Annotated in this window: 93 protein-coding genes, 1 tRNA gene and 2 pseudogenes (2 of these 96 only partly in view); 46 read left to right on the top strand and 50 right to left on the bottom strand. The window is 42.7% G+C overall.

Annotated features, from left to right (window positions below; genetic code table 11):
• From OCU56_RS17060 to OCU56_RS17040, 5 genes are all read right to left on the bottom strand, one after another.
• Window positions 1-856 carry the 5' portion of an FAD-dependent oxidoreductase gene (locus tag OCU56_RS17060; RefSeq protein WP_261875129.1) on the bottom strand. Its footprint begins 548 nt before the window's first position, so the window shows 856 of its 1,404 coding nt (coding positions 1-856); the start codon lies at window positions 854-856; its stop codon lies off the left edge, out of view.
• Between the two features lie 118 nt (window positions 857-974).
• The gene (phnR, locus tag OCU56_RS17055; protein WP_261875128.1) at window positions 975-1,685 is read right to left on the bottom strand and encodes a phosphonate utilization transcriptional regulator PhnR; all 711 of its coding nucleotides are present in this window, start codon (window positions 1,683-1,685) and stop codon (window positions 975-977) included.
• 12 nt (window positions 1,686-1,697) lie between these two features.
• On the bottom strand, window positions 1,698-3,440 hold the full coding sequence (locus OCU56_RS17050; RefSeq protein WP_261875127.1) for a putative 2-aminoethylphosphonate ABC transporter permease subunit: 1,743 nt from the start codon (window positions 3,438-3,440) through the stop codon (window positions 1,698-1,700).
• Between the two features lies 1 nt (window position 3,441).
• Window positions 3,442-4,551: a putative 2-aminoethylphosphonate ABC transporter ATP-binding protein gene (locus OCU56_RS17045; RefSeq protein WP_261875126.1), complete on the bottom strand. Its 1,110-nt coding sequence runs from the start codon at window positions 4,549-4,551 to the stop codon at window positions 3,442-3,444.
• Between the two features lie 421 nt (window positions 4,552-4,972).
• Entirely contained in the window at window positions 4,973-5,977 is a 1,005-nt protein-coding gene (locus OCU56_RS17040) for a putative 2-aminoethylphosphonate ABC transporter substrate-binding protein (RefSeq protein WP_261875125.1), read from the bottom strand.
• Between the two features lie 237 nt (window positions 5,978-6,214).
• Here OCU56_RS17040 and phnW point away from each other — a divergent pair, with 237 nt between their 5' ends.
• From phnW to OCU56_RS17010, 6 genes are all read left to right on the top strand, one after another.
• Window positions 6,215-7,315: a 2-aminoethylphosphonate--pyruvate transaminase gene (gene phnW / locus OCU56_RS17035; protein WP_261875124.1), complete on the top strand. Its 1,101-nt coding sequence runs from the start codon at window positions 6,215-6,217 to the stop codon at window positions 7,313-7,315.
• A 2-nt stretch (window positions 7,316-7,317) separates the two neighbouring features.
• Window positions 7,318-8,703 (top strand): aspartate aminotransferase family protein, encoded by a 1,386-nt coding sequence (locus tag OCU56_RS17030; RefSeq protein ID WP_261875123.1) that lies wholly within the window; start codon window positions 7,318-7,320, stop codon window positions 8,701-8,703.
• Window positions 8,696-9,511, top strand: coding sequence for a phosphonoacetaldehyde hydrolase (phnX, locus tag OCU56_RS17025; protein ID WP_261875122.1), 816 nt, complete (start codon window positions 8,696-8,698; stop codon window positions 9,509-9,511). Before OCU56_RS17030 ends, phnX begins: the two co-directional genes overlap by 8 nt.
• A gap of 87 nt (window positions 9,512-9,598) precedes the next feature.
• Window positions 9,599-10,264 (top strand): HAD family hydrolase, encoded by a 666-nt coding sequence (locus tag OCU56_RS17020; protein ID WP_261875121.1) that lies wholly within the window; start codon window positions 9,599-9,601, stop codon window positions 10,262-10,264.
• Between the two features lie 75 nt (window positions 10,265-10,339).
• Window positions 10,340-10,633, top strand: coding sequence for an ArsR/SmtB family transcription factor (locus OCU56_RS17015; protein ID WP_261875120.1), 294 nt, complete (start codon window positions 10,340-10,342; stop codon window positions 10,631-10,633).
• Between the two features lie 143 nt (window positions 10,634-10,776).
• Entirely contained in the window at window positions 10,777-11,844 is a 1,068-nt protein-coding gene (locus OCU56_RS17010) for a permease (protein WP_261875119.1), read from the top strand.
• 44 nt (window positions 11,845-11,888) lie between these two features.
• On the opposite strand, the gene OCU56_RS17005 is transcribed toward OCU56_RS17010, so the two are convergent.
• A complete protein-coding gene (locus OCU56_RS17005) occupies window positions 11,889-13,481 on the bottom strand; it encodes a DUF4145 domain-containing protein (protein ID WP_261875118.1) in 1,593 nt (530 codons plus the stop codon).
• Window positions 13,482-13,679: 198 nt separating this feature from the next.
• On the opposite strand from OCU56_RS17005, the gene OCU56_RS17000 reads away from it, so the two are divergent.
• Window positions 13,680-14,561: a DMT family transporter gene (locus OCU56_RS17000; RefSeq protein ID WP_261875600.1), complete on the top strand. Its 882-nt coding sequence runs from the start codon at window positions 13,680-13,682 to the stop codon at window positions 14,559-14,561.
• Between the two features lie 87 nt (window positions 14,562-14,648).
• Here the strand turns inward: OCU56_RS17000 and OCU56_RS16995 are convergent, their stop codons facing one another.
• Window positions 14,649-15,179, bottom strand: coding sequence for an NUDIX domain-containing protein (locus tag OCU56_RS16995; RefSeq protein ID WP_315973186.1), 531 nt, complete (start codon window positions 15,177-15,179; stop codon window positions 14,649-14,651).
• Window positions 15,180-15,422: 243 nt separating this feature from the next.
• On the opposite strand from OCU56_RS16995, the gene OCU56_RS16990 reads away from it, so the two are divergent.
• A complete protein-coding gene (locus OCU56_RS16990) occupies window positions 15,423-16,793 on the top strand; it encodes an L-serine ammonia-lyase (RefSeq protein WP_261875117.1) in 1,371 nt (456 codons plus the stop codon).
• A gap of 147 nt (window positions 16,794-16,940) precedes the next feature.
• Here OCU56_RS16990 and OCU56_RS16985 read toward each other — a convergent pair whose 3' ends face one another.
• Both OCU56_RS16985 and OCU56_RS16980 read right to left on the bottom strand, forming a co-directional pair.
• Window positions 16,941-18,689, bottom strand: coding sequence for a formate--tetrahydrofolate ligase (locus tag OCU56_RS16985; protein ID WP_261875116.1), 1,749 nt, complete (start codon window positions 18,687-18,689; stop codon window positions 16,941-16,943).
• A 157-nt stretch (window positions 18,690-18,846) separates the two neighbouring features.
• On the bottom strand, window positions 18,847-19,401 hold the full coding sequence (locus OCU56_RS16980) for a hypothetical protein (RefSeq protein WP_261875115.1): 555 nt from the start codon (window positions 19,399-19,401) through the stop codon (window positions 18,847-18,849).
• Window positions 19,402-19,518: 117 nt separating this feature from the next.
• On the opposite strand from OCU56_RS16980, the gene OCU56_RS16975 reads away from it, so the two are divergent.
• Both OCU56_RS16975 and OCU56_RS16970 read left to right on the top strand, forming a co-directional pair.
• The gene (locus OCU56_RS16975; RefSeq protein WP_261875114.1) at window positions 19,519-20,496 is read left to right on the top strand and encodes a transposase; all 978 of its coding nucleotides are present in this window, start codon (window positions 19,519-19,521) and stop codon (window positions 20,494-20,496) included.
• 353 nt (window positions 20,497-20,849) lie between these two features.
• The gene (locus tag OCU56_RS16970) at window positions 20,850-21,188 is read left to right on the top strand and encodes a cytosolic protein (protein WP_261875113.1); all 339 of its coding nucleotides are present in this window, start codon (window positions 20,850-20,852) and stop codon (window positions 21,186-21,188) included.
• Between the two features lie 289 nt (window positions 21,189-21,477).
• Here the strand turns inward: OCU56_RS16970 and OCU56_RS16965 are convergent.
• Together OCU56_RS16965 and OCU56_RS16960 are read right to left on the bottom strand one after the other, a co-directional pair.
• Window positions 21,478-21,693 (bottom strand): annotated as a pseudogene (locus OCU56_RS16965) (hypothetical protein); the annotation flags it as partial.
• Between the two features lie 361 nt (window positions 21,694-22,054).
• Window positions 22,055-22,771: a DnaJ domain-containing protein gene (locus OCU56_RS16960; protein WP_261875112.1), complete on the bottom strand. Its 717-nt coding sequence runs from the start codon at window positions 22,769-22,771 to the stop codon at window positions 22,055-22,057.
• Window positions 22,772-22,928: 157 nt separating this feature from the next.
• Between OCU56_RS16960 and OCU56_RS17560 the strand changes: the two genes are divergently transcribed.
• The 3 genes from OCU56_RS17560 to OCU56_RS16950 all read left to right on the top strand — a co-directional run bounded on the left by OCU56_RS17560 (window position 22,929) and on the right by OCU56_RS16950 (window position 24,196).
• Window positions 22,929-23,063, top strand: a complete 135-nt coding sequence (locus tag OCU56_RS17560; protein WP_390904873.1) for a DUF1643 domain-containing protein — start codon at window positions 22,929-22,931, stop codon at window positions 23,061-23,063.
• 54 nt (window positions 23,064-23,117) lie between these two features.
• Window positions 23,118-23,945 carry an HNH endonuclease gene (locus OCU56_RS16955; RefSeq protein ID WP_261875111.1) on the top strand — a complete coding sequence of 276 codons (828 nt, stop codon included), beginning with the start codon at window positions 23,118-23,120 and terminating at the stop codon, window positions 23,943-23,945.
• A 110-nt stretch (window positions 23,946-24,055) separates the two neighbouring features.
• A complete protein-coding gene (locus OCU56_RS16950; protein ID WP_261875110.1) occupies window positions 24,056-24,196 on the top strand; it encodes a hypothetical protein in 141 nt (46 codons plus the stop codon).
• Between the two features lie 102 nt (window positions 24,197-24,298).
• On the opposite strand, the gene OCU56_RS16945 is transcribed toward OCU56_RS16950, so the two are convergent.
• Both OCU56_RS16945 and OCU56_RS16940 read right to left on the bottom strand, forming a co-directional pair.
• Window positions 24,299-24,373: transfer RNA gene (locus OCU56_RS16945), tRNA-Gly, on the bottom strand.
• Window positions 24,374-24,824: 451 nt separating this feature from the next.
• Entirely contained in the window at window positions 24,825-27,773 is a 2,949-nt protein-coding gene (locus tag OCU56_RS16940; RefSeq protein ID WP_261875109.1) for a polysaccharide lyase 6 family protein, read from the bottom strand.
• Window positions 27,774-28,968: 1,195 nt separating this feature from the next.
• On the opposite strand from OCU56_RS16940, the gene OCU56_RS16935 reads away from it, so the two are divergent.
• The 3 genes from OCU56_RS16935 (at window position 28,969) to OCU56_RS16925 (ending at window position 39,109) form a co-directional block, all read left to right on the top strand.
• Window positions 28,969-31,884, top strand: coding sequence for a chondroitinase-B domain-containing protein (locus OCU56_RS16935; RefSeq protein ID WP_261875108.1), 2,916 nt, complete (start codon window positions 28,969-28,971; stop codon window positions 31,882-31,884).
• 493 nt (window positions 31,885-32,377) lie between these two features.
• Window positions 32,378-35,350, top strand: a complete 2,973-nt coding sequence (locus OCU56_RS16930; RefSeq protein ID WP_261875107.1) for a chondroitinase-B domain-containing protein — start codon at window positions 32,378-32,380, stop codon at window positions 35,348-35,350.
• 924 nt (window positions 35,351-36,274) lie between these two features.
• The gene (locus OCU56_RS16925; RefSeq protein WP_261875106.1) at window positions 36,275-39,109 is read left to right on the top strand and encodes a chondroitinase-B domain-containing protein; all 2,835 of its coding nucleotides are present in this window, start codon (window positions 36,275-36,277) and stop codon (window positions 39,107-39,109) included.
• Window positions 39,110-39,925: 816 nt separating this feature from the next.
• Here OCU56_RS16925 and gcvT read toward each other — a convergent pair.
• On the bottom strand, window positions 39,926-41,044 hold the full coding sequence (gene gcvT, locus OCU56_RS16920; RefSeq protein WP_261875105.1) for a glycine cleavage system aminomethyltransferase GcvT: 1,119 nt from the start codon (window positions 41,042-41,044) through the stop codon (window positions 39,926-39,928).
• Window positions 41,045-41,197: 153 nt separating this feature from the next.
• Window positions 41,198-41,821: a helix-turn-helix domain-containing protein gene (locus OCU56_RS16915; protein WP_261875104.1), complete on the bottom strand. Its 624-nt coding sequence runs from the start codon at window positions 41,819-41,821 to the stop codon at window positions 41,198-41,200.
• 222 nt (window positions 41,822-42,043) lie between these two features.
• On the opposite strand from OCU56_RS16915, the gene gcvH reads away from it, so the two are divergent.
• Together gcvH and gcvP are read left to right on the top strand one after the other, a co-directional pair.
• Window positions 42,044-42,424, top strand: coding sequence for a glycine cleavage system protein GcvH (gene gcvH, locus OCU56_RS16910; protein ID WP_261875103.1), 381 nt, complete (start codon window positions 42,044-42,046; stop codon window positions 42,422-42,424).
• Between the two features lie 182 nt (window positions 42,425-42,606).
• Entirely contained in the window at window positions 42,607-45,474 is a 2,868-nt protein-coding gene (gene gcvP / locus OCU56_RS16905; RefSeq protein ID WP_261875102.1) for an aminomethyl-transferring glycine dehydrogenase, read from the top strand.
• A gap of 229 nt (window positions 45,475-45,703) precedes the next feature.
• Here gcvP and OCU56_RS16900 read toward each other — a convergent pair whose 3' ends face one another.
• The 7 genes from OCU56_RS16900 to OCU56_RS16870 form a co-directional block, all read right to left on the bottom strand.
• On the bottom strand, window positions 45,704-46,024 hold the full coding sequence (locus OCU56_RS16900) for a cupin domain-containing protein (protein ID WP_261875101.1): 321 nt from the start codon (window positions 46,022-46,024) through the stop codon (window positions 45,704-45,706).
• A 370-nt stretch (window positions 46,025-46,394) separates the two neighbouring features.
• Window positions 46,395-47,372, bottom strand: a complete 978-nt coding sequence (locus OCU56_RS16895; RefSeq protein WP_261875100.1) for a transposase — start codon at window positions 47,370-47,372, stop codon at window positions 46,395-46,397.
• A gap of 88 nt (window positions 47,373-47,460) precedes the next feature.
• Complete coding sequence (locus OCU56_RS16890; RefSeq protein WP_261875099.1) at window positions 47,461-47,883, bottom strand: MarR family winged helix-turn-helix transcriptional regulator; 423 nt, start codon at window positions 47,881-47,883, stop codon at window positions 47,461-47,463.
• A 161-nt stretch (window positions 47,884-48,044) separates the two neighbouring features.
• Complete coding sequence (locus OCU56_RS16885; protein WP_261875598.1) at window positions 48,045-48,317, bottom strand: hypothetical protein; 273 nt, start codon at window positions 48,315-48,317, stop codon at window positions 48,045-48,047.
• 361 nt (window positions 48,318-48,678) lie between these two features.
• A complete protein-coding gene (locus OCU56_RS16880; protein WP_261875098.1) occupies window positions 48,679-50,175 on the bottom strand; it encodes an alanine/glycine:cation symporter family protein in 1,497 nt (498 codons plus the stop codon).
• A gap of 392 nt (window positions 50,176-50,567) precedes the next feature.
• Entirely contained in the window at window positions 50,568-51,041 is a 474-nt protein-coding gene (locus OCU56_RS16875; protein ID WP_261875097.1) for a DUF4442 domain-containing protein, read from the bottom strand.
• Between the two features lie 117 nt (window positions 51,042-51,158).
• A complete protein-coding gene (locus OCU56_RS16870) occupies window positions 51,159-51,434 on the bottom strand; it encodes a nitrogenase-stabilizing/protective protein NifW (RefSeq protein WP_261875096.1) in 276 nt (91 codons plus the stop codon).
• A 122-nt stretch (window positions 51,435-51,556) separates the two neighbouring features.
• Here OCU56_RS16870 and OCU56_RS16865 point away from each other — a divergent pair, with 122 nt between their 5' ends.
• Window positions 51,557-52,057 (top strand): peptidylprolyl isomerase, encoded by a 501-nt coding sequence (locus OCU56_RS16865; RefSeq protein ID WP_261875597.1) that lies wholly within the window; start codon window positions 51,557-51,559, stop codon window positions 52,055-52,057.
• Window positions 52,058-52,059: 2 nt separating this feature from the next.
• Here OCU56_RS16865 and OCU56_RS16860 read toward each other — a convergent pair whose 3' ends face one another.
• On the bottom strand, window positions 52,060-52,437 hold the full coding sequence (locus OCU56_RS16860) for a hypothetical protein (protein WP_261875095.1): 378 nt from the start codon (window positions 52,435-52,437) through the stop codon (window positions 52,060-52,062).
• 330 nt (window positions 52,438-52,767) lie between these two features.
• Here OCU56_RS16860 and OCU56_RS16855 point away from each other — a divergent pair, with 330 nt between their 5' ends.
• Window positions 52,768-53,220 (top strand): DUF302 domain-containing protein, encoded by a 453-nt coding sequence (locus tag OCU56_RS16855; RefSeq protein WP_261875094.1) that lies wholly within the window; start codon window positions 52,768-52,770, stop codon window positions 53,218-53,220.
• A 35-nt stretch (window positions 53,221-53,255) separates the two neighbouring features.
• Here OCU56_RS16855 and OCU56_RS16850 read toward each other — a convergent pair whose 3' ends face one another.
• The 5 genes from OCU56_RS16850 to cobA form a co-directional block, all read right to left on the bottom strand.
• Complete coding sequence (locus OCU56_RS16850) at window positions 53,256-54,962, bottom strand: bifunctional protein-serine/threonine kinase/phosphatase (RefSeq protein ID WP_261875596.1); 1,707 nt, start codon at window positions 54,960-54,962, stop codon at window positions 53,256-53,258.
• Window positions 54,963-55,078: 116 nt separating this feature from the next.
• On the bottom strand, window positions 55,079-56,548 hold the full coding sequence (locus OCU56_RS16845) for a NarK family nitrate/nitrite MFS transporter (RefSeq protein ID WP_261875093.1): 1,470 nt from the start codon (window positions 56,546-56,548) through the stop codon (window positions 55,079-55,081).
• Window positions 56,549-56,635: 87 nt separating this feature from the next.
• Window positions 56,636-56,980: a nitrite reductase small subunit NirD gene (gene nirD, locus OCU56_RS16840; protein WP_261875092.1), complete on the bottom strand. Its 345-nt coding sequence runs from the start codon at window positions 56,978-56,980 to the stop codon at window positions 56,636-56,638.
• A gap of 67 nt (window positions 56,981-57,047) precedes the next feature.
• On the bottom strand, window positions 57,048-59,606 hold the full coding sequence (gene nirB, locus OCU56_RS16835) for a nitrite reductase large subunit NirB (RefSeq protein WP_261875091.1): 2,559 nt from the start codon (window positions 59,604-59,606) through the stop codon (window positions 57,048-57,050).
• Window positions 59,607-59,641: 35 nt separating this feature from the next.
• A complete protein-coding gene (cobA, locus tag OCU56_RS16830) occupies window positions 59,642-60,454 on the bottom strand; it encodes a uroporphyrinogen-III C-methyltransferase (RefSeq protein WP_261875090.1) in 813 nt (270 codons plus the stop codon).
• A 423-nt stretch (window positions 60,455-60,877) separates the two neighbouring features.
• On the opposite strand from cobA, the gene OCU56_RS16825 reads away from it, so the two are divergent.
• The 5 genes from OCU56_RS16825 (at window position 60,878) to OCU56_RS16805 (ending at window position 68,108) form a co-directional block, all read left to right on the top strand.
• The gene (locus OCU56_RS16825; protein ID WP_261875089.1) at window positions 60,878-63,358 is read left to right on the top strand and encodes a molybdopterin-dependent oxidoreductase; all 2,481 of its coding nucleotides are present in this window, start codon (window positions 60,878-60,880) and stop codon (window positions 63,356-63,358) included.
• A 223-nt stretch (window positions 63,359-63,581) separates the two neighbouring features.
• On the top strand, window positions 63,582-63,920 hold the full coding sequence (locus OCU56_RS16820) for a c-type cytochrome (protein WP_261875088.1): 339 nt from the start codon (window positions 63,582-63,584) through the stop codon (window positions 63,918-63,920).
• Window positions 63,921-63,931: 11 nt separating this feature from the next.
• Complete coding sequence (gene ccoN, locus OCU56_RS16815) at window positions 63,932-65,344, top strand: cytochrome-c oxidase, cbb3-type subunit I (RefSeq protein ID WP_261875087.1); 1,413 nt, start codon at window positions 63,932-63,934, stop codon at window positions 65,342-65,344.
• Entirely contained in the window at window positions 65,344-65,955 is a 612-nt protein-coding gene (locus tag OCU56_RS16810) for a cbb3-type cytochrome c oxidase subunit II (protein ID WP_261875086.1), read from the top strand. Before ccoN ends, OCU56_RS16810 begins: the two co-directional genes overlap by 1 nt.
• Window positions 65,952-68,108, top strand: a complete 2,157-nt coding sequence (locus OCU56_RS16805) for a c-type cytochrome (RefSeq protein ID WP_261875085.1) — start codon at window positions 65,952-65,954, stop codon at window positions 68,106-68,108. Before OCU56_RS16810 ends, OCU56_RS16805 begins: the two co-directional genes overlap by 4 nt.
• A gap of 98 nt (window positions 68,109-68,206) precedes the next feature.
• Here OCU56_RS16805 and OCU56_RS16800 read toward each other — a convergent pair whose 3' ends face one another.
• Window positions 68,207-68,836 (bottom strand): heme-binding beta-barrel domain-containing protein, encoded by a 630-nt coding sequence (locus OCU56_RS16800; RefSeq protein ID WP_261875084.1) that lies wholly within the window; start codon window positions 68,834-68,836, stop codon window positions 68,207-68,209.
• Between the two features lie 260 nt (window positions 68,837-69,096).
• Between OCU56_RS16800 and OCU56_RS16795 the strand changes: the two genes are divergently transcribed.
• The 8 genes from OCU56_RS16795 to OCU56_RS16760 all read left to right on the top strand — a co-directional run bounded on the left by OCU56_RS16795 (window position 69,097) and on the right by OCU56_RS16760 (window position 78,171).
• Entirely contained in the window at window positions 69,097-69,717 is a 621-nt protein-coding gene (locus tag OCU56_RS16795) for a porin family protein (RefSeq protein ID WP_261875083.1), read from the top strand.
• A gap of 588 nt (window positions 69,718-70,305) precedes the next feature.
• Entirely contained in the window at window positions 70,306-70,569 is a 264-nt protein-coding gene (locus tag OCU56_RS16790) for a hypothetical protein (RefSeq protein WP_261875082.1), read from the top strand.
• Between the two features lie 360 nt (window positions 70,570-70,929).
• Window positions 70,930-71,886, top strand: coding sequence for an AAA family ATPase (locus OCU56_RS16785; RefSeq protein ID WP_261875081.1), 957 nt, complete (start codon window positions 70,930-70,932; stop codon window positions 71,884-71,886).
• A gap of 10 nt (window positions 71,887-71,896) precedes the next feature.
• A complete protein-coding gene (locus OCU56_RS16780) occupies window positions 71,897-72,973 on the top strand; it encodes a DUF58 domain-containing protein (protein WP_261875080.1) in 1,077 nt (358 codons plus the stop codon).
• 6 nt (window positions 72,974-72,979) lie between these two features.
• The gene (locus OCU56_RS16775; protein WP_261875079.1) at window positions 72,980-73,477 is read left to right on the top strand and encodes a DUF4381 domain-containing protein; all 498 of its coding nucleotides are present in this window, start codon (window positions 72,980-72,982) and stop codon (window positions 73,475-73,477) included.
• The gene (locus OCU56_RS16770; protein ID WP_261875078.1) at window positions 73,474-74,442 is read left to right on the top strand and encodes a vWA domain-containing protein; all 969 of its coding nucleotides are present in this window, start codon (window positions 73,474-73,476) and stop codon (window positions 74,440-74,442) included. The genes OCU56_RS16775 and OCU56_RS16770 overlap by 4 nt, the downstream gene beginning before the upstream one ends.
• A complete protein-coding gene (locus tag OCU56_RS16765; RefSeq protein ID WP_261875077.1) occupies window positions 74,435-76,528 on the top strand; it encodes a VWA domain-containing protein in 2,094 nt (697 codons plus the stop codon). Before OCU56_RS16770 ends, OCU56_RS16765 begins: the two co-directional genes overlap by 8 nt.
• Window positions 76,529-76,533: 5 nt before the next feature.
• Complete coding sequence (locus OCU56_RS16760) at window positions 76,534-78,171, top strand: BatD family protein (protein ID WP_261875076.1); 1,638 nt, start codon at window positions 76,534-76,536, stop codon at window positions 78,169-78,171.
• 294 nt (window positions 78,172-78,465) lie between these two features.
• On the opposite strand, the gene OCU56_RS16755 is transcribed toward OCU56_RS16760, so the two are convergent.
• Window positions 78,466-79,443: a transposase gene (locus OCU56_RS16755; protein WP_261875075.1), complete on the bottom strand. Its 978-nt coding sequence runs from the start codon at window positions 79,441-79,443 to the stop codon at window positions 78,466-78,468.
• Between the two features lie 117 nt (window positions 79,444-79,560).
• Window positions 79,561-80,445 carry a LysR substrate-binding domain-containing protein gene (locus tag OCU56_RS16750; protein ID WP_261875074.1) on the bottom strand — a complete coding sequence of 295 codons (885 nt, stop codon included), beginning with the start codon at window positions 80,443-80,445 and terminating at the stop codon, window positions 79,561-79,563.
• Window positions 80,446-80,597: 152 nt separating this feature from the next.
• On the opposite strand from OCU56_RS16750, the gene hisC reads away from it, so the two are divergent.
• The 3 genes from hisC (at window position 80,598) to OCU56_RS16735 (ending at window position 83,377) form a co-directional block, all read left to right on the top strand.
• Entirely contained in the window at window positions 80,598-81,674 is a 1,077-nt protein-coding gene (hisC, locus tag OCU56_RS16745) for a histidinol-phosphate transaminase (protein WP_261875073.1), read from the top strand.
• 13 nt (window positions 81,675-81,687) lie between these two features.
• Complete coding sequence (locus tag OCU56_RS16740) at window positions 81,688-82,464, top strand: ABC transporter substrate-binding protein (protein ID WP_261875072.1); 777 nt, start codon at window positions 81,688-81,690, stop codon at window positions 82,462-82,464.
• A gap of 277 nt (window positions 82,465-82,741) precedes the next feature.
• Window positions 82,742-83,377 (top strand): HD domain-containing protein, encoded by a 636-nt coding sequence (locus tag OCU56_RS16735; RefSeq protein ID WP_261875071.1) that lies wholly within the window; start codon window positions 82,742-82,744, stop codon window positions 83,375-83,377.
• 61 nt (window positions 83,378-83,438) lie between these two features.
• Here OCU56_RS16735 and OCU56_RS16730 read toward each other — a convergent pair whose 3' ends face one another.
• Together OCU56_RS16730 and OCU56_RS16725 are read right to left on the bottom strand one after the other, a co-directional pair.
• On the bottom strand, window positions 83,439-84,974 hold the full coding sequence (locus OCU56_RS16730) for a BCCT family transporter (RefSeq protein ID WP_261875070.1): 1,536 nt from the start codon (window positions 84,972-84,974) through the stop codon (window positions 83,439-83,441).
• Entirely contained in the window at window positions 84,961-85,863 is a 903-nt protein-coding gene (locus OCU56_RS16725) for a homocysteine S-methyltransferase family protein (protein WP_261875069.1), read from the bottom strand. The genes OCU56_RS16730 and OCU56_RS16725 overlap by 14 nt, the downstream gene beginning before the upstream one ends.
• Window positions 85,864-86,325: 462 nt before the next feature.
• Here OCU56_RS16725 and OCU56_RS16720 point away from each other — a divergent pair, with 462 nt between their 5' ends.
• Complete coding sequence (locus tag OCU56_RS16720) at window positions 86,326-87,771, top strand: catalase (protein WP_261875068.1); 1,446 nt, start codon at window positions 86,326-86,328, stop codon at window positions 87,769-87,771.
• Between the two features lie 157 nt (window positions 87,772-87,928).
• Here the strand turns inward: OCU56_RS16720 and OCU56_RS16715 are convergent, their stop codons facing one another.
• On the bottom strand, window positions 87,929-88,468 hold the full coding sequence (locus tag OCU56_RS16715; RefSeq protein ID WP_261875067.1) for a GNAT family N-acetyltransferase: 540 nt from the start codon (window positions 88,466-88,468) through the stop codon (window positions 87,929-87,931).
• A 176-nt stretch (window positions 88,469-88,644) separates the two neighbouring features.
• Here OCU56_RS16715 and OCU56_RS16710 point away from each other — a divergent pair, with 176 nt between their 5' ends.
• A complete protein-coding gene (locus tag OCU56_RS16710) occupies window positions 88,645-88,980 on the top strand; it encodes a DUF4156 domain-containing protein (protein WP_261875066.1) in 336 nt (111 codons plus the stop codon).
• Between the two features lie 199 nt (window positions 88,981-89,179).
• On the opposite strand, the gene OCU56_RS16705 is transcribed toward OCU56_RS16710, so the two are convergent.
• Both OCU56_RS16705 and OCU56_RS16700 read right to left on the bottom strand, forming a co-directional pair.
• Window positions 89,180-89,404, bottom strand: coding sequence for a hypothetical protein (locus OCU56_RS16705; RefSeq protein WP_261875065.1), 225 nt, complete (start codon window positions 89,402-89,404; stop codon window positions 89,180-89,182).
• The gene (locus tag OCU56_RS16700; RefSeq protein WP_261875064.1) at window positions 89,397-90,599 is read right to left on the bottom strand and encodes an iron-containing alcohol dehydrogenase; all 1,203 of its coding nucleotides are present in this window, start codon (window positions 90,597-90,599) and stop codon (window positions 89,397-89,399) included. Before OCU56_RS16700 ends, OCU56_RS16705 begins: the two co-directional genes overlap by 8 nt.
• A 194-nt stretch (window positions 90,600-90,793) precedes the next feature.
• On the opposite strand from OCU56_RS16700, the gene OCU56_RS16695 reads away from it, so the two are divergent.
• Complete coding sequence (locus OCU56_RS16695; RefSeq protein WP_261875063.1) at window positions 90,794-91,822, top strand: NADP-dependent oxidoreductase; 1,029 nt, start codon at window positions 90,794-90,796, stop codon at window positions 91,820-91,822.
• A 68-nt stretch (window positions 91,823-91,890) separates the two neighbouring features.
• On the opposite strand, the gene OCU56_RS16690 is transcribed toward OCU56_RS16695, so the two are convergent.
• The gene (locus OCU56_RS16690) at window positions 91,891-92,526 is read right to left on the bottom strand and encodes an RpiB/LacA/LacB family sugar-phosphate isomerase (RefSeq protein WP_261875062.1); all 636 of its coding nucleotides are present in this window, start codon (window positions 92,524-92,526) and stop codon (window positions 91,891-91,893) included.
• Between the two features lie 614 nt (window positions 92,527-93,140).
• Between OCU56_RS16690 and OCU56_RS16685 the strand changes: the two genes are divergently transcribed.
• Window positions 93,141-94,118: a transposase gene (locus tag OCU56_RS16685; protein ID WP_261875061.1), complete on the top strand. Its 978-nt coding sequence runs from the start codon at window positions 93,141-93,143 to the stop codon at window positions 94,116-94,118.
• A 334-nt stretch (window positions 94,119-94,452) separates the two neighbouring features.
• Here the strand turns inward: OCU56_RS16685 and cyoE are convergent, their stop codons facing one another.
• The 4 genes from cyoE to OCU56_RS16665 are packed head-to-tail and all read right to left on the bottom strand — an operon-like array spanning window position 94,453 to window position 97,781.
• Window positions 94,453-95,349 (bottom strand): heme o synthase, encoded by an 897-nt coding sequence (cyoE, locus tag OCU56_RS16680; protein ID WP_261875060.1) that lies wholly within the window; start codon window positions 95,347-95,349, stop codon window positions 94,453-94,455.
• Entirely contained in the window at window positions 95,346-96,395 is a 1,050-nt protein-coding gene (locus OCU56_RS16675) for a COX15/CtaA family protein (RefSeq protein WP_261875059.1), read from the bottom strand. The genes cyoE and OCU56_RS16675 overlap by 4 nt, the downstream gene beginning before the upstream one ends.
• 7 nt (window positions 96,396-96,402) lie before the next feature.
• Entirely contained in the window at window positions 96,403-96,987 is a 585-nt protein-coding gene (locus tag OCU56_RS16670) for a hypothetical protein (protein WP_261875058.1), read from the bottom strand.
• A 2-nt stretch (window positions 96,988-96,989) separates the two neighbouring features.
• Window positions 96,990-97,781, bottom strand: coding sequence for an SURF1 family protein (locus OCU56_RS16665; RefSeq protein ID WP_261875595.1), 792 nt, complete (start codon window positions 97,779-97,781; stop codon window positions 96,990-96,992).
• Between OCU56_RS16665 and OCU56_RS16660 the strand changes: the two genes are divergently transcribed.
• A complete protein-coding gene (locus OCU56_RS16660; protein ID WP_261875057.1) occupies window positions 97,753-97,974 on the top strand; it encodes a DUF2909 domain-containing protein in 222 nt (73 codons plus the stop codon). The genes OCU56_RS16665 and OCU56_RS16660 overlap by 29 nt on opposite strands.
• 32 nt (window positions 97,975-98,006) lie before the next feature.
• Here OCU56_RS16660 and OCU56_RS16655 read toward each other — a convergent pair whose 3' ends face one another.
• The 4 genes and pseudogenes from OCU56_RS16655 to coxB form a co-directional block, all read right to left on the bottom strand.
• Entirely contained in the window at window positions 98,007-98,882 is an 876-nt protein-coding gene (locus tag OCU56_RS16655) for a cytochrome c oxidase subunit 3 (RefSeq protein WP_261875056.1), read from the bottom strand.
• Window positions 98,879-99,466: a cytochrome c oxidase assembly protein gene (locus OCU56_RS16650; protein WP_261875055.1), complete on the bottom strand. Its 588-nt coding sequence runs from the start codon at window positions 99,464-99,466 to the stop codon at window positions 98,879-98,881. Before OCU56_RS16650 ends, OCU56_RS16655 begins: the two co-directional genes overlap by 4 nt.
• Before the next feature lie 18 nt (window positions 99,467-99,484).
• Window positions 99,485-101,038, bottom strand: a pseudogene (ctaD, locus tag OCU56_RS16645) (cytochrome c oxidase subunit I); the annotation flags it as partial.
• Between the two features lie 89 nt (window positions 101,039-101,127).
• A complete protein-coding gene (gene coxB, locus OCU56_RS16640) occupies window positions 101,128-102,237 on the bottom strand; it encodes a cytochrome c oxidase subunit II (RefSeq protein ID WP_261875594.1) in 1,110 nt (369 codons plus the stop codon).
• A gap of 493 nt (window positions 102,238-102,730) precedes the next feature.
• Between coxB and OCU56_RS16635 the strand changes: the two genes are divergently transcribed.
• Window positions 102,731-104,332 (top strand): mechanosensitive ion channel family protein, encoded by a 1,602-nt coding sequence (locus tag OCU56_RS16635; protein WP_261875053.1) that lies wholly within the window; start codon window positions 102,731-102,733, stop codon window positions 104,330-104,332.
• A gap of 1,079 nt (window positions 104,333-105,411) precedes the next feature.
• Entirely contained in the window at window positions 105,412-106,785 is a 1,374-nt protein-coding gene (locus OCU56_RS16630; protein ID WP_261875052.1) for a YjiH family protein, read from the top strand.
• A 73-nt stretch (window positions 106,786-106,858) separates the two neighbouring features.
• Here OCU56_RS16630 and OCU56_RS16625 read toward each other — a convergent pair whose 3' ends face one another.
• Window positions 106,859-107,689, bottom strand: a complete 831-nt coding sequence (locus OCU56_RS16625) for a methylated-DNA--[protein]-cysteine S-methyltransferase (RefSeq protein ID WP_261875051.1) — start codon at window positions 107,687-107,689, stop codon at window positions 106,859-106,861.
• A complete protein-coding gene (locus tag OCU56_RS16620; protein WP_261875593.1) occupies window positions 107,686-108,558 on the bottom strand; it encodes a DMT family transporter in 873 nt (290 codons plus the stop codon). The genes OCU56_RS16625 and OCU56_RS16620 overlap by 4 nt, the downstream gene beginning before the upstream one ends.
• Before the next feature lie 350 nt (window positions 108,559-108,908).
• Here OCU56_RS16620 and OCU56_RS16615 point away from each other — a divergent pair, with 350 nt between their 5' ends.
• The 3 genes from OCU56_RS16615 to OCU56_RS16605 all read left to right on the top strand — a co-directional run bounded on the left by OCU56_RS16615 (window position 108,909) and on the right by OCU56_RS16605 (window position 112,599).
• Window positions 108,909-109,466, top strand: a complete 558-nt coding sequence (locus OCU56_RS16615; protein WP_261875050.1) for an outer membrane beta-barrel protein — start codon at window positions 108,909-108,911, stop codon at window positions 109,464-109,466.
• Window positions 109,467-109,539: 73 nt separating this feature from the next.
• Entirely contained in the window at window positions 109,540-110,433 is an 894-nt protein-coding gene (locus OCU56_RS16610; protein ID WP_261875049.1) for a hypothetical protein, read from the top strand.
• Window positions 110,434-110,532: 99 nt separating this feature from the next.
• Window positions 110,533-112,599 (top strand): YjbH domain-containing protein, encoded by a 2,067-nt coding sequence (locus OCU56_RS16605; RefSeq protein WP_261875048.1) that lies wholly within the window; start codon window positions 110,533-110,535, stop codon window positions 112,597-112,599.
• A 168-nt stretch (window positions 112,600-112,767) separates the two neighbouring features.
• On the opposite strand, the gene OCU56_RS16600 is transcribed toward OCU56_RS16605, so the two are convergent.
• From OCU56_RS16600 to lamB, 3 genes are all read right to left on the bottom strand, one after another.
• The gene (locus OCU56_RS16600) at window positions 112,768-113,409 is read right to left on the bottom strand and encodes an SEL1-like repeat protein (RefSeq protein WP_261875047.1); all 642 of its coding nucleotides are present in this window, start codon (window positions 113,407-113,409) and stop codon (window positions 112,768-112,770) included.
• A gap of 310 nt (window positions 113,410-113,719) precedes the next feature.
• Window positions 113,720-114,538 (bottom strand): MalM family protein, encoded by an 819-nt coding sequence (locus OCU56_RS16595; RefSeq protein ID WP_261875046.1) that lies wholly within the window; start codon window positions 114,536-114,538, stop codon window positions 113,720-113,722.
• A gap of 161 nt (window positions 114,539-114,699) precedes the next feature.
• Window positions 114,700-115,343: the 3' portion of a maltoporin LamB gene (gene lamB / locus OCU56_RS16590; RefSeq protein WP_261875045.1), read on the bottom strand. The gene runs 565 nt beyond the window's last position; only the last 644 of its 1,209 coding nucleotides appear in the window; its start codon lies beyond the right edge, outside the window; the stop codon is at window positions 114,700-114,702.

Below are 115,343 nucleotides of genomic sequence, written 5' to 3'. Positions count from 1 at the left end.
AGTCCACTACCGTCACACCATCTGACAAACCGGTTTCCTGCAGTTTATTGGCAACAGGTTTGGTGATCACCATGTCAGAAGAGACAACAACAATACTGTTTTTGAACTGTTTAAATTGCTCAACCATCCAAGCATTTAGAGCCAATACTACTTTGCCAGCTTTCACACTGCCATTTGGCGTATGAACGACAGCAGGTTCACCGTACTCTAAACGGGTCATGGCCGTGTTTTCATAAATTTCCACACCAAGAGACAGAGCAACATCACGCATCCCTCTAGCTAACTTCGCAGGTTGCACACTGCCAGCCGCTTCTGAAAAGTGCCCTTCAATATTAATTTTTGACCCAGTGTTGTCATTTAACGTCTGAGTAGAAACTTCCTGCCAACTGTTCAGGTTCGCTTGTTTTAGCTTATCAATGGTTGGGTCTAAGACGCCGCACTGAGCAGGGTTAGTCGCCGTATAATAGGTACCGTGTCTTCTTAGCCCTGCATCAATATTATGCTGCTTGCAAAAGTCTTCTATTTCAAAAATTACCTGCTCTGATTCTGAAACCAAGAAATTTGCTTGGTTTACGCCAAACATTTTGGTCATAGATGAGTACTTAGTGGCCCAAGTTAGCATACAGCCACCGTTCACACCGGACGCACCCGCACCACAAAAACTTTTTTCCAGTAGTACAACCTTGGTTTCTGGTGATTGTTGCTTAGTGATAATCGCAGTCCAAAGCCCCGTATATCCACCACCGACAATACAGATATCCGCATCAATGTCTTGCTGTAGACTCTCTGATTCCTGCCAGTTTGGTTGTTGTTTCGCCTCTGTTATCCAGTAACATGGATGTGTTTTCCCAGACATTTTCTACCTATATTTGTTTGTTTTTTAATCTAATCGCCATTATTTAGGCGCAAAAAAGGCCTCCGTGCGGAAGCCTACGGTTTATAAAGTGTGTTGATTGTTTTATGGATAAATTCTATTAATGTTCATTCACCAGTTTGGCTGAAGACTCAATGCACATGGCATCATGTCGCCAATATTCAAGATCGCAGTCCACTAAGCCTCCATTTTGATCATAGTTAAGACGCTGTACTAACATGGCTGGGCTTCCCGCAGTGGCTCTTAATTTTTGTGCCACTTCACCAAACAAAGAGGTGGTGCTCACTCGGTAACGAACTTCAGAATAGTGAATACCATAGTGCTCACGATATAAATCAGTCAAAGACAAAGATAAGTCGTAATCCAGTAAGGTGGGTATCACCTCTGGTCGCACATAGTTTTTCACATACACCACAGGACGCTGCTCTAAGTAGCGCACTCTCTCAACTTGGAATACATCTGAAAATGCTGGTAAATCAAGCAGTTCAGATACTGTTTTATCAGCCAAGGTACTTTTCGCTCTGACCAGTTCAGTCAGTGGTTGCCTATTTTGTTGTTTGGCCATATTGATAAAATTGAGTGCTAACGTCGGGTCATATTGCAACGGAGGAGGAGAAATAAACCAACCTCTTCTGTCTTCTCGATAAATTCGACCTTCCGCTTCCAGTAAGGATAGTGCCTCTCGTAAAGTCACTCGTGTTGTATCAAATAGCTCAGCGAGTTTACGCTCGGAAGGCAGTTTTTGCCGTGGACTGAGTTGCCCTGATTCTATTTGTTCTACGATAACGTCTTTAATTTTTACGTATTGCACTCAATGTTCCTTCTAGCGTTTTCGCCAGGCTTGTGTTCGCTTGCCCAGTACCTTATCTAAACTAATATGTACTAGTTTAGCCACTGCGGCAGAAATCATGATCATAACCGCCATCGCAGCTGCAGCACCCGTTTGTCCGGTATCATCCATATTCAACACCGAAACAGAAGCTGGAATGGTATCGGTGGAGTATAAGAATACTACTGCAGAGGTTGTGGTTAAAGCATTGATAAATAAGTAGGTGGCAATATCAAGCACCGCAGGTAAACATACGGGCAACGTCACTTTAAAAAACAGCTTATATTGAGGCAACTTAACTGATGCTGCTGTTGACTCCATTTCAGATGGGATCTGTTTCAATGCGGTGATGGCCGTCATATGACCTACGGTGTAATAGTGCACCACAGTATTTACCACTAAAAATGCCATCGTGCCGTAAAGAACGTTAAGAGGGTTATTCGAATCATTAAAGTAGAAAATATAACCTAAGCCTAACACCATGCCAGGTACTGCCATTGGTACAACACTGAACATTTGTAGCGCTTGACGCAACGGGGCAAATGCGCGTCCCTTTTCAATGCAATAAGCACCAATAAATATAATCACAGTACCAATAGCAGCCGTCCAACCCGCTAGAGTTAATGAGTTAAAGTATGGGCTCCAACCGTAAGTGCTCAACTCACTGAAATTATAGTTGCTTAAAGTGAGTGCTTTATTCCAAGGCCAAAACGTCACCAAAGATCCATATACAGCCATACCTAAAACCGCAAGTACTGCAATACTGATCGTGACACAATAAGCCAGACACAAGCCGTCACGTAGTGGGCTCGGCTTTGGCTCGTAGGCCACCGAACGGGTATCAAACAAATTCTTTTGTTTCTTTTGTACCCAACGATCCACAGCAAAGGCAAGCCCGGCTGGGAGTAATAAAATAATACTGGTTACCGCGCCCATGGCAAAGTTTTGCTGGCCAACAACCTGCTTAAAGATATCGGTTGCTAACACATTGTAACTACCCCCAATCACTTTCGGCACACCAAAGTCACATACCACTAATGTGAACACCACAATAAGAGTACTAATTACGCCATATTTGGCAGCAGGCAATGTCACAATGAAAAAGGTTTTCAATGGTGATGTTTTTAATGCTCGTGCCGCTTCATATAAACGTGCATCAGAAGTTCGCAACGAAGTGGTTAAAATCATCAAGGCGTGTGGGAAAGTCCAAAATACCAGTCCCATGGTGATACCAATCAATCCATAAACCGATGCTCCACCTAACCACCCCTTTATAACTCCTTGATTACCAAACAGAAAAATCAAGCTGATAGCAGGCAATAATGATGGTGCAAGGATTGGTGCCATACCCAATACCTGGAACAAAGTTTTAAATGGCATACAAGTTCGTGTGATCGCAAAGGCATAGCCAAAGGCTAAAGTACCAACGATAACAGTAACCAACAGCCCAACCGTTAAGGTATTGGTTAATGAATACCACAAACTTGGTGACGAAAAGTAGGTGATAAAATTAGCCAGGCCGACAAATTCATCATTCGAATTATGCATACTTTTTGTCAGCATCGCCCATAACGGCATCACGACAAAAACCATCATAAACAGGGACAAGATAACCAGTATCACCATCAACATAATGTTGTCGCGACTGAGTTTCTTGGTCCAAAAAGTCCAAATATTAGCGGTTGGGATGGACGACTCTGATAGGGTTGGGTTATCGCTTACTACTTCAGGTCTCATGCTATGCGGCCTCTTGATCAACAGTACGGCTTGCAAGAGGATAAGCGTGCATATGTTTCGTCACTAGCTCTATACGACGAATCTCATCCAATTTCAGATTTAGCTTACGCGCCTCACGCACCGGTACATCCACAGCAATTAAGGCTAACTCTGGGTGTCCATATAAACGACAATCCACACGAACGTAAGCACCTTGAAACTCGATAATTTCAATTTTAACCGTTAATGAGTTTTGCTCAGACTCGGTGAAAAATAGACTTTCAGGACGTAGAGCAAGCTCAAATTCATCGCTTAACTCTTTTTTCATAAATTCAGCGCACTCAACATCAATGATGTGATCGTGAATAATCACTTGTGTCTCATTAATTTTACGTGCGGTTAAGAAGTTCATGCTGCCTACAAACTGCGCCACAAAGCGTGTATTTGGATGTTCATAAATATCCTGTGGCGTACCCACTTGCTCAATCACACCATGGTTCATCACTACGATTCTGTCTGCCATAGATAGCGCTTCTTCTTGATCGTGTGTCACCATGATTGTTGTAATGCCTAGTTTACGTTGTAACTGACAAATTTCTTCACGAAGGTGAGTACGTACTTTGGCATCCAAAGCAGATAAAGGCTCATCAAGTAACAACATTCCTGGTGACAGTGCTAATGCACGAGCTAGGGCAACACGCTGTTGCTGTCCACCTGAAAGCTGGCTTGGAAATTTTTTCGCTGAAGTAGGTAGCGCAATAGTATCAAGCCATTTTGCCACGGTTTCTTTTGCTTCATTTTTACTCGCTCCCTGATTTCTCAGGCCAATAGCAATATTGTCTTCCACGGTTAAATTCGGGAACAGAGCATAAGATTGAAACACGATGCCAAAGTCACGTTTTTCAGGCGGCAAAAAAGTAATATCCTTACCAGCCTGTTCAATTTGCCCATAGGTAGGAAGATCGAGTCCTGCGATAGCTCGTAGTAGCGTCGTTTTACCACAGCCTGATGGGCCTAAAAAGCAGACAAACTCGCCTTTATTGATTGCGAGTGAAATATCGTTCAAAGCCGTGAATTGGCCGAATTGCTTCACTACATTATTGATTTCTAAATAGTTTTGGTTGGTATTCATAACACTCTCCAAATGGTATATACCAATATTAGGATTAGTATGTTACAGAAGAATTACATCTATATTGGAGATTCATGACAAATAACAATATTTGCCCTGTAGTGAAGATAAAGAGAGATGATTTACAATGTAAATTGTTATTAAAGCAAGACGCCTTTGGTAAGACCAAATAGCTCAGCAGACATAACATAGCTCTATATAGCAAACTCATTAAGTCTATGTGTCATCGTTTAATCCTGGTGGGTTCTATTACACACTGGCAAGTAGCGTTTAAGAAAACGCGGCTGTTTTAACAAGCTAGAACTTTCAGTTAATTACTACGATTAATGGTATATCTTTCAATAAACAGCAAAAGCTTGCCATTATGGCAAGCTTTTGTCTTATTTAGCGTAATGTTTGCTTATGCTTTTGTTAGCAGCGCTTATTTAGCTTCTGATTTACCATCAAATTTATCAGACCATGTTTTCAAAACATCAGCACGCTCATTACCCATACGAGCAAAGTCCATTTTAGCCATTTTTTGTTGAACGTTCGGGAAGTTAGCCACTGATGCTTCTACGTCTTTATGTCCCACTACTGGGTACATTTCAACATACAGCTCGTTCGCTTCTTTAGAGATAGACCAGTCAACAACACGCTTAGCTGCATCCGATACTTTAACGATACCTACTGCTTCAGATTCCCAACCAATGCCAGCAGGAGTAATGACATCCAGTGGTGCCCCTTGAGTTTTTAGTTTAGCGCCACGGCTCGCCATAGAAATACCGATGGCAACTTCACCCATACCTGCTTGAACACAAGGCTTAGAGCCAGAGTGTGTGTAATGTGCGATATTGCTATGTAGATCTTTCATATAAGCCCAACCTTGGTTGTCACCCATACTTTGCAGCCAAGCAGAAACCTGCATATAACCTGTACCCGATGACGCTGGGTTTGGCATTGCAATGTGACCTTTATACACAGGCTTAGTTAAGTCTTCCCAAGATGTCGGCTTTGGCAGATTTTGTTGCTGAGCTACGATTTCATTAAAGCAAATAGCGTTGAAAAATGCATCATTGCCATACCATGCTTGAGTAGATTGTGGATCATTCAACTCAGAACGTAATTCATCCAATCCTTTTGGAGAGTATGTTTTTAAAATCCCTTCTTCTTTAAGCAATGCCATTGATGAGCCAGCTAATCCCCACACAACTTCAGCTTGAGGGTTATTTTTTTCAGCCAATAACTTAGCAGTCATAATACCCGTAGAGTCACGAACCCAGTTAATTTCAATATCTGGATTGGTTTTTTCAAATGCATTTTTATACTTAGCAAGAATATCGGATTCGAAGGCTGTGTATACCGTTACTTCTGTTGCGGCAAAAGCATTAGTCGCTAGCATAGAAACTAAAGCGGCCATTGTTCCTTTAATAAAACGCTTGTTCATTGTTTTTCCCTTTATGGAATATTTATTGGTCTGCACCAGTTAATTTGTGGCTAGATTAAGGGTCAAATATGACGTTCCAATGAACAAAAAATGGCATTTTTACGATAATTGTATGGCTTATTGATTAATAACGGCGCAAACATGAAACTTTTATGAATTAACGTAAAGGCGGTTTTCCCACGCAAATGAGAGTGATAGAGTTCGCTCCATTCACTGGTATAGTCCAAAGGAATGAATATGAAAAACGAATACCTATTACTCACACCTGGCCCCTTATCCACATCGGAAGGTGTTCGTAATGCAATGCTCAAAGATTGGTGTACGTGGGATGCGGATTATAATAAAGACATCGTCGAAGTTATCCGCTGCAAACTTGTCACCTTAGCCACCAAACATGCCGGCTATACCAGTGTTTTAATGCAAGGCAGTGGCACTGCTTGTGTGGAATCAACCATAGGATCGTCTCTACCAGTTAACGGAAAATTACTGGTGATAAATAATGGCGCTTATGGGGCAAGAATGGCGCAAATCGCTCGTTATTTGAAGATTGACTGCCAATTACTTAGCCCTGGTGAAACCAATGTGCCGTCTGTTACGCAGTTGGAAACCTTACTCATTGAAGATCCTAGTATTACCCATTTTGCCTTAGTTCATTGCGAAACAACGACAGGTATATTGAATCCGATTCAAGAGCTTATTGCTGTAGCAAAACGTCATAACAAGGTTGTGATCCTTGATGCCATGTCGAGTTTTGCGGGCATCAACATGGATATTGGTGACTTAGACGTCGACTTTATGATCAGTTCTGCCAATAAATGTGTACAAGGAGTACCAGGATTTGGCTTTATCATCGCAAAACAATCACAGCTTGAGCAATGTAAAGGCCAGGCTCGCTCTCTAAGCCTTGATTTATACGATCAATGGCTATGCATGCAAAACCATCAGGGCAAGTGGCGCTTTACCTCACCAACTCATACTGTCAGAGCTTTTTACCAAGCTCTGATGGAACTTGAAGAGGAAGGAGGAATCCACTCTCGAGCCAAGCGATATGCAACTAACCAAAAAAACCTCGTGGCTGGCATGCGCCGTTTAGGGTTTAACACCTTATTAGCAGATAACTTGCACTCACCGATCATCACCGCTTTTTATTCGCCAACCCACAAAAACTATCAATTTAATGAGTTTTATTTACGGCTCAAAGAGCAAGGGTTTGTTATCTACCCAGGCAAGGTCTCCAATGCAGACTGCTTTCGGATTGGTAACATTGGTGAAGTGTATCCCGATGATATACATCGCCTTATTGATGCTATGTCACACGCTATGTATTGGAGAGACTAATCATGTCCCATGAGACCAATATGCGTGCCTCGCACTTTCGTAGCGAGGGAGACATCAATACTACTGCCGCTCGTGAACAATGGAATGATCAGCATAGCCACCAGCATACCAAAGCGTTATTAGAACGAGACAGTAATGTTTTTCTACATCAGGCCATGTCCACTCCGTGTCTCAATGCATTAGACAGTGCAGAAGGTATCTTTATTCAAGATGCGAGTGGCAAGCGCTACATGGATTTTCATGGTAATAACGTGCATCAACTGGGCCATGGGCATCCAGAAGTGCTCAATGCAATTCGCCAACAACTTGCCGTGCTTCCCTTTGCGCCACGACGATTTACCCATCAGACAGCCATCGAATGTGCGGAAAAGCTCACCCAGATCTGTGGTGGCGATCTGACACGCGTATTGTTTGCTCCGGGAGGGACTTCCGTGGTGGGCATGGCTCTAAAGTTAGCACGCCATGTAACGAACAACGTTAAAGTGGTTTCCTTATGGGATGCTTTCCACGGCGCTTCTCTTGATGCCATTTCTGTCGGTGGCGAGGCGTGTTTTAGAGAAGGTATGGGGGCACTTATGCCCGGTGTGGAGCGCATTCCCCCCGCAGTAAGTTACCGCGGTGCGTTTGCTTCTGTGGATGGTAGTGATGTGCATTATGCCGATTACCTTGAATACGTTATTGAGAAAGAAGGGGGCATTGGTGCGTTTATTGCTGAAGCCGTTCGCAATACGGACGTGCAAGTGCCAAGTAAAGCCTACTGGAAACGCATTCGCCAGATTTGTGATAAACATAATGTGTTATTGATCATCGATGACATACCCAATGGCATGGGGCGTACAGGTGAATGGTTTACTCATCAAGCGTATGACATTGAGCCTGACATTCTGTGCATTGGTAAAGGGCTAGGTGGCGGTGTCGTACCTATGGCCGCTATGCTCACAAAAGAACAATACAACACAGCCGCTCAAGTTTCACTAGGGCATTACACCCATGAAAAAAGTCCCATTGGTTGCGCAGCAGCGCTTGCAACCATCAAGGTAATTGAGCAAGAAAATTTACTGAATAAAGTGCGTCAAGACAGCCTCTTTATGCAGCAACAATTGAACCGAATGAAAGCCCTTTATCCCATGATTGGGGACATTAGAGGGATCGGTTTGTTATGGGGCGTAGAGTTAGTTTGCGATCCTATTAGCAAACAAAGAGCATTTGATGAAGCAGAGGCCGTGCTCTATCAATGTCTTAATAACGGACTCAGTTTTAAAATTTCACAGGGCAACGTTATCCAACTTAGCCCCCCACTTATTATTTCCAAACAACAACTTATCGAAGCACTACATATCTTCGAAAGTGCCATTAAACACGTATCTAAGGACTTTAACTATGTCTAAATCACCGATTCAAGCCGTAATTTTTGACTGGGCAGGAACCATTGTCGACTTTGGTTCATTTGCTCCAACCAGTATTTTTGTAGAAGCATTTAAACGCGAATACGATTTCGATCTTTCTCTTGATGAAGCTCGAGAGCCAATGGGTCTTGGTAAATGGGAACATATTCAAGCAGTTGGCCAAATTCCAGCAGTAAAAGCACGTTGGATTGACCGCTTTGGTAGTGCGATGTGTAGCGATGACATTGACTGCATCTACCAAACATTTATGCCATTACAAAAGGCAAAAGTATCCGATCATGCAGAACCTATCCCGCACGCACTAGAAGTGGTTAATTCACTTAAGCAGCAAGGAATCAAAATTGGTTCATGCTCAGGTTATCCTCGCCAAGTGATGGATGTACTGGTTGCCTCAGCGAAAGACTATGGCTATCAACCTGACTATATTGTCGCAACCGATGATCTTCCTCAAGGAGGTCGCCCAGCCGCCTTTATGGCATTAAAAAATGTTATCGAACTGGGTGTGACAGATGTTCGTCAATGTATTAAAGTCGATGATGCAGCTCCAGGAATTGACGAAGGACATAACGCTGGCATGTGGACCGTTGGCCTACTGTTATCCGGTAATGAAGCAGGATTAACTCTGCAACAATACCTAGATGCTGATGACGAAACACTCGCCATCGCTCGTGAAAAGGCACGTCTTAAATTAGAAAAAAGCCGTCCTCATTACCTCATTGATACCATTGCTGACTTCCCACAAGTGGTGGCAGACATTGAGCGCAGATTGGCCGCTGGCGAACGTCCATAGCCATAAAATAAGGCGAGAGGAGAATGACTCTCGCCTTTATTTTTCCGACTACATCACCTTAGCGACATAAGTGAATTTGGTATAAATATGAACGCCCCTCTTTACGTATTCGACCTTGATGAGACCTTAATCGACACCGATAGCGCAACCCTTTGGCACCAATATCTAGTGGAACATAACATCATTACCGACACCCATTTTTTAGTGGAAGATGCGAGTCAAATGCAGCTATACGCCAAGGGGGAGTTGGACATGCAGCATTACCTCCACTTTGCCATGGCTCCTCTAGCGAGTGTCCCAAAACAGCAACTGCGCCAACTGGCTCGCACCTTTGCCCAGCAACGTATTGCCCCTCTTGTTTTCTCACAAGCAAAAGCATTACTTAATGAGTTACAACAATCGCAAACGACGATTATTGTTATTTCTGCTACGGTCGATTACCTAGTGCAGGCCATTGCAGAAGAGCTCAACATTCAACACGCATTTGGTATTCAATTAGAGAGCAACAATGACTGTTTTTCTTCTGCTATCAAAGGCATTGCGACTTATCGAGAGGGAAAAGTAGCGTGTCTTGAGGCGTGGTTGAAAGTCAATCCTCATTATCAGCACCATTCGGTAATCTTTTATTCTGACTCCATTAACGATCTCCCTTTGTGTCAACGTGCCGATGCATGTTATGTGGTAAACCCCTGTCCTATGCTCAACCATGAAGCACAACTCAACCACTGGCCAATATTACATTGGACACGTTAATTAGCGCATTAGGCGTTCATTGAATAAGCTGATAGTATTATTCCATTAATATGGAAATATTTACTGGAGAAGCAAATGCAATTAGAGCACGTAGCAAAGGCCCTGAAAGAGCTTGGCCACCCTACTCGTCTTAGCCTATATAAATTGGTGGTTAAAGCTGGCCATCAAGGTACTCCTGTAGGTGATATACAACAGCAGTTGAAGATCCCCGGTTCGACATTATCTCACCATATATCCAGCCTATCCTCTGCTGGATTACTCTCTCAGCGTCGTGAAGGACGCACTCTATTTTGTACCGCTCAATACGAAAACTTGCAAAACGTGATCGATTTTCTACAAGAAGAGTGTTGTGCGGATGAATGCCGTTAAGTTTATTTTTAAATAATTCAAACAGTTAACTGATATTTCGGTTTTATTCGAAATATTATGCTTGCTTTGCTTTCTTATATTTCTATAATTCGAGTACATTCGAAATAAAAAGTTGAACATATAGAGATTTAAGGCATTGCATCATGAATAACGAAATACTGAACATGGCACAACAAACAGGGCATATGTTCCTCTTTTTGGCCACGGAACTGACGATATTATTCCTCACTATTAGCTATTTAGTGGGCGTGTTACAAGAGGTTATAACAGCAGAAAAAGTTCAATCGATTTTAAGCTCCAAAAATGGCAAAGGGTATTTTATTGCAGCCCTATTAGGAGCAATTACTCCATTTTGCTCATGCTCCACAATCCCCTTTTTAAAAGGCTTATTGCGCGCACGTGCAGGATTTGGCCCTATGATGGTTTTTTTGTTTGCAAGCCCTTTACTTAACCCTGTGATCATTGGTTTGTTTGTGATGACCTTTGGTTGGAAAGTGGCCATATTCTATTTTGCCATTGCCATGACTGTTGCTGTAGTTTCAGGTTATGTACTAGAAAAATTGGGGTTTGAGCGATACGTTCGCCAAGAAGCCTATCAACAAACTACAAGCTGCAATAACCGTGATAACGGTGGTTGCGGTAACGATGAAAATGATACAACGACGGCCACACAACAGATAAAAGCAGCCCCAGCCAATGCTTGTTGTTCACCCTTAGCTAAAAAAGAGACGCCTAAACACACTTGCTGTGATAGTACTGCAGCCCCAATAGATGCCACAGCAACAACAGACACCGCGCCAACCAATCGCTGGTTACGGATCTGGAACGCCACTTGGAAAGATTTTAAGCAAGTACTTCCTTACTTGTTACTGGGCATTTTTATTGGCTCATTCATCTATGGTTTTATTCCAACAGAGGTCATAGCACGTTATGCCGGTAATCATGTTTGGTACGCCATTCCTATCGCGGCAGTCATTGGTATCCCTTTGTATATTCGAGCAGAAGCGGTCATTCCTCTAAGTGCTGCTCTCGTCCAAAAAGGCATGGCGTTAGGCTCTGTCATGGCACTGATTATCGGCAGCGCAGGAGCCAGTCTAACAGAAGTGATTTTGTTAAAATCCATCTTTAAAAACCAGATGATCGCCGCGTTCTTAGCCGTGATACTAGGCATGGCAATCGGCGCAGGGTATCTGTATAACTCGATGTTTTAACCTCATAACTGGCACAGGCGAATTGAAAGCGCAATAAGCCGAAATTATTTGCGACGCGCTTTCTTTGCCGCTTTATTTTTCTTTCGATCTTTCGCTTTTTGGCCACCAGTTTTGCGCCCAATGCGTGCGGTGGTACCAAAACCTCCCTTTTTCAGTAACGCCTTACCTTCTGTAGAGTTAAGGTACGATCTTGCGGTAGCATCCCCATCATTGGCCGCTTCTTGTAACATTTGACGAATTGGCATAGGGGTTTTCACTGAATGCTTCTGCTTAAATATTTCAATAGAGCACATAGCCACCGCTGATTTCAGCTGTGCCTGCTGCTGAACATCGCTTATTTGCGTCATCGCCCGCTCAAAAATAGAGAGCATCACTTTATGATGTTCATTAAAGTCAGCAATCACACTAAGAAGACGCCCTTCAACCTCAAGGTCGATGGGCAAATTGTCGTAGTGATCGACCATCATATTGGCGCATTGCTGATGGGTGAGACCTTTAGATGCGGTTTTATTTTCTGATATGAATGCGGCATACCCTTTAAAAAACTGATACCCAGGAGCCGATTTCGCTTCAGCCACAATAAGCGCACTACGCAACGCTTTAAGCGCCACTTCATCGTCAAGATTTTTCTCATAACGCTTTATTTTTTCAAATAAGTCCAAAGTGTAAGAGGGTTTATGTGACAACTTAAGACCTTCATCAATCAAGCCCAAGTACGCTTGTTCATCTTGTTTGTGGGTAATCGCCTGCATTTGAGAAAGCGACTCGTGATTGCCCTTTTCAGTGGCTTGTATCAGGTAGTCTAAGCCTAGCTTTACTTCACCTATTCTCATCAAATACATCGCAAAACTTGCCAACGCTTCACCCTCTTCATCCACCAATAACGCCTTCTTGTATAGGGCCTTAATTTCAGTGGATTCTTTATGTGGCATGAGTTTTCTGGCGTAGCTATTTGCTTGCAACAAACCGCTTTTTTTACACCCTTGTTGCAGTGCTTTGTTGGACCAATATTCAAAATCACACTGCCAACTTGTACGTTGTTGCTTATTTGAACTCTCAGATAATGCTAACTTGCTGAAGAAATGCTTAGCCACGGCGTAACTTGATTGCACATCACCACTCAACGCTAATGTAATTGACTCCGCTAACTCTAAAGATGGGTTCTGTTGCCAATCGGGCATGGTACTTTGTTCTATAAATAGCACCTTATTTGCCACATATTTGGCCAGTTCGTGCATATCTTGCAGTAATTGACGCATGCGAATTTCTGACACATTCAACTGCGCCACAAAATGCCCATTCACTTCCGTAATATGCAGCGATTGATTGCCAAAAGAGCGCAGACGATTCATTGACTGAATAGCCCAAGCATCTACTTTTTTAGACGATTCCAACTGTTTGATTTTATTTGAAAGCTCCCCAGAAACCGGCGGTCTAAGCCCATAAAATTTACCTAACTCATGGCAAGCCAACTCAACAAATAATCGCATTTTTGCCAAACTGGATTGCCCATCTATACCGGCGTATTTTTCGGCTTGGATAGCCTGTATATATAGCTCATTGAGCCCATTTTTTAAGAAGCTGTAGTTATCAAATTGTTGGACTGTTAATTGTGTTTTAAATTGTGCAATGGTCATAGGTTACATCTCTTATTATGTTTCACGTTTGATGTAATCATATGCACAATGGCGACAAATTATGTCTCTTAAGTAAATAAAGCCGCTTTATTATGTGAATAATCATCTTTAACTTGGGCAAGGTAATTGATACAACACAGTTGTGATCTCTCTGCGCGCCTGTAGGATATAGGCTTCCTATTGCCTGATATTTCAAGGATGAACGTGAGCTGGGTTCTTTTCACTTTTTTAGCCGCTTTTAGTCAAGCATGGCGCAATGCATTTCAAAGCCAGTTAAGCCACAGTCTCAATGTCACAGGGGTCACTTTAGCTCGCTTCTTATGGGCCAGCCCATTGGCATTCATTTACCTCATTGCTCTGTACCAATGGCAACCGGCACCATTGGCAACCTTTACCACACATTCTTGGCTATTTTTAGTTGGCGCAGCCATCATGCAGATAATTGCAACTGCGCTCATGGTGGTGTTATTTAAACAAAAGAATTTTGCTATCGGGGCGGGACTGGCTAAATCAGAAGCGCCAGTATCTGCTTTTTTAGGGGTTTTATTTTTTGGTACCAGTTTAACTTTGCTTGGCTGGGCTGGCGTGCTAATCGGTGGCTTAGCGGTGTTAATTTTAAGTTTGCCACAAGGAGAGCGCCGTATTTCACTTAATACGGCATTGTTGGGCTTGGCATGCAGTACCTGTTTTGCTCTAACTTCACTTTGGATAAGAGAAGCCAGTTTAAGCCTCTCCTTGCCGTTTCCTCATCGCGCAGCATGGGTGTTATTTATTGTTATCTTGTTGCAAACCCTAATGCTCACTGGCTATTTACTACTAAAAGATAGAAACACACTAAGACAGATGCTACGGGCACCTAAGTTGGTCATTATGACCAGTATTGCCAGTTTCATTGGTTCATTTGGTTGGTTCAGCGCCATGTCATTGCAGGCGGTGCCTTATGTAAAAACCTTAGGCCAAGTAGAAATCTTTTTTACCATGTTGGTGTCGTATTTTTATCTTAAACAACGCATTGCCAAAAAAGACATACTGGCTCTGATCTTAGTTGGCATTGCCGCAGTGTTGGTGATGTGGCACTAGCATATTGACTCTAGGATAGTCCCGCATAAGTCGTTGACATTTAACCAAGCACCTTCCGAGCGAGGACCTTAGTAAAGTACTTATAAATCATTCGTTTAGATGCTGATTAGACAAATGCGCTCGCACTGTCTGCACGGCTTGCTTAGTGGATTCAAAGGCAAAACCATTTAAGTCGATATCCGCTAAAGGCAACCACTGCAAACTTTCTACATCATCAGCGGCAACTACTTGTGCCTGACTTGGCAAAGTTACTAAAAACACCATATCGCATGTTTTATACACCACCGTTTTATAAGGGTAGGTATTAGGATAAGAGACCAGATATTGCAAAGACGCAGGCTCTACTCCTATTTCTTCTTTTAGTTCTCGTTTTAGGGCATGCTCTGCGCTTTCGTCAGGGTCCACAAAACCGCCAGGTAGATCCCATAAGCCCTTCCCAGGATGACGAGAGCGAGTTGCCACTAACAGCATCACCTGTTGCTGGACATCTTTTTTAATCACTGCCGCCATTACAGCTGCGGCCATATTCTGAAAAAACGTAAAGTCACACTCTGCACAAATAAACTGGTTATTATGGGCAGCCAAGCTTTTTACGCCACATTTAGGGCAGTACAACATTATCTTCCACCTTTAAACTTCTGTAATTTTTGCACTCTAACACCGTTCGCCAACGAAAAGAGATTATTATTCGCCATATACTGGCTATCATTACTATTAATAGGCAGTATACTGCACAATTTAAGCCATTAATGGCTAAGTGCCCCCTCTGTTGTTGTCGATTCATTACCCTCAGAATTGCAATGGCACTTAGCTTTGTTTTCCCTCATTGGCATGAGCCTTTATGGCGTAATAGGTAGGAATATGTACTCAATCTTTGATATCTATAAAATAGGGGTAGGGCCTTCGAGTTCTCATACTAATGGTCCTATGCTTGCGGGCTATCATTTCACACAACTGATTGAGAAAGAGGTCTCTTCCGTCTTTCGCATCCAAGTTGACTTGTATGGCTCTCTCTCTTTAACGGGTCGTGGTCACCATACCGATCGCGCCGTCATTTTAGGTTTGCTGGGCAACCGTCCCGATACCATCAAAATCTCAAGTGCTAACACTGAGATGCGCAATGCCATTGAAGAAGGCAAGTTGAATATTGCTGGCGACCATTTTATTACGTTTAACTACCAACAGGATATTTTATTCCACGACAGCAACTTACCTCTACATGAAAATGGTATGACCATATCGGCATTTGATGCCCATGGTAACTCGGTGGGGTTTGAGACTTACTACTCTATTGGTGGCGGATTTATCGCGACTGAAAAAGAGTTACAGCTTGGTAAAAAAACATCGGATGTTGCGGTTGAGTTTCCTTTCGCAAGTGCCGATGAAATGCTGCAGCAGGCTGAAAAACATGGCTTGAGCCTAGGTGGTATGGTACTGCGAAATGAACTGGCTTTTCAGGACATGCCGGCCATTGATGCGAAAACGGAACAAATCTGGAAAGTGATGCATTTATGCATGGAGCGAGGCTTTGAAACTGAAGGGATCTTAGATGGTGGTTTGAGTGTCACTCGCCGAGCGCCCAATTTGCTGAAAAAATTAGAAGCCAGCGCCGCCATAGAAAGTGATCCTATGGCCATCATGGATTGGATAAATCTGTTCGCCTTTGCAGTCAGTGAAGAAAATGCCGCCGGTGGACAAGTGGTGACCTCTCCGACCAATGGTGCTGCTGGGGTTATTCCTGCGGTATTGATGTATCACAATCGCTTTGTTAAAACGTTAGATACCAAACAGCTCAAAGATTTTATGGCCGTTTCCGGCGCTATCGGAATTTTATATAAAACCAATGCCTCTATCTCGGGCGCTGAAGTGGGATGCCAAGGAGAGGTGGGTGTCTCTTCATCTATGGCGGCTGCGGGGTTAACTGCACTTCGTGGAGGCAGTAACGAGCAAATTTGTATTGCCGCTGAAATTGCAATGGAACACTCACTAGGCATGACCTGTGATCCTATTGGCGGACTGGTACAAGTGCCCTGCATTGAGCGCAATGCTATGGGGGCAATGAAGGCTATTAATGCATCACGAATGGCACTGAAACGATCTAGTAAGTGTCTTATTTCATTAGATAATGTCATTGATACTATGTATCAAACGGGCAAGGATATGAATAAGAAATACCGTGAAACGTCCCTTGGTGGACTGGCGATGATCCATCTCGCTCCTCCTTGTGAATAAGCCAAATCACTGTCGATCATTGCGACAGTAGCAGCCTGCTCCTAGTCATCGCATTTTCTCTTTGTCATAAAACAATAAAGGCATGCACCTACACAAGGGCATGCCTTTTTATATCACTGAGCAATATTACGATGAGCTCAAAGGAGATTAACTTAAACCAATAATATTTCCGTCGGCATCAATATCAAGATTCATAAAGGCCGGCTTATCCGATAAGCCAGGCATGGTCATCACATTGCCGCACAATGCATAAATAAACCCAGCGCCAGCACACAACTTTAGCTCACGCACAGGAATATCAAAAGAAGATGGTGCGCCTTTTACTGCGCCATCTGCAGAAATGGACATAGGTGTTTTAGCCATACAAATCGCTAAATGATCAAAGCCCAATGCTTTAAATTGTGCCAGTTGCGCTTTGGCTTTATCACTTAACGTAACCGAATCGGCACCATAACCAAGCTCAGTCACTGCCATGATTTTTTCTTCTAACGTATTAGAAGGCTGATAGAGCGGGGTAAATTGGCTCGGAGATTGGCACAGTTCAACCACTTTGGCCGCCAACTCTGTTGCCCCTGCCCCACCTTTAGCAAACGCTTCACACACCGCAACTTCAACGGCGTATGGCAAAGCTTCTACCATGGCTTTAAGCTCGGCCAATTCTTCGTCACTGTCTTGCGGGAAACGGTTAATTGCCACAACAGCAGGCACACCATACTTTACTACGTTTTGAATATGCCAAGCTAAATTATCAAAACCGGCTTTTAGCGCCGCACTGTCTTTGTCGAACATGCTATCGGGGATAGGTTGGCCTGGTTTCAAATTATATAAGCCTGAATTGGCCTTTAAACCGCGCAATGTGGCAACAATTACCGCACAATCTGGAGCTTTGCCAGAGGCTTGCGCTTTAATATTACACGCTTTTTCAAAACCCATGTCCGAGCCAAAGCCCCCTTCGGTTACCGTATAGTCCACCAATTTAGTGGCAATATTGTCGGCTATAATCGAAGAGTTACCGTGGGCAATGTTAGCAAATGGACCCGCGTGAACTAAGGTTGGGATCCCTTCTAACGTTTGCATCATAGTGGGCTCAATGGCTTGACGCATACTAACTGTCATAGCGCCAGCTACACCAAGATCTTCCGTCGTTACTGCTTGTCCATCAAAGTTGTAACCAATGACGATCTTACCAATACGCAGACGCAGATCGTGTAAATCTGCGGCCAAGGCGAGTACCGCCATTAATTCTGAAGCAGCAGAAATATCAAAACCATCTTCTCGTTCATAGCCATTGATGGTTTTGCCTTCATCATTCAAACCTACATTGATTTTTCGTAGGGCACGGTCATTGTGATCCACTACTCGCTTCCACACTATGCTAGTAGGATCAATACGCAATGGCTTCATGCCCGTGCGAGCTTCAAAGTCGTCATAACCCTTTCTTTGCTCGTGATAAATACGAGCATCAATAGCAGCAGACGCTAAGTTATGCGCTGCAGTAACGGCGTGGATGTCTCCGGTGAGGTGCAAATTTAGCTCTTCCATTGGTGCAACTTGAGAGTAACCACCACCCGCAGCACCACCTTTCACGCCAAAAACAGGGCCCATTGACGGTTGTCTAATGCAAGTCATTACCGACTGACCGACCTTAAATAAGCCTTGAGCTAAACCTATGGCTGTAACCGTTTTGCCTTCTCCAAGTGGCGTGGGAGTAATCGCCGTCACTACCACCAATTTTCCTGTTTTTTTCTTTTTAAGACGTTTTAGTGCTTTAAGGCAAACCTTGGCTTTATATTGTCCATGGGTTTGAATCTCATCTGCATGCAGTCCTACTGCGGTGGCGATATCAGCAATAGGGCGTAAAGGGGTAAAGCGTGAGATTTCAATGTCCGACAGCATGGTGACCTCTGGGGGATATAAAGAGACAATCTGATTTTGGCGGAATAATAAAGAATTTTAGCAATAAGTAAAGAGCAAACGTTTGCGTTGCCTATAAATGAAACAAAAAAAAGGAGTAAATGCATATAAACGAACAAGAAATAACAGACTATTTATTTTATTTCAGTAAGTTAGCAAACCAGGCACCAATTCGTGAACCCTTGTTACCATTTTTAGTCAAAAACTCAGAACCACAATAAAACGATCTCGTCCACTCACAACGTAACTGATCCTTTGATGACGAACATAAAGGGCTCAATGCTTCTGCCGCTTCCATTGCATAGTCATTCGCCAATGAAAAATCCATTTTAAGCTGCCCTTGCGCATACAACCAAAGGTGCATAGTTAACCAAAACTCCATCACTAATGGGGATTTAAATGCGTTAGCATGCTCGCTGTTTAACGAACCCTCTATCACCTGCTGCATAGCCACTAAACTGTCTTGCTGCACTAGAAGTTGCTTTAACAAAACCTCATGACGCAAGGTCAACAAACCAAGTAAGAGTTGTAGATCCGAATGTGCAGGATACTTAAGTTTCGATCTCTCAAATAACGCCGTATTTTCTTCACATACCTTAGCCAAAAAAGATTCATCACAACACACCCCTTTAGCCACAGGAATACAAAACCCCATCCCTTGAATCACACCATACAACACATTACTTATAGCCATAACACCCCCAAAAAACTCACCATACCTGATGAACACAAATGTGGCCACCCATTGTAATACCCTATTTGAAAACCATTGACTAAACTTAATGCACGATTTGAATGCAGGAGTAACCTAATGCCTCGCCCTCGAAGAACTCAAATTAGTCTTGAAGATACGCCTTATTATCATTGCTGCAGTCGCGTTGTTAGGCGCGCGTACCTTTGTGGCGACGATGCTTACTCCGGGAAAAATTACGACCATAGGCGTGGTTGGGTTGAATCATTATTACTAAAACTCACATCAGTATTTGCCATCGATGTTGCCGCTTTTGCTATTATGTCCAATCACTTACATGTGGTGTTACACGTTGATATTGAGGCCGCCAACGACTGGAGTGACAGAGAAGTACTTGAGCAATGGCATCAAATATTTAAAGGCGATGAACTCACTCATCGCTTTGTTAAAGGGCATTTACTCCCCCCTGCAGATACCGCAATATTGCAGCATAGGATTGCTACTTATCGAAGTCGCCTTTGTGATATCAGCTGGTTTATGCGTTGTCTTAATGAGCCCATCGCGCGAAGGGCAAACCAAGAAGACAACTGCTCTGGCCGATTTTGGGAAGGACGGTTTAAATCTCAAGCCTTGCTCGACGAGGCTGCGCTAATTACCTGCATGGCTTACGTAGATTTAAATCCAATTAGAGCCAAAATGGCCAAAACACTTGAGCAGTCAGAGCATACCAGCATTCAACTTCGCATTCAGGGGGCTTTAAGAGGAGAGCAACCTAAACGTTTACTGCCTTTTATAGAAAATGAACAGCACAATCAACCTAAGGGCGTGGCTTTTCCGCTAAGTGACTACTTACAACTCATTGATGAAACAGGGCGGTTAATTCGGGATGATAAGCGTGGCGCTATCAGTAGTGGTAGTCAGGATTTACTAGTAAAAATGAATATTGCCCCCGATAACTGGATGACACTTATCACTCAATTTGGCCACTTGTTCCATGGCCCTGTTGGGACACTTGAAGAACTGACATCTTACTGTGAGCATTTAGAAAAGCGGCGACGGCATTTTGCGAAATGTTGCCGATATTTAAAAGAGCACTAATTGTCTAAAGACTGATCGTCTACCTCCACCGAACCTTTAGATAGGTTCAACCCAAACACGCCTAACATTTACAATTTCTAACCTAAATCAACCACTTTCCAATAGCATTACTGTTATTACTAAGTTATTACATAGAATTGAATCAGACTCGTTATCAATTTTTATGTTTCTTATGAAATTTACTATGGGTGTCTTGGATTTGTGGATTTGTTGCTCCATTAAAATCTGCACCCAATACTGCTTCCTACACTGAAGTATTCATCATGTATCGCTTTTGTTTAGCCGCTAAATATCCACTACATTACGCCTCGGATAGTGATAGAATCCCAACATCAAAATGACCGAGAAACTCTATGTTTATCCATCATGTTAACGACATCGACTGGCTGGTGATTACAGCTTTTGAAGAATTTAAAACTCTATTTATCGAAGACGCTGGTGCGATCCCATCTTGCTTCTCTAGAGCTAGTGAATTGAGCCTGATTGATCAAGCCAAGCGCACTTATGGATATTTGCCTCAATTCAGCGGCGTAATCACCGATACGGGCACTTTTCAAAGCAAGGCTAATAAAGAAGATTTGAACCCACAACTTGCCTGCCTTGTGGAGGGACGTGGTCGAGTGTTTATCTATCATGGCGGCTTTGTGGCTTTTGTGGATGACGAACAAACCTTTATTACGCGGATAGACTAAAAGTCATTCAGTTAGTTGCAATCGACATTCCTACCCGTTCATCCGCAAACATTGCGTTTATTCGCAGGGTTCACAATTGAGTAGCCCTCTATGCATAATAGAGTGCTAGAGTTTGTCCAAGCCCCCTGTTGTACAAATTATTCATTTGCAAATTTACTGCTACCTAAATATATTGCAGGACGTTTTGAGTAACTAAGTACCAACTAAGAAGGTTCTAAACAGAAACGTAAGTACACAAAAGGCAAGATTTTAACGTCTTGCCTTATCTTCAATTTAAGCGTACCACTACACTGCCTGTCATCACAATTTTAATAGCACCTTTCTTTGGATCATCGTTATGCCACTCAGGTTTAATCGCGACAATCGCATTATAGAGATCCACGCAAATCCCACGACTCATGACCACAACCATTGTCTTGCCCGGAAATGTAGCAGTACGAGTCGTAAAGTGATGAACCAAATTCTTTGGTACTTGCTTAAAGCGAGGTTCGGCACCGACCAATTTCATCTTCAACCTCATCGTTGAGGATCTCGAATTTATCTTGGTTGAATATTGAGTGTGACGGTCACTGCGTGCTCTAAGAAACTCAACAATGAAGAACTGCTCCATTGAGAACTGAGCTAGTTTCCAAATGTTGGTTTGTTCGTGTAAAATACAGTTGTTAAATTAGATCTGTAATCCTAAGTTTCTTCCCATTAATGAAGATATCTTAAATCTCTTTATTTGTAGCCCAGCTTTTTCCTTCAGTACTTAAGTCATTCAGAAATTGAATATCATCCATTGGTCTTTTGGACAATTTACCATCGAAAGATCGAAGATCTTCATCATCTACAATTACCTTGAAAAACGCCGATTCCATGATTTATCATGATAATGATATACCTGCAACGATGAGAATAATTACATAAATAAATACTAAAAATACACCTATAGCTAATGAATCATTATCATTACATTTTATATTGCGAGGATCTCCATATTGACTAATGATTTGTTCTATTGTTTTCGTAGAAGCCTCACTCCCAAAAAAAACCAACGCTTTATTTAATTCAAGTGCAGCGACCTTATTCCCTTTTTTTAAATAAGATAAGCCTAGTTGTTGGGCAATAGAGTCTTGTCCAAAGTTACGAATGAGGAAATCATTTTGAAGTTCTATAGCGAGCCGGTTTGCTAAAATATAACTAAACGCTTTTTGTTTTAATACTTCAGACTTGAATGTATCTGAAAGGTTCTTATTGATGATTAATAGATTATCGGCAATACTTACAAGATCCGGATAGAATTGGGTAGCATATTCCCAATTTTCATCTGCATTATTTTTGTTTGTTTGCTTTTTTTCTTTCGATTTTGTTTTATTAACACATTCTATTTCAATGTCATAAGCTTGGCGCTTTATGGGGTCATTTAGAACTTGATATGCCATATTAATCTTTTGCATCATTTCATTAGCAAACTTCTTATCACCTTTATATGTGTCAGGATGATATTTTTTAGCTAAGGCTTTATATGCACCACGAATGACTGATCCGTCAGAGTCGGGTAAGACATTCAAGATCGTATAGTAGGTTTCTATGTTTGACATGTATTTTAGGATTAAGAGATGAATATGATGTTAATTGTACTAACTCATAAATAGGACGAGGAGTAGTAAACTATGTTTTTATTATTAGCAGTTTCTTCAACTCTACACTTCCACCTTATATTTCAAACTTCTGGCTTCATCACCTGTCCGCTTATGTATGGCGAACCTTTTTACCTATCGAACTACTCAGCCAGAAGACATGAAAAAAGCACCAGATCCAATCGGCGACAAAAACCGCTTTAGAGTAGTTGCACTAAGGCGCTTTTGTCCCGAGTATTGTTGCTACACATAAAATCAGGTAGTAATCTATCTTTCATCTTGATGAGCATATTTGTAGGGAATTAAAATGCGTTCAGACGTTTTAAGGTGGAGTCATTATAAAGGAGGCGCTGTAAACGAACCTTTCATAGACCTATTCCGTTCAGGTCCCGTTTCGCGAGAAGAATTTAGGTTTATTATGGAGAACTCAAGCGAAAATGTTCGTAGGCATGAGCACAGACACTATCTTCCTATAATGCAATGTTTGAATGCGATTCACTACAGCGAAATCTACCGTTATCGAGGGATTGACCTGACCGATAATGACTTTATCAATGGTAAACGTGTTAATTTTATTAGCTTTTTAAATCGTCTATCAATTGCTCCAATATCAGACTCTACTTTTCAAAAACTTATTATAAGCGACAACACAACGGCGAACTTTCAAGCTAAAAAACAAAATGTGATACCACTTGCTAACACCATTCGCACCCTTGCTAACAACCTGCACGACCTTCCAATGTACTCCAATCGTGAAAATGATTTAGGTGGTATGCACTCCGCCGATAAAGTGCAGTATGATTTAGACAAAGAAATCTCGGAGTCGATGAAAGACACTTCTGAAAATCGTCGCAGAAGGTTAAAGTCAACTCCTAATAATCCTGAGAAAATCCAAACGGTTTCAACAGCATATCGAAGGAATCCTGATGTTATTGTCGAAGTTCTACTAAGAGCAAATGGTATATGTGAGCGCTGTAAAAAAGACGCTCCATTTAGAAGGCGCAAGGACGAAACACCGTACCTTGAAGTGCATCATATAATCAGGCTTGCAGATGGTGGAGTCGATAGCGTTGAAAATGCGCTAGCACTTTGCCCGAATTGCCATAGAGAACTCCATTTTGGTTCCGAATACTAGAGTTGTAACCTACCTCTAGCCTCAATTCAAACAACTCAAGGAGCTAAGAGCAACTCGCTTTTGTCCCTGTGCGATTTACCATCATATTTATAACAAGTTGGTCATCACAAATGGAACCGTCAAAACCACTATCTTGGGTTAAAGGCGGCATACCAGAGTCTCGTGCTGATGGATTATTTAATAATCTGGTGCAATATTTTGAGGGGCACAACATCGAACGAGAAATTGTGTTTGGTCTCAATCCATTTTGAGACTACTTTGGGAGGGTCATTAATTTACTTTCAGACACACAAAAACCCACAACTAAGTGGTTAATTTTCAGAGGTTTGGAATGGGTAAAGCAGAAAAGAGATTGGAGCGTGCAGCGGGAATCGAACCCGCATCATCAGCTTGGAAGGCTGAGGTAATAGCCATTATACGATGCACGCAACATCGTTTCGACGAGAGACAATATGCCACAATTTAAGAAAATTAAAAGAGTTAATTGGAATATTTTAGGCTTATTTATACTGTTCGAGCAGGTTTTGAGCTAAGTGGGTGAAATTTACTCATCATTATAGCCATTCAGCGGTAATGGGTTATGCAAATTCCCTCGCGTTCAGCATTCTTAGTTGAGTTTCGCCATCGCACAATGCACCTGCGCACTTAAAAAGTACACGTAGGAAACAAACCTCTAGTGGTATCGCAGTATCCACTTTTATCACCCTACCCTTTTTTAGACAAAAAGCCCCCTCTACATAGGTAAAGGGGACTTTATCTCATCAATTAAACGATAACTGTATCGTATTTATTGAGCGTTAGTACGGCTAACCAAACGAACTTCATCGAAGTATGCCACTTCATCAGAATCTGGTTCACCTTGGTAAGCTGCAATTAGTTTTATTGGTCGTTACGAGTCACCAGTCGAATCTCATCGAAATAGCCAACGGCATCGTCACTTGGAGCGCCTTGATAAGTAATAGAGAACTCATCAATACGAACTTCTAGTTCTTTATCACTATCTACTAGAGCTTCTAGCTGCTCTTGAGAGAAGTTTTCAGTATCGATTTCCATGTAAGCAAAGATTTCAACGTCATTGTACGAGCTACTATTAAAGTCAACGGTCACTTGCTTGAAGCAATTTTTAACGCTGCCTTCTGGAGCATCATCCAAATCTTTCACATGCGCACGTGCATCAATAATAATATTGTCGTTACTGTCTTTAACACCATAATGTAAAGTTGACGCAGAATCATCACCTTTGTTATCACAGTAGTACATGCTAAAGGTCATGTCTTTATCCGCTGGAAGGCCGGTTACTTTCTGACTAAGGCCTGGTTTTGCTGTAAAGTCATAGCTATCCTCGCCTTTTTTGAAGCGTACACGAGCAGAGCCATTGGTCACATCATCATTAAATGCTGAGTCACCAGAACTACCTACATCATCGCCACCAACACCTTCGTATTGAACCCAAACATCACTGCTACCACCGTCTTCACGCCACTGGCCTAAATCACCATCTTGAACATCTGCATATAATGTCACCGAATCAGGTAATCCTAAAATAACGTCACCACTAGTATTATCACCCGAATTAAACGGCATAGTAACCCACTGATATGATTCGTCACTCAATACATCTTGCTGATATTTAATTCCTGCAACTTCTAATCGATATGCACCTTTAATAAACGCAGATAAGACATAATCATGGTTTGGTAAAAGCTCAACCTCTTGACTCAAAGATTCATTAAGTTTCACTTGAACACTGCCATTACGTGCAAAAGAGTCAGACCCCGTCACAAGAGTAGCACTTCCAGACCAAGCATCTAGACCATGATCAAAGGCCGCATTAGCAATGGTGGTTTCAACCATAATAGGTGTTGGCTTATCTAACGTATAATGTGTAGGACCAACATCTGCGTAGCTTAGTGGTTTAAAGAGTCTGGTTTCATCTGATACCTCATCTGCGCCAACTAGCGTAGTGTTAGAGCGAGCCTGTCCATCCATATCCAGAGTAACAGCGGTAAAACTGCCTTTTTCGTAATCACTCAACGCATCTAAGTTTGGAGAAGAATCCGTTGGACGGTATAAACCATCATCGGAATGCTTAGCTAAATAGGCTTGTGTAAATTCAAATCCAGATGAGTTTTTGATTCCATCATCATCAGATAAAGATTCCCCATGTACAATGTTTCCAGAAATAGAAGAGGATTCTGGTACTCCACGACCATCACTTCTAAATACAGGACCAATGGCTTGATCAACTAAGTTATTTGATAAAAATACATTTCTAGGTTGCATCTTTTTACCACCGCCATCAAGGTTAAGGCTGTTGACACTATCGACTACGGTGTTATGTGCTAAGTGCACATTGTCTACTTGCTGGTAACCATTATCGCTATCACCTGCACCATCTGAACCCAATAATACAATGCCACCGTGGTGAGTTGTACTCAGATAACGTGCACCTTCAATGTAGTTATTGGTGACAGAATGATCTCCATCCACGATTCGTAAGCCGCCCGACAGAGGGAAATCATCACTGATAATAAAATTATTATCAATCGTTGAACCATGACCATGACGGTTAGTCAAAGAACCATAGCTATTTCTAATCGTGTTATGGCTGATAACGTTATGTGAACCTTTATTTGAGATGACTTCAGCTTCACCCTGAATTTGTTCAAATAAATTAGCAACAACAAAGGAGTTTCCATCATAGTGATGTGTATCACTTAAGCCAGTACGGATAGCTTCATAATCATTGTCACCGCCGTCAGCGTATAACTTATTATCTGCCGGAGCTCTGTTCGCAATGTAGTTTTTATACACAACAATATCTTGAGCTAAAGATTCATATATAGTTGCTTCATCCCAGCTACTATCTACCCAACGGTTAAACGAGATCATTGGGTTTTTAGCCGTTTTACCACTGATGATATTGTGATCAAGCCAAATATGCTGACCGTAAATATGAACTAAGATGCCATAATCTTTCTCAGTTACTGCATCGATAATTGAAACTTCGGTGATACGACAGTGTTTACACAGGTCTAGAGTTGCTAATCGCGTGCTGATCAATTGGTTATTAAATTCAACACCATCAAACACGAAACCTTGTAGTTGAGTGTAAGTTCCGCCCATAATGACTTCAACTTCACCGCCATTAATGATGGCTTTACCTGGGTTCTGTGCAGCAACTTTAATTGGTTGATCTTCGGTACCAGGGCCTGCAAATTTGATCTCTAATCCTTGACTATATTCACCATCAGCAAGACACAAAGTAGTACCAGGAGCCATTTCAGTACTTACTGCTTCTTCTAGTTCAGAGGTTGATGTGAACACCTCTGTACAGTTTACTTCTGGTACTTCTTGGACCCCTAACGGAATCCCTGTCGCGCTATAACCGGCGTCAGGGGTAATAGGAGGTAAAGGAGTCGAATCATCAGGATCCGTAGGGGTATCAGGAGTAACTGGGATAGACGGTTCAATTGGCGTAGCTGGAATTGACGCATCTGGATTTGAGCCATCAGGATCTTCATCAGGAGTAACCGGGATAGACGGTTCAATTGGCGTAGCTGGAATTGACGCATCTGGATTTGAGCCATCAGGATCTTCATCAGGAGTAACCGGGATAGACGGTTCAATTGGCGTAGCTGGAATTGACGCATCTGGATTTGAGCCATCAGGATCTTCATCAGGAGTAACCGGGATAGACGGTTCAATTGGCGTAGCTGGAATTGACGCATCTGGTTGATTATCAGAATCCGTATTTTCATTACTAGACGTATCATTACAACCTACTAATGCCAAGCCTATTAAGATAGCTAGAATATTCTTGTTCATCTTCCCTCTTATTTTATTTCAAATAGTAAATCTATGTTTCCATATTTTATTAGATATTTGAAAAAGACCAAGCGATCGAGATCTCACTTGTCATACATAAGTATTATACGACCACAGCACCACGCTCACCCATCCATATTAATTCCCTTTAATTACAATAACTTAGGAGAAACAGGCGCAGATAAAACATTCACCGCATGAATACTCAAAACCTTGATATGCCTCACGCTTCTTAAGCATCAATATTTATAATATTGTTTTGTCAGCACAAAAATAACAAGCAAACATGTCAATTAAGGCTAATTGCGCAAGTATTTAATATAAGAATATTAATTCATTCAAACGGTTGTTTATTCGTATTATTTATTCAACGTAATCTGAGATAGCATTCCATCATCAATGTTCAGATGACTATAGTGGATAGACTTATGATCAATGATGCATAGAGTCTTTATTGCTAATTGGGTGAGTTATAAGTTGTGAGATATCAACCGATTATTTAATTCTCTACCATTACATATGGACTCTTCATTTATATTTTAAATATATACATACGCCCAACGGTGCATAAAAAGATCCGAGTTCAGGTTATGCTTATAACATTAATAAACAGAGGGGATTTTTTTCTGGCCATAGAGGTAGGTATTGCAAATATCTATGCCCAGATGTTCTATGAATACAGTTCTATTTCGCAGCACCTCTCTAAGCAATTTTATATACATTTAGATATGAAAACACACACCTTACTATGTGATTGTTATTATATTAAATAGCAAAGAAGTCCATTGATAGCACCTAAAAATAGCAGGTAGGTATACTAAAAATATGCTCATACTATTCCATAAATAAGGCATAATATCTTAGCAACCCTTATCTATTCATATTGTATATCACCTCCAACTATCGTGATGTAACTCTCATTATTAAGACATTAATTTCACATACAAAAGCTTAATTTCAAATTTTACTCATATTCTTCAAGTGATCTAAATCACTTATATAATTAAATAATACAAATTAAACAACGGCTTGATATTATTATAAAAACCTTAAAAAACAGATAGTTAATAATCCCAATAATATGAATTATTATTTATGAAATGGACTCTGCATAAATAATAGGATGTAGATCACAAACTAAATCATTTCAAAACGTAACAATTACTGTATGAATCACATATACGAGTAAATAATTATGAATAAAAATATATTGGCTATTTTTATTGGACTTGCACTAGCAGGCTGTAATAGCAGTTCTAACTCAGCGCCAAAAACAAATACACAAACAAAAACCCCTGTCGCGACCATATCTAAGACGGCGACTTCTAATACTCCCTCCTCCACTAAAACAGAGACTCCAAAAATAACGCCGAGTGAGTCAATAAAAACGCCAGCTAAACCTACAACAAAGGCTTCGCCTTCTACAGTTGAAAGTAACGCAATGGCTACACAAACCAAAGCAACAGCAATCAGCCAACCGGCAAATACACTGCCAATAGCAACACTTAATACTGATTATGATACCGTCTTCAAATCTTCTGGTATTCCTGAGGGCATCACGCAAATTCCTAAAGTGAACTGCTCAGAAACATTCAGTTCATTAACAGACTTAACAGCAAAAGCAAAAGAACTCACTAGTATTGCTGATAAAGCCATCGAAGAAGCGCAAGAAAATGGCACTACAGCGACTAATGTAAACAAAGGCAAAACCTTATGTTTAGCTGATGGGGAGTATACTAACGGCGGTTCTAAACTTAATTTAAAAATAAACGGATTTACCGTTGCAGCCGAACATTCAGGTGCAGCAAAAATTAAAGATATCGAAGTCGCTATTGCAATGAGCGGTGAAAACAGTGTCTTACAAGGTTTCATCTTTGATAAGACAGGTTTTGGTGGTGCATTTATCCAAACTCGTGGTAACCACAGCCTCCCTTGTAATGATTGCCGCATTACAGAAGTGTCTATTCTTAGCCCTAATCCCCTAAAAGATTACGGTAATATACTTAAGATTTACGGTCATAATGTATGGTTTGACCACAGCATAATTAGTGGTAAAACCAACGCTAACCCTATGATTTCTTTTGTTCGTGAAAAAGGCCTCACCGAAGCACAAAAAGCTAAGAATATTGTTGTTTACAAAAACTATATCGCTAACCGACCTCCTGTTGACGGTAAAATCTACCCAGGAAATGACAATGATTACGAAGCAATTCGTACCGGTTTAAGTGAAACCCACGGCCAATCAAGTCACTCATTCGTTGTGGGTAACTTTTTTGAATATATCCAAGGGGAAGCGGAAGTTGTTTCAAACAAAGCCAGTGATAATACCATTAGCTTTAATACCATTCGTAACAGCTATGGTTCATTGACTAATCGCCACGGACACAATAATAAAATTGAAAACAACTTTATTATTGGTGACGGTTACCCACAATCCGGTGGTATTCGTATTGTTGATGCCGGCCATCAAGTTAACAACAACTATATTGAAGGGGCTCGTTACCTTGGTACAACCCACCACGGTGGTATTGTGTTACTTGGTTCAGATAGCCATAGCGACTCAGGTACTGGTAACGGTTATCAACCCGTTAAAAATGTCCACATCACCAATAATACGATTGTAGACAGTGTTAACAGTTTAAATCTGGATGGTGGTGGTAAAAAATACCAACCAACCAATGTATTTATTGAAAACAACATTGTAGATAAAGCTATTGGCTCTATTTTTAGAAGCTCAGACCGTGGTTTACCACCAGATTCAGAAATTTTAGGTAACTTCTTATCGGGTGCAACAGTTGCTGACACAGATAAAATCACCATCCCTCAACTGGCCAATAACCATTTTGAATCTGCAGGTCTTGAACGCAGTAATGAAAATGGCCTATTTAGACCAACAACCAACTCACCAAGCCTAAATGTTGCCATTACAGCAGATAACAAAGGTAACGTTGTCATTCCTGCCATTGATATGGATGGACAACGTCGCAGTGATCCAACCTTTGTTGGCGCGGATGAAATTAATAACAAAGTTATCCGTACCATTCAGCCATTAAGTTTTGCTGACGTTGGTCCTGTTAACTATAAAGTAGATAAACCTGAACCTATTGTTGTTACTGCGCCAATTAAAAATAGTAACTTTAGCAACTGGACAGAAAACTGGACTGGTGACAATGCAACAACTATCACTGGTGTCAATGCGTTTTCTGGTAAAACATTACAATTGGATAACAACGGTGCCGTCACTCAAGATGTGGCAGTATTACCTAACCATCATTATGTAATGAGTGCGTTTGTAAAAGGCAGCTATGCCCTTTCTGTGGAAGGGACCGATGTCATTAAAGACAATGTAGCTAAAGGCAATATCTCCGGTGATCAGTACAAATGGGTAAAACTACCTTTTGATAGTGGTTCAAATGACCAAATTACTGTATCACTTGCCATTCCAAAAACCGTCACGGTTAACGCAGATGTTGTTGATGCAGACTTTAGTGACTATAAAAATGGCCATAAAGAAGGCTGGACTGAACACAAAGATAACGCTGATGTCGGTAGCTCAAGTGACAGTGCGTTCTCTGCAGGCGGTTCTGCTCGTATGCGCTTTAAACATAGTGATGATGCAACCAACGACTTCACATCTGAACCAAGTATCAGCCAAGTCGTTACTGGACTACCAGAGAACACTGACGTGACTTTCTCTATCTACTACTGTAACCAAATGAAAGATGACGCACATCTTGCTAGCCTTCACTTTGGTGCTAGAGAAGTAGCTAAAACCTCTCTTGCAGGTAATATTTTGAGCGAAGCAAACGTTCATACTAGCGACCTAAAAAATGCACCTAGTGGATCTAAAAAAGATTGCTTCAAAAAAGCGACTACGTCATTTAATACAGGGGCTAACACTAGCGTAGAAATCTTCGCTGGTATGGCGGTTGCCGCAAATGATATTGATGCTGTGAAAGCAAGTGCGGCTTACAACAATGGTGATAGCGGTAAATTTGAAATCCGCGTTGATAACCCAACACTTTCTTATGAAGGTCCTGCAGCGGCTGGTTTAGTGGGTAACTTTGATGAAGTGCGTATTGCAACTCGTACTGACCAAAAAATTAAATAGTCGACTCATCTAACTTAGTGACATAATAAATAAGCGCCTTAGTGAAACCTAAGGCGCTTTTCTTTGTTTTCTTCATAATCCATTTTAATTCTATTCCACATACTTCATATTTACCCAGCACACTTCTATTATAGATTGTTATTATCACCGTAGCATATAGTGAGCTATGAAAGTGAATTAATGCCAACGAAAGCAACTCAATACAATTGATTTAATCATAATTTGAATATGACAATAATTGCATTACCACTATTGAACTAGGCATTAAAAAATTATTTAAACCCACGACAAAGATCACATAAAAACAAATCACTCAATATAATACAAATAAAAGACATAACCACAAACCATTGTTTTAAATGGTAAAAATAAAAATATACACATCAAGTAAAAATAGTCAGAATTAATAAAAACAGTAAACTGCAACTTAGATCACAGCTAAATACTCCCTTAAAGCAATAATTTAATTAAATTTTTGCTTTAAGGGATATTAATGAATAAACACGCTCTGGCCATATTAATCGGATTAGCACTTGTAGGGTGTAATAGTAAATCAAATGACAATCCAGCCACTCAAAAATCATTAAACACCTCGGAAAACGTCTCACAACAGACACAAATACCATCAAGTACCGCGACCCCTTCTACTGCCCCGGAAAAATCCAATGAGAGTATATCTGCAACCGTACTCACGCCATCAACAAAAGTAGCCACGAAAAATGCTGCGCCGCAAACTCAAGCGCCATCAAATACAGCGACACCTTCTACTACACCAGCAAAGTCCAATGAGAGTATATCTGCAACCGTACTCAAGCCTTCGACAAAAGTAGCAGTGACACAACCATCTCAACCGCCATCAACAAATGTCACTCCTCCACTCACAGCCTCTGATCTAAAGTCCGCTGAAAACATATTTAAATCATCAGGTATTCCAGAAGGTGTCACGCAGATACCCGCAGTAAACTGCACCCAAACCTTTGATTCAATAGAAGGATTAACAGATAAAGCAAAAGAACTGACCAAGGCGGCCGACAACGCTGCAGAGGAAGCGGCAAAGCAAGGTACTACCGCAACTAATATTAATGCCAATACGACTTTATGCCTTGATGATGGTGAATACAGTAGCTCAGAGGTCGATTTACGAATTAACGGATTCAAAGTCGCCGCTAAGAACTCAGGCAAAGCCATCATAAAAAATAATGAAGTGCAGGTGACTTTAAGTGGTCGCGACAGTGTCTTGCAAGGGCTGGTATTTGATGGTGTGACTTATGGTAGTCAACTCATTAGTACTCGTGGGCATAGCAATGAAGTGTGTCAACATTGTCGTATTACCGAAGTGGCGGTTGTCAATCCGAAGCCCGCTAAGAAATCAGGTATTCTAGTTAAAATTTATGGGGGTGATATTTGGTTTGACCACAGTATTTTAAGTGGCAAAGTCAATGCTAACCCTATGATCTCATTGGTGCGCGAAAAACGACTTTCACAAGAGCAACTGGCGCACAATGTCGTTGTATATAAAAACTATATTGCCAACCGTCCTCCCGTTGATGGCAAAATTTATCCTGACTCTGGTGACAATGATTATGAAGCCATTCGTACTGGTTTGAGTGAAACCCATGAAAAATCAAGTCATTCATTTGTTGTCGCTAACTTGTTTGAGAACATCCAAGGGGAAGCGGAGGTTATATCCAACAAAGCCAGTGACAATACCATTAGCTTCAACACAATTCGTAGCAGTTACGGCTCTCTCACTAACCGTCATGGCCATAACAGTAAAATTGAAAATAACTTTATTTTGGGTGAAGGTTACCCTCAATCCGGCGGTATTCGTATTGTGGATCACGGCCATCAAGTCAATAACAACTACATTGAAAGTGCCCGTTACCTTAGCTCCACCCACCATGGTGGTATTGTTCTATTAGGTTCGGATGGTGCTGGCGATGGCGACAATGGCTACCAACAAGTTGAAGATGTTCACATCACTAATAACACCATTGTTGACAGTGTGAATAGTTTCAACCTTGACGGTGGTGGTAAAAAAACACAACCAAGGAATGTCTTTATAGAGAACAATATCGTGGACAAAGCCGTCGGTCCCGTATTTAAAAGCTCAAAGCGTGGCTTACCACCAAGCTCTGAAATTTTAGGTAATATCTTCTCAGGTCAAAAAGTAGCAGACAGTGATAAAATCACCGCAGCGCAATTAAGTAGTAATGAATTTGCATCGGCAGGATTACAACGAGATAGCAAAGATAACCTGTATCGCCCTACGGACCAATCACCAAGCTTAACAGCTACCATTACCGCTGATAACAAAGGTGAAATTACAACTCCATCAATTGATATGGACGGTCAATTACGTAACAGTCCAGCCACTATTGGCGCTGATGAAATCAGTACTGCAGAGCACGTTCTTAAACCTCTCACCTATCAAGATGTCGGTCCGCTAAGCTACAAACTAGCAAAACCTGAGCCAATTATGGTTGTAGCAACAATTGAAAATAGTAACTTTGAGCAAGGCATCAACGGATGGCAAGGTCACGGTGCGCAAACGATTACCGGTACTCAAGCCTTCTCAGGTCAAACAGTGCAATTAAGCGACAACGGTTCTCTTAGCCAAGAAATCACTGTGCTACCTAATCATCATTATGTCATGAGTGCATTTGTACAAGGTCACTATGAACTCGCTATTGATGGTATTACTAGTGCTAAAGGTGATGTAACGAGCGATCAATATAAATGGGTAAGAGTGCCGTTTGATTCCGGTGCAAATAACACCGTATCTGTATCGTTGAAGATCCCTACCACTGTAACGGTCAAAGCCGCAATTGCTAACCCCGCAATCGATAAAAGCGATGTGTCTGATTGGATTACACATGAAGATAGCGATGCAGGTCTAGGTGATGTTACTGTTTCATCCGACAGCGCATTCTCAGGAACTGGCTCCATGCGTATTCGCTTCAAAAAAACCGCTGACGCTAACAATGACTTTAGCGCAGAGCCGGGCGTCAGCCAGATAGTGAAAAACTTGCCAAAACATACGGATATGACGTTCTCGGTTTACTATTGTGACAAAATGAAAGATAACTCTCTGGCCAATCTTCATTTTGGCGCTAAAACCGTCACCAGCGAGTCATTAAAAGGCAATACAATTAACGATAAATATGTCAATAACAAAGACTTAACTAATGCACCTAAAGGTTCGAGCAAAGACTGCTTCAAGCAAGCTAGCACTACCTTCAACACAGGCGATAATGATCAAGTTGAGCTCTTTGCGACTATGGCGGTTGATAAAGACGCAATAGCAAAAGATCAAGTAAGATCCGACCAATACTACAACAACAGTAGTGAAAGTAAGTTTGAAATACGCGTTGATAATTTTGCCTTGCAATACGAAGGTAAAGCCAATGACGGACTCACTGGAAACGTCGATGAAGTGCGTGTGGCAACACGTAACGATCAATAACCTAAAGCAATAGTTGATTGCACTTCAAAATAGACGCCATTTATTGGCGTCTATTTTTTTACTGGCTAAAAACACGGCCTGTTGTTTTGTCATGCCAATCTCAATGAGTAAATGATTAGAAGTGGTGCAGGAAAATCACTTGAGAACAGGCGAATATTTTTGATAAGTCGTCATTCTACAATCGGTGTTTAACCACCTAGGCTGCTCAGTGGTTGACTACGATTGATATCAGGGCCCATCTCTCTAGCTAGTTACTGTCGTTTGTTTAGCCTTGTGTACCTCGCCCCTATCGACCTTTACCATGATTAGATAGGTTGGTAGCGTATAAGCCACATTGCGCTCCCTGAGGCTCAGCAGAGCTTATATAACACCCATAACACTTGTAGTTGGCATTATTTATCCAGAGTTAACATTTTAGATTTTATTATACCCAATTTATTCAATTTGCGAGTAATTATCCAGTATTTATTTATTTTAATTTGACGACTACCTAAATACACATACAAATAAATAGATTAGTAGCATGCAAATAATGTAATAAGATCAGTAATAACTGCCAGGATCTCCATTTTAAACTTAATTATTTATCAAAATTAATAAAGATATATTTTTAATGTCACTATTAATTATAGGCACTTTGTTTCATCATTTATAGGCATCCTGTTTTATTGCAACATCTATTTATGGCCATATATCCATTTATTTTATACTTATAATATTTTGACATCCGTCACAGAGTTAATATAAGGACAGAATAAGAAATAATACACCTAAGTTATTGTTTGCAATAGATAAAACACCCATTTGTATTATTAAAATACTTAATGGCGATATTATTTAAATAGAAAACACAATATATGTCACAGTTTAAATACCCTCTAGCCGTAATATTTTGTAAGCAAACATTACTGGGAGGTAATTAGAATGAACAAGCATGCATTAGCAATTTTAATAGGATTAGCGCTTGCAGGGTGTAATAGTGGCTCAAACCATACATCAGCAACAAAAACGACTACTCCAGCAGCACAACAAACTACAAGTGCACAACCAAGTGCACAACCAAGTACACAACCAAGTGCACAACCAAGTGCAACACAAAAACAAGATACAAATACTCAAGCAAAACCAGTAGCAGTTGTAAAACAAGCTCCTGTAAAACAAGAAACATTAACAGCAGCAACAGCGTTTGATATTAGTTTACAACCTGTCGCTGCGTTAAAAGCTGACGCTAATGATGAAGCTTTTCTTACCTCTGGTATTCCAGAAGGTGTGACTAAAGTTCCTCCAGTGAAATGTGATAAGGTAGTTAACTCCATAAAAGCTGTAAATGAAACATTTGACGGCGATTCCGATCAACCTATCGCAGGTGGCCAGACTTTATGTTTAGCCGATGGCACTTATGAAGGCAAAGAACTTGAGGTTAACTTACTAGGTGGCCAAAAATTTGCGGCTCAACACCCAGGTAAAGCTATCATTAAAGGCGGTACGTTCTACATTCAAATGGGTGGTGAAGGCTCGACACTTCAAGGCCTAGTTCTAGATCATGTACATTACGAATATGGTCTCATCAATACTCGTTTTAGTAATGACGGATTCTGTCAAAACTGTCGCATCACTGAAATGACGATTATTGGTGCTAAAACTGATGCTGAGTGGGGGGCTGAGTGGATTAAAGTCTACGGTGGCGGTACATGGATTGACCACAATATCTTCACTGGTAAAACAGATAAAAAACCTGTTGTTTCATTCATTCGTGAAAAAGGTCTAAGTGAAAAAGGACGCGCGCACGGCATTGTAGCTTATAAAAACTATTTCGGTAACCGCCCACCAGCGGACAATAAGCTATATCCTGGTGCTAAAGATAATGATTACGAAGGTATTCGTACTGGCCTAAGTGAAACTCACACTGAAGCAAGTAAGTCATTTGTTGTTGGTAACCTTTTTGAAAACATGCATGGTGAAGCTGAAGTTGTTTCAAACAAAGCTAGCTTTAATACCATCAGTTTCAATACCGTTCGAAACAGCTATGGTTCACTGACTAACCGTCATGGTAGCGATAATACATTCGAGAATAACTTTATTCTTGGTGATGGTTACCCAATGTCTGGTGGTCTTCGTATTGTTGATAAAAACCACCAAATTAACAACAACTACATTGAAAGTGCCCGTTACCTAAGTACAACTCACCACGGTGGTATTGTGCTACTTGGTTATGATGGTGCCGATGGTCCAACAAGTAATGGTTATCAACAAGTTGAAAATGTTCACCTATCTCACAATACCATTGTTGATAGTGTTAACAGCTTAAACGTTGATGGTGGTGGCAAACCTCACCAACCAAAACAAGTTTACTTTACCAATAACATTATTGACCATGCCATTGGTCCTGTAGTGAAAAGTCATGACCGCGGTTTACCACCACAGTCAGAGTTCTTAGGTAACATCTTATCTGGTCAAAAAATCTCAGATAGTGATAAAATTGGTAAATCATCATTGGGTGATACTAATATCTTTGAATCTGCGCACTTAGTAAAAGATCCAGCTACTGGTGTTTATCGTCCAACCGTGTCTACACCAAGCTTGACGGTTACAGTCAATGGCGACAACAGCGGTGTTGTTCATCCACTAAAATACGATATGGACGGTCAATTACGTAATGACCCATCATTCATTGGTGCTGATGAAGTCAATGCAAACTCACAACGTACAATTGAACCATTAACTTATGCTGATGTTGGTCCTGTAAGCTATCATCCTGAAAAACCTGCACCTATCGTAGTAACTGCTGATATTAAAAACAGCGATTTCTCTAAAGGTACTGAAGGATGGACTGGCAATGGTGCAGACACTGTTTACGGTGCCAATGCATTCTCAGCTCCAACATTGCAAGTAAGTGATAATGGCGCTGTTAGCCAAGAAGTGACTGTACTTCCACATCATAAATATGCACTAAGTGCTTTTGTTAAAGGTGATTACGAGCTAGCGGTTAATGAGATTGCTGATGCAAAACTTGCCGGTCATCTAGATGAATACAAATGGTTAGAAGTTCCATTTGATTCTGGTGACAACACTAAAGTCAATGTATCACTTAAAGTTCCTGGCAATGTGAAAACTAGCGTGAAAGTAGCTGATGCCGACTTCAGTGACTACTACGAAGACACTGCTAACTCAATTTGGACTGAAACCGATGGTTCTACAAAAGGTCTAGGTGATGTTGGTGGCTCTAAAGACAGTGCATTTAGTGGTAAAGGTTCAGTTCGTCTACGCTTCAAGTTTGATGATGATGCCGTTAACGACTTTACGAAAACACCATCTGTTGCTCAAGTTATTAATGGCATTCCAGCTAATACAGATATGACCTTCTCTGTCTACTACTGTGATAAAATGGGTGACAGTTCACTTGCTAACTTGAAATTTGGTGCCCAAACCGCTACAGGCGATGCAATTGATAATGCTGTAACAGTTGTTCATAACAAAGACTTAGCTAATGCGCCTAAAGGCAGTAACAAAGACTGCTTCAAGCAAGCAAAAGTAAGCTTTAACTCTGGTGACAATACTAGCGTGAAACTTTTTGCTGCACTTCAAGTTAAACCTGAAGACCAAACTAAAGTTCAATCTGACAGTAACTACACCAACGGTAAATTCGAAGTACGCTTAGATAACTTCGCTCTTACTTACGATAAAGGTGCTGATAGCGATATGATTGCAAACTTTGATGAGATTCGTCTAGAGACACGTACTGACGTGACTACTAAATAAACGAATTAAGTCAAATACATAATTAACCAGCGCCTCTTATGAGGCGCTTTTTTTTGCATTGTACAAAATACATTAAAACCCGCCTCTTTACGTTTAAAAAGAGCGCTCTAATAGAGTGCCTATCCTACTGCCGATGATTCTCACACCGTCTACAAATTGACGAGTGATATGATACCAATCGTAGTAATTAACTGATCATTCTAGCTTGTTAAAACACATGATAACGGCGTTGCAATTTTTGAATGTAGAACAACTACTTATCAAAAATAGCGCCTTGTTCTCAAGTGTTTTTCCTGCGCTATTTCTGACCACTTAATTACTGTGATTGGTATGACTTATTATGGATGGAAAAGGCGCTAGGCTAATCGGTTACGACAACTGAGCGATTCAACAATACCACTACAAACAATACCACTAGATAGGCTCTTTACATGCTAGGAAGTTGAGTATGATAAGCAACATAACCAAGCATAATATCAACCAATAGATTGTTCTCTGCCGTTTGTCCTGCGCTATTTATAAACATTGAATTACTGTGATACCAATCGTACTAAATAACGGGTCATTCTAGCTTGTTAAAATACTCGATAACTGCGTTAGAATTTTTGATTGTAAAATAACGACTTATCGAAAAATCCTGCCTTGTTTTCGAGCATTTTTCCTGCGCTATTTCTGATCACTTACTTAGTGTGATTGGGATGATTAAAGGTACAGTGAGATGGGCAGTTGGCAGATCTAAAAAGGGGGCAATCATGCCCCCTTTTATTATCAGTTTAGATACAGCCTAAACGGTATATTTATGGTTGTTGGCTCAAATTAGCCACGGTAATAACGTTGTGGCACAAATGGCATTTTTTCAACCGTCATTGGCAGTTTTTTGCCACGAACTTCAGCAAAAACCTCCGTCCCTGCGGCCATTAAATCTTTGCGTATATAAGCCATAGAGACAGGTTTGCCTGCGTTAGGACCCGCAGTACCACTTGTCACTACGCCCACTTCGTTATCATCAGCATCGAATAATTTACAGCCTTCACGTACAGGCGCTTTAGTTTGTCCCACTAACCCTACACGTTTACGTTGTACTTCTTTTGTGGCGATTTGTTGTAAAATAATATCTGCCCCAGGGAAACCACCGGCACGCTCACCATCAGCACGACGAACTTTGCTAATCGCCCATAGTAGGCTGGCTTCTACTGGCGTTGTCGTTGTATCTAAATCGTGGCCGTATAAACATAGACCACATTCAAGACGAAGTGAGTCACGAGCGCCAAGGCCAATCCACTCAACCAGTTCAGAGTCGGTTAATTTACGCGCCAAATCTTGTGCTTGTGCATTGGGTACCGAAATCTCAAAACCATCTTCACCCGTATAGCCTGAACGGCTAACAATGCATTCAACGCCCAGTAACTCAAGACGCTGCACATCCATAAACAGCATCTCTTTTACTGCAGGGTTAAGCTCAGCTAATACGTCTACCGCTTTCGGTCCTTGCAAAGCAAGTAACGCACGGTCGTCAATCACTTCAAGCTCTACATCTGCTGGGATATTTGCTTGTAGATGGGCGATGTCTTGCTCTTTACATGCGGCATTCACCACCACAAATAAATGATCACCAAGATTAGCAACCATCAGGTCATCCATAATGCCACCTTGCTCGTTAGTGAAAAAAGCATAACGCTGATTGCCACTAGCAAGATCAATGATATCAACGGGCACTAGCGCTTCAATAGCCGCGGCAGCATTCGCACCTTTAAGGCGCAATTGTCCCATATGAGAAACATCAAAAAGACCGACTGAATTGCGAGTGTGTAAGTGCTCTTTCTTTACCCCTAATGGATATTGAACCGGCATATCATATCCCGCAAACGGAACCATTTTAGCACCTTGCTCAACATGCAATGCGTGCAGTGGGGTTTTCAGTAAAGCTTCAGTCATCGTCTCTCCTTAACTGTGTTCTAAAATAAACGTTGTTCGTTTTGTTCAGAACGACAGATTCTTAATGATTAGTATCCGTTTCTTATCTAAGCAAACGTTTGCTGACACTATAGGAAACTTCGTCTCTGAACACAATAGTGCAGAATACCAACACTACTTTGCCGTCACCCAAAGAATATGAGCATCCTCTTTACTGGATGAAATAAGCGCGTGTCCCATATTTGCATCGTAGTACACACTGTCCCCTTCAACGAGCGTTAAAGGCTCATAAAACTCAGAATAAAAAATGACTTCTCCGCAAAGAATCAAGAGAAATTCCTCGCCATCGTGATGAACCCATCCCTGAAACTCATCAAAACTGCGTGCATGAATCACCGATTTAAATGGCATCATTTTCTTTTGTGTCATTTGGGTAGCCAGCAGTTCATGCTCGTAAGTCACTGTAGGATGTGGCTTCCCCTCCCCCTTCAAGGTAATATCGCGACGACCGCTCGCCCCTTTATTTTCGGGGGGTGCGAACAATTGCGGCATATCAATATTTAATCCAGAGGCCAATTTTTGCATGGCTTGAAAGGTGGGGCTTATTTGTTCATTCTCAATTTTACTTAGCGTTGAACGCGCAAGACCGGTGCGCTGACTGGCCTCTTCAAGTGTCAATCCCAACTGGTTGCGGATTAATTTAATTTTATTCCCTAACTTTATAGGCTCGACACTATTTTCTACCGAAGACTTCTGTAGGCTAAGTGATGGATAGTCATCCAATATAGGTTCTGTCATAAGATCCCTTTTCTAAAAATGAAACAATAATTCTCTAAAAAGAGTGCCTTAAAACCGCCTAGATATGAAGCATTTCAGGGAATATTTAATGAGAGATACCTGTCAAAGTTGAGTTTTTTGTTTCCAATAGGAAATTTCGACTTGAGTATGTGCACAACAGGGTTTATTTTATCTTCATTAATACTTTTTATTATTTCAATCTGATTAAGTTGGAGATACAAAATGGACAACACTCTAAAGTTTGCAGATAGCCATGAGTGGGTTAAAGACAACGGTGACGGTACAGTTACTATCGGCATCTCTGAGCACGCTCAAGAACTGCTTGGGGACGTAGTGTTTGTTGACCTACCTGACGTAGAAGATAGCATTGAAGCCGGTGAAGGTTTTTCACTTGTAGAATCAGTGAAAGCGGCGTCTGATATCTACGCACCAGTAACGGGTGAAATTATTGAAATTAACGAAGAGCTAGAAGATAGCCCAGAATTAATTAATGAAGAACCTTATGAAGGTGGTTGGATTGTTAAAGTGAAACTGGCCGATCCCTCTGAGCTCGATAACTTAACTAACGCTGAAGATTACTTAGCCAGCATTGATGAAGACTAAGTTGCTTTAACGTTTATTGAGAAAAAACAATACATTATAGTATCCCCGCTTTTGCGGGGATCTTGCCATTAAGAGACGTATAGCGCCCTGTGAACCCCAAGACGTAAATATTGTTTTGGGACACTCAGAGAAAACTCAGCGTTCACATCTTTAAAAGGTTTCAAGTAAGGTATAAAGGAATTATGACTGATCTATTACGCAGTTTAAGTACAGACAACGAGTTCGTTGCTCGACATAACGGTCCGAACTTAGCTGATCAACAGAAAATGCTTGAGCGCATCAAAGTACAAAGCCTTGATGAACTAGTTCAACAAACGGTGCCTCAACAAATCCGATTGGAAAAACCATTAACTCTAGACGCCCCACTAAGTGAAGCGGGTATGCTAGAAGAGATGAAAAAGTTTGCTCAGCAAAACCAAGTCAAACGCACCTTTATTGGTCAGGGTTATTACAATACCTTCACTCCTAACGTTATCTTACGCAACGTTCTAGAAAATCCGGGTTGGTACACTGCTTATACGCCTTACCAACCAGAAATCTCTCAAGGCCGTCTTGAAGCCTTATTGAACTACCAGCAGATGATCATGGATCTCACTGGTATGGAAATCGCCAACGCATCTCTATTAGATGAAGCGACAGCGGCAGCCGAAGCCATGACGCTTTGTAAACGTGCGGGTAAGAGCAAAAGTAAAACCTTCTTTGTAGCCGATGATGTACACCCACAAACCGTTGAAGTGATCAAAACCCGTGCGGAGTTTATCGGTTTTGAAGTACTGGTAGACAGCATTGACTCTTTACCAGAGCACGATGTGTTTGGTGCGCTCTTGCAGTACCCAACCACAACAGGTGAAGTAAGAGACTTGACTGACGTTATTGCTCAAGCTCAAGCAAATAAAACCGTCGTGACCGTTGCTACCGATCTATTAGCTTCTACCCTATTAAAGCCTGCAGGCGAAATGGGTGCAGATGTGGTTATCGGTTCAGCACAACGTTTTGGCGTACCTATGGGTTACGGCGGTCCTCACGCGGCGTTTATGGCAACTCGTGATAAGCACAAACGTACTATGCCTGGTCGTATTATCGGTGTGTCTATTGACTCCAATGGCAACCAAGCACTTCGTATGGCCATGCAAACTCGTGAGCAACACATTCGTCGTGAAAAAGCGACGTCTAACATTTGTACTGCTCAAGCGTTACTGGCAAATATGGCGGCATTTTATGCGGTATTCCATGGTAGCGAAGGTTTAAAAACTATTGCTCGCCGTACTCACCATATGACCGCTATTCTAGCAGCAGGCTTGACTCAAGCTGGCTATGAGCTTTGTCACAACTCGTTCTTTGATACTTTAACCATTAACACCGGTGACAGAACCGAGGCCCTTTATGGCGCAGCCCAGCGCGATAATATCAACTTGCGCAAACTGGACGGTAAACTAGGGGTGAGCTTTGATGAAACCACTACAGTGGCGGATATCGCCGCTCTGTTTAGTGTGTTCCAAGTGAGTGAATCCATTGAAGCCCTTAGCAATGAAGTGGCCAATAATGAATTTGCTGCTATTCCTGAAAGCTGTCGTCGTAGTTCAGCCTTTTTAACTCATCCTGTGTTTAACACTTGTCATAGTGAAACTCAGATGATGCGTTATCTAAAACAGTTAGAAAACAAAGACTTTTCACTTACTCACGGTATGATCCCTCTTGGTTCTTGTACCATGAAGCTCAATGCGGCCGCAGAAATGATCCCTGTGACTTGGCCTGAATTTGGTGCTATGCATCCATTCGCTCCAATTGAACAGGCAGCAGGCTATACCGCTCTGGCAAAAGATCTTAAAGCCAAGCTTTGTGAGATCACCGGTTATGATGATTTTTCATTACAACCTAATTCAGGCGCATCTGGTGAGTACGCCGGTCTTATTGCCATTCAACGCTACCACCAGTCTCGTGGCGAAGGCCACCGTAATGTTTGTTTAATCCCAAGCTCTGCGCACGGTACAAACCCAGCATCGGCCTCTATGGTGTCAATGAAAGTGGTTGTGGTGAAATGTGATAACGATGGCAATATTGATATCGAAGATCTTGCCGCTAAAATTGAAAAACACGCAGACAATCTATCTAGCATTATGATCACTTACCCTTCTACGCATGGCGTATTTGAAGAGCAAGTTAAAGTAGTGTGTGACATGATTCATGCTGCTGGCGGTCAAGTTTACCTTGATGGTGCCAACATGAATGCTCAAGTAGGCCTAACTAGCCCAGGCTTCATTGGTTCGGATGTTTCACACCTTAATCTACACAAAACGTTCTGTATTCCACATGGTGGTGGCGGTCCTGGTGTGGGTCCAATTGGTGTTAAATCTCACTTAGCGCCTTTCTTGCCTGGACACATTGAAAATGGCGGACAAGGTAGTGATCACGCGGTTTCAGCAGCGGATATGGGTAGTGCTTCTATTTTACCTATCTCATGGGCCTATATCGCCATGATGGGTGAGCAAGGACTTTCTACTGCAACGGAAGTGGCCATCCTTAATGCAAACTACGTTATGGAACGTTTATTGCCTTATTACCCAGTTCTATATCGCGGTACCAATGGCCGTGTTGCACACGAATGCATCATCGACATTCGTCCTCTGAAAGAAGAAACTGGCATCAGTGAAGAAGATATCGCTAAACGCCTAATGGATTATGGTTTCCACGCTCCAACCATGTCTTTCCCTGTAGCTGGTACACTGATGGTGGAACCTACTGAGTCAGAAGACTTAGAGGAGCTTAACCGTTTCTGTGATGCCATGATTGCTATCCGTAAAGAGATGAACAAAGTACGTGACGGTGAGTGGCCATTGGATAACAACCCATTGGTTAACGCTCCTCACACGCAAGTTGACCTAGCAAGCAGTGATTGGGAACGCCCATACTCACGCGAGCTCGCTGCTTTCCCATCTCGTTCACAACGTAATTGGAAATACTGGCCAACAGTAAACCGTGTCGATAATGTCTACGGCGACCGTAACCTTATTTGCTCATGCCCTAGTATTGATGAGTATGTGGAAGAGTGATTTAGCTGTGCCTATGTATTCTAAATTGGCACAACATGTCTAATTTAGGTTAAATCTCAGCTTGGTGTATTAAAAAATCAGACAAACTTCTGTTTGTCTGATTTTTTTTATCTTAAACACTTCCCTTCCAGACTCAGTTTCTAATCTCGCCAGATACAAAAAAGCTCCGCAATTGCGGAGCCTCATACACTTTTGAGCCCTGTTAAATAACCGGGTTCTTTTTGCTTTTTTATACGAAGTCTTTACGCATTGGCGTGAAGTTGTCGATAAGAACACCTTTCTCAAGACACTTAGCACCGTGCATAATGTTTGGTTCTTTGTAGATAGTGTCGCCAGCAACAACGATTTGAGTATCGTCGCCAACAGTGAACTCAAATTTACCTGAAACAACGTAAGTTAGTTGCTCATGTGGGTGGTTGTGCATTGCAGCTACTGTGCCAGTCTCAAAATATACTTCACAAGTCATCATGTTCTCGCTGTATGCTAGAACCTTACGTGAAAGACCGCCACCTAGATCTTCAATAACAACGTCTTTATTGTATACAAACATGTTTTCGCCTTTTTTTATTTTCAGTGTGACAAAATATTCAACATTGCTAGACATTAAGCCTCACAGCTGTTGAATCACTTCCGTCCATTAATAATTTTATACGACAAATGATAGCATATTTCTCGTACCGAGATAGAGAAGATACAGCAAAAGATACCTAATATTAGCCACCCATTGTTAATCCCCTATTAAGCATACCGATAGGTATTTTTATTCCACCATCGAACAATTTGTTGCTTGTGAAGAGAAAAAGGCGCAAAGAGGGACAGTTTACTAGAAATGAGTGTGGGAAACTTAAAAAATAAGCATGTTTACTCTACCAAGGAGCTAGTTGGTATCAATCTTCAATAAAATACGTACTACAGGGGCATTAACCGTGCTTCAGATGCTGACAACATTTAGAAAAATGTCGTCGTCGTTTTTCTAAATGCTCACAATAGGAGGTCAGCTCTTCTAGTGTCCCGACGGGGCCATGGAATAAATGGCCAAACTCTACTATCAGTTTCAGCCACGTCTCTTGAGAAAGGTTCATTTTTTCAAGAAGTGACGGATGAGCTTCATCCAAACTGCCTCGCTTATCATCTCGAATAATCCGTCCGGTTTCATTCACTAAACTGAGATAATCAGATAATGAAAAGTGAATCCCTTTATCTTGATGTTGCTGCTCATTTCCGACAAAGGGTAACAAGGTTTTAGGTTGCTCACCTTTTATTGCCGCTCGTATGCGCAGTTGAATGCTGGTGTGGTCTGATTGCTCAACCGTTGTGGCCATTTTCGCTCTAATGGGGTTTAAATCCACGTAGGCCATACAGGTTAATAGAGCCGTCTCATCAAGTAGGGCTTGTGATTTAAAGCGCCCCTCCCAAAAGCGGCCAGTGCAGTTATCTTCTTGATTTGCTTGCCGCGCTATAGGCTCATTCAAACAACGCATAAACCAACTAATGTCACACAAGCGGCTACGGTAAGTGGCGATGGCGTGTTTGAGTTGGGGGAGTTCAAACGCTTCGACTAGGTCACCTTGGACAAATTTATGCGTTAAGGCATCGCCTTTAAAACACTTATGCCACTGCTCAAGGACTTCTTTATCACTCCAATTGTTCGCTTTATCGATATCAATGCGTAACACCACATGTAAATGGTTGGACATTATGGCAAAAGCGGCCACATCAATGGCAAATACGGTGGCTAGTTTGGTCAGCAGTGCCTCAACCCAACCTCGGCGATGGTCGTAGTTTTTACCAGAATATGAATCGTGGCCACAGAGGAAAGCACGCCTGACAACACGGCTACAACAGTGGTAGTAGGGCGTATCTTCAATACTAATTTGAGTTCTGCGAGGGCATGGCATAAACGTACTCCAGCATTGGTGACTGAAATGAGTTTAGTTGAGGATAGGGTTTCTTGCTATTTACTATGGGTGGCTTGGTTAGAGGGGGTTAGGATAGGTTTTTTTGTAGCTTTTGGGCTACTTGGATGAAGGTTTGGATTTGTTCTTCGGTTAGATCTTGTTGCATTTTGGCTTGTATGTTTTGTTGGGCTTTCTGTATTTCTTGGCTGAGTTTCGTTCCCTGCTCTGTGAGAGACAGAAGTTGACTTCTTTTATCGTCTGGGTGTGGCGCTTTGGCTATCCAGTCATTTAGGATCATTTCTTTAATCAAGCGGGCAACCTGCGCTTTATCTTTAGAAAAGTGATGCACTATATCGTTGGCTGTACATTGGTGATGCTGTTGGATAAAAATAAGACAACGAACATGCATACCATTTAAACCCAACTGATTGGCTTGCAGTTCAGTACGCATTGCATGTCGATAAGATTGAATAATATTGAAAATTGTCTCTGGGATAGCATTCTTATTCATCAGTTTACCTAGCAAACCAAATTATGGGCAATGGAGTATAAAGTTGATTTTATCTACCTGATACCCTTATTTCAAGGTGCGTATTAGCTTGTAAGGGTAACGACAAATATTACATGAGAAGAAATACGGGGAAAAACGCACATTAATCTTGTGTTGCTCGGTTACTCAACCACGATATATTGGACAACATCATCATCTAGCAAGCCTTGCTTATCAATAGAATCAAAGTCCAATACTTGACCAAGAATTAATGCCACTTTGATAACGATAGTCGCGATGGTTAAAACCAGTACCGCTCTATTTAAGCTTAGTCTAGCGAGCTTCTTGCGGATTTTCTTATCCGACACATCATTTCTTTGTGCAATTGAGATTAAGTTTCTTAGTGACTGCATTGATTTTGTGGCCGCCACAGCTAGTACTACTAGCAAAAGCACACTCATCAAATCAAAAACAATAGACCAAGACAAAATACTTCTCCAGATTAAAAGAAACGCTAACAGTTTGAAGGCGGTATAATAATACAATTAAATGTGCGCCGTAGTCACATTTACACTTTTGACTGTCAAACCTTGATACAAAAACACAAAACAGTGATCTTGATCACACTTACAATCGGGTTATGTAAGTTTATTTCAGAAGTAAATTACTACAAACATCATATTTAATCTGTCATAAACAATTGGCCGCCCCTTTTAATAATCACTCCAACGCATATCACATCTGGCACTAACTAGAACCGTTGACGTCTCCCTTCTATTCTAGTTAGGCCATAATTTGTATTATGTTTTCTTGGTATCAGTTTTTCTTGGATTTAGCGATACGCTTCTCCCAATAGGTCGCACCTTTGATCCCAAGTTTCACTGGGTCAAATGTGTAAACGCTCACTCCGCGTTTTTTTTGCTCTTCGTAATCTTTTAGTGCTTTTAGAGCGGGTTTGGACATAAAGAAGATAATCAAAATACCAACGATATTTAGCCAAGCCATCAAGCCGACACCAACATCACCCATGGCCCAAGCCAAGTTGGCAGTCTTTACCGTCCCATAAAAAACGGCTGTAATAATCACAATCTTTAAAGCAAATACCAGCCCCTCTATTTTAAGTGTGCGGCGTATATAAGCAATGTTAGTTTCTGCAATATAGTAGTATGCCAAAATCGTGGTGAACGCAAAAAAGAACAAGGCCACTGCTATAAATGGCTTTCCTATGCCAGGAAGTGCGCTATCAATGGCAAGTTGCGTGAAGACAGGGCCATTTGCACTAATATCAGCAGCTATATTCTGTACCGCAAACACGCCTTCAACGCTACTATGAACGTTATACATTCCAGTAAGTAAAATCATAAACGCGGTTGCAGAACACACTAGCAAGGTATCAATATAAATAGAAAATGATTGTACTAAACCTTGCTGAGCTGGATGATCCACATTCGCAGCAGCGGCCGCATGTGGGCCTGTACCCTGTCCGGCTTCGTTAGAATAAATACCACGCTTTACACCCCAACCAATGGCAGCGCCAAACCCTGCCATTGGCGTAAACGCATCGCCCACAATCATGGAAAAAATGCGAGGCACTTCAGTGATATGCAGTAACAAAATGACAAAGGCAGTTATGATATAAGCAAGTGCCATAAAAGGTACGACGATCTGAGTGAAATTGGCAATACGTTTAACACCACCAAAAATGATAAAACCCAGCACTATAGAGATAAATGTTCCTGTCACTATCTTAGCAAAGCTAAAAGTGCCAATGGCTGTCTCAATCATAGCACCGGAGCCAAATGCGGCTTCAACGGCATTGCCTATACTATTTGATTGCACGCCGGGCAATAACACCCCACAAGCAAAGATAGTGGCGATAGCAAAAATCCATGCATACCAAGTTTGCCCCATCGCTTTCTCAATATAATAAGCAGGGCCTCCTCGGAACTGCTCTTCATCTTCTTCTTTATAGATCTGAGCTAAGGTCGATTCGGCGTAAGCGGTAGCGGCACCAAAAAAGGCCACCACCCACATCCAAAACACAGCCCCTGGGCCACCAAAACCAATGGCCGCCGCGACACCTGCGATATTACCTGTACCCACACGACCCGATAGGGATACCGCTAAGGCTTGAAATGAAGAGATCCCTTTTTCTGAACTCTTACCGGATAGCAACAGACGCCACATTTCAAAAAAGTGCCTAATCTGCACAAACCGAGTTAGCACGGAATAAAATAAACCCGCTCCAAGACACAAATAAATGAGAATAGGACTCCATATAATCCCATTCACCACATCGACAAACTGTTGCATGATCAACATCCTTATTGAATAAATAACAATAGAAACAATATCTTACTTAAAAGTAAATATCCATATCGCTGTTCTTTTAATCCCCAGAACAGTTCGCTCACTTTTAATGATAACGCAGAAAAAACACCTAGGGACAGAACTTCGATAAACCCTCTTACAAGAAAAACTTCAAAGCGCTAATCACTCACTAGACAGTCGTATAATTTGACCTATTACAGGCCAAAAGAGACCGCGCATATGCATAAACATCATAAATGGTCTGTATCATAGTTCTGATAGTAAGCGTAAGTAGAAGTCACAATCATAGAAAAAGGCAAGCGATAGAAAGCCTGCCAAGAAGTAGGGGTGTCATAGCATAGTAGAGAAAATTCTATTCTAGCAACCTGAATGAATTACTTTGCTTTTAAAGAAAGGGTCACCGAAAATTTTGCCATCGGCTTATCACCGTGTAATGTTGGGCATATAGCGGTAATTTGAACCTCTTTATTCACGCGCTCACCGCTAGTAAGTGTTTGCTTTAACATCTCATCAATAAGCGGACCATCGCTACAAATAAAATGAACATCACTCTCAGGGCGCATCAAAAACTCTGCAGTTATTCCCTTAAATGCTAATGAGATTTCACGTCCCTGAGCCCGAGCCTTCATAGCGGCCATAAAGCCACCAGCAACGTCGGCCCCCATTACCATAGCGCCCATATACATACTGTTTAGATGGTTTTTTGTGCGTCGTTTGAGCGGGATTTTCATCTCCACCATATGCTCATTGACCCGCAAAATTTTCGGACGACATAGCCATAACAAAGGCACTTTGCTAAAGGCGAAATAGCTCAGGTAAAGATTTGCTTTTTGTAAGGAAGAAAGCATGTAATATGTCCCTAATAGTGCAACTAACAATCAACTCATCTTACCAGTTAATCAATATGATCGTTAATTGTCAAAATTTTGTTACATATTTACTTCTCTTATTGTCGCCCTAGATGATTAGCGACGTAGGCAAGATGTACAACCGCGACACGCGGAACGAGTCGCAGGATCTAAGCGACCCCGCTGAATTTTACAATAAGCATTTCGTAATACCCTACGCGCGGCAAACCAATCATCGGGCTTTGACAGTAATAAGTACCCATTAAAACGCTTTAACAAGGGCAAACGATATTCATCCACAAATCGGCGATCAAAATCCACTTCAAAGTAATCAAACACTTGCTCTAGTGAGGTAAATGAGGCTAATTTTTGTTGCAATTCACTAAAACTCATCCACTCTCCCTCCTGTTTTCTTAGCATAAACACTCAACAACATGGCTCTTGATCCCATTGTCGTCAACCCAGCACTTCAGGGTATACTATATCTTCATTTTACTGCAGCAGAACACAAACCTATGATCGTATTTTCCACTAATTTTGGTGATATCACTATTGAGCTCAACATAGATAAAGCCCCCGTCACTTGTAAAAATTTCCTCAAATACTGCCAAGAAGGCTTTTTTGACAATACGATTTTCCATCGAGTCATCGAGGGCTTTATGATACAGGGAGGGGGATACAATAAGGATTTACTCGAAAAAGAAACGCACTCACCTATCGTCAATGAGGCAAATCGAGGTTTAAAAAATAAACTAGGGAGCATTGCTATGGCTCGCACTGATGCCCCTCACTCCGCAACCGCTCAGTTTTTTATCAACCTTGAGGATAATGACTTTCTCAATTATACCGCCACCACCAATCAAGGTTGGGGCTACGCTGTATTTGGCCAAGTAACCGCGGGAATGGATACTGTCAACGCCATTGCCAAACTAAAAACTCACTGTAAATTTGGCCTTGATGACCTACCTATCAATCACGTTATCATCGAAAAAGTGACCATAATTTCAGACTGTTGAACTTAAAATTTATAGGTTAATGGGCAAATTTCTGTGCTACCAATTGTAATGACATAGCTATCTCCCAATACATCATAAGTACACAATTTACTAAAGCCAGAGGTTTGGTCATGCTTAAAAAAGCCCGTTTTATTCGCCTCTGGTTCAGGCTTGCTCAACTTTGGTACAATATTAAAGTCATAGCTTAAAGGGCAAATATCTGTCGATTTTATATTTAGACTGTGTAACTCACCCAATACATCGTAATAACAAACCTGGCTAAATGCTTGCACATCTTTGCTTTTCAAAAACCCTGTCGTAGCCAATGCAGAAGCGCTAAACAGCCCCATCACCACAACACTTGTTGCCACAGCCAACCGCGCGCCCCTAATACCCTTCATGAATTTCATACCCTTCATTTTTCCCCAATAGTTACGCTTAATGAATAGCACATCACTCACAAACAATAATGAGACCTTGCCTTGAAAAATCATTGAAAACAAGGAGAGTTTTGAGATGTCGTTATTCTAAAGAGTGGCGTCTGTTTGAAGTTAAACCATCGTTCATGATTACACTCATAAAAAATCACGATTTAATGGAGCTTACTACTCACTCTCACCTCTCGTTTTTCCTTTTTAAATCACAGGATTATTGACTCTATAGCTTGGCCAACTATCTTCAATAGTAGAGGAATAACGATACCCCATATAACGACTATCGCAGGAGGCACTATGTCGAAATCACTGATGGCACTGATAGGCACACTACTGGTCAGCTTTTCCGTTCAAGCTAATAATGGACTGATCTCGATAAAGAGTCATCATGACGTTGATACCACCGCAGATAGACTTGTTGCCGCGCTTCAAGAAAAAGGAATGGCCACTTTTGCTCGTATTAAACACTCTGATGTGGCGCAAGATATTGGCATCGAACTGCGCCCAACCGAGTTGCTGCTGTTTGGTAACCCTAAAGTGGGTTCGCCTCTTATGGCATGTCAACAAAGCGCGGGTATTGACCTTCCACAAAAAGCGCTTATCTCCAAAGACGTTCATGGACTCGTTTGGTTAACCTATAACGATCCAAACTACCTTAAACAACGACATAATATTACCGGTTGCGACGATATTATTGCCAAGATGAGCAAGGCTTTAAATGGGTTTGCCACGAAAGCCACTCAACCATAAGTAAATGCCCACTTAGCTTTTTTCATACAGTACAACTAGCCGAGTAACCATAACGATTGTAAGCAAGCGGTCGCTATAGCAATGATCGCTAATGACTTCCAAAACAGCACAGGGTCTCTTTTTAATAAGGGGCTCTGTTTCGCTTTTTTTACTAATTGTGGGTTAGGCGTGGCTAGATCCAGCAAAAAATCCCCTAGCGCCTGATAACGAACACTGGGATTGGTTTGTGTAGCTTTGCGAAACACCAAGTCTAACCATGCTGGCATATCGCCACGAAACTGCTGCAGTGGCCGGTAATGCCATTTATGATGGCGAGTCGATTGCGCCACTTGTGCCGATATGGGCTTATAAGGCAACTCGCCGCACAGCATTTCATAGCCAATCACCGCCACGGAAAACAGATCCGATAATGTACTCGCCTCTCCCGTATCTATACTTTCAGGAGCAATATAGTTTACCGCTCCCAAAGGCTCACAGCTTTGATTGCTAGTCACTATTTCTTCTAGCCCTAATGCTTTTACCGCACCAAAATCGATAAGTTTAACCTCTTCTGATTCAGTGATAAGAATATTTTCTGGCTTTAAATCTCCATGTACCATATCCGCGCGTTGCAGTACCCGTACCCCTTTAATGATCCCCTCAATAATGGTGCGCACCTTATTTATGCTCGGATTAGGGTTATCAAACATCCACTGCCGAAGCGTAATACCATCAATAAACTCACACAGTTGATAGACAAACCGAGTATCGTCTGCAACCGGATACACCTTCATCACTCGCTCACTATTAAGTTGCCGCCCCACCCAATACTCATTCGCTAATTGGTTTAAATGCTCAATATCCTCACTGTAAGTCAGTGACGGCGCTTTAAGCACCTTGCTTACCCCATGCTCATCAACAACTTGATATACATAACTTCTAGGCCCCGCATACAGCACCTTAGTCACCCGATACTGGTCAATTTTATTACCTACTTTTAAAGCGGGAGGCACAGTGCGAGAAAGCAATTGAGCTTGATGTTCTAATAGTGAATGGCTAGGTAATTGCTCCACATCCAAGATTAAACAGGTGACGTTATCGGTACTTCCTTGATCTATGGCCATTTGGCTTATGCTGTCAGCCAACGGCTCTTTACTCACTTGAGATGTAAACATGCTGTAGAGATCATTTTGTGCAATCGTATCGTGTACACCATCGCTGGTTAAGATAAAGCGATCACTAACTTGTAACTCAAAAGATTGATAGTCCACATCTAATCGACTGTCCATTCCCAAGGCTCGGATAAGATGCGGATTTTGTCCAAAGTTGACCCTTTGATGATCACGAGTGAGCAACTTAACCTTACCCCCTCTTACGCGGTAAATTCTGGTATCCCCCACATGAAATAAATGCGCCGTATTGGATTTACATATCACCGCACTAAAGGTGGTCACTAATCCATTATGCTTAAGGCTCTGCTTTAACCCCTCAGTAAATAACCAGTTATTCATGCTGGTCAAAATTTTACTGGCGCAATGCTGAATACTCCAACTGTCAGGAGTAGAATAGTAATCGCTCACAAACTGCATAACCGCGGTGTGGCTTGCCTTTTGACTGTGATTACTGCAACTGACACCATCGGCTATACAGGCCACCACCCCTTTATGCTCTCGTTCATATCGCTGTTGCGGCACCTTAACTAGAAATGCATCTTGGTTTTCATCCCGCATCCCTTGCCATGATGCTCCACCAAAACTCACCATCAATTGTGATTGAACTCTCTGTTTCACTCAGCATACCTTCCATCTTTGCTATGCCAATAGATAAGCCCTGCAATACGGGGCTTATCTAACGCTAATCTATAAGGCTGCAGCAATGATTAGTGCGACACATCGATTAATGTCACGCTGCCATCGTCGTTCACTTCAGCAATTTTACCGCTGGGCTCTTCCATAAAGATTAAAGTCACAAAGCCCAGTACTGCCGTAGCTGCAATGACGTAGAAAAATGTTTGGTAATCCACAAAAGACAGGATAGTTAAATAGGTCACCGCCCCCACATTACCGTACGCCCCTGTCATGCCGGCTATTTGACCTGTCATACGGCGCTTGATAAGAGGCACTGTAGCAAATACTGCCCCCTCGCCTGCTTGCACAAAGAACGAGCACACCATCGCCGTCACTACCGCTAACCATACCGGCCACTGACTCCCCACTTGGCCCATTAAGAAATAACCAATAGCAAGACCTAATGTTAAAATAAGCAGTGTCGGTTTACGGCCACATTTATCCGAAATCCAACCGCCACCAGGACGAGACATGAGATTCATAAAGGCGTAAGCCGATGCCACCATACCCGCTAAAACAGGGGTAAGTTCAAAGGTTTCAGCAAAGAACAATGGCAACATAGAAACAACGGCTAATTCCGAACCAAAGGTAGCGAAATACAATACATTCAGCACCGCCACTTGTTTAAATTTGTATTGATGCATTTTTGGCACAGGTTGCTTGAAGATGTTTTTATTCACCTTCCAAACTTGTGTCACTTCAACAAGGTATAAAGTAAATAACCCCGCATAAATACAATTGACCACCGTATCAGATAACATGTTGATGCCACTTGCAGACATTTTCCAAGTCAACAACGCCAATACCGCATACATAGGGATCTTCATAAATAGTAAGAAATAGAAATCCCCTTTAGAGGTGACTTCCATTGCTGTGAGGTGCTTAGGTTTAAAATAGGTGGAGCCTTTCGGCGTGTCCGATACCGAACGATAAAAAACGATAGAAAACAACAAACTCAACAAGCCAGTCAAAGCAATCGCGTAGCGCCAACCCTCTTCACCGCCAAACAAGAGGGCAAGCGTAGGTAAGGTAAATGCAGCAGCGGCAGAACCAAAGTTACCCCAGCCACCATAAATACCTTCTGCAGTCCCCAGTTCATCATGTGGAAACCACTCGGAAACCAAGCGAATACCAATAACAAAGCCAGCCCCAATAAAGCCCAGTAAAAAACGGGCAATAGCCGCTTGCACAAAGCTATCCGCAAACGCAAACATAAAACATGGGATAGAACACACGGCCAAAAGTGCCGAATAGACTTTACGGGGTCCAAATTTATCCGTAAACATACCAATAATGACCCGTGCCGGTATGGTTAATGCTACGTTCAATATCAATAGCATTTTTACTTCTTGGGTACTCAAACCTAAGGTTTCTTTTACCATTTGTAACAAGGGGGCGAAGTTAAACCACACCACAAAGGTAATAAAGAAAGCCATCCAGCTTAAGTGTAAAATTTTCATCTTACCGGTGAACGAAAATAAAGAAAATTTACTGTTATCCATACTATAAATCCTTTTCTACTATGCTTTCATTCTAGCGACATCCCACTGCTCGAATAGATCATTTTTACGCTCAGTAATGCACACAATTTATGCAGCTATCGCTTCTGCCACTTGAACTTGTACTACACCATCGAGTAAACGCACTGGGTGTGTTTTCACGCTATATTGCGGTTCTTCCACACACAAGCCACTGATAAGATTAAAGTGCTGTTTATACAAAGGGGAAGCCACCACAGGTACGCCCTCATAACAGCCGACAATACCTCGAGAAAGTACCTGCGCTTTTCCTATTGGGTCATAATTAGAAATGGCGTATAACGCCCCTGCTCGCTGATAGTTAAATATCGCGATTTGCTGTCCATTAATCAGAGCGCAGACTCCAACATTTGGGGCGATGTCCTTTACATCACAAACGGTTTGCCAGTTATCCATCCTTTTCTCCTAGACTGAATGATAATATTGATATTGCGTGGTTTGGTGTTCAATGCATCCCTGACGGTTAATGGATCTCTACCACGTCTATTGATTGTTCAATGCTTGGCTGTGTCTTACTGAGTTTGGGAACACGCTGTTCGCGTTCTGAGACAAAATTCAATGAATTATCACGCTGTTTGCTATTGATAAAGTGACTAAAGCGCTTTAATTTCTCTGGTGACTCTAAGGTCGTTTTCCATTCGCACTGATAGTGATTGATATTGCTTTGCATCTCTCTTTCAAGTTCTGCGCTCAGGTTCAATTTATCGTCAACCACCACTTGTTTGAGGTAGTCAATGCCACCTTCTAAATTTTCTAGCCATACTGACGTGCGTTGTAATCTATCGGCTGTGCGGATGTAGTACATCAACAGACGATCTATATATTGAATCAGTGTGCTTTCATCTAAATCGGTCGCTAATAAATCGGCATGACGAGGGCGCATGCCCCCATTACCACACACATACAAATTCCAGCCATTTTCCGTGGCAATAATCCCCACATCTTTTGATTGTGCTTCGGCACATTCTCGGGTGCACCCCGACACCGCAAATTTCAGTTTATGAGGGGCGCGCAACCCTTTGTAGCGATTCTCAACATCAATGGCTAAGCGCACACTATCGGCCACCCCATATCGACACCAAGTACTGCCCACACAGGATTTAACAGTACGTACCGACTTACCGTAGGCGTGCCCCGTTTCAAATCCCGCATCGACTAATTTTTGCCAAATGATTGGTAAATCATTTAATTGTGCCCCAAATAAATCCACACGTTGCCCGCCGGTAATTTTGGTATACAGATCAAACTGTTTCGCCACTTCACCAAGCACAATCAATTTATCAGGGGTAATTTCCCCTCCCGCAATACGCGGCACAACCGAATAGGTGCCATCTTTCTGCATGTTGCCAAGATAAATATCATTGGTATCTTGCAGTTCCATATGCGCATTTTGCAGAATATATTCGTTCCAAAATGAAGCTAGAATAGAGCCTACCGTTGGCTTACATATTTCACAGCCATGCCCGCTACCGTATTGGTTGAGCAACTCATCAAAGGTTTTAATTTGTTGGATGCGAACAATATCTGACAGCGCTTGCCTTGAGTACGCAAAATGCTCACAAAGATCATTATTCACCTCTACCCCTAAACTCAATAATTCGCTATCAAGTACCTGTTTTGCCAAAGCGCTGCAACCGCCACAACCAGTAGAGGCATTGGTGGACTCTTTAAGGGCGCCCATAGTATTGCAACCGGCCTGAACGGCGTCCTTGATATCCCCTTTTGTCACATCAAAACAAGAGCAAATCACCGCGCTATCAGGTAACGCATCCACCCCCATCCCCGCCGAGTCATCCCCTGCCACATTAGGCAAAATTAACACGGATGGATTAGAGGGAAGAGGCAGATCATTTTGCTTCATTTGCAATAAAGTGCCGTAAGCCTCGGCATCCCCCACCAGCACAGCACCAATGATTTTTGTGCCGTCTTCTGAAATGATTAAGCGTTTGTAGACTTGTTCTATTTCATCGCTAAAGGTGTAAGATTGAGCCCCTTGGGTTTGATCGTGAACTTCGCCAATACTGGCCACATCCACACCAAGAAGCTTTAACTTAGTGCTCATATCCGCACCGGTAAAGGCCACAGTTCCAGACTCTTTACCGCCAACTAAGTGCTCAGCGGCGACCTTTGCCATCTGATAACCCGGAGCCACTAAACCAAAAATCTTGCCCTTCCATAAAGCACATTCACCAATCGCGTACACATCTGGGAGATTGGTTTGACAGTAGTCATTGACCACAATTCCCCCTCGCTCACCTAACTCAATATTGGCACCTTTAGCTAACTCATCTTGCGGACGAATGCCCGCCGAAAAGACGATCATATCCGTTTCTAAATGGGAGCCATCTGCAAAGTTCATACGGTATCGAGAGTTGCTACCTGCCACAATTTCGCTAGTGGCCTTTTCGGTATGTACATTCACCCCTAAGGATTCAATTTTTCTACGCAGCAGTGCGCCGCCTCCCGTATCAAGTTGCACCGCCATCAGTCGTGGCGCAAACTCAACCACATGGGTTTCTAAACCCAACTCTTTAATAGCGTTGGCCGCTTCTAAACCCAACAACCCTCCCCCAACCACTACGCCGTTTTGACTCAACTTACTGGATTCTTCAATACCATCAAGATCTTCAAGAGTACGATAAACATGGCAATGTTCACCGTCATTACCAGCAATAGGAGGCACGAATGGATAAGAGCCCGTGGCTAATACCAAAGTATCGTAAGACTCAATACGGCCACTTTCTGTGAATACTTGTTTCCCTTGGGTGTCCAAGCGTGCGACCTTATCGCTCACAACAAATTTAACGCCGTTTTCCCTGTAATAGTCCTCATCGGCTAAAGCCAATTGCGATGCACCATTGCCCGTAAAATAGGAAGTTAAATGCACGCGATCGTAAGCAAGTCGAGGCTCTTCTGAAAAAGTAATAATTTCAATATCGGTACGTTTTTCTTGTAATAACGCTTCTATATATTTGTGACCAACCATACCGTTGCCCACGACTATCACTCGATGCTTATCCATAATATTCATTCCTTGAAATTGCTAACTTGGTTCGATTAAGCGGTTAATTGCAATGATTGGGGACATTCTGTTTTGGACAGTTGACGATGAGATAACTGGCTAAGCCAGTCCATTTGCTCAGCAACCGCAACCACTTCTCCCACCACAATCAATGCGGGTGATTGAATTTGGTGGTGCCGTTTTAGCGACGTCAATTGATGCAGTGTTCCCAGAATGATTCGCTGCTTTATCGTGCAGCCATTTTCTATAAAAGCGATTGGCGTATTGGCACATAATCCTCCATCAACCAATTTATCCATCAGCATATCTGTTTTGCTCAGCCCCATATAAAGGACTAATGTTTGCTTTAACTGAGCTAAAGCGGACCAATTAATATCCAACTTTTTATCCGCATGAGCGGTAATAAAAGTACACCCTTGAGCTAACCCGCGATGAGTCAATGGAATGTTTGCATAACTAGTACACCCTGACGCTGCGGTAATACCAGGGATCACATCCACAGCAATGCCGTTTTTGGCCAACATCAACATCTCTTCTGCGCCACGTCCAAACACAAAAGCATCTCCCCCTTTCACGCGACACACATCATTGCCATCCAATGCTGATTGCAACAATATGTCGTTAATCTGTTGTTGTGTCGCGCTATGGGCACCCTTCGCTTTTCCAACGAACACTTTCTTTGCCTGTTGAGGAAAGAGATCTCGTATTTCTTCACTTACCAAGTTGTCATACACAATAAAGGAGGCTTGTTGGATCTTTCGATGGGCCTTTACTGTGAGCAGGTCTGGGTCTCCAGGTCCGGCGCCAACCAGTGTGACGCTTCCAAGGTAATGTCCATGTGCTTGCATTGAATTGCTCCTAGATCTTGTCTTGCCATCCTGCCACTGTTCAAAAGCGAGCATTGATGTGATGACTTCTATACTAAGCCCTGCAATTTCAATACCAATCTTTAAATATTATTTAACAAATTACGTTGAATCCATTTAATTACAAATACTTACCGGGGAAACATTTACGCTATATAGCTAGTTTACTTCACTGGCAACAAGAAAAAATAAGACAAATTGAACCTTTAAGGTGCAATAATACTCAACTTGGTGCACAACCAAGATATCATCACATTATTTAGCACATTAAGCCTACTACTTTGGTAGTAGGCGATAATTTAAATATTTGAATACAAAGGATTTATTTAAGATTTTTGCATTTCCATTAACTTGGTTTGATTTTTGCAAGGTAACTAGCATTAATAGCAAATCAAAGGACTCCTCATGAATCAACAAGAGGAAGGATGGATAAAAACAACCTGTGCTTATTGCGGTGTGGGTTGTGGTGTAGAAGCTAGGCCAAAAGCCTGTGGTGAATTAGAAGTGAGGGGCGATCAAAACCACCCCTCTAATTATGGCAAACTCTGCACAAAGGGCATTGCACTTGGCGATACTGTCGTGCATGAGGGACGTTTACTTTATCCCACATTAAACACCCAGTCAGCCTCGCAAACCTTAGACTGGGATGAAGCCACACAAATGGTCGCCGATCGTTTTAGCCAAACCATAGAGGAGCATGGCAGAGACTCGGTGGCATTTTATGTGTCAGGGCAACTCTTAACCGAAGACTATTATGTGGCCAATAAACTGATTAAAGGGTTTATGGGCAGCGCCAATATCGACAGCAATTCACGTCTGTGTATGGCTTCATCCGTGGTTGGGCATAAACGTGCTTTTGGTAGCGATACAGTGCCGATTTGTTACGAAGACTTAGAACAGGCAGAAATGGTGGTTATCGTCGGCTCTAACCTAGCGTGGTGTCATCCGGTATTATTTCAACGATTGCGCATTGCCAAACAGTCTAACCCTGCATTAAATATTGTGGTCATCGACCCAAGAAGAACAGACACATGCGATCTAGCCGATAGCCACCTAGCGATTGCGTCGGGTTCCGATGTGGCTTTATTTAATGGACTGCTATCGCATTTACAACAGCACGATGCGTTAGATGAACCGTATATCGCCACCCATACCCAAGGCTTTCAACACGCCCTTGAAACCGCAACACGCGATATAGACTTAACTCAAGTCACTCAACTTTCTACGGAGCAGTTACACCAGTTTTATTGCGCTTTTGCCCATACCGAGCGTGTAGTGACCATCTATTCTCAAGGGGTAAATCAATCCAGTCGAGGTTCTGATAAGGTCAACGCGATTTTAAACTGTCATCTCGCTACGGGAAAAATTGGCAAACCAGGTAGTGGGCCCTTTTCCATCACCGGGCAACCTAATGCTATGGGCGGACGAGAAGTGGGGGCGCTAGCAAATACGTTAACTGCGCACATGGAGTTTGAAAACCCACGTCATCAACAGCTTATCCGTGAATTTTGGCAAACAGAACAACTGGCCACGCAACCGGGTCTCAAAGCGATTGATATGTTTGATGCCATTGAGTGTGGCAAAATCAAAGCCATTTGGATCATGGCCACCAACCCTATGGTGAGCCTACCCAATTCAGACAAAATACAGTCCGCTCTAACCAAGTGTCCACTAGTGGTGGTGTCCGATTGTATTGCCGATACTGAAACCACGCGTATGGCTGACATTGTGCTTCCCGCTCAGGGCTGGAGTGAAAAGTCGGGCACAGTCACCAACTCAGAAAGGCGCATATCGCGGCAAAGACGTATTTTACCAAGTCCTGGGCAAGCAAAGCCTGATTGGTGGATCATCTCGCAAGTAGCGCAAAAGATGGGACACACCGATGCCTTCAATTACCAACACGAAGGTGAGGTGTTTAACGAGTATGCTCGCCTCACCACTTTAGATAACCTGCAGAACGAACGAGACTTAAACCTCATAGGTTTAACCTCTTTAGATGCTCAAGGGTATAGCCGTTTAACCCCACAACAATGGCCAGTCACTGAACTACAACAGCAAACGACAAACCAACGCTTATTTAGCGATGGACGCTTTAATACCCCTAATCACCGCGGACGTTTTGTGGCTGTATGCTATCACCCACCCGTTGCCACAATCACCCATGATACCCCTTTGATCCTTAACAGTGGGCGCACTCGAGATCATTGGCACACCATGACCCGTACCGGATTATCAGCGCAACTGGCCAAGCACTGCAGTGAACCTTATGTGCAAATCCACCCTAACACTGCTGCGCAATTTTCCATTACTGACGGGCATTTAGCTTGGGTATCTAACGCACAAGGAACCGCTTTAGTACGTGCAAATGTCACCTGCGATGTATCGCCACAGCAACTCTTTATGCCGATACATTGGAACGACACCACAGCCAACCACAGTAAGCCTTGTGCTCTGATCGCCAATACCACAGATAAAGCGTCAGGCCAGCCTGAATTTAAACACTCCGCTGTCGCAATTTCTCCCTATCAGCGCAATAGTTGTGCCCTTTTCATATCCAAAAAGATCATTCATTTAAAGGGCATTGATTATTGGGCTAGACAGAAAATACAAGGCGGATATGTGTATCGCATTGAATCCACTCTTCCCATAAATGAGCTAGCAAAAGCGTTAGCACTCTATTTAGACAGGGATGAGCGATGTCAAATAAGAAATGAATCTGCTCAGGGAAAAGCCCGCTGGATCACCTTAGATGCTCACGCACGCCCAGTTCAGTTTGTGTCACTTCAAGATCATTTCACAAAACAGCAAGTGAGCGAACTCATCGAGGCATTCAACCAGCCATCCGAGTTGTTTAAAGCGGATGAAATGATTGAAATTGCACTTTAAAACAAATGGTTAACCTATTTTCCAAGCCCTATTTCACCGCAAAGATAAGCCTATTGAGTTAAAGGCTTATCTTTGCCAATACGTCTCTTGAACACAACTCGCCACAAAATTCGCCACAAGTTGAATTAATGCAATGCCTTATCCAAATGCTTAACTATACTTTTTTCTACACCTATATCCCTCCAACGGCCAACACTGGAGGCTCGGACAAGGACTGGCGCCGATGAAAATGCATTTAATCACTCTACTTGGATTTAGCTGCATTGCTTTAACAGGAAATGCTTTAGCAGAAGAAGACGCTCAATTTGCAGTGGGTCAAGCAAAAGCCAAAGTGTGTATGACCTGCCATGGTGAAGATGGCATTTCAACATTAGATCCCTACCCCAACCTGCGCGGTCAGAAAATGGGGTATCTCATTTCATCCCTAAAAGATTACAAAGCTCGCGAACGCAGTAGTGGCCTCGCAATACTCATGCAGCAACAAGCTGACGCTCTGTCCGATCAAGATATTGAAGATGTCTCGTACTTCTTCTCCAAGCTTGGTCAAAAACCTCAGCAGTAAAGGATGACGTGATGGAAAACACAATCCCACAGTACGACACTAAGGTGGTCAAATACTTCGTTATGGCGTCCGTTGTATGGGCCGTGATCGGTATGTTCATTGGCGTGGTATTAGCTGCCCAACTGTACTGGCCTAGTTTAAATTTTGACTCTGAATACATTCAATTTGGCCGCTTGCGCCCCTTGCACACCTCAGGGGTAATATATGGGTTTGTGGTCAACATGCTAATGGGTGCCTCTCTTTATATTGCTCAACGCACAGGTCAATGCCAGTTATTTAATAAAAGTTTAGCTTGGATGGTCTTTTGGGGCTGGCAACTGGTCTTGCTATTAGCCGTGCTCTCCTTACCTTTGGGATACACCACGTCAAAAGAGTATGCCGAACTGGAATGGCCTATCGATCTTCTTATTGTTTTAGTGTGGGTGCTGTATGCCATTTTGTTTTTTGGCACCATTGCCAAGCGAAAGGTCCATCACATCTTTGTCGCTAACTGGTTCTTTGCTGCCTTTATTATTGTTATCGCATTAATTTTTGTGGTGAATAATCTGGCGCTTCCCGCCTCTTTAACAAAATCGTATTCGGTGTTTGCCGGCGCTCAAGATGCCATTGTTCAATGGTGGTGGGGGCACAATGCCGTAGGCTTTCTTCTCACCGCAGGCGTTATCGGGATGAACTATTATTTCATCCCTAAAGTGTCAGAACGTCCTATCTATTCCTATCGCCTTTCTGTGATTCACTTTTGGGGATTAGTCGGCTTTTATACATGGGCAGGAACCCATCATCTTATTTACTCTTCCGTGCCTATTTGGGTACAAAATATCGGGATTGTGATGTCACTTATCTTGTGGTTACCGTCATGGGGGGGCGCATTTAACAGCGCTATGACGTTACTGCAAAACAAGCAAAAGCTGAAAAATGACTACATTATGTTGTTCTTCTTCTCCGCCATTATGTATTACTGCTTGGCCACCTTTGAAGGGCCGCTATTGGCCATACGTTGGTTCAATATGTTAGCGCACAACACCGAGTGGATTATTGGTCATGTACATTCTGCGGCTTTAGGTTGGGTAGGCATGTCTGGCATTGCCGTATTTTACTATTTTATCCCAAAATTGTGGGACAAAGACAAACTGTGGTCCGCGCGCTTAATCAAATGGCACTTCTGGCTTGCTCATGCCGGAGTGGCTATTTATGCCATTGCTTTATGGGTTGCAGGCATTGGTGAGGGCTATATGTGGCTGGCACAAAATGACAACGGTGAACTTATGTATAGCTTTGTCGAAGCTATGGACTTTAAAGCCCCATGGTTATTGTTACGTTTCTTAGGTGGGGCCTTATTCGTACTCGGCTTATTGCTCATGGTATACAACCTCTATAAAACGGTAAAAATGCCTAAGCTAGTGCTTAAAAGGGAGACTTTATAATGAGTAAAGACTTCACTCAATCGGTGCTGATTCTCATCATCGCCACCCTCATTGTTGCCTCTTTTTCAATCTTGGTATTGATTGTCCCCAATATTGTAAGAGGACCGGAACTGGCATTAAATAGCTCGGCTAAACCCCTCACCGCCATCCAAATCGCTGGACGCGATATTTATATCAGTGAAGGGTGTCATGTTTGTCATACGCAAATGGTGCGCCCACTAGAGCCGGAAACAAAACGCAATGGTAGAGCCAACCAAGAACCGGATGATATTTATGAATTCCCTAACCTTTGGGGCTCTAAACGCACAGGGCCTGACTTAACCAACCTTGGCAGAAAGTACTCCGATCAATGGCATGTACTGCACTTAGTCAACCCTAGAGATGTCATTCCAACGTCCATCATGCCCGCTTATCCATGGCTTTTTGAACATAAACTTTCTGGTGATGACATCACAGATAAAATGCGAGCGTTACAAACCTTAGGTGTACCTTACTCAGAGAATGAAATCGCAGATGCCCGATTACAAGTACGCGGGAAAACAAAAGGGGAGGCATTAATTCGTTACTTACAAAGTTTAGGAGTTGATACTGCAGAGGAGGTTCTGCAATGAGTCATTTCTGGAATTTATGGGCTGTAACCTGCATTGTTATTTTTTTGCTATTAATGGTTAGCATTATCATCAAATACTGGCGAAAAAATCATGAGGCGAACGCCAGCAAGTCGTTGGCAACATTTGATGGTATTGACGAAAACGATGCACCTCCACCCAAGATCTTATTTGTAGGTTACTTCATTGCATTTTGTCTTGCGGTCGGTTTTCTCGTGCTCTATCCAGGGCTAGGCAACTGGCAAGGCTTAGTTGATTGGCAGCAAAGCGATGACAAATTAAGTTCGCCCGTGACCTCTTTAGATGAGCAGTTTGCCAAGGTCACCGATACTTCATTAACACACCTTGCCGATAACAAAGCCATCACGGACTCTGGACGAATATTATTTCAAACCCATTGCGCAGCCTGTCATAGAGACAATGCTCAAGGTCAAAAGCACTTCCCTAACCTAATCGATAATGACTGGCTGTATGGTGGCACGGATGAAGCGATCCTTCACTCTATAGAAAAAGGGCGCAACGGCGCTATGGCTGGCTATAACGAAATTCTTAACGATGATGAAATAGCTAAACTGTCATACTTTTTAGCCTCATTAAATCAACGTCATACGGATGTTCCCCCCGTAAAAGTGGAACTTGGGAAACACTTGTTCACTCAATACTGTTCCGCCTGTCACGGTGATGGCTCCGTTGCCAATCCGGAAATTGGCGTGCCTATTTTATCGGATGATATTTGGCTACACGGTGGCAGTATTGAAGAGATCCAGCACAGCATACGTTTTGGTCTAAATAACGTCATGCCCGCTTTTGCCAGTCAGTTAACGCACAACGAAATTTTAGCCATTGGTGCTATGCTCACCCGTGATCGTCTAGACCAAGATATCAAACTGGCCGGTCTTGATAGTGATGCCATCCAACGAGGAGAGTATTTAGCTCATGCTGGAGATTGCGTGGCATGTCATAGCGCAGAAGGTGGTGAACCTTTTGCCGGTGGACTGCCTTTTGTGACGCCATTTGGTACTGTCTACTCCACCAATATTACCCCTCATGCCAGTGAAGGCATTGGCCAATATAATTATCAGGACTTTAAAGCCGCACTGGTGGATGGCAAAGGACGCCATGGTTATTTATATCCAGCAATGCCCTACACCTCTTATCAGTATGTCAAAGAACAAGATATGCAGGATATGTGGCAATATTTACAATCCATCACCGCTGTCGCAAGGCGTAATAATGACAACAGTATGCTATTTCCTTCCAATATTCGTTTAGGTTTATTTGGCTGGAATGTGGTGTTTATGGACACTAGCCCACTATCTTATGACGTGCCCGCACAGATAAAAGAGAGCGTGCAAGAGGTTGAAAAATGGCAACAAGGTAAGTATTTGGTTGCAGGATTAGGCCATTGCTCTGAATGTCACTCACCACGTAACCTCGCCCAAGCCATCATCAGTGATCGCATATTCCAAGGTAACATCATTGATGGATGGAATGCGCCAGATATTACTGCCAATGAGCTGTATATCGATGGTTGGGACACTGACGTTTTAAGCGACTTTTTACATACCGGACACTCAGATAAGGGCACCGCCTTTGCTGGCATGGCCGATGTGGTTAAAAATAGTCTCAGCTTGATGTCTCGTGATGATGTAGAAGCCATGGCCTACTACCTCATTCAAGGGGACAACAATAATTTCATTGACCCAGAGGCTAAAGTACTCAAGGCCAAAGGCTTTGATGAAAGCGCCTATAATACCGACATTTATTCCGTCTACCAACAAACCTGTGGCGCATGCCATGGGGAAGATGGTAAAGGGCGTGATCCCATTGCTCCTGCGTTATTGAATAACGGTATCATTATGCATCGTGACCCTTTCAATACCATTGCGGTTGCTGTGCGCGGCTTAGCTCCTACCTATTTGGTTGAAGATAAAAACTTTATGCCGATGGCAAGTTTTGAAGACGTGTTATCGGATCAGAAACTCGCCGAGCTGATCACCTTTGTTCGCTACCATTTAGGGGCAAGAGACATTGTGGTCTCTGCAGAAGATGTAAAACAAGTTCGAGAAACATTAGAAAAAGCAGGCTTTGCCGGTGGGGTGCATACCACACCCGATATGTACGATCTGCGAGATAGAAACATCAACATTAAATAAAAAAAAGCCCTGATTTACTTTTAACTAAACCAGTAAATATCAGGGCTTTTTTGTTTCCATGGTTAGCGATAACACTAGGAAAAATGTATGGGGGGTTATTAGTTTTTCACCCGTTGCAATACTGACGCATCTGTGTGAGCAAACGCTTTATTATAAATTTGCAGCGCGGTGGTTTGTGAATAGGTTAACGTATCTCCCTCAACTTTAATGTTCATAGAGAAATCCGTTGTGGAGGCGTTCGCTAGCATATAATTCGACTCGGCAATACCACGCTCGGAAACTTTCAAGCTCATGTCACTACCTGCGGTACCTTCTGCTGTGACACACGTTGTTCTTGGCACACAGAAAGAGTTATATACAATTTGATTATCTTTATCGTAGATTAAGTACCCACGCTGGTCGTGAAACTTAGTATCGTCCAATTTACGGAAGACTTCTTGTTTGTAGTAAAGCGCAACCAATGTTTGTTCGCTCGCATTCACCGCATCTGCAGCGACTTCAAACGTCATCACTTCGTAAAAAGGAGTAACGGCTGGAGCGCCTTCACCTTGAGGGGTTCCAGTTTGTGCAGGAGAGATATCCACACCACCACTTTCAACAGACTTCCAAGTACCTACAAATTGCGCCAATGGTCCGTAATCGAAGCCATTGATTACGGTGTTGTCATGGTCAGCCATTGCGCCAAAAGGGATCAACAGAGAGAGTGCGATTACCGACTTTAATTTCATTATTATTTTACTCCTAGTTTGGTTAACAACCTCACTAGAATAATGAAATACTAATATACATAAAGTTACTTAAATCAAACATTTACATGCTAATTATTATCATTTGCAACAGAATGTAACAATCAATACTTGCCAGTTAAGACCGACAATCCTTGTTTCGCATATGAAACCATAAAAAATGAGAACATGGTTTACACATGGCTAAAAAGCAAACAACTTAGCTAAACTCCCGCTCCATTTTAAATCTATTGCACACTATTATGAAATTATATACAGCGATGTTTTTGTCAGGAGCTTTCCTTGTATCAGGCACAGCCATTGCCAATGACAGCAGTGGTTTATACCTTGGTGCTGGGGCAGGTAAAACCTCATTTGACGATGATGGGTTTGCTAGCAAATACGATGATGGTTTCTACAAATCGGATAAACCCCATTACACAGGACAAAACACAGCCTACATCCTATACGCTGGGTACTTCTTTAACAGAATTATTGGCTTAGAAGCATCGTATGCCGATTATGGCAATGTTAATTTTCAGGCAGACGCCACCACAATGAAGGCCTTATCACCCACTTCGTTTTCGTTTTCAGCCAACCTTGGTTATACATTCGACTGTGGACTGCGCCCTTTTGTGAAATTCGGTTTAGCTGACCTTGATTTAAAACAAAGTCGTGATTTTACCCTTCTTAATAAAGATTCTGGCGCAGCGATTCACTATGGCCTTGGCCTTGACTATGCCCCCCTCAACATCTTACCAGGACTCTCATTTAGAGTTGCCTATGAAGGTGACAGTGCCGATATTGAAAGAAGTTATGTGAGCAGTTCAAATACCACTTGGAATGTCAGTATGCTTTATGGTGGCATCAGCTATAAGTTTTAATACTCTTAAAGGGCAACGAGCTTAAACAAGGTTTTGACGATTATTCAGTCCAGCTCCGTTGCCACTTTAATACCATATATGGTATTAATTGCTTACAAGGTATTAATTGCATAAATTTCCACACTAAGCACTTACAGCATTGTGTCAACACTCACTCATTACGCTGATCTCATACTGCTTTTCTCTGTCCCTGTTATTGTCAGTGTAACAGGGGCTGCCTTTTACGTTGATCGCTATACGACACTCACTTAATGTTAACCTCGTCACATTCTTTGTTCTGCAATGAATAAAAAACCATAATTAACGCACAAAATTACATTCGCACACATTGAGATAACAAAGCTGTCATCCATGTTATCTATTATGCTCAGCGCCAAGCCGAACAACGGCAAATTAATTGATATAGAACCAAGCGTACTAAATAACTGGTCATTCTAGCTTGTTAACATACTCGATAACTGCGTTAGAATTTTTGATTGTAGAATAACTACTTATCGAAAAATTCCCCCTTGTTTTCGAGCATTTTTCCTGCGCTATGTCTGATCACTTATTAAGTGTGGTTGGTATAACAAGCTGAGCTAGCCAATAATGACCAAAACACCTCACCCTTTAGATAGTGAAATTATTCGAGTACTGCAACAGCAGGGCCTGATAAAAAGCGAAGCTAAAGCTCTGATAAAGAAAAAAGTCTATAAACTGCATAAAGACGAAGTGCATAAAATTCAAAACTACGTGCATCATTTTGGCATTGCCGCCAAAAATACCATTATTGATGAGATTTTAGACGTTCGTCGTGAAACCATGTTATCAACGATTTTACAGTCTCAGAGCACATCTTCTCATGCAATCTAGTCTTCATCGTGTCATCGAAAGAGGAGGTTATGGCGCATGGTAACCTATCCGATCTATACACTGCATATAATACTGTTTCGTATGGCAATGCTTACAACATTGAAATAATAGCTTGCAAAACTGCTTTTTGAATCAGATAAGGTATTCGCTGTATTGTAATCAGCAGATATTCAACCTAGTTTTCGGCTTAGTCAGAATATACATCGGTATGCTCTTGAACTTTTAATAATAGGCCCAACTTAACAGTATGTTAATCACTGCTAATTTTTATACCGATAAAACAAAGACATAAAGAAGGGAACTTTTTCTTTATTCTTCCCTCTATTTATTATCGCTTAGAACGCAACAAGGAACACTCACATGCCTGCGCACGCTTTCCAGCAGCTACAACATTATTTAAACAGCCAAGTTATTGGTCAGGATAATTTAGTTAAACAACTTCTTATCGCGCTATTAGCTGATGGGCATATTTTAGTTGAAGGCGCCCCTGGTGTGGCTAAAACCCGTGCCATCAAATCTTTAGCTGAATGCATTGAAGGTAGCTTTCACCGTATCCAATTCACCCCTGACTTACTGCCTTCAGATTTAACGGGTACCGATATTTACCGTCCAGAAACCGGCGAGTTTCAATTCAAATCAGGCCCTATATTTCATTCGTTAGTTCTAGCGGATGAAGTCAACCGCGCCCCTGCAAAAGTACAAGCGGCAATGTTGGAGGCCATGGCCGAGAAACAAATCAGTGTCGGCCAAACAACGTATCCGTTACCAGAGTTATTTTTGGTTATGGCCACACAAAACCCTATCGAGCAGGAAGGCACCTACCCATTGCCTGAGGCGCAATTAGACCGCTTTTTATTGCATATTGAAGTTAACTACCCTGATGCAGAAAGTGAGTTAAATATACTAAGACTCAATCGAGGGGAAGCCCTTGGTGAAGTTCATTCATTTACTCAGCAACTTTCCCAGCAAGATATTTTTGCAGCGCGCCGTCAAGTGCTCTCTATACATATGTCTGAAACCATTGAGAAATATATTATTCGCCTAATTATGGCCACCAGACAGCCCAGTGCTTACAGCGAGCAATTAAGCCAGTGGATAGAAATGGGTGTTAGCCCACGCGCCTCCATTGCACTCGATAGAGCAGCCAGAGCCAGCGCTTGGCTTGCCGGGCGTGACTTTGTTAGCCCTGAAGATGTCAGCGCTGTGATATTCCCTGTACTCCGTCATCGATTGTTACTTAGCTACCAAGCGCAAGCAGAAGGTATCGATGCTAACAAAGTCATCGAAGAACTGCTGCATACTGTTGCCTCAGCATAAGGCACCACTTATGTTTGAACGCAGTAAAAAGACCTCTTGGTTTGGTCGTAAACCCAGTGCCCCCAATAAATTTGAACACGCTATTGCGTCTGCCCAGTTACCTCATGCCTGTAATGGGGTAACCGTCAGCGTCAATGAACTGAGCTTTTATCAATTACATGCTAAACGCTGGCAACCACCTGCTAAAAGTTTGTGGTCGCAACTCAATGGTCAACATACCAGCGCACACAAAGGCCAAGGTATGACGTTTTCTGAAGTGCGCCAATATCAAGCAGGCGATGATGTGCGTCAAATTGATTGGCGTGTCACCGCACGCACAGGAAAAGTGCACACCAAGCTATTTACAGAAGAGCGCGAAAGACCCGTCATCCTGTTCATCGACCTAACCCCAAGCATGTTTAGCGGCACACAGTTACTACTAAAATCCGTACAAATGTGCCACTTAGCCAGCCTACTATCCTGGACATCCATCATTAATAAAGATCGAGTAGGAGCAATTATTCGTAGTGGAGAGACGCTAACTGAAATACGTCCATCCAGCTCAAAAGTAGCGCTTTTGCAATTGCTCCACCGACTAAGTCACATACATAACAATGGCTTAACTTATAACACCAACAAACAAGCCCCAAACAAGCCAACGACTTTGCACAGTACAATAAGCCAAAACCCTCTATCAATTAATCTGGACACCCATAATAGTGAGCGACAACAAGCGTTAAAAAAAGCAGCACAGTTATGCCGAAAAGGAAGTGAGCTCATTATCCTTAGTGATTTCTCCGATTTCTCACAGCACGACATGACTTCTATTGCACAGATCTCAACACATAATAAAGTGCGAGCAATGCAAATTTATGACCCTATAGAGCTAGGTGAGACCCAAGCTAAAGGCAATCAAACATTGTGTGGCAAAGAACATGTCATGTTGGTTAATTTATCCAACACTAAGGTGAAACAGTCCATTAATGAGGCGTTTTCCCAACAACAGCAGCAATTAGCAGAGCAGTTTGGCCAATACAATATCGCCCTTTCTCTCATCTCAAGCGGTACGCCTATACTGCAACAACTACGGCCACATACAGTAAAATAAATCATTATGAGTCAAATACAGCAACACGCTCACACATTGCCTTTAAAGCCGCTCCATCTCCCTTCCGATCCTAGTGCTTGGCCACTCGCTTGGGGGTATTGGGGAATATTAATCCTCGCCTGCTTGGTGATCCTATGCCTCGTTATTGTGCTTTTACAAAGACGAACGAAGCACAAAGCAAAGAAAGCAGCTCTGTGCATACTCAAGCAGAACGCCAACCGTTTTACGGTGCCAGAAACCCAAGAGTTATTACGTCAAGCCGCATTGAGTTATTTCCCTCGCCAAGATATTGCAAAACTGACTGGGAAGCAGTGGTTGGCTTTTCTCGACTCTCAATTAACCGAACCTAGATTTTCACCTAAAGGCAAACAGTGGCAAACGGCCTTATACGCTGAACAAGGCAATACAGATGAGGTCAACTCCGAGCTCATCAAAGACTGTGAGCACTGGCTGTGCCACGCTCTGCCACCAAAAAGAAAATTTCGAAACTGGAACGAATCATGAGTGATTTTACCTTTGAATGGTGGTGGATGCTGTTCGCTCTCCCCATTCCATATCTAACATATCGTTTTTTGCGTGAGCGAAAAGCAACGTCAATGGTGATTTTGCCTCACCTTTCACAAAAGGTTGTTGAACAAGATAAAAGCACCACTATTGCTAAGGCTCTCACCATCTTAGCGTGGGTATTATTAGTACTAGCAAGTGCAAGACCTGTTTGGTACGGCGACCCTGTTGCTATCCATCCGAAACATAGAGACATGATGTTGGTTATTGATCTCTCTTACTCCATGAGCCAAGAAGATATGCAACAAGGGAGTGACTATATCGATAGGCTTAGCGCTGTGAAAAATGTCGTTTCTGATTTCATTGATCAGCGCACTGGTGACCGATTAGGCCTCGTCTATTTTGCCGATCACGCCTACTTACAAACCCCTTTAACCTTTGATAGAGAAACGGTTAAAGCACAGCTCAATCAAACGGTTTTAAAGCTAATTGGCACACAAACCGCTATTGGGGACGGCATTGGCTTGGCCACAAAAACCTTTGTTGACAGCGACGCACCACAAAGGGTCATGATTTTACTCAGCGACGGCAGTAACAATGCAGGTGTCATGGACCCAATTCAAGCTGCGCAAATTGCCAAAAAATTCCATACCACTATCTATACCATTGGGGTGGGAGCAGGAAAGATGCAAGTGAACGATTTCTTTATGACACGAACCGTCAATACAGCGCAGGATCTTGATGAGCAAACCCTAACTAAAGTGGCCACCTTAACTGGAGGGCAATACTTTAGGGCTCGCAACGCTAAGGATTTAGAGAATATTTACAGCAAGATCAACGAATTACAACCTGTTCAAAATGCTACCCAATCTTGGAGGCCAAGAACCGAATGCTTTGTTTGGCCGACACTAATTGGCCTACTGTTAATTTTCGTTGTCGTTGTTTTAAGGAGAAATAATGTCTAATTTTGAGTTTCTCTGCCCTCAAGCCTTCCTATTATTGATACCTATGCTGATTATAATGGCTTGGTTAAGTCGAACGGCGACAGGGGCACGTATCATTGCGCCTCACCTAGCTCAAGCTATGTCTAGGGGAGCGCAAAAGAAATCAACTGCGCCAGTATGGTTTTGCTCGCTGTGTGTAGTGGCTATTTTTGCTCTGTCTGGCCCGAGTTTTGAGAAGCAAACGATCCCTGCGTCTCAATCCTCTCATGCTCGAGTATTGGTATTAGATATGTCACGCTCTGTCTATGCCAAGGATATTAAGCCCAGCCGCCTTGACCAAATAAAATACAAAGCGCAGGACATTCTACCACTGTTTACTCAAGGACAAACCGGGCTTGTTGCTTATGCAGGAGATGCTTATACCCTAAGCCCTCTCACCACCGATGCAGCAACGTTATCTAATTTAGTGCATAATCTCTCCCCGGACATTATGCCAATTCAAGGGGCCCAAGCGGATCTTGGAGTACAGCAAGCCATCACCATTATGAAACAGGCTGGCCTCAATAAAGGTGAAATATTACTCTTTGCTGACGATTTAGATAAACAAGAACTTAGCAAAATTCAAACGCTATTAGATGGCGGACAATGGACACTATCTGTATTGGCTTTTGGCACATCGGAAGGGGCGCCTATCCCATTATCTGATGGCTCTTTACTAACCACAGTCAATGGCAACACTGTCATCGCTAAGACGCAGTTTAATCATCTCCGTCAAGCGGCAAATGCAGGACAAGGGGAGTTCGTGAAATATAGACACGACAACCAAGATATTACAGCCCTTGTATCTAACTCCACCTTCGATGCGGTGACACATGATGATAAAAAGCAAAAGATAGAACAGCAGATTAACAATGGATTCTGGTTATTACCCTTGGTGCTACTATTCGCTTTACCTTTATTTCGTAAAGGCGTGGTGTTCTCGGTAGTGATAATCGGTAGCAGTTTGCTCTTGCCTGCCCATCGCGCACAAGCTTCTGTTATTGAGCATGCGTTTGATAATGCTAACCAACGTGCTTTTCAAGCATTTCAAGCCAAAGATTATGCTCATGCGGCGCGCACCTTCGACGATGCAAAGTGGCGTGCTGCAGCACAATACAAAAGTGGCGACTACACAGGAGCTATTGCTTCCTTAAAAGACCATCAAGATATTGATTCTTTATATAATAAAGGCAATGCCTATGCACAAAATGGAGACTTGCAACACGCGATTGATAGCTACCAAAAGGTACTTAAGTTAGATCCTAATAATGACGATGCGAAGTACAATCTCAACGTTGTCCAGCAACAGCAACAACAACAACAACAACAACAACAACAACAACAACAACAACAACAACAACAACAACAACAGCAAGATGGTGCAAATCACTCACAACAAGATCAACAGAAATCGAATAAAAAATCGCAAGAAAATCAAAAATCTAAAGCACAAAATAGCGATTCAAAATCATCCAAACCACAATCGACGCAACAAAATAAGCAGTCTCAGCAGTCTCAGCAGTCTCAGCAGTCTCAGCAGTCTCAGCAGTCTCAGCAGTCTCAGCAGTCTCAGCAGTCTCAGCAGTCTCAGCAGTCTCAGCAGTCTCAGCAGTCTCAGCAGTCTCAGCAGTCTCAGCAGTCTCAGCAGTCTCAGCAGTCTCAGCAGTCTCAGCAGTCTCAGCAGTCTCAGCAGTCTCAGCAGTCTCAGCAGTCTCAGCAGTCTCAGCAGTCTCAGCAGTCTCAGCAGTCTCAGCAGTCTCAGGCTAAAGAGAATAAAGCATCAGCGCAAGCAACTTCTAAGCCGAAAGATGCTCAACAAAAAGCTCAGGCACAACAAGAGAAAGTGAAACCAGCAGCTCAGGATAATGCGTCCCCTCAGAGCAATAATGGTGCCAAAAAAACAGCCCCATCAAACACAACGACTTCCCAACAACAAAATATCGATCCTGATATTAGAAAGTTACAACAAGTGGAAAGTGTAAGAGACCCTAGTTACTTGCTCAAAGCACAGATGTTGCTTCAAGCAAACAGTAAAAACACACCCGTATCAACAGGGAAAGAATGGTAACAGCAATGAATAAATTTAAGCCCGTTATTACCACATTTGCATTAGCTACAACGCTATTGTGTAGTTTCTCAACGTGGGCACTCAATCTACGTGCCAGTGTCACTAAAACAACAGTAAGCAAAGATGAAGTTATTCAACTCAAAATTACCGCAGATGAAAAACTTGACAGTGATAGCATCAACTTAGATGTTTTATCAGACGACTTTTATGTGAGTCGTCCAAGCTTCGGGTCATCGGTCAATATCATTAATGGTAAACGCAGTGATAGTAGCATTTGGACCGTGGCTATAGCGCCACAAAAAATAGGCACATTGACGATTCCTAGCTTTAAGGTCAACAACGCTGCCACTGCACCTATTACTCTGAATGTATCCATGAATGCCCAAGCGCCAAGCAGCGACGACATTCTAGAGGTACGAACTAAGCTCGATAAAAAAGAACTGTATCCAAACGAAAGTACCGTATTCAATGCACGAATTATAGTAAAAGTGGATCCTCGTCGTTTACAAAATGTCAATTTGACCAAGCCAAGCGCACCGGGAATGCAACTGCAACCTTTAGCCGATCCTAAACAGTCTCAAGCAGTACTTAATGGTGTGGAAGTTCTTGTTATCGACCAATCATTTAGAGTAACAGCAAATAATAGTGGTGATTTCACTATTCAAGCTCCCACTCTTACAGGCCTCGTCAACTATGGTAATGGACGTGGCAACTCTCACATTGTGACGTTGTCTGGTCAATCAAAACAAGTACCAATAAAAGTTCTACCCATACCAGAGGACTATCATGGCCCATGGTTACCCACATCAAACTTACAGCTATCCCAACATTGGCAGTTGGATAACCAACAAAGTGTAACTAATCAATCGGTAACCATAGATGCCGGTGACTCTATTACCCGAACCATCACCTTGACGGCAGCAGATTTAACCTCTGAACAATTACCCAATCTCAGCATAAGTAGCCCCAATGCATTTCGAGTTTATAGCGATAAGCCAAGTTTTACCCCTAATGATGATGGCTCTGTAACAATGACCACAAAGCAAGTATTGATTGCCAAGAAAAGTGGCGAATATGCTTTACCCAGTGTCAAAGTTCAATGGTGGAACTCACAAACCAAGCAACCGAAAATCAGCGAAGTAAGTGGCTTAAACGTAACAGTAAATCCAGGCGATACTACGGAAAAAGCGCAGTTACCTCAGCCCCCAATAACAGAAACCAAAGATCCACTGCCCCCACAACATAAAGACAACGGTTATTGGCCCATTCTCACCGCCGTATTCGCCATCTTATGGATCATATCCACTATCCTCTGGATTCGGGCCACCCAACGTAATGCAACACAAAACACACAAACCAAGCCACCCAAAAATAAGGCAGCAACAACAAACCTTAAAGAGCAATTAATCTGTGCAATCAAAAATAGAGATGTAATTAAAGCGCAAACGATTTTTGATGCTTGGATTAAAAATGCCGCTATATCTGATGTAGACTCCAATAAAATTCGTAAACAAATCAAAGATATGAGCCAAGCATTAGTAGGCAAAAGCTCAACTCCTTGGGAGCATACCGAGTTAATCAGCAGCATAAAAAACGTAAAAAATCAAAACCACAAACAACATGACGACTTAGCTCGCCTATAACAAACCCACACAAGCACCTGCACAACTGCACGGTGCTTGTTTCCTTTCACTTAAATTTATTAAAATCAGCCACCCATAATAAAACAAGCAGTTATCCATCTATATCCACTATCTAAAACCCGTTAACTAGTGTTTACCCTCTAAAGGAGGGCTTTCTCACAATTTCCGGCATTTTCTTGCCAAAATTAAACCCTTTTCATGCCAAAAGCCCGTTTAACAAACAGCAGAAATCCCCATAGCGAGACTACGGAGTATTAAATGAAGGTAAAGGGAATTAAATTAAAAAAATCTGCTCTAACTTACTTGCAAGTGCCGACAACATTTAGAAAAATGCCGTCGCCGTTTTTGTAAGTGCTCACAGTAACAGGTTAACTCTGCAAGGCTTCCCACAGGGCCGTGGAATAAATGGCCAAACTCAGTAATCAGCCTCAGCCAATTCTCATGGTCAATATTTAGCTTCGTCAGCAGTTGCTCGCTGTGCTCACTGATAGCGCCTCGTTTGTCACGACGAATAATCCGCCCTGTTTCATCCACTAATGCTAAATAGTCACTTAGCGAAAACGCTATGCCTTTGGGCTGATTTTCACGCTCATGTCCTATTAAAGGTAACAAAGATGCCGGTTGCTCTCTCTTTAAGGCTGACTGAATACGTTGCTGAATACTTGTGTGATTGGACTGCTCTAAAGATGTGGCGACCTTTGCTCGAATAGGGTTTAAGTCCACATACGCCATACACGTAATAAGTGCCGCATCATCCAGCAATGCTTGAGATTTGAACCGTCCTTCCCAAAACCGACCTGTGCAGTTATCTTCTTGATTTGCTTGACGTGCAATAGGCTCATTAAGACAACGCATAAACCAACTGATGTCGCATAAGCGACTGCGATAAATCGCAATGGTATGCTTTAGAGATGCGACTTCATTGGCATCAATGACGTCACCACGTACAAATTTTCGCGTCAATTCATCCCCTTTGAACAGTTGATGCCACTGCTCAATAACCTCTCTATCACTCCAATTATTGGCCGTATCGATATCAATGCGTAAGACAACATGCAAGTGATTGGACATAACAGCAAATGCTGCGACATCAATAGCAAATACGGAGTTGAGCTTCACAAGAAGAGAGGCAACCCAATCGCGCCTATGGTCATAACTTTTGCCTGAATAGGGGTCATCACCACAAAGAAAAGCGCGCCTTACCACGCGACTACAACAATGGTAGTAAGGCGTATCTTCAACACTAATTTGAGCTCTGCGAGGTGTGGCCATAGTGGGGCTCCTGCATTTATCACTGCTAATAGTTTAGTTGATGAGACAGAATCGTGCTATTTAGTATGGGTGGCTGGATTAAAAGTGATTAAAAGTTAAAAACAGAATTCGGACAAGTTATTTTGGTGGTAACAACCACGGTAAAAAGTCATCTATTACCGTACTTTGTGCATTTATAGGTCGTAGTAAGTAATAACTCTGGCCTGAAATAATGTAATCAGGATAAGGCTGCATTAAACGATTTAGTTTTAAGTCTTCGGCCGCAAGCGTAATATCTCCAACAGCGATACCAAAACCATGCAGAGCTGCATTCATTGTTTGATCAAGGGTCGCAAAGGTTTGATTTCGTTTCCCTTTTTGTGCCACTTTGCCATTTTTCTCTAGCCATAAAGCCCAGTCGCTATGTGCTGTATTAGCGTGTAACCAAGTAAATTCGCCCAAATCCTCATCACGCCACTGCGGTTTATCACCTATTACTTGCTTCCAAAGTTGCGGAGTACAGATGGGTGTCAATTTTTCATCAAACAGTACATATTCTTTCACAGAGTGCGAGCGAGGTGGGTGGCCATAGACAATCACCAAGTCAAAGGATTCAAAATTAGGCTGGGATTGATGCTTAATACTCGATGTGAGTTCAACCTCTACTTCTGGGTGTCTATGTTGGAATGACATTAGGCGTGGTAATAGCCATGAGGTTACACAGCTGGGTGCGTTTAATTTTATGCGGTTCGAACGCTCAACAACGTCGACCACAACCTGCTTTAAGCGATTTAAAATATCTTCAGCTAAAGGCACCAGTTTGATGCCCTCTTTAGTGAGTGAAAGTCCTCGGGCTTGACGATAAAACAACTGCACACCCAAAAGCTCTTCTAGAGATTGAATCTGACGGCTTATCGCACCCTGAGTCATATTCATTGCTTGAGCGGCATGAGTAAAATTTAAATGCTCAGCGGTGGCTAAAAAGGTTTGTAGATTTTTTGTTGAAGGGACTCTAGAGTTCATAAATAGTCAAAGCCATGAATTAAATGCATGGCTAGTATGTATTTAATTCGTTTCTTACTCAAACGGTTTTTGATTAAATTAGACAAATAAACCGCCTAAAGTGCATTGTTAAACACTTTAAGTGACTCAGCATTCACCAAGAGACCTATTCAATGACGTCGCTAGCTTCAAAATTGGCTCCTGAAAGCATAAAAAAATTAATACCCTATCAATCGGCACGCCGCATCGGTGGTTCAGGCCGATTATGGCTTAATGCCAACGAATTGGAGCACGGGGTTCACTACAGTGATCACGCGGTAGATTACAACCGCTACCCAGATTTTCTTCCACATGATATCGCAGCGGCTTATCAACAATATTGCCAAACCGACAACCCTACTGTGGCTGTTCGCGGTGCAGATGAAGCGATCGATCTATTAATTAGAACATTTTGTCAGCCAGGTACAGATAAAATCATTATCAGTTCCCCTACATACGCTATGTATGAATTTTGTGCTGATGCATTTGCTGTGGAAACCATTGATGTACCATTAATTGGCGCAAACTTTTCTCTCAATAGCGAGCAAATCATCGCTCGAGCCCCAGAAGCTAAAATTATTTTCTTATGCAGCCCCAATAACCCTACCGGTAACCTCCTGTCCCGTACAGATATCGTGGCGATATTAGAAGGTACACAGCAGGATGCGCTCGTCGTTGTAGACGAAGCCTATATTGAGTTTGAATTGGCAGAAACCGTTGTCGGTCTCATAAATAAATACCCTAATCTAGTTGTGATTCGTACCCTGTCTAAAGCCTTCGGGTTAGCCGCGGTGCGTTGCGGTTTCATCCTAGCTGCACAAGATGTCATGGACTATATATTAAAGCTCATTCCTCCCTACCCTATGCCTGATTGCTCTGCACAAATAGTACAAGAAGCCCTCTCTGAAAAAGGCATTGAGATGGCGATGAGTAACACTCAAAACGTTGTTGATACAAAACAACACTTTATTGCTGCAATACAAAATATTGAATGGATTGAGCTCATTTATCCATCTTCAACTAACTTTGTGCTTATCCGTACGCACCAAGACGCCACTCTGTTTAACTATTTAAAAGAGCATGGTGTGGTTACCCGTAACCAGCATCATGAACCCGCACTGCGCAACTGCGTCAGAATTACGATAGGTTCACCCGAGTCGATGCAAGAAGTCGCTGAACTTATTAACCAATACACTATTTCACCGCTCTAACAGGGACAATATAATGAAAAAACTCCTACTTGCACTCGCTTTTATCGCTTCACTTTGCTCTGTATCAGTGATGGCAAAAGAAGTCCGTTTAGCCTCTGATTTTACCTATCCGCCTTTTAACTATAAAAATGCCGATGGTAAACCTGTGGGCTTTGATATCGAGATTGCCGACGCATTATGTGCTGAAGCCAAACTTCAGTGTACTTGGGTATCACAAAGCTGGGATGCGCTAATTCCTAGCCTACTAGCTCGTAAATCTGACGTTATCATGGCTTCTATGAGAATTACCAAAGAGCGTAAAAAGCGCATCCTATTTACGGATAAATATTATCAAACACCAGCACGCTTTGTTGCGAAAGCTGACAGCAAGATCACCATTGATGAAGGTGGCCTAAAAGGCAAAGTTATCGGCGTGCAACAAGGTACAATTCATGATCGTTATGTAACGGATAAATTTGGTAAAATTGCCACCATCAAACGCTATAGCGGTCAAGATGAAGTTTACCTTGATATGCAAAATGGTCGTCTAGACGTGACCTTTGGTAATGCAGACCAGTTAATGCTTGCTTTCCTCGATAAAGAAATTGGTCAAGGCTTTGAATTTAAAGGTAAAGCAGTAACAGATAAAGCCTATATTGGTGAAGGAACCGCTCTCGCTCTTAGACAACAAGACAAAGCACTGGCTGCTAAATTTAACAAAGCAATCGCAGCAATACGCGCCAACGGCACCTATGATAAAATTGCTAAGAAATACTTCAACTTCGACATCTACGGCGAAGATTTGCAATAAAATATGTGTCATTTGATTTAAATAGCAAAGGGCTTGCTGTTGATAACAACAGCAAGCCCTTTTAGATCTATACTCTACATAAGAACCCGTTAACTGTTAGACCTCTTACAACAATTAAATGGCCAGAAATAGCAGATAGCGTAGAAAAAATACGCCTAAAAACCCCCCGCCTTCTATCTAAATACACAACACAAATCATCACTTACTTTTTATGGCGTTCGCCAAACAATGCTAAAGTGTTTAAATAAACTTTTTTTGTTTTCCAACCGAGTATTTAATGAAGCTAGTGACCGATTTTGAGCCCATATTTGAAGCTTTTATTAAAAAAGAGATGACCCTTGATGTCGCTCATGATCTCAGCCATGTCACTCGAGTAGTGGCCATGGCTAAGTCCCTCGCCAAACAAGAAAAAGGCAACTTATGGGTAGTACTTCCTGCAGCCTATCTACATGACTGTTTTACCTTTGCAAAAAATCATCCCCAACGTCAATTAAGCTCGCAATTAGCAGCCGACAAAGCGGTACAATTTTTAGCCTCCATTCGCTACCCGTCTTACACTTTTTCAGACGTGCACCACGCCATCTGCGCTCATAGCTACAGTGCCGACATTACCCCAACCACAATTGAAGCGAAAATAGTCCAAGATGCCGACAGGATAGACTCATTAGGGGCCATTGGTATCGCTCGTTGTATTCAGGTAAGTAGTGGATTTAATGGTGAGTTGTACAGCGCAGAAGATCCCTTTGCTGAGCAACGCTCATTGGATGATAAAGCATTTACTGTGGACCACTTTTTTGCAAAATTATTCAAATTACCCGAACTTATGCACACTAAGTCAGGCAAAAAAGAAGCCCACAAAAGAGCCCTATTTATGCGTCAATATCTAAACCAGTTACGGCAAGAAATTGGCTGATTTTGTTTATAAAAAAAGGTCGCCAACATTGGCGACCTTAAACCATTCATCAATCAATTGCTTAATCTGTAACTGTCTTCTCTAACGGCACAGCATTATGGTCCGATTGCTTACCTTTAACTACTCCTAACTCAATAAGAAGGTGCTTCACTAAAATGGCATAGATGAACATCATAGGTAGCCCTGCCACCACACATAAAGACTTAATGGTATTAATTCCGCCACCCGCTAAAAACACACTAAAGCTAATCATGGCAATCGCACCTGCCCACAACAGTTTTACCTTGTTGTCAGGATCACCGTTCAACTCGAGTCGATTGGTCGTTAACATAGCCGTTGCCACACTGGCACTGGACATAGTCGTTAACATCAAGAAAAACTGGATAATCAAAAATACGCCAAGAATAAGTGATTTAGCATGCAACGTTTTTATTAAAGACACCACGGCAAATGTAAGTCCGCCATCGCTCATCCATTGTTGTACTGGATAACCACCCAACATTTGCGCCCAAACAGCGTAACCACCAAATATCGCGATAAAGAAAGTACAGCCTAGTGACCCCATAGAGATCGTGCATAAAATCACTTGGCGAATGGTGCGACCTCGGGATATGCGGGTGATAAATAAGCCCATCATGATGAGGTAAGCGTAATACCAGAACCAATAGTATTGGGTCCAACTTTGCGGGAAGCCACTTTGTTGTACAGGATCCGTCCATAAAGACATTCTGAAATAACTGTCCAACATCACACCAATAGAGTCAGTAAAGTTATTCAAAATAAACTGCGCATTAGACGAGAACAACACAAATAAGGCAAAAGCAATCGCCATCACTACGGTGTAATCTGAGACCTTACTAATCCCTTTATTAAAGCCCACTAGCATCACACACATAAGCACGGCTACAAACAGCAAAATAATGCCACCTTGAAGCCATAAACCATTATCAATACCAAACAGCTCAGAGACTCCCGTACTAAGTAAGGTTACGGTTAAAGAGAGGGAACTGGCAAATGCGGCTAAAGTACCAAAAATTGCTAATAAATCTATGGTTTTTGCCACAATAGGGTTAGTACCAACAACCGATTCGCACAGTGTTGATAACTTTAAAGTACGCTGTTTTTTAACGTAAAATGCATAGGCAAATGGAATAGCAGGAAAGCAATAGATAGACCAACCAGTAATTCCCCAATGGAAAATAGAATAGGTGACCGCCCATGCAGCCGCTTGAAAACTATTTGCATCCGCAAACAGAGGCGGTGACTGCAAATAATACATAGGTTCGCCAATACCCCAGTATATAAGCGAAGCACCAACGCCTGCGGTGAAAATCATGCCACCGTAGGTGAAGTTACTGTATTCAGGTTTTTCTTCACCCAGCTTAATATCACCATAACGGGAAAAGGCTAGCCAAAATAAAAAACACACCAAAGCTAAACTGGCTATTTGCACTAACCAACCAAACCAGTGAGTCACAAATGTCATCGCTCCACCAGCCATCGCTTGGGACTGAACAGGAAATAAAGATGAAACAAATAGCAGCACAATCACCAAGGCCACAGCTGGGATCGCTAGGCCAAAATTAAGATTTTTCAATGCTATCTCTCCATTCGGCTAGCGCTTTAATATGTACAGGCTGAATACCACAGCATCCTCCCACCATACTGGCTCCCGCAGACACCCAACGTTTAGCAAACGCTAAATATTCATTCGCGGTAAGCTCACGGGTAGACTGCATTGTGTCGTTAGCTTCATGGCTTGTGCTGATAGGCGTAAAGCTATTGGCAAACACACCGATACTTTTGTGAACACCTTTGGCCTTAAATACGGCTTTCGCATCAATAACGGCTTGTTCCATAACCTCAGGAATAGAGCAGTTAAACAAAATGCCAGTTGCGCCGGTTTCACAGACCTTTAACGCCATATCTGTCACCAACTCACCTGAGCGTAACTTAGCACTATCAGACACATCATCTTGTAAAGTAAATGAATAATGACAAGGTTTATCTGTCGCCGACAATACCTTACTGATCATGGTAAATTCAGCAATGCTTGCCACCGTTTCAGCCAACCATAAATCGACATTGTCATCTTGGGCATCAAACAAGGTTTGAGAAATTTTTTCAGCTTCTTTCTCTGCAAATAAGTCCGGACGATAACTGCCAAATGCAGGAGGGATAGAACCGGCTACAAGAACGGATGAAGAATGATTATTAGCCACTTCTTTTGCCAACTCAGCCGCGCGTTTAGCGAGTTCAAAGCCTCGCTCTTGATACAGCGCCTCACCTAAGTGAAAAGGGACACAGGCATAGCTGTTCGCGGTGATGATTTGCGCACCAGCATCAACAAAACCTTGGTGGGCTTGTTTAACATGCGCTGGAGACTCAATTAATGCTTGAGCGCTCCATAATGGTTGTGAAAAAGGCGCGCCAATTCGTTTTAATTCGCGTCCCATTCCACCATCAAGGATAGTTATATCTGTCATTTTTCTTATTCCATACAACACTATTGGATAAGCGGTATTAAATAGGAGGTTTATGACATGGGAAAGTGAAAATTGCTCAGTCGTTACATGAGTAAATTTCAGGTTTATATTGTTTTAACCCAACCAAAAGCGTGAGCGAGATCACGCAGATTAAATACTGTACAACAAGGTGATCATTCATTTCGCTTACAGACAAATCAACATTAATAAAACTCTATGTAACGCATTAATAAACAAGATAAAAATTCAATTACCCCTCTACTGATAGCCCTTAAAATCCTAAAAATTGTTGTACTCAACTTTCGTGCATGCGCAATATAGCGATAAGAAACTGGTCCGACATCACACTATTATTCTAAAAATGGAAACTAAGAATGATACAGAATTGTTTTTTGATTCAAATCAAATTAAACAATTTATTAACATTGATAATCATTATCACAAACAAAAAAGGATGTGATTATGACCAAAAAACTCACTACGGCAGGCGGATGTCCTGTGGCCCATAACCAAGACGTTCTGACTGCAGGAAAAAGAGGCCCTCAGCTTCTTCAAGATGTATGGTTCTTAGAAAAATTAGCCCACTTTGATCGTGAAGTCATTCCTGAGCGTCGCATGCACGCTAAAGGTTCCGGTGCCTACGGTACCTTTACGGTTACCCATGACATCACGCAGTTTACTAAAGCTAAAATTTTCTCTGAAATTGGCAAGAAAACTGACTTATTCGCACGTTTTACTACCGTCGCCGGCGAACGTGGTGCTGCCGACGCCGAGCGTGATATTCGCGGATTTGCTGTAAAATTTTATACAGAAGAAGGCAACTGGGATCTCGTAGGTAATAATACCCCAGTGTTCTTCCTACGTGATCCACTTAAATTCCCGGACCTAAACCATGCGGTTAAACGAGATCCTAGAACTAACATGCGTAGTGCTGAAAATAACTGGGATTTTTGGACTTCACTGCCTGAAGCACTGCACCAAATCACTATCGTCATGAGCGATCGTGGTATTCCTGCAAGCTATCGCTGTATGAATGGTTATGGTAGCCATACGTTCAGCTTTATCAATGCTGATAACGAGCGATATTGGGTAAAATTCCATTTTAAAACGCAGCAAGGCATTAAAAATCTTACTGATCAGGAAGCCGAAACCCTAGTAGGTAAAGATCGTGAAAGTCACCAGAAAGATCTCTACGAAAACATAGAAAATGGCGCTTTCCCTAAATGGGATTTGAAAGTACAGATCATGCCAGAAAAAGATTCAGAAACCGTTCCTTACAACCCATTTGATCTGACTAAAGTATGGCCACATGAAGACTACCCTTTACATGATGTCGGTGTGTTAGAGCTCAACAAAAACCCACAAAACTTCTTTGCCGAAGTAGAGCAATCGGCGTTTAACCCGGCGGCGATCATACCGGGAATAGGCTTCTCTCCTGATCGCATGTTACAAGGCCGTTTATTTTCCTATGGTGATGCGCAGCGTTACCGTTTAGGAGTAAACCATCACCAAATTCCGGTAAATGCTCCTCGTTGTCCGGTACACAGTTATCACCGAGATGGTGCAATGCGCACCGATGGTAACTATGGTTCAACCATTGGTTATGAGCCCAATCAATACAATGAGTGGGCTGAACAGCCGGAGTTTTCTGAGCCACCTTTAGAGTTACAGGGCGTAGCTACCCATTGGGATCATCGTGAAGATGATGATTACTTTACCCAAGCTGGGAATTTGTTCCGCATCATGCTAGATGATGAGAAACAGCGCCTATTTGAAAACACGGCTCGTGCGATGGACGGAGTATCGCTACCAATAAAACATAAGCATATCAAACACGCTCTACAAGCGGATAAAGCTTATGGTGAAGGGTTAGCTAAAGCGATGGACATCAAGTTATCTGAACTTTAAAGCTAGGAGAAATGATGCCAGAAGGGCTCTTTCAAATCTTTGCCTTACAGGAAAGCTACCTTATCTTATGGTAGTAAAATAGCGTAACCAGAATAAAACCCCACTGCTAAACTTGTGGGGTTTTTATTGCCTTGTATTGCACAAATAAGCCCCTTAATCACGCCGACTGTGCTTTTAACGATAATCTATAGATATGATCTGTGTACAGATTACCGCCGATACAATAAGCATTGGCAATACTTTGATGGAAGGTAAAGCCTGAGTTTAATAACACTTTCTCAGAGGCCACATTGCCTTTTGTTACTGTCGCTAAAAACTCATCTATTGCATGACGCTCTCTTGCCCACTCCAGCAGGCCACGCAATGACTCGGTCGCAAAACCTTGCCCATAAAAGCTCGGTAAAAACATATACCCCACTTCTGCTACCCCATCTTGCATGCAAAACCCTGTAAGCCCAATGCTCTCATTGCTGTGCCTATGGTTCACTACAAAGCACAACCAGTGAGTAGACTGCGTATTCCACGCCTGAAGTCGACAATGGAAGCGTTGTTTCATCGCCTCAATACTAGGAGGATCAAAGCACAGTTGAGTGACAAGCGGATTTCGGTGTAACTCATAAAATAGTGGCCAATCTTCGGCGGTAAGTGCCTTTAATGTAAGTCTTGTGGTCTCTATTATCACTGTGTGTCCCTTCATGTTCCCTATCCAAACGCAGTGCTCTTTACCAAATGGGACTAAAAGCAACACTTGCCATAGATAAAACTAATTAAATCAACTAAATAATTCAACTTACACCATGCATCTATTGAGCAGAGATGGCCTCTGTTTACTATTATCATTGTACGTCATTGCTACTTAGGAATTGCCCCACCATGAAACCTCTGTTGTGGTTTTTTTCCATTACCTTGATAACAGGGTGCAGCGCTCCATCGAATAAACTCATGTTAGAGGCCAAACAGGTACAAGTGATAACCAATAATGCCCCTGCGGTCATAAACTGTAATTGGGTGGGTGAGGTAACGGGAAGTGAGGGACATTGGTATTCTTATCTTTTTTACCCCAATAGCGTATTAGTTCGAGGTGCGGTGAATGATATTAAAAATAATGCTTCGCGATTGAATGCCAATACCGTTGTGCTATTAAGCCCTCACTACTTCAAAACCTCTGTCACCTTTCTTGGGACGGCGTATCAATGCCCTGCCCCCTAATTTGTGGGAGCAGGTGCGCCATCATAAAGATACCGAGAACCACCCACGTCCATTGGAGGAAGTGGCATTGCCACAACGTTTGGCTGCCTCTTCTAACGTAGAAAATCGTTGATTTAGTGGCATTTACAATTCTAATTAAAGGTCACTTCAACTATTTTTTACCAAGAAATTCATCGCTTTAAAACGATAAAATCCATCACTAGTCTTGATTATCCTCGTCGGCTTGTAACGACTTAGCTGCGTCTCTGACCGCCCAAATACAAAGTGCCATCATAGTGAAGGGGATCGCAGCAGCAACGTACTCTACCCAACCTAGTTTTGCTAATAACGGAGATAAAATAATATGCCCAAAAATCGAAAGTAGAGCGACTACGATCATGGCTAAGGTAATTCTCATTTGGCTTTTAAGGGCGTGATTACTCATCGTTGGTCGACTCCTTCAGTAACGTTTTTAGAATGTCCTGACACTGTTCACAACTCATTTCCACAGGCACGGGATATTCTGCAAAAGCTTCCTTCATGGCTTGTTTTGCGATGTGTGGAATGTCACCGCCTTTTAGCTCATCCACTTGCTGAGGGATGGCAATTTGCAGTAGCAGTTGCTCGACCATGGCGATAAATTCATACCCCATAATCTTATCGGTATCTTGCGCCACTAATCCCGACTCACTAGCTAATTGAGCGATCACCCTCATATTACCCAGAGCAGTAAACCTCAAAACCGAAGGAAGCACTATCCCATTCGCTCTACCATGAGGGATATGATAAAAAGCGCCAAGTTGATGCGCTATGGCATGTACATAGCCAATATAAGTGCGAGTAAAGGCAAAACCAGCCTCGTAACTGGCTAGTGCCATCTCTTGTCTCGCCAGTAAATTATCACCATCCTCTACCGCAATAGGGAGCCACTTAAACACTCGCTCAATGGCACGAATACTGTATCGTCGAGTGTCTTGATTCGCATAGCCACTCAAGTAAGACTCTATGGCATGCGTCAAAGCATCGGCTCCCGTTTCTGCGGTAAGTGTAGGCGGTAAACCTACCATCAATGTCGCATCTAGCACAGCAGCCTTCGGTACTATAAAGGGGTCCGTTATGGCGCGTTTTTTACGCGCAGAAACATCACTGATGACCGAAGCAACCGTCACCTCAGAGCCCGTACCTGCGGTTGTTGGTATCGCAATAATAGGGTAAATAGGACGATGAACTCGAAACAGACCAAGTATGTTGCGGATATCCTTGTTCGTTTTAGCACTAGCCGAGATGGCTTTAGCACAGTCGATCACTGAGCCACCACCTAAGGCAATAATGCCATCACATTGGTGACGGATAAATTGTTGAACGCCCCTGCGCACAGTTTCGAATTTAGGATCGGGTTCGATGTCATCAAAAAGATGATAGGCTAAGTCGTCACGTTGTAGAGTGCATAATATCGGCTCAACGATACCTAAGCTGGTTAGCGTTTTATCCGTTACCAATAAGGGACATTCAATATGAAACTCTCTACATAATTCACCCACTTGTTTTGCCGCGGTGTAACCTACAATAAGTTTTGGTATTGGTATAGGAAGCGCTTTTAAAAAAGGTTTTCTTACATTCACTAATATGGCATGCAGCATCCGCCAATCCTTGGTTTTCTAGCGATGTTTCCATCCTAATTCAACCAAGCAATGACTCAACTAAAATAGACTTAACTTGTTATGTGGCTTCGATAAATAGACTTAATCGCCTTTCTCACCGCCGCGTATGAATAAATGGTTTACACTGGGGTGAGTGAAATCTTAACCTAATATCAATAATGGGAATGTAACCAATGACAGCCATCAATCGCCAACTTGTTCTAGCCTCTCGCCCCGTTGGTGCTCCAACAACGGAAAACTTTCGTTTAAATCATGGGGATGTACCCAAAATAGGTACTGGCGAAGTCTTGTTGCGCAGTGTGTATCTATCTCTAGATCCTTACATGCGTGGCAGAATGAGTGATGCCAAATCTTATGCAGATCCTGTCGCCCTTGGTGAGGTTATGGTCGGGGGTAGCGTTTGCCAAATAGTCGAATCAAATAACAGTGAATTCACCAAAGGTGGGTGGGTACTCGCTTATAGTGGATGGCAAGACTACTCAATATCTAAGGGCGACGGTCTACTAAAGTTGGGAATAAATCCCCAACACCCTTCTTATGCGCTAGGGGTGATGGGAATGCCAGGCTTTACCGCTTATATGGGCCTTCTTGAAATAGGTCAGCCAAAGGCTGGAGAAACAGTTGTCGTCGCAGCTGCCACGGGTGCTGTAGGTTCTATGGTGGGTCAAATAGCCAAGATAAAAGGCTGTAAAGTCATTGGTATTGCAGGCAGCGATGAGAAATGCAGCTTTGCCGTCGATAGCTTAGGGTTTGATGCTTGTATCAATCACAAAGATCCGGATTTTGCTACGCAACTGACGAATGCTTGCAGTAATGGTATTGATGTTTACTTTGAAAATGTTGGAGGAATGGTATTTGATAATGTATTACCTCTGTTAAATACCTCAGCGCGCATTCCATTATGCGGTTTAATTTCGCAATACAACGCAACCTCGCTACCAGATGGACCTGATAGGTTATCAATGCTAATGGGGCAACTTCTGGTGAAACGAATTAAAATGCAAGCTTTTATTATCTTCGATGACTATGGCCATCGTTATCCTGAATTTGCCCAACAGATGACCACTTGGTTAAGCGAAGGAAAGATCGTCTATAAAGAACATCTTATTCAAGGGCTGGAAAAAGCGCCAGAGGCTTTCATTGGTCTTCTACAAGGCAACAATTTTGGCAAGTTAATCGTACAAACCAATCAGCCACTGTAATCCAACCACTATAAGTAACAACAAGGCCAGCAGGTGTGCTGGCCTTAATGTATATAACCCTTCAATAATTAAGCAATAACAGAGCGCACGTACTCTGCGATCTCCGTATCTTGACAGTTAGCAAAGAAGCACTCTTGAAAATGCGCACTGCCTACGGCTTGTTTAACCAGCGTTTGATCGATAGCACGTAAAGAAGACACGACGTCTTTGCAAACTGCAGATTTTACATTATTCAAAATAGCGGCATTGGCTTGTTGAGGCGCGGCACGCTCAACTGGGTACCCTTCGCCACGAGTGCCTGTAAATGCTTTTTCAAAAATATAACGCACGTTTAATTCACCGGCCCAACCAAAGCCTTTAGCAAAAGCTAAAGAAAGTGCATTGCCGTTATTAATTTGGTTGAAAAGGAATGCATCAGAAGGCTCTAGGCAATAACCACACACTACTCCGGGGTGGAGGTTACAGGCCATCAATGCACCTTGCCCTGTGCCACAACCCGTTACCACAAAGTCTACAGCTTTAGAGTTCAGAAGAATGCTCGCCATAATACCTAGGTGAACATAAGTTAAATGATGATCGTTTTCATCAGTCATACCTAGGTTAAAGACATCATGACCTAAGCCACCAGCGACGTTGTTTAGCTCAGTTGCTACCATTGCATTTTTAGGTGCTTGGCTGTTTTCCATCATAAGTGCGATTTTCATTGAATACTCCTACAGTAAACTGTAATTATTTTTATATTAAGTATTGGGCTGAAGATAACATGGCTTATGTTACCTTGCTCGCACACGACTAAGTTACATCATTCCATAGCGTGGCAATACTCTGCCCAGTGTTCTTTTACATAGTCATCACGTGTCATTAAGAGCCATGATAAACTCGCTTATCTAACTTGAAATGCCGACACTAAGAGCGTGTTAATCTCAGCCACCTCAAGCAACCCTGAATACATACACAAGTTAATGCTCGGCTCGCTCTATGATTCATCTATTATCAATATTAAGCACTTGTGCTTTGTTACAAGCCACTGCTCTCTACATATGAATTCTATCTCAAGCTCACGCATTGACTATACATACTCACGACAGATACCCCCTACCTGATAAGTATGCCTCTTATACCAAACCACATGCCCAAAAAAGCATGTACAGCGTTGATACAGAGTACTATAGCAATTTTTGAAACCCTATTTCAAATAAAAATGAAACATAATTTTATTTCCCAGAATCCTCCCCCTCAACCAAGCCACCCATAGTAAATAGCAAGAACCCCTATCCTCAACTAAACTCATTTCAGTCACCAATGCTGGAGTACGTTTATGCCATGCCCTCGCAGAACTCAAATTAGTATTGAAGATACGCCCTACTACCACTGTTGTAGCCGTGTTGTCAGGCGTGCTTTCCTCTGTGGTCACGATTCATATTCTGGTAAAAACTACGACCATCGCCGAGGTTGGGTTGAGGCACTGCTGACCAAACTAGCCACCGTATTTGCCATTGATGTGGCCGCTTTTGCCATAATGTCCAACCATTTACATGTGGTGTTACGCATTGATATCGATAAAGCGAACAATTGGAGTGATAAAGAAGTCCTTGAGCAGTGGCATAAGTGTTTTAAAGGCGATGCCTTAACGCATAAATTTGTCCAAGGTGACCTAGTCGAAGCGTTTGAACTCCCCCAACTCAAACACGCCATCGCCACTTACCGTAGCCGCTTGTGTGACATTAGTTGGTTTATGCGTTGTTTGAATGAGCCTATAGCGCGGCAAGCAAATCAAGAAGATAACTGCACTGGCCGCTTTTGGGAGGGGCGCTTTAAATCACAAGCCCTACTTGATGAGACGGCTCTATTAACCTGCATGGCCTACGTGGATTTAAACCCCATTAGAGCGAAAATGGCCACAACGGTTGAGCAATCAAACCACACCAGCATTCAACTGCGCATACGAGCTGCAATAAAAGGTGAGCAACCTAAAACCTTGTTACCCTTTGTCGGAAATGAGCAGCAACATCAAGATAAAGGGATTCACTTTTCATTATCTGATTATCTCAGTTTAGTGAATGAAACCGGACGGATTATTCGTAATGATAAGCGAGGCAGTTTGGATGATGCTCATCCGTCACTTCTTGAAAAAATGAACCTTTCTCAAGAGACGTGGCTGAAACTGATAGTAGAGTTTGGCCATTTATTCCATGGCCCCGTCGGGACACTAGAAGAGATGACTTCCTATTGTGAACATTTAGAAAAACGACGACGGCATTTTTCTAGATGTTGTCAGCATCTGAAGCACAGTTAATGGCCCTGTAGTACGTATTTTATTAAAGATTGATACCAACTAGCTCATTGGTAGATTGAGCATGCTTATTTTTTAAGTTTCCCACACTCATTTCTAGTAAACCGTCCCTCTTTGCGCCTTTTTCTCTTCACAAGCAACAAATTGTTCGATGATGGAATAAAAATACCTATTGAGATGCTTAATAAGAGATAACTATGGGTGGCTAGACTTAAGAGTCGCTAGACTTAAGAGTCGCTAGACTTAAGAGTCGCTAGACTTAAGAGTCGCTAGACTTAAGAGTCGCTAGACTTAAGAGTCGCTAGACTTAAGAGTCGGCTTTTTTTAGTGGGGGGGATCATAGGTAATGGTCTATTAATAGGGCTATAAATAGTAGCATCAAATGATAGATGGAGAACTTGAATGTGGTCATGGCTTGTTTGTTGTCGGATTTGTATTTTAGCTTCCATGCATGGTAGATAAAGCCTGCACTTAATATCGTTGAACTGGCAAGGTATATCTGGCCACTCATACCCACAACAGCAGGCATTGCACAGACTACTGCCAATAAAATGGTATACAGTAAGATGCTAGTTTTTGTGTATGAGACGCCGTGTGTAACAGGCAACATTGGGATGTCAGCCTTGGCATAGTCCTCTTTGCGATGAATGGCTAACGCCCAAAAGTGGGGTGGGGTCCAAATGAAGATAATCATCACCAATAACCATGCGTTAGCATGCAACTCTCCAGTGACAGCAACCCAGCCAAGCAATGGTGGCATCGCCCCAGCAATACCGGCAATCACAATGTTCTGTGGAGTGGCTCTTTTCAGGTACATCGTATAAATCACCGCATAACCTAACAGACTGGCAAAAGTTAATAGTGCTGTTAGCGTATTCACCCCCAACCATAAGACAGCAAAACCAGCCATACCAATAGCCGTGGCAAAGATAAATACTCGAGAAGAAGAGAGTTCGCCAGATGGAAGAGGTCGTTTGTAGGTGCGTGCCATAATAGCATCAATGCGTTGGTCAATAAGGTGATTAAATGCGGCGGCAGAACCTGCCATAAACCCTATGCCTAACAAGGCGAACAATGATTGCTGTAATGGCAAAGCGCCGGGCATAGCCAAGCACATCCCTACCACAGCGGTTAACAACATCAGCGCCACCACTTTCGGCTTTGTTAGCTGATAGTAGCTATACAACGCACTTTTTTGGCTAACTCGTGTTTGTGTACCAACAAGGTGACTCATAGCAAATACTCCCTTTCAGCTTCATGAGTACGTGCACGTAACGCGCTCACTTTCATCCATAAAAAATACTGTGTTGCGACTAAGGTAACCAACAACAACGCCGCGCCTAAGTTATGCATCACTGCATTCAGCAAAGGTAGATGAAACACGACATTAGCCATTCCCAAACCTAACTGAATGATAAGCCCAATTCCTATCGCCGTTGCGTAACCTCTTGCGGCTATTAACGAAGTTCGCCACAGCTGAACTATCAATGCGAGTAAGGCTATACTCGTCACCATGGCACCCACTCGATGAGTCACGTGGATTGTCATTCGAGCGCTATAATCCAATACTCCAAACTCGTAATTATCAAAGCCTGTTTGCACCAAGTTAAAACCATTGTAAAAATCCAAATGGTTTTGCCACTCTCCCTCACAGATGGGTAAGGATGAGCACATCAACGCCGCATAATTGGCAGATGTCCAGCCACCAAGCATGATTTGCACAACTAACACTAAGGTGGCGCAAACAGCAATCCCGCGCACCGATCGCAAAGTAGAGTGGGGAAGTTGGCTACACGCCAGAGAAGCGCTTCTTAAATGGCACTGTAAGAGAGTCAATAAACTAAATAACGTAAACCCTCCAAGTAAATGAAGCATCACAATCGCAGGCATCAACTTTAACGTCACTGTCCACATGCCAAGGGCGGCTTGAGCGATGATCACGCCACTTAATACCACCGGCAACACTTTAGACGTAACTGAGTTTTTCCAAAGCAAAAAAGAAAGTGCGAACACGACTAAGCCCAATGTACCTGCAAAGTAACGATGAATCATTTCCAGCCAAGCTTTCTCTACTTCTAACACTCTTTCAGGAAAACGTTGCTGCGCTTGCGCTATCTCTTCTGCCTGCATGGGGACAGCAATTTTCCCATAACATCCAGGCCAATCAGGGCAACCTAGCCCCGCATCTGCAAGACGGGTATACGCACCCAATGCAATCACCAGTAAAGTCATGGCTAATGCAACCCAAGTTAATCTCTTTACTGAAATGCATCCTTGCATACCTTACCTACCCCACTCTGGAGAGCTTTAATATTTTCCGAACATCAGCAATTAAACCTTTGTTCTGCGACACCAAATTAACATCATTAACCTCAGGGTATCGCATCACCCATTGACCTAAAGGATCAACCAATAAATAGTCCTGTGCCTTAACTGGCACGGAGGATTGATCAAACATCAAGATGGGTTGATCTTGCCTATTTTTCGCCAGCCAAGCACTATCCGAGATTTCTGAAACGAGCAAAGTAATCACTACCCGCTCACTGTAAGCGCCCAAAGCAATATAGCTTTGATTCAATAAATGCCACCTTTGCTCACACAGGGCATCACATTGCTCTGGCACAATAAACGCCAACTGCCACCTTTCGCTCACGGGATTAACTAACCCCGCATCAGTAAAAGTAAACCTAGGCTCAATGAGTATGCCCTTATTAGTCACTCCAGATTGATACCACCCTTGATTGAGAATTAAATGCGCGGCAATAACGGGAACGGCAAAGATGAACAATAGAGCTAGCAGCTTCAAACGCCCTTGCTTTTGTTGCTGGTAAATCGTTTGGCCTTGCCGAGTTCCTAATGTGTTTTTGAGCATAGTCATTCCTTAACTTTTCTCTTTCTTAAGACAAACAAAATCACCAGCACCGCATACACTATCGCCATGGAAAACCACTGCAATGCATAGCCAAAATGCTTCTGTGACGTCATTGGGTAAGGGGACCAAAGCATAGGTAGATCACTATCTGGTATAACGCTAGGCTGAAAAACAAAACCCAATAATGGCTTCTCTAAAATCACCGCCAATTGCTGTAAATTCAGATTCTGAATACGAATAGAGGTGGCCATCTGCTCTGCCATCACATCATGGCTGAGGGGGTTGGCACTTTTTTGGTACACCCTGCCACTAAAGGTTTGCTGTTCCTGACTGTTGATGGCAGTGACAGCAGGTAATGTATCTCGTGTTACAGCTGCATTAATAAAACCTAATTCAACCAACAATAGTCTACTTTCACCCTCTACACTGACACTCATCGGTTGCAGTACCCGATAACCTACCTTGCTATCATGAGTGACATTATCTAAATAAATTAAAGGTTGTGATTGCGCAGTCACAGCCACTGTTAAAGGGTATCCCGTCACATTCGATTGCGCGGCAAAACTGACCACTTGCTCAATAGACAACGCCGGCATTTGATCTCTTGTCAGCAATTGCTGCTCTAAGTGCTGCTTTTCCTCTCCTCGCGAAAGTTGCCAAAAACCTAATTTGACCAAAACCACAAACAGAGCCACAGTTAATACCGTCGCTACTATCCAAAATGCTTTTACCCCAAGAACTTTATAAGAAGACTTAGAGGATCTGATGGCACCACTACTATTCAAATCAATCATCATCCTGTGTTTGCTGTTTATCGTATTTAATCTTGCCCTTGCTCTGGTGAACATGGTGCGTGAAAAACCCGATAATCCCACTGCCATGACTCGCTATTTAGGGCGTCGTGTTGTCCTCTCTGCGGTGGTTATCTTGTTTCTGATCCTGGCATTAAAACTAGGCTGGATTATCCCCAACCAAAGGCCATATTAAGTAAACGGTTCTGCGCCTTACAAAGCCCGTTTCTACAGCACATACACAAATATGAACAAACACAACCACACCACATCCACAAAATGCCAATACCAACTGCCCGCCTGAAAAGCGAAATGATTGTGGGCTGAAAAATGATCTTTGCTAATTCTAAAGAGCAATATAATCAGAAAGAGTGTGCCAATAAAAACATGCATTCCATGAAAACCAGTAAGCAAAAAGAAGGTGTTGCCATAAATGCCAGATTGCAATGTGAGCCCCATATCTTGGTAAGCATGGATATACTCTTCGGCTTGATAAAACAGGAAAAAACCTGCCAGTACAATGGTCAACTCAAGCCACACAACCAACGCCATACGCTTGTTTTGCTCAAGGCTGACATGAGCCATATGTAGAGTGACCGAGGATAACAGTAAAATAACGGTGTTTTTTAGCGGTAATCCCTGCCACCCCATCGCTTGAGTTGTCACCCCTGCCGGCGTTTCCGTGAGAGGCCACATAGCTTCAAAAGATGGCCAAAGCACTTCATGAGTCATCACGTTATTATCGGCTCCGCCTAACCAAGGGACGGAAAACATTCTGGCGTAGAATAAAGCACCAAAAAAGGCACCAAAAAACATCACCTCAGAGAAAATAAACCAACTCATCCCTTGTTTAAAAGATCGTGTGATCTGCTCGCTGTAATATCCCGCCAATGATTCTTGAACCACGTTGCTAAACCACCCTGCAAGCACCACCAGCAAACCAATAAACCCAAGCCCCAATAACCAAGGGCCCACGCCTCCTTTTTCATCCATAGTCTGCACTGTCATACCGGCGCCTACGGCAATAAAAAACAGAGCGAATGCTGCAATTAACGGCCACTGACTTTGTGCGGGAACATAATACGTTGACGGCTTGTCGTTCATAGTGCATCTCCTTGCATTTCATACTCCGGTACGGCAGAGGAGGCGAATGTTTCATTGGTGTTATCCACACTATCGCTGATGTCATAAAGGGTATAAGACAACGTTAGTGTATGTATGGAATCGGGCAGATCGTGTTCTACATAAAATAGCAAAGGGAGCTCAGCTTGTTGCTTAGCCTTTAAGGGTTGCTGATTAAAACAAAAACACTCTATTTTATTAAAATGGGTCGCGCCCAAACCGGGTGTTACCGATGGCACAGCTTGTGCTACCAGCGCTGATTGAGAATGATTAGTGGCAATATAGGCGGTGCGAACCACCTCCCCAGGATGAACTTTTATCACCTTACTTTGTGGCTCAAAAGCAATGGGCAAACCAGCAGAAATATGCGACACAAACTCCACCTTAATGGTTCGGGATTTATCCACTTGCATCGCTGTAGGGGGAACGGCCGCCACCGTAGACGTTTTACCGTTAATACCTAATTGCTCACACAAAATGTCGTACAAAGGCACCAAGGCAAAACCAAAACCAAACATGGCTAAGGTGGCGCCGCACAGTACCAGAGTGAGTTTTTGATTCGACATTCCCTTGCCCATAATGCGTTAATCCACTTTAGGGGGCGTCGAAAATGTATGATGAGGTGCGGGGCTAGGCACAGTCCACTCTAATCCTTCTGCACGCTGCCACGGCTTAGCGGGCGCTTTTTCCCCTCCTCGAATACATTTGATCACCACCCATAAGAAAATAAGCTGAGATAAGCCAAAGGCAAACCCTCCTATAGAGACAATTTGGTTCACATCGGCAAACTGGATAGCGTAATCGGGTATTCGCCTTGGCATACCCGCTAACCCCAAGAAATGCATCGGAAAAAACAACACATTGACCGAGATGATAGAAGTCCAAAAGTGCACTAGGCTAAGGCGTTGGTTGTACATATTGCCCGTCCACTTTGGTAACCAATAATAGGCGGCAGCCATAATGGAAAATACCGCACCAGACACCAACACATAATGAAAGTGCGCCACCACAAAGTAAGTATCATGATACTGAAAATCCGCCGGAACAATGGCTAACATCAAACCGGAAAACCCGCCAATGGTGAACAGTACAATAAAGGCGATAGCAAATAACATGGGCGTTTCAAAAGTTAAGGCCCCTCGCCACATTGTCGCCACCCAGTTGAATACCTTCACCCCAGTTGGCACCGCAATTAACATAGTGCAATACATAAAGAACAGCTCGGCAAACACCGGCATTCCTGTGGTAAACATATGATGCGCCCAGACTAAAAATGACAACAGCGCAATGGAGCAAGTGGCGTACACCATAGAATGATAGCCAAACAGTTTTTTACCACTGAAAGCAGGAACTATGGCTGAAATGATGCCAAAGGAGGGCAAGATCATAATATAAACTTCAGGATGGCCAAAGAACCAAAATATATGCTGGAACATCACCGGATCGCCCCCTCCTGCTGCGTCAAAGAAGCTCGTTCCAAAGTACTTATCCGTCAGTACCATAGTGACAGCACCAGCCAGTACAGGCATGACAGCAATGAGCAAAAATGCGGTGATAAGCCAAGTCCAAACAAACAACGGCATTTTCATAAAGTTCATACCGGGAGCACGCATATTAAAAATGGTCACAATGACATTAATCGCCCCCATGATGGAACTGATCCCCATAATATGAATGGAGAACACAAACAGCGCGGTACTATCAGGCCCGTAAGTGGTAGAAAGCGGCGCATAAAACGTCCAACCAAAATCAGGGCCACCACCGGGCATAAATAACGAGCTTAATAAAATAAGAAACGCAAAAGGTAGAATCCAAAAACTGAGATTATTCATCCTAGGTAACGCCATATCTGGCGCGCCAATCATCATAGGGATCATCCAGTTTGCCAATCCCGTAAAAGCAGGCATCACCGCACCAAACACCATCACTAAGCCGTGCACTGTGGTCATTTGATTAAAAAACTGTGGCTCAACTAATTGCAACCCAGGCTGAAAGAGTTCAGCGCGAATCACCATAGCCATGGCACCACCGGTAAAAAACATGATCAAGCTAAACCATAAATACAAAGTACCAATATCTTTATGGTTAGTAGAGTAAATCCAGCGTGCGATGCCTTTTGCTGGCCCATGATGTTCATGCTCACTCACAGTCGCGCCTTGCTCACCAGAAGCGGTGAGATCATCGGTCGCCGAACTCTCATAGGTAGAGGTTTTGTCGTACGCTTTCATCAGTCACCCTCCGGATTCATTTGCGCATTAACGTCAGATGCCTGCACGACGTCACCGGTATTGTTGTCCCATGCATTACGCTCATACGTCACCACCGCAGCTATTTCTTCTGCCGTTAATTGTGTTGCAAACGCCTGCATGGCAGTGCCATTCACCCCATTCATAATAATATCAATGTGAGTGCCTACTTCCCCTAGAACCACTGCACTTCCTTTCATTGCAGGAAATACATTTGCTACACCTAAGCCATTACTTTGATGGCATACCGCACAGCGCCCCTCATACACCTCTTTACCTAAAACCATAAGTTCATCCATGCTCAAGGTTTTTTGTAACGCTTGTTGTTGCTCAATTTTAGCCGCAGCAATTTCCTGCTCCTTACTTTGCACCCAAGCATCAAATTCGTCACTGCTCACCGCCTTAACCACAATCGGCATAAAGCCGTGATTACGACCACACAACTCTGCACACTGACCTCGGTATATCCCCGGCTTATCTATTTTTGTCCATGCTTCATTTATAAACCCTGGAATGGTATCTTTTTTCACCGCAAAGTCAGGCACCCACCATGAGTGAATCACATCATCAGAGGTCATAAGAAAACGGATTTTTTTACCTATGGGCAAAACGAGTGGGTTATCCACTTCAAGCAGATAGTGTTCGCCTTTTTCATCTATCCCTGTAATTTGTTCATTACTCGTAGATAAATAACTGAAAAACGCCACATCATGCTCAAAATAACGATAATGCCATTTCCATTGTGAGCCAGTAATCTTAATGGTCAGATCCGATTCACTCGTGTCTTCCATCTCAATTAAGGTTTTCGTCGCGGGAATGGCCATACCAATCAAAATAACAATGGGGATAATCGTCCAGATAATTTCCACTTTGGTGCTTTCATGAAAATTGGCTGCCACCGCACCTTTTGATTTACGATGCTTAATAATGGAGTAAAACATCACGCCAAACACCACCACGGCGATAGCAACACAAATATAAAAAATCAGCATATGCAAGTGATAAACCTTGCCACTGATTTCAGTTACACCTTGAGTCGTATTAAAAGAGGAAGTGCCTGTTTCAGCCTGTGCGAGAGAAATACTGCCCATAATAAAAAGTACACACACCGCAAACCGACACACGACATTTCCCCACCCTTGCAGGGCTTTTGAAAACCGTTTTTTTTCAGCAAACAGCACTCTTTCCATCAACGGAGCTGCGGTTGAAAATGGCATAGTGTTATGTGATTGAATCGTGTTTTGGTCTCGCATTAGCGTGTCACCCTCCTGGTGAGCCAATGTTGAGGCCGGAATCTAACCAGCTCATCAGAACATTTGAACGTCAATGCATATCTGGCGACAACAGTCAGGTATGCGCAACCCTAAAGATTTAAGCACACGCTCGGCAGGTTATCTGAGCAACCCTTCGATACAACCATGTTATATTTATGTTAATAAATGCTAGTTTAGATTAAATAACAATCAAGAAATCCATGAAATTACATTTTACCGTCAGCAAAATTTGCCTTTGTTAACTATACTCAACCAGATACCAAATATTCTCTAACCCTATATTTTTAAACTCATTTTAAGAGACCACATCATGCGTAAAGGATTATTACTGCTTGTTTTTCTCTGCACGGCTTTTATTAAAGTTGCAACCGCTGCAGAAATGGATCACCTCTTACAACAGCAGAGCCAGTTTTCTGCTCAGATCACTAAAATAGAAGCGTCATCGGGAGAAGAAGCCTTATTTATAGAAGATGTGTTAAGACGTAAAAATGGGGTTCTCAGAGAGAGCATCGCTAATTTAGTGACAACAGCGCCCGATAGCGAAGGGCTAAAAACACTGATCCCAGCCCAAGCCACTATGCTACAAGCATTGATCGTGCATGCTGATAAACAGTCAGAACAACTGTTTAAAGAAGCACGAAATGCCAGTGGGGCGGAAAAAGCAGAATTTCAATTTCTCGCCCAACAACGCATCAGTAGTATTGATATCTATTACACTGAACTCGCCACTACCTTTACTTGGGCCAAAACCTTAAACCTAAAATTAGATGACAGTGGATTTAAACAAGACTTACAACAACGTAGTCAAATTTTATACGATATTGTCATTTACATAGACAGTCGCAAAAAAGCCCTTGATGAACGCATGACCTACACCACGGAAGCCGATAAACCCGACCTAGAAACACAAGTGGTGGCATTGGCTCAGTTACAACGTTTTCTTCTGGCTAGTATGAATAATACCGTCACGCTAATGTCGGATTTTGGCTTAGACGTAACGGATTATAAACAGACCTTATTTGCAATGACTGGCGACATCAACGCCGATGTATTAGATGTCAATGTGGCTATGGGACTGTTCAGCCAATGGCTGGATTCTTTTAAAGATTGGGCCTTCGATAACTCCCCATCGCTACTGGTCAAATTGTTAGTGTTCTTAGCGATTTTATGGGTCACCCGAATTTTATCGAAAATCATCGCCAATCTTGTGAAAAAAAGCGTTTCGCACTCAAAAATGGACTTTAGTGTGTTAATGCAAGACTTCTTCATCTCCATAGTGTCAAAAGCCGTCACCTTTATTGGCTTGCTCATCGCTCTGTCTCAAGTTGGTATCAACCTAGGCCCGCTTTTGACCGGTTTTGGTGTGGCAGGGGTCATTATTGGCTTTGCATTACAAGATACCTTGTCTAACTTTGCGTCAGGATTAATGATTCTGATCTATCGCCCATTTGATGTAAAAGACTTGGTTCAGGTGGCGGGAATACAAGGCACAGTCAGCCACATGAGCTTAGTGTCTACGACTGTTCGCACGCTAGATAACCAAACATTAGTCATTCCAAATAATAAAATTTGGGGAGATGTCATTAATAATATGACCTCTGAACGAGTGCGACGTGTGGATATGGTGTTCGGCATTGGCTATGACGATGACTTTGATTTTGCTAAGCAAATAGCCATTAAAGTGCTAGAAAATCATGACCGAGTGCTAAAACACCCAGAGATGAATGTACGAGTACATACATTAAATGAGTCTTCAGTGGATCTTATCGTGCGACCTTGGGTAAGAACGGATGATTATTGGGATGTGTACTGGGATGTCACAGAAGAGATGAAACGTCAGTTTGATGCTAATGGCATTACTATTCCATTCCCTCAACGGGATGTGCATATTTACCAAACAGAGCAAGCGTAACCGCTCATATTGTGCATAGGATGCACTCCTATGCACTTATCTACCCTAGTAGAAGCCCTGCGCATATTATTAAAATTTTTGATTGTAGAATCACTACTTATCGAAAAATTCCGCCTTGTTTTCGAGCATTTTCCCAGCGCTATTTCTGAACACTTACTTAGTGTGATTGGTATGTAAAGGCAACGGACAAAAAACAATAGGCAAAGAAAAACCCCGAGGGCTAAAAGCCCATCGGGGTTTATTGTTTTACTTGCAGCAATCCGGCTACTAAAAAATGCTCCATGCATCTAGTCCATGATAGTGTGCTAATCCTAAGCTTAATCCTTACTCGCCATCCTAGCGGTGTCCAATGCCTTATCCTGGCAGACCAATATCCTTACTGGTATTACTCACTTATTCCTTGAGCGGTGTCCCTTACATCGTCCTGATGTTTATTCCTTCCTCTATCCTAGAGGTGTCCATTGCGTTCCGTTGCAAACTACCATCCTAGTAGCTTCTGTGTCCATACAATGTCCAAATATCCTTATCAACGCCATCCTAGTCGTTGTTCTTCATCCTGAAGAGTCCTTAAATGTCTGCTTCCTGCTGACAACTAAAGTTTCGCTGTTTTTAGCCCCGTATACAATGGATTATGACATTTAACTTTACTTTTATCCTATAGGCAAATCCGATATATGATTTAAAATCAACGACTTATAACAACAAAAAGGATATTGCGCATTCAATATTTAATTGTTTTCCTACGCTTTTGTAAGAGATCTCTTACACGGCGAATGGCACTTTACACCCCGCACTATTTGCTCTAATTAAACAGCATTCCATCCCTCACCATTCTGAGTTGACATTCCCCCTCATTCCTTACGATTGGCCAGCAGATCCATGCCAGCAAAATACATTTTTCATTATAAAAATCAGGGGTATGTCCCAAACAGAGAGGATGCCCATGAATAATTACACATCATGACTGAATAGGATTGCTATCCCACTCCAAGATACCGTATCCTTGCTCACAAACCAGTTGCGTAATAGCGACTAAAAAACACACTGTCATTATTAAGATGTTAGACGCGAGTTAACCCATGCATACAAACAACACCACGACACCTTCTACACCGCCAACGAAAGGCAATTTTTGGATGTTTTTTATCCCATCCATCCTCGGGCTATTCCTGTTTATGGCTCCTATCAGCTATGACGGAAATCTCACTATTCCCGTCGCTGTATTAGCAAAAACGCTCCAAGCAGCATTAGACAGTAGCTTAATCGGTATCGTGACATTCATCATTGCCAGCATGGCACTGGCCTCGGTTGCTTGTGCAATAAAAACGCCACCATTTATCGCCAATAGCCACTTCTTAACCGGGTTATTTAAACCATCACCACTATGGTTAGCGGTACGTGTCATTGGTGGTATCGCCGTCACTATGACCTACTTTCAAGTTGGACCAGAAGCGATTTGGGAGGAAAATACCGGAGGCTTAGTGTTGGATGGTTTATTGCCTACTCTGTTTTCCGTATTCATTTTTGCCGGCCTACTGCTCCCTTTACTACTCAATTTTGGCCTGCTTGAATTGTTCGGTACTCTACTGAGTAAAATTATGCGCCCCTTGTTTAACCTACCCGGACGCTCTGCTATCGACTGCATGGCCTCTTGGTTAGGTGACGGCAGTGTCGGTATTCTTCTCACCAGCAAGCAATACGAAAGTAAATTTTATACCCAAAGAGAAGCGGCGGTCGTCGGCACCACATTCTCGGCCGTTTCCATTACTTTTAGCTTGGTCGTGATTGCACAGGTAGAGCTAGAACACCTGTTTCTTCCCTTCTACGGCGCCATTTGTTTGGCTGGATTTGTCGCGGCAGTCATCATTCCACGCCTCCCCCCCCTTAGCCGTAAAAAAGATACCTTTATTGATGGGACAAAACCGAATCATGATGCCAATGCCATCCCACAAGGCCACAGTACATTTTCATGGGGCATGGATCTGGCTCTGCATAAAGCAGGACAAGTCACCTCATTTAAAAAAGTCATCTCTGAAGGGGTTAAAAACGCCGTTGATATGGTGTTTGGCGTACTGCCAGTGGTGATGGGGCTGGGCACAATTGCATTAGTTATTGCTGAATACACTTCCGTGTTCGCTATTCTAGGAAAGCCTTTTGTTCCCTATCTGGAATTATTGGCCATTCCTGAAGCCGCCGCTGCTTCCCAAACCATAGTTGTAGGTTTTGCCGATATGTTCATTCCGGCCATTCTTGCCGCTTCCATTGACAGCGAACTGACCCGTTTTGTGATTGCAGCAATGTCAGTCACTCAATTAATTTACATGTCGGAAGTGGGGGCTCTGCTGCTTGGCAGTAAGATCCCAGTAAATATCGGCGAGCTCTTTGTCATCTTCATTTTACGTACCTTGATCACCTTACCTGTCATCGCCGGTGTCGCCCACCTCATTTTCTAACCTCATAATGCCGTCCGATAGAGAGGTGATCTCTATCGGGCTTACCCTGTTCTAAAAGCAACTTTGCAACAAATTAGCTTGCACTCTGATGAGCCGCCTCCCAGCCCTGAATGGCCACTTTTCTATCACTTCCCCAACGAAACTGCCCCACATCACCATCACCACGAATCACTCGATGACAAGGGATCAAAAAGCCAATGGTATTGGATGCCACCGCGCTTCCCACTGCCCTCGATGCCTTTGGCGAGCCTATTGTATTGGCGATCTGCGAATAAGAAAATAATTGCCCTGACTGGCTTTTCATTAATGCTTCCCATACTTTTATTTGAAAGTTAGTGCCTTTCACTAGCAGGTGAACCTTATTGCCATTACCTGAAAATATCGTATTAGCAACCCCCTGTGCATCCGCAGGTGTAAACGTTGCCAGAGGCCATTGCTGCTTTAAGATCGCTTCTGTTTCTTTAGTATCATTATCCACAAACTGTAAAAAGCAGATGCCGCGTTCTGTCCATCCCACAACCGCATAACCAAATGGGGTATAAGCACAGCCAAAGAAAATCACCAATTGCGCCCCAAGGTTTTTTGCCTCCCCAGGAGTCATCGCCTCACAAGACACCAATAAATCATGTAGGCGACCAGTGCCCGATAAGCCAATATTGTCCGCAACTTGCAATAAATTCTGTGACGTCTTTAATTCTTGTAATGCCCTTTCTTTGGTCATGGATTGCATAAAACGTTTTGGCGAAATGCCGGCCCACTCGGTAAAAACCCGCTGCAGATGATATTCGCTAAGGTGCACCTGTTGGGCCACTTTGGCCAAACTCGGCTGTTGGTCTATATTTTGACGAATATATTCAATCGCTTTTTCTACCGTTTCATAATGACGTTGTTGATTGATATTCATGCCTGTCTCTTAGTAAATAACATCTTCTTCACAGAGAACCCTGTGACTAGCATAGTGCCTCCAATAACAAATAACGCACCAAATGCCGTGTTCCAACCCACTTGCTCATCTAAAAATAGATACCCCCATAGAATACCAAACAGCGGAATTAAAAACGTCACCGACAAAGCAGAAGGAGGACCAATATCTTCTATCAAACGAAAATAGAGTAAATAAGCCAGCCCTGTACATACCACACCAAGCAAAATGACGGAGATAGATATCTGTACATTAGGCATCTCTCTAATGGGTAAAAAAGGCAGCAATGGCAAGATAATGAGACACGCCGCCCACATGCTTCCGTGAGCATTATCAAACGAAGATACTTTAGGCGCGCTCTTGGCATAGTTACTGGCGATGCCATAGCAACACGCTGCCATCACCCCCGCCACTATCGCCCACTCTGAGCCTGATGCTAAGTGACCACGATCAAAGCCAACTAAAATTGACACACCAATCACACCACAGATCAACCCAAGTACCACTTTCAATGTTGGCAAGGTTCGTGAACATACAATGCTGATCGCCGCCCCCCAAATGGCAGCCGTAGAGTTCAATATTGACAGTATGGATGCTGGAAGAACTTGAGCTGCATAGGCGAATAACAAAAATGGCAATGCCGTGTTAAACAGACCAATAATAAAAAAGTGTTGCTTAAAACGAGCGAACTCAAGACGTTTCTTTAAATAAGTGGCCACCGCCAACAAACTCAGTGCCGCAAATAGGACTCTTGCTTCAATTAAATAAGCCGGTCCCAGTGCGTTTGCTGATATACGCATAAATAGGAATGAGCCACCCCAAATAGCGGCCAAAGTGATGAGCCGTAGCATGCTGGTTAAAGTCAAAATAATACGCCTTCTGTGCTGAAAAAAGAGAGCAAAATATTGCTTGAGTAAAGTGTGAATGCTCACGGGTTAATGCTCAACCCGATTCTTGCGCAATTCATTCCTATAAGCTCTCTTTATCACAGCGAGAGATGAAAACTTATGTATTCCATTTGCATAAAATTATGACTAACCTCACACCACCGAACAACTCATTAACATTTTTCACTTTAGGTCTACTCAATTCAAACGTTTTGTTAAACAATGGGTTAGGAAGATAAACAGACTATTCTTGGTATAAACATACAGCCAAGCTAACCATTCTAAGTAACATTTACTGAGAGGGATTTCAGCCGATGAAAAAAATAAGTTTAGCTGCTTCACTCATGTTTGCAGTATCAACGGCCTCCATAGCCGCCGATACCAATGCACATGAGCCACATTTTTATGGTGGCATTAATTTAGGCATGACCAGTTGGGGCAGTCTTGGCTCAGACGTGACCAATGCAACAGGTATTGATGATTCAAATGTTTCTTGGGGAGGGTTTGCTGGCGTACAAACTTTACCATGGCTTGCTTTTGAGTTCGGCTACCAAAACTTAGGTGAAGCTGATTTAAAAAATGTTTCCGGTAGCTATGATGCGCAAACCATCAATCTTACCGCCAAATTTTCCTACGATGTGGCTCCGCAACTGGCTATCTATGGCAAATTAGGCACGCAATGGTATGACTGGAATGCCAATGGCTCAGGTGTTTATTCAAATGATAATGGATGGACCCCTCATTTAGGAGCAGGACTTGCTTACGAATTCAACAAAAACTGGTCTGGCGCACTAGACTATACATGGTACAACGACATTGGTGGCCCTGATATCAGCTATTTTGGTATTGCGGCAATCTACCACTGGCGCTAAAAACAACACAACCTGATTTTAATTTGCTGTCCAAAATGGATGGATAGCGCTTATTTCACACAGGAGGATGACTGTGAAATATAAAGTAATCGCATTAGCTGTCAGTAGTGCCCTTTTAGTGGCATGTGGCAGTGACAACAACAATAGTGTTGAGGCTGAAAGTTACACCACAGTACAAGCATTTGACGGTGCTGTACGCTATTTAGATACCTTTATGACGTGTGGCAGTGAGCCTGAGGTGTTTATTGGTGAAACGGGTGGTGAGGGTAAAATTCTCATTGGTGAAGGTAACTTCCCTCTGTTTGATGAAGACCCTACCCAGTGTGATTTCTCGTTTAGAGAAGATCCTAACTTTGGTAGTAAAGAAGCCATTGATGAAAGCAACAGCAAACCCATGCCTAACGTGGCATACTCTGTGCCTGGATCGCTCATCGTTGCCGGAGAGCCTATTGCAGGTACCCCATTTACCACGCTAATTGCTAAACGCTTGCAAGAACAGCCAGATACCGAGTTAGATGAGATTATTGACTCCGTATTTGAAGAGAGCTTTCCTGCAGGTACAGACTTAACCGATACGCAAAAATCCCAATTACTCAGCGACCCGAGTACAGCCCTAGCCAGCATGGATGAGCAAACCTCAGCCAACGTACAAGCTTCAACAATTATCCTATCTGATGCGCTTATCGCACAGCCCGACAAAGATTCTTCTGACCTCACTAACGTGACAAAAACATTGGCCACAACGTTAGCCGCTGACCCCAACTTTCCGGTCAACGAAGATGGCAACCCAACCTATGTTGATGTCTCTGAAGAGTTGAAGGACGACACTAACTTTGACGATGTTGTGAATACGGAACCTGGAGATGCAGAAATACCTGATGATGCACTCGTACCAGGTGAAGAACTCCCACCTGAAGAGCCAGAGGAATTACCACCAGCAACCGGTGGCGGCGGCACAACAGGCTAAGTTCAGCCTGCTTTAGCAACGCCTCTTAACGGAGGCGTTTTTACAGGTTTCACCGTACTTATTACCCTCCCATTTGTACCTTAGGATAGGGATGTTCCTATGCACAATACGCCTTTGCGCACTGTTGTTTTTTGTCTGCTTAGCACACTCAGTTATCCCGCCCTCGCTCAGGTGGATGTTTTGCCTTCCCAACAAGGCTTTAGCGGATTAATTTTCACTCCTAACGCACAAACTCTTGCCACAGGTAAAGGGAGTGCTTCATTTGGTCAAGGTGTGCCCTACCGTGGTCGTATTTCTGAGTTGGATTCTTGGTATGTTAATGCGGGAGTCTTTCCGCACCTTGAAGTAGGGGGGCGAATTGTTACTCAAGAATACCAATCCAATTGCTATACCGAAGGTTGTGGGATACGCGACCTCTCCGCCACTGCCAAGTTTCAGCTTCCCTATTTACAGGATATTACCGGTTTTAACCTCGCCTTTGGCGCACAAGATATTGGCGGTGCCGCCAGTAATTTCGATGCCTACTTTGTGGTAGCGGATACCCAAGTAGATGCCTTGAGCTTACGCTTAAGTGCCGGTTATGGTAAATCCGATCTAAGCCTTGGGGTATTGGATGGTCCCTTTGCCGGCGCCGAATGGCAACCCTTTGATTTTGTTCAGCTTGCAGGGGAATATGACGCGCAACAATTCAATGCTGCGCTACGTGTCATGACCCCACAAGATGCGCTCCCTTATGGCGCACAATTTGCCGCCCAATATCAACTTTACTCAGGGCACGATAACCAAGATCAAACCTTATGGGCAGTCAGCGCTTCGGTGCCCTTTTTTGGCGAAACATTTACTCGCAAAAAATACTCACAAATCAAACCAGATACACAAACTCAAATAAACAGTGAGCTTGCTAACGCTGACAGCAACAGTATGACGCAGCTTATTGGTCAACTTGAGCAGGAAGGGTTTGTGAATATCCGTGTGGGTTCCAATCTAGATACGCTCGTCATCGCCTTAGAAAATAAACGTTATCAGCACAATGACATCGATGGCGTAGGGGTCGCCTTAGGAATCATCGCGGCCCACTCAGGTGAAGGGATCTTTGCTGACTTGCCTCGGGGCAACCGCCACGCGCAAAAACTGCAACTGATTTTACTGCACAATAAATTGCCCATGCTGGCAATTAATACCGAACTGCAATGTTATCGTGATTTTCTAAAAACAGGCATTGAATGCCAACACCTTGAGTTCTCTAACCAATCCCTTACCGCTAAGCTAGAACAGCCCCATTGGCACTATCAAACCAGCAATGATGGCTTTGCTTATAGTGAGCTAACTTTTACACCCGTAATGAATTACGCAGTCGCCACTGAGTATGGATTTTTTGATTACTCCATTGGACTCGGTAGTAACCTCTACACTCCATTATGGAAAGGCGCGGCTATCGATGTACGCCATATTTTGCCCATCGCCAACAGTGATGACTATGACGATGGCTACTATCAAAGTAGTGCACTGCAAAACGAAATAGACCGCGCATTGCTTCATCAGGCTTTTCGTTTGCCTGCAGATATGATGACTCAATTTAGCTTTGGTGTTATTCGCAGTGATTATTACGGCGCGCAAAATGAGACACAATGGTACAGTGCTCAAGGTATGCATAACCTAGGTTTTGAAGCAGGCTATTTTGAAAGTGACAATCGTACAGAAAGTGAAGCGCGCACACCATTGCTAGCCCATTATCGTTTCTCTATGGCGCAGTGGAACTGGCAAATGCAAGTGCAAGGAGGAGAGTTTTGGGGCGGAGATCAAGGGGTCAAAGCCACCTCTAGCCACTGGTTAGGAGACACTCGTCTGGATGCGTCTTATCTCAACAGTGAAAAAGAGCAATTTGTTACTCTCAATATCGCCATTCCGCTCACCTTTTGGCGCGGCATGAAACCGGATTACTTCACTGTGCGAGGAGCAAGTGAGTGGAACTTTAGCGTACAAACTCGTGTCGGTGAAACTCATAATCAACTCAACACTGGGCTTGGACAAGACGCCAATAATTATCACAATCTTGATAGGCAATACTTTGATAGAGCTCGGCTCAATCCAAACTATTTTACCCATAATCCGCTACGCCTAAGAAACGCCTATTTACGCTATCTCGATGAAGTGCGTTATCCTTAATGTCGTCTAATGACGATTTCAAGAGGCCTTTGGTAACAAAGGCTTCTTGCCCTCGTAAGAGGCGCTAGTGCCTCACTTGCGGCATAACAAAGCTGCTAAAACTGAACGCCAGTAATGCAAAAATACACTTCACCACACCGAGTTTCCCATCCAGACAGCCAATATTACTCACGAATCAGCATCGTGATCGGCAGGATCATCCATCCGCCCTTTCCACATTTGGGCTTTTTGCTCATCGGCTAATGGATTTTCTGGTGACTGATACCAATTCACCAAAAACATCTGCGCTCTCAAGCAACGTCGATTGGCTGCGTGTTCAATTAATTGCAAGCCTCTATCCATATTACTTCTAACACCAAAACCTTCAAATAACGCTATGCCTTGTTCGTATTCCGCTTGTTCATCTCCATTAAGGGCATCTAACGCGTTTTTCCAATATTGATACTTATCTTGAGAGACGACATCCTGTGCTGATGTATCACACACACGGATGATCCCTTCTATCCCCTCTCGACTCTCTTGTAGCGCAGCTTTCTCATACCAATAAACCGCCTCTTTTGAGTGCTTACGCTCTTTTTCTTTACCGAGCTCTAATTGAGTAGCAAGATGGCCATTTTCGGCAAACGCCACTCTTTCTTTATGACGCCTTACCCTCTCCGCCTCTTCAATACGAGATTGTTTTTGCGCTTCTACCCTTTTTTGTTCAGCCCGCCTCGAACGCCTAGAAAACCACTTTGCTATGCCAAAAAAAACCACCATAAACAGCACGATCATAGCAAGGGTAGTAATTATCTCAGTGACTGTGTCCATACAGTGCTCCCATCCCACAAAAATTAAGCCTACCTGACACAATAACCATCATAATAATTAACGGTTCAGGCTAGCGGGTTATCCCGTATTTTTACGGCGCTATTGGCTGAAAGTATTCTTATTTTGATGGTTACAAATCCATGTCTGCGACCCAAATATCATCTAATTATAGTGCAAGCAGAGCTTTTCTCTGTTCAAACGCTATTTCCAAGACAAAAAAAACCAGAGATAAGGGAATACCTTCTCTGGTTAATAGGACAAATACACCACGTATTGGGTTTAGCTGATTAAAACGCAGCTAGGTTTATGGCTATTGCTGCGCTTGTATCGCCTCAATATAAACTTGCTGTACCCCCGGCACATTGAGCCCTTTACCTTCATCCACTAAAGCCAAAGCTTTAGGAATATTGTTGTCTTGCACTGCTTGACGAATGGCCTTGTGATAATAGTCTTGTGTCGATTGTTCGACGCTACTGTGCAGCGACGGGTTTTGTGCATCTGATGGTTCAACACTGGCGCTAACCGCACTGACTCCTGATACTTCCACCACCAACTTACCGCTTGTCACATGCGCTGTAGGGATATCTTTTAGCTCAGGCATATGCCCGCCCTGCCCCTCAACCATAGCGCGATAGGGATCAACACGGTCAGTGGTTTTAGCTAACTCTGCCGCTGTTGTATAAATGAGTAGAGTGACGGATTGTTGATTCACAGGCGGAGTAAATCTCACCTCGGCAACCAAACGATCTCCCCAAGCTAAACGTGGTCTTTGATATTCAAAGATTGAAGCATCATATCGCTCGATCACTTCACCTTCTTCGCTCACCAACAGCATTTCTGGCGAGAAAAATGCCTTATCCACCATATTACTGGTCACAGAAATATCTAACGGTCCACGATTTGCGGGAACGTCCAGGGCGACGACTGGGCTATCAATGACGCTATTACTCAACACTTGAGTATTGTCATCAATGGTCACCATAGCTTGAGTATCAAGCTTTAAAGATGACTTATTAAGCGAGGTGATTGATGTGGCGACGGCCTGCGTCCCAACTTGATGAATTGTTTGTTGGGTAGCACAACCACCTAGAGCCACACAACAACTCAAAAATAAGGCTGGTACTTTCATGGGGGGTTTCCTTAGTTATTTTTTTAATCGCTCTCGCATCCAATTGCATATTTATAACAAAACCATGTTTATAACAAATACAAATGACGTAAAGCCCTTAAAAAAACAGCCGACCCTAGGTCGGCTATTGAATAAACCTAACTTACACTAAGTGTGTTGTATTACCACCAAGCTTCTACTTGGATGCCCACAACAAAATCATTGTCAGAGCCTGCCCCTGTGATATTGCCGTTGCCATCGGTAACTTCACCAAAGCTGTCATTTTCAAGATCCATCAGGTAGCTACCATATACACGAATTTCAGGTCGCGCCCAGAAGCTATCACCCATTGCCCATGCTTGAGCAATCGTTAACTTAGCACCGCCAAAGTCTACGTCGTCCACCTCACCGGCATTATATCCCGCTTCAAACACGGTACGCATAGTGTCATTCCACTTATACATTGGACGAACAACCACCGAGTATTGGCTTGAATCGTGTTTATTCGATCCTAAGTCAGAACCGGCAAGGTAGGCCAATTGGTGACCCATTTCCCAAGAATCGCCAAAGTTCATTACACCCCAGTTAAGGATACGGTAACCAAGGCCATCGTTTTGATTGCCTGAACGGTCATAATAAGTACCAGCACCCCATAGGTTCGCCATTTGTACGCCATAACCTGCAGTACCAACCTGAACAACCGTTTGGTTAAAGCCATTACTCATGTTTTGGTGAATAATACCAGTAGCAAGTAGACCGTTATCACCGTCGTACTTACCATTTTCATTTTCTGTGGAGAAGTTATAAGCAAGAGCAACTTCTAACG

Source organism: Vibrio rarus (assembly GCF_024347075.1).
Taxonomy (GTDB): Bacteria; Pseudomonadota; Gammaproteobacteria; order Enterobacterales; family Vibrionaceae; genus Vibrio; species Vibrio rarus.
The sequence above is the reverse complement of the archived record's forward strand: the minus strand, read 5'-3'. Positions and strand labels throughout refer to the sequence as shown.

Excerpts from the sequence above, each read along its gene's own strand:
- OCU56_RS17050 (WP_261875127.1), bottom strand. The coding sequence starts at position 3,440 with ATGAGACCTGAAGTAGTAAGCGATAACCCAACCCTATCAGAGTCGTCC.
- OCU56_RS17045 (WP_261875126.1), bottom strand. The coding sequence starts at position 4,551 with ATGAATACCAACCAAAACTATTTAGAAATCAATAATGTAGTGAAGCAA.
- OCU56_RS17040 (WP_261875125.1), bottom strand. The coding sequence starts at position 5,977 with ATGAACAAGCGTTTTATTAAAGGAACAATGGCCGCTTTAGTTTCTATG.
- phnW (WP_261875124.1), top strand. The coding sequence starts at position 6,215 with ATGAAAAACGAATACCTATTACTCACACCTGGCCCCTTATCCACATCG.
- OCU56_RS17030 (WP_261875123.1), top strand. The coding sequence starts at position 7,318 with ATGTCCCATGAGACCAATATGCGTGCCTCGCACTTTCGTAGCGAGGGA.
- phnX (WP_261875122.1), top strand. The coding sequence starts at position 8,696 with ATGTCTAAATCACCGATTCAAGCCGTAATTTTTGACTGGGCAGGAACC.
- OCU56_RS17020 (WP_261875121.1), top strand. The coding sequence starts at position 9,599 with ATGAACGCCCCTCTTTACGTATTCGACCTTGATGAGACCTTAATCGAC.
- OCU56_RS17015 (WP_261875120.1), top strand. The coding sequence starts at position 10,340 with ATGCAATTAGAGCACGTAGCAAAGGCCCTGAAAGAGCTTGGCCACCCT.
- OCU56_RS17010 (WP_261875119.1), top strand. The coding sequence starts at position 10,777 with ATGAATAACGAAATACTGAACATGGCACAACAAACAGGGCATATGTTC.
- OCU56_RS17005 (WP_261875118.1), bottom strand. The coding sequence starts at position 13,481 with ATGACCATTGCACAATTTAAAACACAATTAACAGTCCAACAATTTGAT.
- OCU56_RS17000 (WP_261875600.1), top strand. The coding sequence starts at position 13,680 with ATGAACGTGAGCTGGGTTCTTTTCACTTTTTTAGCCGCTTTTAGTCAA.
- OCU56_RS16995 (WP_315973186.1), bottom strand. The coding sequence starts at position 15,179 with ATGTTGTACTGCCCTAAATGTGGCGTAAAAAGCTTGGCTGCCCATAAT.
- OCU56_RS16990 (WP_261875117.1), top strand. The coding sequence starts at position 15,423 with ATGTACTCAATCTTTGATATCTATAAAATAGGGGTAGGGCCTTCGAGT.
- OCU56_RS16985 (WP_261875116.1), bottom strand. The coding sequence starts at position 18,689 with ATGCTGTCGGACATTGAAATCTCACGCTTTACCCCTTTACGCCCTATT.
- OCU56_RS16980 (WP_261875115.1), bottom strand. The coding sequence starts at position 19,401 with ATGGCTATAAGTAATGTGTTGTATGGTGTGATTCAAGGGATGGGGTTT.
- OCU56_RS16975 (WP_261875114.1), top strand. The coding sequence starts at position 19,519 with ATGCCTCGCCCTCGAAGAACTCAAATTAGTCTTGAAGATACGCCTTAT.
- OCU56_RS16970 (WP_261875113.1), top strand. The coding sequence starts at position 20,850 with ATGTTTATCCATCATGTTAACGACATCGACTGGCTGGTGATTACAGCT.
- OCU56_RS16960 (WP_261875112.1), bottom strand. The coding sequence starts at position 22,771 with ATGTCAAACATAGAAACCTACTATACGATCTTGAATGTCTTACCCGAC.
- OCU56_RS17560 (WP_390904873.1), top strand. The coding sequence starts at position 22,929 with ATGGCGAACCTTTTTACCTATCGAACTACTCAGCCAGAAGACATGAAA.
- OCU56_RS16955 (WP_261875111.1), top strand. The coding sequence starts at position 23,118 with ATGCGTTCAGACGTTTTAAGGTGGAGTCATTATAAAGGAGGCGCTGTA.
- OCU56_RS16950 (WP_261875110.1), top strand. The coding sequence starts at position 24,056 with ATGGAACCGTCAAAACCACTATCTTGGGTTAAAGGCGGCATACCAGAG.
- OCU56_RS16940 (WP_261875109.1), bottom strand. The coding sequence starts at position 27,773 with ATGAACAAGAATATTCTAGCTATCTTAATAGGCTTGGCATTAGTAGGT.
- OCU56_RS16935 (WP_261875108.1), top strand. The coding sequence starts at position 28,969 with ATGAATAAAAATATATTGGCTATTTTTATTGGACTTGCACTAGCAGGC.
- OCU56_RS16930 (WP_261875107.1), top strand. The coding sequence starts at position 32,378 with ATGAATAAACACGCTCTGGCCATATTAATCGGATTAGCACTTGTAGGG.
- OCU56_RS16925 (WP_261875106.1), top strand. The coding sequence starts at position 36,275 with ATGAACAAGCATGCATTAGCAATTTTAATAGGATTAGCGCTTGCAGGG.
- gcvT (WP_261875105.1), bottom strand. The coding sequence starts at position 41,044 with ATGACTGAAGCTTTACTGAAAACCCCACTGCACGCATTGCATGTTGAG.
- OCU56_RS16915 (WP_261875104.1), bottom strand. The coding sequence starts at position 41,821 with ATGACAGAACCTATATTGGATGACTATCCATCACTTAGCCTACAGAAG.
- gcvH (WP_261875103.1), top strand. The coding sequence starts at position 42,044 with ATGGACAACACTCTAAAGTTTGCAGATAGCCATGAGTGGGTTAAAGAC.
- gcvP (WP_261875102.1), top strand. The coding sequence starts at position 42,607 with ATGACTGATCTATTACGCAGTTTAAGTACAGACAACGAGTTCGTTGCT.
- OCU56_RS16900 (WP_261875101.1), bottom strand. The coding sequence starts at position 46,024 with ATGTTTGTATACAATAAAGACGTTGTTATTGAAGATCTAGGTGGCGGT.
- OCU56_RS16895 (WP_261875100.1), bottom strand. The coding sequence starts at position 47,372 with ATGCCATGCCCTCGCAGAACTCAAATTAGTATTGAAGATACGCCCTAC.
- OCU56_RS16890 (WP_261875099.1), bottom strand. The coding sequence starts at position 47,883 with ATGAATAAGAATGCTATCCCAGAGACAATTTTCAATATTATTCAATCT.
- OCU56_RS16880 (WP_261875098.1), bottom strand. The coding sequence starts at position 50,175 with ATGCAACAGTTTGTCGATGTGGTGAATGGGATTATATGGAGTCCTATT.
- OCU56_RS16875 (WP_261875097.1), bottom strand. The coding sequence starts at position 51,041 with ATGCTTTCTTCCTTACAAAAAGCAAATCTTTACCTGAGCTATTTCGCC.
- OCU56_RS16870 (WP_261875096.1), bottom strand. The coding sequence starts at position 51,434 with ATGAGTTTTAGTGAATTGCAACAAAAATTAGCCTCATTTACCTCACTA.
- OCU56_RS16865 (WP_261875597.1), top strand. The coding sequence starts at position 51,557 with ATGATCGTATTTTCCACTAATTTTGGTGATATCACTATTGAGCTCAAC.
- OCU56_RS16860 (WP_261875095.1), bottom strand. The coding sequence starts at position 52,437 with ATGAAGGGTATTAGGGGCGCGCGGTTGGCTGTGGCAACAAGTGTTGTG.
- OCU56_RS16855 (WP_261875094.1), top strand. The coding sequence starts at position 52,768 with ATGTCGAAATCACTGATGGCACTGATAGGCACACTACTGGTCAGCTTT.
- OCU56_RS16850 (WP_261875596.1), bottom strand. The coding sequence starts at position 54,962 with ATGGTGAGTTTTGGTGGAGCATCATGGCAAGGGATGCGGGATGAAAAC.
- OCU56_RS16845 (WP_261875093.1), bottom strand. The coding sequence starts at position 56,548 with ATGGATAACAGTAAATTTTCTTTATTTTCGTTCACCGGTAAGATGAAA.
- nirD (WP_261875092.1), bottom strand. The coding sequence starts at position 56,980 with ATGGATAACTGGCAAACCGTTTGTGATGTAAAGGACATCGCCCCAAAT.
- nirB (WP_261875091.1), bottom strand. The coding sequence starts at position 59,606 with ATGGATAAGCATCGAGTGATAGTCGTGGGCAACGGTATGGTTGGTCAC.
- cobA (WP_261875090.1), bottom strand. The coding sequence starts at position 60,454 with ATGCAAGCACATGGACATTACCTTGGAAGCGTCACACTGGTTGGCGCC.
- OCU56_RS16825 (WP_261875089.1), top strand. The coding sequence starts at position 60,878 with ATGAATCAACAAGAGGAAGGATGGATAAAAACAACCTGTGCTTATTGC.
- OCU56_RS16820 (WP_261875088.1), top strand. The coding sequence starts at position 63,582 with ATGAAAATGCATTTAATCACTCTACTTGGATTTAGCTGCATTGCTTTA.
- ccoN (WP_261875087.1), top strand. The coding sequence starts at position 63,932 with ATGGAAAACACAATCCCACAGTACGACACTAAGGTGGTCAAATACTTC.
- OCU56_RS16810 (WP_261875086.1), top strand. The coding sequence starts at position 65,344 with ATGAGTAAAGACTTCACTCAATCGGTGCTGATTCTCATCATCGCCACC.
- OCU56_RS16805 (WP_261875085.1), top strand. The coding sequence starts at position 65,952 with ATGAGTCATTTCTGGAATTTATGGGCTGTAACCTGCATTGTTATTTTT.
- OCU56_RS16800 (WP_261875084.1), bottom strand. The coding sequence starts at position 68,836 with ATGAAATTAAAGTCGGTAATCGCACTCTCTCTGTTGATCCCTTTTGGC.
- OCU56_RS16795 (WP_261875083.1), top strand. The coding sequence starts at position 69,097 with ATGAAATTATATACAGCGATGTTTTTGTCAGGAGCTTTCCTTGTATCA.
- OCU56_RS16790 (WP_261875082.1), top strand. The coding sequence starts at position 70,306 with ATGACCAAAACACCTCACCCTTTAGATAGTGAAATTATTCGAGTACTG.
- OCU56_RS16785 (WP_261875081.1), top strand. The coding sequence starts at position 70,930 with ATGCCTGCGCACGCTTTCCAGCAGCTACAACATTATTTAAACAGCCAA.
- OCU56_RS16780 (WP_261875080.1), top strand. The coding sequence starts at position 71,897 with ATGTTTGAACGCAGTAAAAAGACCTCTTGGTTTGGTCGTAAACCCAGT.
- OCU56_RS16775 (WP_261875079.1), top strand. The coding sequence starts at position 72,980 with ATGAGTCAAATACAGCAACACGCTCACACATTGCCTTTAAAGCCGCTC.
- OCU56_RS16770 (WP_261875078.1), top strand. The coding sequence starts at position 73,474 with ATGAGTGATTTTACCTTTGAATGGTGGTGGATGCTGTTCGCTCTCCCC.
- OCU56_RS16765 (WP_261875077.1), top strand. The coding sequence starts at position 74,435 with ATGTCTAATTTTGAGTTTCTCTGCCCTCAAGCCTTCCTATTATTGATA.
- OCU56_RS16760 (WP_261875076.1), top strand. The coding sequence starts at position 76,534 with ATGAATAAATTTAAGCCCGTTATTACCACATTTGCATTAGCTACAACG.
- OCU56_RS16755 (WP_261875075.1), bottom strand. The coding sequence starts at position 79,443 with ATGGCCACACCTCGCAGAGCTCAAATTAGTGTTGAAGATACGCCTTAC.
- OCU56_RS16750 (WP_261875074.1), bottom strand. The coding sequence starts at position 80,445 with ATGAACTCTAGAGTCCCTTCAACAAAAAATCTACAAACCTTTTTAGCC.
- hisC (WP_261875073.1), top strand. The coding sequence starts at position 80,598 with ATGACGTCGCTAGCTTCAAAATTGGCTCCTGAAAGCATAAAAAAATTA.
- OCU56_RS16740 (WP_261875072.1), top strand. The coding sequence starts at position 81,688 with ATGAAAAAACTCCTACTTGCACTCGCTTTTATCGCTTCACTTTGCTCT.
- OCU56_RS16735 (WP_261875071.1), top strand. The coding sequence starts at position 82,742 with ATGAAGCTAGTGACCGATTTTGAGCCCATATTTGAAGCTTTTATTAAA.
- OCU56_RS16725 (WP_261875069.1), bottom strand. The coding sequence starts at position 85,863 with ATGACAGATATAACTATCCTTGATGGTGGAATGGGACGCGAATTAAAA.
- OCU56_RS16720 (WP_261875068.1), top strand. The coding sequence starts at position 86,326 with ATGACCAAAAAACTCACTACGGCAGGCGGATGTCCTGTGGCCCATAAC.
- OCU56_RS16715 (WP_261875067.1), bottom strand. The coding sequence starts at position 88,468 with ATGAAGGGACACACAGTGATAATAGAGACCACAAGACTTACATTAAAG.
- OCU56_RS16710 (WP_261875066.1), top strand. The coding sequence starts at position 88,645 with ATGAAACCTCTGTTGTGGTTTTTTTCCATTACCTTGATAACAGGGTGC.
- OCU56_RS16705 (WP_261875065.1), bottom strand. The coding sequence starts at position 89,404 with ATGAGTAATCACGCCCTTAAAAGCCAAATGAGAATTACCTTAGCCATG.
- OCU56_RS16700 (WP_261875064.1), bottom strand. The coding sequence starts at position 90,599 with ATGCTGCATGCCATATTAGTGAATGTAAGAAAACCTTTTTTAAAAGCG.
- OCU56_RS16695 (WP_261875063.1), top strand. The coding sequence starts at position 90,794 with ATGACAGCCATCAATCGCCAACTTGTTCTAGCCTCTCGCCCCGTTGGT.
- OCU56_RS16690 (WP_261875062.1), bottom strand. The coding sequence starts at position 92,526 with ATGAAAATCGCACTTATGATGGAAAACAGCCAAGCACCTAAAAATGCA.
- OCU56_RS16685 (WP_261875061.1), top strand. The coding sequence starts at position 93,141 with ATGCCATGCCCTCGCAGAACTCAAATTAGTATTGAAGATACGCCCTAC.
- cyoE (WP_261875060.1), bottom strand. The coding sequence starts at position 95,349 with ATGAGTCACCTTGTTGGTACACAAACACGAGTTAGCCAAAAAAGTGCG.
- OCU56_RS16675 (WP_261875059.1), bottom strand. The coding sequence starts at position 96,395 with ATGCAAGGATGCATTTCAGTAAAGAGATTAACTTGGGTTGCATTAGCC.
- OCU56_RS16670 (WP_261875058.1), bottom strand. The coding sequence starts at position 96,987 with ATGCTCAAAAACACATTAGGAACTCGGCAAGGCCAAACGATTTACCAG.
- OCU56_RS16660 (WP_261875057.1), top strand. The coding sequence starts at position 97,753 with ATGGCACCACTACTATTCAAATCAATCATCATCCTGTGTTTGCTGTTT.
- OCU56_RS16665 (WP_261875595.1), bottom strand. The coding sequence starts at position 97,781 with ATGATTGATTTGAATAGTAGTGGTGCCATCAGATCCTCTAAGTCTTCT.
- OCU56_RS16655 (WP_261875056.1), bottom strand. The coding sequence starts at position 98,882 with ATGAACGACAAGCCGTCAACGTATTATGTTCCCGCACAAAGTCAGTGG.
- OCU56_RS16650 (WP_261875055.1), bottom strand. The coding sequence starts at position 99,466 with ATGTCGAATCAAAAACTCACTCTGGTACTGTGCGGCGCCACCTTAGCC.
- coxB (WP_261875594.1), bottom strand. The coding sequence starts at position 102,237 with ATGGGCAGTATTTCTCTCGCACAGGCTGAAACAGGCACTTCCTCTTTT.
- OCU56_RS16635 (WP_261875053.1), top strand. The coding sequence starts at position 102,731 with ATGCGTAAAGGATTATTACTGCTTGTTTTTCTCTGCACGGCTTTTATT.
- OCU56_RS16630 (WP_261875052.1), top strand. The coding sequence starts at position 105,412 with ATGCATACAAACAACACCACGACACCTTCTACACCGCCAACGAAAGGC.
- OCU56_RS16625 (WP_261875051.1), bottom strand. The coding sequence starts at position 107,689 with ATGAATATCAATCAACAACGTCATTATGAAACGGTAGAAAAAGCGATT.
- OCU56_RS16620 (WP_261875593.1), bottom strand. The coding sequence starts at position 108,558 with ATGCTACGGCTCATCACTTTGGCCGCTATTTGGGGTGGCTCATTCCTA.
- OCU56_RS16615 (WP_261875050.1), top strand. The coding sequence starts at position 108,909 with ATGAAAAAAATAAGTTTAGCTGCTTCACTCATGTTTGCAGTATCAACG.
- OCU56_RS16605 (WP_261875048.1), top strand. The coding sequence starts at position 110,533 with ATGCACAATACGCCTTTGCGCACTGTTGTTTTTTGTCTGCTTAGCACA.
- OCU56_RS16600 (WP_261875047.1), bottom strand. The coding sequence starts at position 113,409 with ATGGACACAGTCACTGAGATAATTACTACCCTTGCTATGATCGTGCTG.
- OCU56_RS16595 (WP_261875046.1), bottom strand. The coding sequence starts at position 114,538 with ATGAAAGTACCAGCCTTATTTTTGAGTTGTTGTGTGGCTCTAGGTGGT.